This is a genomic window from Pseudarthrobacter sp. NPDC080039, assembly GCF_040702335.1.
GTDB classification, from domain to species: domain Bacteria; phylum Actinomycetota; class Actinomycetes; order Actinomycetales; family Micrococcaceae; genus Arthrobacter; species Arthrobacter enclensis_A.
The window spans coordinates 1-112,237 of the sequence record NZ_JBFBKY010000009.1; the positions used below are offsets into that span (position 1 = coordinate 1).

The 112,237-nt window shown below is 66.5% G+C and carries 104 protein-coding genes, 1 tRNA gene, 1 other RNA gene, 3 pseudogenes and 1 riboswitch (1 of these 110 cut by a window edge); of the genes and pseudogenes, 55 read left to right on the forward strand and 54 right to left on the reverse strand.

Features of this window, described 5'->3' with window-relative positions; all coding sequences use genetic code 11:
• The first annotated feature begins 170 nt into the window (after positions 1-170).
• On the forward strand, positions 171-1,886 hold the full coding sequence (locus tag AB0313_RS11905) for a thiamine pyrophosphate-dependent enzyme (protein ID WP_366305701.1): 1,716 nt from the start codon (positions 171-173) through the stop codon (positions 1,884-1,886).
• A gap of 53 nt (positions 1,887-1,939) precedes the next feature.
• Here the strand turns inward: AB0313_RS11905 and AB0313_RS11910 are convergent, their stop codons facing one another.
• On the reverse strand, positions 1,940-2,284 hold the full coding sequence (locus AB0313_RS11910; protein WP_307307376.1) for a hypothetical protein: 345 nt from the start codon (positions 2,282-2,284) through the stop codon (positions 1,940-1,942).
• A gap of 206 nt (positions 2,285-2,490) precedes the next feature.
• Here AB0313_RS11910 and AB0313_RS11915 point away from each other — a divergent pair, with 206 nt between their 5' ends.
• The 4 genes from AB0313_RS11915 to AB0313_RS11930 all read left to right on the forward strand — a co-directional run bounded on the left by AB0313_RS11915 (position 2,491) and on the right by AB0313_RS11930 (position 9,778).
• Positions 2,491-2,721 carry a hypothetical protein gene (locus AB0313_RS11915; RefSeq protein ID WP_307307378.1) on the forward strand — a complete coding sequence of 77 codons (231 nt, stop codon included), beginning with the start codon at positions 2,491-2,493 and terminating at the stop codon, positions 2,719-2,721.
• 171 nt (positions 2,722-2,892) lie between these two features.
• Entirely contained in the window at positions 2,893-3,552 is a 660-nt protein-coding gene (locus AB0313_RS11920; RefSeq protein ID WP_366305704.1) for a DUF4232 domain-containing protein, read from the forward strand.
• Between the two features lie 282 nt (positions 3,553-3,834).
• Positions 3,835-8,955 (forward strand): ATP-dependent helicase, encoded by a 5,121-nt coding sequence (locus AB0313_RS11925; protein ID WP_366305706.1) that lies wholly within the window; start codon positions 3,835-3,837, stop codon positions 8,953-8,955.
• Entirely contained in the window at positions 8,948-9,778 is an 831-nt protein-coding gene (locus AB0313_RS11930) for a DNA-formamidopyrimidine glycosylase family protein (protein WP_366305708.1), read from the forward strand. The genes AB0313_RS11925 and AB0313_RS11930 overlap by 8 nt, the downstream gene beginning before the upstream one ends.
• A 19-nt stretch (positions 9,779-9,797) precedes the next feature.
• On the opposite strand, the gene AB0313_RS11935 is transcribed toward AB0313_RS11930, so the two are convergent.
• Positions 9,798-10,418 carry a hypothetical protein gene (locus tag AB0313_RS11935; RefSeq protein ID WP_366305709.1) on the reverse strand — a complete coding sequence of 207 codons (621 nt, stop codon included), beginning with the start codon at positions 10,416-10,418 and terminating at the stop codon, positions 9,798-9,800.
• Positions 10,419-10,478: 60 nt separating this feature from the next.
• Here AB0313_RS11935 and AB0313_RS11940 point away from each other — a divergent pair, with 60 nt between their 5' ends.
• Positions 10,479-11,960: a PLP-dependent aminotransferase family protein gene (locus AB0313_RS11940; RefSeq protein ID WP_366305711.1), complete on the forward strand. Its 1,482-nt coding sequence runs from the start codon at positions 10,479-10,481 to the stop codon at positions 11,958-11,960.
• Between the two features lie 109 nt (positions 11,961-12,069).
• Here the strand turns inward: AB0313_RS11940 and AB0313_RS11945 are convergent, their stop codons facing one another.
• Positions 12,070-12,762: an SRPBCC domain-containing protein gene (locus AB0313_RS11945; protein ID WP_366305713.1), complete on the reverse strand. Its 693-nt coding sequence runs from the start codon at positions 12,760-12,762 to the stop codon at positions 12,070-12,072.
• Positions 12,759-13,397, reverse strand: a complete 639-nt coding sequence (locus AB0313_RS11950; RefSeq protein WP_366305852.1) for a helix-turn-helix domain-containing protein — start codon at positions 13,395-13,397, stop codon at positions 12,759-12,761. The genes AB0313_RS11945 and AB0313_RS11950 overlap by 4 nt, the downstream gene beginning before the upstream one ends.
• Before the next feature lie 114 nt (positions 13,398-13,511).
• Here AB0313_RS11950 and AB0313_RS11955 point away from each other — a divergent pair, with 114 nt between their 5' ends.
• The gene (locus AB0313_RS11955; protein WP_366305854.1) at positions 13,512-14,504 is read left to right on the forward strand and encodes an RluA family pseudouridine synthase; all 993 of its coding nucleotides are present in this window, start codon (positions 13,512-13,514) and stop codon (positions 14,502-14,504) included.
• Here the strand turns inward: AB0313_RS11955 and AB0313_RS11960 are convergent.
• A complete protein-coding gene (locus AB0313_RS11960; RefSeq protein WP_141943853.1) occupies positions 14,476-15,006 on the reverse strand; it encodes an O-acetyl-ADP-ribose deacetylase in 531 nt (176 codons plus the stop codon). The two genes, AB0313_RS11955 and AB0313_RS11960, sit on opposite strands and share 29 nt — an antisense overlap.
• Between AB0313_RS11960 and AB0313_RS11965 the strand changes: the two genes are divergently transcribed.
• Positions 15,005-15,664, forward strand: a complete 660-nt coding sequence (locus AB0313_RS11965) for a DedA family protein (RefSeq protein WP_366305715.1) — start codon at positions 15,005-15,007, stop codon at positions 15,662-15,664. The two genes, AB0313_RS11960 and AB0313_RS11965, sit on opposite strands and share 2 nt — an antisense overlap.
• Here the strand turns inward: AB0313_RS11965 and AB0313_RS11970 are convergent.
• Positions 15,661-15,966: a hypothetical protein gene (locus tag AB0313_RS11970; RefSeq protein WP_141943857.1), complete on the reverse strand. Its 306-nt coding sequence runs from the start codon at positions 15,964-15,966 to the stop codon at positions 15,661-15,663. The two genes, AB0313_RS11965 and AB0313_RS11970, sit on opposite strands and share 4 nt — an antisense overlap.
• A 92-nt stretch (positions 15,967-16,058) precedes the next feature.
• Entirely contained in the window at positions 16,059-18,866 is a 2,808-nt protein-coding gene (gene ppc / locus AB0313_RS11975; protein ID WP_141943859.1) for a phosphoenolpyruvate carboxylase, read from the reverse strand.
• A 192-nt stretch (positions 18,867-19,058) separates the two neighbouring features.
• On the opposite strand from ppc, the gene AB0313_RS11980 reads away from it, so the two are divergent.
• On the forward strand, positions 19,059-19,883 hold the full coding sequence (locus AB0313_RS11980) for a DUF1684 domain-containing protein (RefSeq protein ID WP_366305718.1): 825 nt from the start codon (positions 19,059-19,061) through the stop codon (positions 19,881-19,883).
• Between the two features lie 12 nt (positions 19,884-19,895).
• Here the strand turns inward: AB0313_RS11980 and AB0313_RS11985 are convergent, their stop codons facing one another.
• Together AB0313_RS11985 and AB0313_RS11990 are read right to left on the reverse strand one after the other, a co-directional pair.
• A complete protein-coding gene (locus AB0313_RS11985; RefSeq protein WP_141943863.1) occupies positions 19,896-21,101 on the reverse strand; it encodes an acyl-CoA dehydrogenase family protein in 1,206 nt (401 codons plus the stop codon).
• Complete coding sequence (locus AB0313_RS11990; protein WP_366305720.1) at positions 21,098-21,892, reverse strand: 3-hydroxyacyl-CoA dehydrogenase; 795 nt, start codon at positions 21,890-21,892, stop codon at positions 21,098-21,100. Before AB0313_RS11990 ends, AB0313_RS11985 begins: the two co-directional genes overlap by 4 nt.
• A 142-nt stretch (positions 21,893-22,034) precedes the next feature.
• On the opposite strand from AB0313_RS11990, the gene AB0313_RS11995 reads away from it, so the two are divergent.
• Positions 22,035-23,336 (forward strand): glycoside hydrolase family 76 protein, encoded by a 1,302-nt coding sequence (locus AB0313_RS11995; protein WP_366305722.1) that lies wholly within the window; start codon positions 22,035-22,037, stop codon positions 23,334-23,336.
• Here AB0313_RS11995 and AB0313_RS12000 read toward each other — a convergent pair.
• Positions 23,333-25,000, reverse strand: coding sequence for a glycoside hydrolase family 32 protein (locus tag AB0313_RS12000; protein WP_366305724.1), 1,668 nt, complete (start codon positions 24,998-25,000; stop codon positions 23,333-23,335). The two genes, AB0313_RS11995 and AB0313_RS12000, sit on opposite strands and share 4 nt — an antisense overlap.
• Before the next feature lie 117 nt (positions 25,001-25,117).
• On the reverse strand, positions 25,118-25,735 hold the full coding sequence (locus tag AB0313_RS12005; protein WP_366305726.1) for a YdeI/OmpD-associated family protein: 618 nt from the start codon (positions 25,733-25,735) through the stop codon (positions 25,118-25,120).
• Between the two features lie 109 nt (positions 25,736-25,844).
• Here AB0313_RS12005 and AB0313_RS12010 point away from each other — a divergent pair, with 109 nt between their 5' ends.
• The 6 genes from AB0313_RS12010 to AB0313_RS12035 all read left to right on the forward strand — a co-directional run bounded on the left by AB0313_RS12010 (position 25,845) and on the right by AB0313_RS12035 (position 31,210).
• Positions 25,845-26,618 (forward strand): VOC family protein, encoded by a 774-nt coding sequence (locus tag AB0313_RS12010; RefSeq protein WP_366305728.1) that lies wholly within the window; start codon positions 25,845-25,847, stop codon positions 26,616-26,618.
• A 9-nt stretch (positions 26,619-26,627) separates the two neighbouring features.
• Positions 26,628-27,167, forward strand: a complete 540-nt coding sequence (locus AB0313_RS12015; protein WP_141158190.1) for an NUDIX hydrolase family protein — start codon at positions 26,628-26,630, stop codon at positions 27,165-27,167.
• 88 nt (positions 27,168-27,255) lie between these two features.
• Positions 27,256-28,287 carry a DUF6707 family protein gene (locus AB0313_RS12020; RefSeq protein WP_366305730.1) on the forward strand — a complete coding sequence of 344 codons (1,032 nt, stop codon included), beginning with the start codon at positions 27,256-27,258 and terminating at the stop codon, positions 28,285-28,287.
• Between the two features lie 71 nt (positions 28,288-28,358).
• The gene (locus tag AB0313_RS12025) at positions 28,359-29,087 is read left to right on the forward strand and encodes an SRPBCC domain-containing protein (protein WP_141943875.1); all 729 of its coding nucleotides are present in this window, start codon (positions 28,359-28,361) and stop codon (positions 29,085-29,087) included.
• A 52-nt stretch (positions 29,088-29,139) separates the two neighbouring features.
• Positions 29,140-30,426 (forward strand): tRNA guanosine(34) transglycosylase Tgt, encoded by a 1,287-nt coding sequence (gene tgt / locus AB0313_RS12030; RefSeq protein ID WP_366305732.1) that lies wholly within the window; start codon positions 29,140-29,142, stop codon positions 30,424-30,426.
• A gap of 34 nt (positions 30,427-30,460) precedes the next feature.
• On the forward strand, positions 30,461-31,210 hold the full coding sequence (locus tag AB0313_RS12035; protein WP_366305734.1) for a dienelactone hydrolase family protein: 750 nt from the start codon (positions 30,461-30,463) through the stop codon (positions 31,208-31,210).
• 131 nt (positions 31,211-31,341) lie between these two features.
• Here the strand turns inward: AB0313_RS12035 and AB0313_RS12040 are convergent, their stop codons facing one another.
• Positions 31,342-33,090 (reverse strand): pyruvate dehydrogenase, encoded by a 1,749-nt coding sequence (locus AB0313_RS12040; protein WP_307307447.1) that lies wholly within the window; start codon positions 33,088-33,090, stop codon positions 31,342-31,344.
• A 54-nt stretch (positions 33,091-33,144) separates the two neighbouring features.
• Entirely contained in the window at positions 33,145-33,759 is a 615-nt protein-coding gene (locus AB0313_RS12045; protein WP_366305736.1) for a TetR family transcriptional regulator, read from the reverse strand.
• A gap of 97 nt (positions 33,760-33,856) precedes the next feature.
• Between AB0313_RS12045 and AB0313_RS12050 the strand changes: the two genes are divergently transcribed.
• Complete coding sequence (locus AB0313_RS12050) at positions 33,857-34,162, forward strand: hypothetical protein (RefSeq protein ID WP_366305738.1); 306 nt, start codon at positions 33,857-33,859, stop codon at positions 34,160-34,162.
• A gap of 99 nt (positions 34,163-34,261) precedes the next feature.
• On the opposite strand, the gene AB0313_RS12055 is transcribed toward AB0313_RS12050, so the two are convergent.
• Positions 34,262-35,656, reverse strand: a complete 1,395-nt coding sequence (locus AB0313_RS12055; RefSeq protein WP_141943886.1) for an MFS transporter — start codon at positions 35,654-35,656, stop codon at positions 34,262-34,264.
• A 244-nt stretch (positions 35,657-35,900) separates the two neighbouring features.
• On the opposite strand from AB0313_RS12055, the gene AB0313_RS12060 reads away from it, so the two are divergent.
• The 3 genes from AB0313_RS12060 to AB0313_RS12070 are packed head-to-tail and all read left to right on the forward strand — an operon-like array spanning position 35,901 to position 39,020.
• Positions 35,901-36,572 (forward strand): response regulator transcription factor, encoded by a 672-nt coding sequence (locus AB0313_RS12060; protein ID WP_141943887.1) that lies wholly within the window; start codon positions 35,901-35,903, stop codon positions 36,570-36,572.
• Entirely contained in the window at positions 36,569-38,017 is a 1,449-nt protein-coding gene (locus AB0313_RS12065; RefSeq protein WP_366305740.1) for a HAMP domain-containing sensor histidine kinase, read from the forward strand. Before AB0313_RS12060 ends, AB0313_RS12065 begins: the two co-directional genes overlap by 4 nt.
• Positions 38,010-39,020 (forward strand): TAXI family TRAP transporter solute-binding subunit, encoded by a 1,011-nt coding sequence (locus tag AB0313_RS12070; protein WP_366305742.1) that lies wholly within the window; start codon positions 38,010-38,012, stop codon positions 39,018-39,020. The genes AB0313_RS12065 and AB0313_RS12070 overlap by 8 nt, the downstream gene beginning before the upstream one ends.
• Positions 39,021-39,150: 130 nt before the next feature.
• Here AB0313_RS12070 and AB0313_RS12075 read toward each other — a convergent pair whose 3' ends face one another.
• On the reverse strand, positions 39,151-40,665 hold the full coding sequence (locus AB0313_RS12075) for a helix-turn-helix domain-containing protein (protein WP_366305744.1): 1,515 nt from the start codon (positions 40,663-40,665) through the stop codon (positions 39,151-39,153).
• A 149-nt stretch (positions 40,666-40,814) separates the two neighbouring features.
• Between AB0313_RS12075 and aceA the strand changes: the two genes are divergently transcribed.
• Together aceA and aceB are read left to right on the forward strand one after the other, a co-directional pair.
• Positions 40,815-42,131 carry an isocitrate lyase gene (gene aceA, locus AB0313_RS12080; protein ID WP_366305746.1) on the forward strand — a complete coding sequence of 439 codons (1,317 nt, stop codon included), beginning with the start codon at positions 40,815-40,817 and terminating at the stop codon, positions 42,129-42,131.
• Between the two features lie 274 nt (positions 42,132-42,405).
• Entirely contained in the window at positions 42,406-44,058 is a 1,653-nt protein-coding gene (gene aceB, locus AB0313_RS12085; RefSeq protein ID WP_366305748.1) for a malate synthase A, read from the forward strand.
• A gap of 193 nt (positions 44,059-44,251) precedes the next feature.
• Here the strand turns inward: aceB and AB0313_RS12090 are convergent, their stop codons facing one another.
• Positions 44,252-45,445, reverse strand: a complete 1,194-nt coding sequence (locus AB0313_RS12090) for an MFS transporter (protein ID WP_366305750.1) — start codon at positions 45,443-45,445, stop codon at positions 44,252-44,254.
• Between the two features lie 143 nt (positions 45,446-45,588).
• On the opposite strand from AB0313_RS12090, the gene AB0313_RS12095 reads away from it, so the two are divergent.
• Both AB0313_RS12095 and AB0313_RS12100 read left to right on the forward strand, forming a co-directional pair.
• Positions 45,589-46,548: a D-2-hydroxyacid dehydrogenase family protein gene (locus AB0313_RS12095; protein WP_307307475.1), complete on the forward strand. Its 960-nt coding sequence runs from the start codon at positions 45,589-45,591 to the stop codon at positions 46,546-46,548.
• Positions 46,549-46,570: 22 nt separating this feature from the next.
• Complete coding sequence (locus AB0313_RS12100; RefSeq protein WP_366305752.1) at positions 46,571-47,104, forward strand: GNAT family N-acetyltransferase; 534 nt, start codon at positions 46,571-46,573, stop codon at positions 47,102-47,104.
• A 4-nt stretch (positions 47,105-47,108) separates the two neighbouring features.
• Here AB0313_RS12100 and AB0313_RS12105 read toward each other — a convergent pair whose 3' ends face one another.
• Entirely contained in the window at positions 47,109-49,289 is a 2,181-nt protein-coding gene (locus AB0313_RS12105; RefSeq protein WP_307307479.1) for a glycogen debranching N-terminal domain-containing protein, read from the reverse strand.
• A 58-nt stretch (positions 49,290-49,347) separates the two neighbouring features.
• Complete coding sequence (locus tag AB0313_RS12110; RefSeq protein ID WP_307307482.1) at positions 49,348-50,409, reverse strand: glycosyltransferase family 4 protein; 1,062 nt, start codon at positions 50,407-50,409, stop codon at positions 49,348-49,350.
• A 215-nt stretch (positions 50,410-50,624) separates the two neighbouring features.
• On the opposite strand from AB0313_RS12110, the gene AB0313_RS12115 reads away from it, so the two are divergent.
• Positions 50,625-51,323 (forward strand): DsbA family oxidoreductase, encoded by a 699-nt coding sequence (locus tag AB0313_RS12115; protein ID WP_141943907.1) that lies wholly within the window; start codon positions 50,625-50,627, stop codon positions 51,321-51,323.
• A gap of 35 nt (positions 51,324-51,358) precedes the next feature.
• Complete coding sequence (locus AB0313_RS12120) at positions 51,359-52,009, forward strand: TetR/AcrR family transcriptional regulator (protein WP_366305755.1); 651 nt, start codon at positions 51,359-51,361, stop codon at positions 52,007-52,009.
• 15 nt (positions 52,010-52,024) lie between these two features.
• Here the strand turns inward: AB0313_RS12120 and AB0313_RS12125 are convergent, their stop codons facing one another.
• Both AB0313_RS12125 and AB0313_RS12130 read right to left on the reverse strand, forming a co-directional pair.
• Positions 52,025-52,693, reverse strand: a complete 669-nt coding sequence (locus AB0313_RS12125) for a LytR C-terminal domain-containing protein (RefSeq protein WP_141943910.1) — start codon at positions 52,691-52,693, stop codon at positions 52,025-52,027.
• Entirely contained in the window at positions 52,686-52,985 is a 300-nt protein-coding gene (locus AB0313_RS12130) for a type II toxin-antitoxin system VapB family antitoxin (RefSeq protein ID WP_174237612.1), read from the reverse strand. Before AB0313_RS12130 ends, AB0313_RS12125 begins: the two co-directional genes overlap by 8 nt.
• Positions 52,986-53,124: 139 nt before the next feature.
• Between AB0313_RS12130 and AB0313_RS12135 the strand changes: the two genes are divergently transcribed.
• Together AB0313_RS12135 and AB0313_RS12140 are read left to right on the forward strand one after the other, a co-directional pair.
• Positions 53,125-54,054: a hypothetical protein gene (locus tag AB0313_RS12135; RefSeq protein WP_366305757.1), complete on the forward strand. Its 930-nt coding sequence runs from the start codon at positions 53,125-53,127 to the stop codon at positions 54,052-54,054.
• A gap of 81 nt (positions 54,055-54,135) precedes the next feature.
• Positions 54,136-55,773 carry a stealth family protein gene (locus AB0313_RS12140; protein WP_141943914.1) on the forward strand — a complete coding sequence of 546 codons (1,638 nt, stop codon included), beginning with the start codon at positions 54,136-54,138 and terminating at the stop codon, positions 55,771-55,773.
• A 56-nt stretch (positions 55,774-55,829) separates the two neighbouring features.
• Here AB0313_RS12140 and AB0313_RS12145 read toward each other — a convergent pair whose 3' ends face one another.
• Both AB0313_RS12145 and AB0313_RS12150 read right to left on the reverse strand, forming a co-directional pair.
• Positions 55,830-56,759 (reverse strand): phosphodiesterase, encoded by a 930-nt coding sequence (locus AB0313_RS12145; RefSeq protein WP_141943916.1) that lies wholly within the window; start codon positions 56,757-56,759, stop codon positions 55,830-55,832.
• A 159-nt stretch (positions 56,760-56,918) separates the two neighbouring features.
• Positions 56,919-57,431, reverse strand: coding sequence for a glutathione peroxidase (locus AB0313_RS12150; protein ID WP_141943918.1), 513 nt, complete (start codon positions 57,429-57,431; stop codon positions 56,919-56,921).
• A 101-nt stretch (positions 57,432-57,532) separates the two neighbouring features.
• Here AB0313_RS12150 and AB0313_RS12155 point away from each other — a divergent pair, with 101 nt between their 5' ends.
• Entirely contained in the window at positions 57,533-58,195 is a 663-nt protein-coding gene (locus AB0313_RS12155; protein ID WP_366305863.1) for a hypothetical protein, read from the forward strand.
• 71 nt (positions 58,196-58,266) lie between these two features.
• Here AB0313_RS12155 and AB0313_RS12160 read toward each other — a convergent pair.
• Positions 58,267-58,620 (reverse strand): annotated as a pseudogene (locus AB0313_RS12160) (M23 family metallopeptidase); the annotation flags it as partial.
• Between the two features lie 600 nt (positions 58,621-59,220).
• On the opposite strand from AB0313_RS12160, the gene AB0313_RS12165 reads away from it, so the two are divergent.
• A complete protein-coding gene (locus tag AB0313_RS12165; protein ID WP_366305759.1) occupies positions 59,221-60,150 on the forward strand; it encodes an oxygenase MpaB family protein in 930 nt (309 codons plus the stop codon).
• 79 nt (positions 60,151-60,229) lie between these two features.
• Here AB0313_RS12165 and AB0313_RS12170 read toward each other — a convergent pair.
• Positions 60,230-60,314, reverse strand: a tRNA-Ser gene (locus tag AB0313_RS12170).
• A gap of 393 nt (positions 60,315-60,707) precedes the next feature.
• Between AB0313_RS12170 and ffs the strand changes: the two genes are divergently transcribed.
• The 4 genes from ffs to AB0313_RS12190 all read left to right on the forward strand — a co-directional run bounded on the left by ffs (position 60,708) and on the right by AB0313_RS12190 (position 66,544).
• Positions 60,708-60,804: signal recognition particle sRNA small type (gene ffs / locus AB0313_RS12175), an RNA gene on the forward strand.
• Positions 60,805-60,855: 51 nt separating this feature from the next.
• Entirely contained in the window at positions 60,856-64,308 is a 3,453-nt protein-coding gene (locus AB0313_RS12180) for a DNA polymerase III subunit gamma and tau (protein WP_366305761.1), read from the forward strand.
• Between the two features lie 72 nt (positions 64,309-64,380).
• Positions 64,381-64,980, forward strand: a complete 600-nt coding sequence (recR, locus tag AB0313_RS12185; protein WP_141943924.1) for a recombination mediator RecR — start codon at positions 64,381-64,383, stop codon at positions 64,978-64,980.
• Positions 64,981-65,185: 205 nt separating this feature from the next.
• Complete coding sequence (locus AB0313_RS12190) at positions 65,186-66,544, forward strand: aspartate kinase (RefSeq protein ID WP_141943926.1); 1,359 nt, start codon at positions 65,186-65,188, stop codon at positions 66,542-66,544.
• Positions 66,545-66,636: 92 nt separating this feature from the next.
• Here the strand turns inward: AB0313_RS12190 and AB0313_RS12195 are convergent, their stop codons facing one another.
• Positions 66,637-66,852 carry a hypothetical protein gene (locus tag AB0313_RS12195; protein WP_141943928.1) on the reverse strand — a complete coding sequence of 72 codons (216 nt, stop codon included), beginning with the start codon at positions 66,850-66,852 and terminating at the stop codon, positions 66,637-66,639.
• A gap of 116 nt (positions 66,853-66,968) precedes the next feature.
• Positions 66,969-67,211 carry a hypothetical protein gene (locus AB0313_RS12200; RefSeq protein ID WP_141943930.1) on the reverse strand — a complete coding sequence of 81 codons (243 nt, stop codon included), beginning with the start codon at positions 67,209-67,211 and terminating at the stop codon, positions 66,969-66,971.
• A 77-nt stretch (positions 67,212-67,288) separates the two neighbouring features.
• On the opposite strand from AB0313_RS12200, the gene AB0313_RS12205 reads away from it, so the two are divergent.
• The 4 genes from AB0313_RS12205 to AB0313_RS12220 all read left to right on the forward strand — a co-directional run bounded on the left by AB0313_RS12205 (position 67,289) and on the right by AB0313_RS12220 (position 69,660).
• Complete coding sequence (locus AB0313_RS12205) at positions 67,289-67,777, forward strand: MarR family transcriptional regulator (protein ID WP_307307514.1); 489 nt, start codon at positions 67,289-67,291, stop codon at positions 67,775-67,777.
• 77 nt (positions 67,778-67,854) lie between these two features.
• Positions 67,855-68,421: an SSI family serine proteinase inhibitor gene (locus tag AB0313_RS12210; protein WP_366305764.1), complete on the forward strand. Its 567-nt coding sequence runs from the start codon at positions 67,855-67,857 to the stop codon at positions 68,419-68,421.
• Positions 68,378-69,331, forward strand: a complete 954-nt coding sequence (locus AB0313_RS12215; RefSeq protein WP_366305766.1) for a 3-methyladenine DNA glycosylase — start codon at positions 68,378-68,380, stop codon at positions 69,329-69,331. Before AB0313_RS12210 ends, AB0313_RS12215 begins: the two co-directional genes overlap by 44 nt.
• Positions 69,328-69,660: a serine protease inhibitor gene (locus tag AB0313_RS12220; protein WP_141943936.1), complete on the forward strand. Its 333-nt coding sequence runs from the start codon at positions 69,328-69,330 to the stop codon at positions 69,658-69,660. The genes AB0313_RS12215 and AB0313_RS12220 overlap by 4 nt, the downstream gene beginning before the upstream one ends.
• 104 nt (positions 69,661-69,764) lie before the next feature.
• On the opposite strand, the gene AB0313_RS12225 is transcribed toward AB0313_RS12220, so the two are convergent.
• Together AB0313_RS12225 and AB0313_RS12230 are read right to left on the reverse strand one after the other, a co-directional pair.
• Positions 69,765-72,896: a S8 family serine peptidase gene (locus tag AB0313_RS12225; RefSeq protein ID WP_366305768.1), complete on the reverse strand. Its 3,132-nt coding sequence runs from the start codon at positions 72,894-72,896 to the stop codon at positions 69,765-69,767.
• 252 nt (positions 72,897-73,148) lie between these two features.
• Positions 73,149-73,334: a hypothetical protein gene (locus AB0313_RS12230; RefSeq protein WP_141943938.1), complete on the reverse strand. Its 186-nt coding sequence runs from the start codon at positions 73,332-73,334 to the stop codon at positions 73,149-73,151.
• A gap of 246 nt (positions 73,335-73,580) precedes the next feature.
• Here AB0313_RS12230 and purS point away from each other — a divergent pair, with 246 nt between their 5' ends.
• From purS to purL, 3 genes are read left to right on the forward strand one after another with little or no spacing between them, the layout of a single operon-like run.
• Positions 73,581-73,832, forward strand: coding sequence for a phosphoribosylformylglycinamidine synthase subunit PurS (purS, locus tag AB0313_RS12235; protein WP_015935902.1), 252 nt, complete (start codon positions 73,581-73,583; stop codon positions 73,830-73,832).
• 1 nt (position 73,833) lies between these two features.
• The gene (gene purQ / locus AB0313_RS12240) at positions 73,834-74,607 is read left to right on the forward strand and encodes a phosphoribosylformylglycinamidine synthase subunit PurQ (RefSeq protein WP_366305770.1); all 774 of its coding nucleotides are present in this window, start codon (positions 73,834-73,836) and stop codon (positions 74,605-74,607) included.
• A complete protein-coding gene (gene purL / locus AB0313_RS12245; RefSeq protein WP_366305772.1) occupies positions 74,604-76,913 on the forward strand; it encodes a phosphoribosylformylglycinamidine synthase subunit PurL in 2,310 nt (769 codons plus the stop codon). Before purQ ends, purL begins: the two co-directional genes overlap by 4 nt.
• An 84-nt stretch (positions 76,914-76,997) precedes the next feature.
• Here purL and AB0313_RS12250 read toward each other — a convergent pair whose 3' ends face one another.
• The 5 genes and pseudogenes from AB0313_RS12250 to AB0313_RS12270 form a co-directional block, all read right to left on the reverse strand.
• A complete protein-coding gene (locus AB0313_RS12250; RefSeq protein ID WP_366305774.1) occupies positions 76,998-77,600 on the reverse strand; it encodes a hypothetical protein in 603 nt (200 codons plus the stop codon).
• Between the two features lie 457 nt (positions 77,601-78,057).
• Complete coding sequence (locus AB0313_RS12255) at positions 78,058-78,351, reverse strand: DUF503 domain-containing protein (protein WP_141943946.1); 294 nt, start codon at positions 78,349-78,351, stop codon at positions 78,058-78,060.
• Positions 78,352-78,364: 13 nt separating this feature from the next.
• Positions 78,365-78,685: a putative quinol monooxygenase gene (locus tag AB0313_RS12260; RefSeq protein ID WP_141943948.1), complete on the reverse strand. Its 321-nt coding sequence runs from the start codon at positions 78,683-78,685 to the stop codon at positions 78,365-78,367.
• A pseudogene (locus tag AB0313_RS12265) lies at positions 78,682-79,230 on the reverse strand (DUF1990 domain-containing protein). The gene AB0313_RS12260 and the pseudogene AB0313_RS12265 overlap by 4 nt, the downstream one beginning before the upstream one ends.
• Positions 79,223-79,636: an MmcQ/YjbR family DNA-binding protein gene (locus tag AB0313_RS12270; RefSeq protein ID WP_366305776.1), complete on the reverse strand. Its 414-nt coding sequence runs from the start codon at positions 79,634-79,636 to the stop codon at positions 79,223-79,225. The pseudogene AB0313_RS12265 and the gene AB0313_RS12270 overlap by 8 nt, the downstream one beginning before the upstream one ends.
• A gap of 45 nt (positions 79,637-79,681) precedes the next feature.
• Between AB0313_RS12270 and AB0313_RS12275 the strand changes: the two genes are divergently transcribed.
• Positions 79,682-80,719: a 2-oxoglutarate and iron-dependent oxygenase domain-containing protein gene (locus AB0313_RS12275; protein WP_141943955.1), complete on the forward strand. Its 1,038-nt coding sequence runs from the start codon at positions 79,682-79,684 to the stop codon at positions 80,717-80,719.
• A gap of 4 nt (positions 80,720-80,723) precedes the next feature.
• Here the strand turns inward: AB0313_RS12275 and AB0313_RS12280 are convergent, their stop codons facing one another.
• The 5 genes from AB0313_RS12280 to AB0313_RS12300 form a co-directional block, all read right to left on the reverse strand.
• Entirely contained in the window at positions 80,724-81,149 is a 426-nt protein-coding gene (locus tag AB0313_RS12280; RefSeq protein ID WP_307307547.1) for a CoA-binding protein, read from the reverse strand.
• 66 nt (positions 81,150-81,215) lie between these two features.
• A complete protein-coding gene (locus AB0313_RS12285; protein ID WP_366305778.1) occupies positions 81,216-82,139 on the reverse strand; it encodes a hypothetical protein in 924 nt (307 codons plus the stop codon).
• Entirely contained in the window at positions 82,136-82,687 is a 552-nt protein-coding gene (locus AB0313_RS12290) for a sigma-70 family RNA polymerase sigma factor (RefSeq protein WP_366305780.1), read from the reverse strand. Before AB0313_RS12290 ends, AB0313_RS12285 begins: the two co-directional genes overlap by 4 nt.
• A 296-nt stretch (positions 82,688-82,983) precedes the next feature.
• Positions 82,984-83,355 (reverse strand): DUF1508 domain-containing protein, encoded by a 372-nt coding sequence (locus AB0313_RS12295; protein ID WP_366305782.1) that lies wholly within the window; start codon positions 83,353-83,355, stop codon positions 82,984-82,986.
• A 191-nt stretch (positions 83,356-83,546) separates the two neighbouring features.
• On the reverse strand, positions 83,547-84,836 hold the full coding sequence (locus tag AB0313_RS12300; RefSeq protein WP_286401502.1) for an adenylosuccinate synthase: 1,290 nt from the start codon (positions 84,834-84,836) through the stop codon (positions 83,547-83,549).
• A gap of 389 nt (positions 84,837-85,225) precedes the next feature.
• A riboswitch (SAM riboswitch) is annotated at positions 85,226-85,329 on the forward strand.
• A 12-nt stretch (positions 85,330-85,341) separates the two neighbouring features.
• Here AB0313_RS12300 and AB0313_RS12305 point away from each other — a divergent pair.
• Together AB0313_RS12305 and AB0313_RS12310 are read left to right on the forward strand one after the other, a co-directional pair.
• Positions 85,342-86,550 (forward strand): cobalamin-independent methionine synthase II family protein, encoded by a 1,209-nt coding sequence (locus AB0313_RS12305; protein ID WP_366305784.1) that lies wholly within the window; start codon positions 85,342-85,344, stop codon positions 86,548-86,550.
• Between the two features lie 202 nt (positions 86,551-86,752).
• Positions 86,753-87,385, forward strand: a complete 633-nt coding sequence (locus AB0313_RS12310) for a uracil-DNA glycosylase (RefSeq protein ID WP_141943970.1) — start codon at positions 86,753-86,755, stop codon at positions 87,383-87,385.
• 151 nt (positions 87,386-87,536) lie between these two features.
• Here the strand turns inward: AB0313_RS12310 and AB0313_RS12315 are convergent, their stop codons facing one another.
• From AB0313_RS12315 to AB0313_RS12325, 3 genes are all read right to left on the reverse strand, one after another.
• Positions 87,537-87,959 carry a DUF3151 domain-containing protein gene (locus AB0313_RS12315; protein ID WP_366305785.1) on the reverse strand — a complete coding sequence of 141 codons (423 nt, stop codon included), beginning with the start codon at positions 87,957-87,959 and terminating at the stop codon, positions 87,537-87,539.
• Positions 87,960-88,979, reverse strand: coding sequence for a class II fructose-bisphosphate aldolase (gene fbaA, locus AB0313_RS12320; protein WP_141943973.1), 1,020 nt, complete (start codon positions 88,977-88,979; stop codon positions 87,960-87,962).
• A 118-nt stretch (positions 88,980-89,097) separates the two neighbouring features.
• On the reverse strand, positions 89,098-89,754 hold the full coding sequence (locus AB0313_RS12325; protein ID WP_366305786.1) for a TrmH family RNA methyltransferase: 657 nt from the start codon (positions 89,752-89,754) through the stop codon (positions 89,098-89,100).
• A gap of 71 nt (positions 89,755-89,825) precedes the next feature.
• Here AB0313_RS12325 and AB0313_RS12330 point away from each other — a divergent pair, with 71 nt between their 5' ends.
• The gene (locus AB0313_RS12330) at positions 89,826-90,662 is read left to right on the forward strand and encodes an HAD-IIA family hydrolase (protein WP_141943977.1); all 837 of its coding nucleotides are present in this window, start codon (positions 89,826-89,828) and stop codon (positions 90,660-90,662) included.
• On the opposite strand, the gene AB0313_RS12335 is transcribed toward AB0313_RS12330, so the two are convergent.
• The 5 genes and pseudogenes from AB0313_RS12335 to AB0313_RS12355 form a co-directional block, all read right to left on the reverse strand.
• Positions 90,659-91,699: a thioesterase domain-containing protein gene (locus AB0313_RS12335; RefSeq protein WP_366305788.1), complete on the reverse strand. Its 1,041-nt coding sequence runs from the start codon at positions 91,697-91,699 to the stop codon at positions 90,659-90,661. The two genes, AB0313_RS12330 and AB0313_RS12335, sit on opposite strands and share 4 nt — an antisense overlap.
• A gap of 69 nt (positions 91,700-91,768) precedes the next feature.
• Positions 91,769-92,389, reverse strand: a complete 621-nt coding sequence (locus tag AB0313_RS12340) for a hypothetical protein (protein ID WP_366305790.1) — start codon at positions 92,387-92,389, stop codon at positions 91,769-91,771.
• Positions 92,390-92,471: 82 nt separating this feature from the next.
• Complete coding sequence (locus tag AB0313_RS12345; protein WP_141946587.1) at positions 92,472-93,218, reverse strand: GAF and ANTAR domain-containing protein; 747 nt, start codon at positions 93,216-93,218, stop codon at positions 92,472-92,474.
• A 147-nt stretch (positions 93,219-93,365) separates the two neighbouring features.
• Positions 93,366-93,950 carry an orotate phosphoribosyltransferase gene (gene pyrE / locus AB0313_RS12350; RefSeq protein ID WP_174237614.1) on the reverse strand — a complete coding sequence of 195 codons (585 nt, stop codon included), beginning with the start codon at positions 93,948-93,950 and terminating at the stop codon, positions 93,366-93,368.
• A gap of 48 nt (positions 93,951-93,998) precedes the next feature.
• Positions 93,999-95,258: pseudogene (locus AB0313_RS12355) on the reverse strand (FAD-dependent oxidoreductase); the annotation flags it as partial.
• Positions 95,259-95,333: 75 nt separating this feature from the next.
• Between AB0313_RS12355 and nadE the strand changes: the two are divergent.
• Entirely contained in the window at positions 95,334-96,188 is an 855-nt protein-coding gene (gene nadE / locus AB0313_RS12360; protein ID WP_366305792.1) for an ammonia-dependent NAD(+) synthetase, read from the forward strand.
• Between the two features lie 102 nt (positions 96,189-96,290).
• On the opposite strand, the gene AB0313_RS12365 is transcribed toward nadE, so the two are convergent.
• On the reverse strand, positions 96,291-97,088 hold the full coding sequence (locus tag AB0313_RS12365; protein WP_307307579.1) for an IclR family transcriptional regulator: 798 nt from the start codon (positions 97,086-97,088) through the stop codon (positions 96,291-96,293).
• A gap of 166 nt (positions 97,089-97,254) precedes the next feature.
• Here AB0313_RS12365 and AB0313_RS12370 point away from each other — a divergent pair, with 166 nt between their 5' ends.
• From AB0313_RS12370 to AB0313_RS12395, 6 genes are all read left to right on the forward strand, one after another.
• On the forward strand, positions 97,255-97,971 hold the full coding sequence (locus AB0313_RS12370; RefSeq protein ID WP_366305794.1) for a CoA transferase subunit A: 717 nt from the start codon (positions 97,255-97,257) through the stop codon (positions 97,969-97,971).
• Positions 97,972-98,046: 75 nt separating this feature from the next.
• Entirely contained in the window at positions 98,047-99,486 is a 1,440-nt protein-coding gene (locus AB0313_RS12375) for a TIGR00366 family protein (protein WP_366305796.1), read from the forward strand.
• 29 nt (positions 99,487-99,515) lie between these two features.
• Positions 99,516-100,187, forward strand: a complete 672-nt coding sequence (locus tag AB0313_RS12380) for a CoA transferase subunit B (protein WP_366305798.1) — start codon at positions 99,516-99,518, stop codon at positions 100,185-100,187.
• Complete coding sequence (locus AB0313_RS12385) at positions 100,184-101,377, forward strand: acetyl-CoA acetyltransferase (protein ID WP_366305800.1); 1,194 nt, start codon at positions 100,184-100,186, stop codon at positions 101,375-101,377. Before AB0313_RS12380 ends, AB0313_RS12385 begins: the two co-directional genes overlap by 4 nt.
• A gap of 263 nt (positions 101,378-101,640) precedes the next feature.
• On the forward strand, positions 101,641-101,844 hold the full coding sequence (locus AB0313_RS12390; protein WP_009357211.1) for a cold-shock protein: 204 nt from the start codon (positions 101,641-101,643) through the stop codon (positions 101,842-101,844).
• A 123-nt stretch (positions 101,845-101,967) separates the two neighbouring features.
• Positions 101,968-102,303 (forward strand): hypothetical protein, encoded by a 336-nt coding sequence (locus AB0313_RS12395; protein WP_141943996.1) that lies wholly within the window; start codon positions 101,968-101,970, stop codon positions 102,301-102,303.
• Between the two features lie 151 nt (positions 102,304-102,454).
• On the opposite strand, the gene AB0313_RS12400 is transcribed toward AB0313_RS12395, so the two are convergent.
• Together AB0313_RS12400 and AB0313_RS12405 are read right to left on the reverse strand one after the other, a co-directional pair.
• A complete protein-coding gene (locus AB0313_RS12400) occupies positions 102,455-103,231 on the reverse strand; it encodes an enoyl-CoA hydratase (RefSeq protein WP_141943998.1) in 777 nt (258 codons plus the stop codon).
• Complete coding sequence (locus tag AB0313_RS12405; protein ID WP_366305803.1) at positions 103,228-104,349, reverse strand: enoyl-CoA hydratase/isomerase family protein; 1,122 nt, start codon at positions 104,347-104,349, stop codon at positions 103,228-103,230. The genes AB0313_RS12400 and AB0313_RS12405 overlap by 4 nt, the downstream gene beginning before the upstream one ends.
• A 163-nt stretch (positions 104,350-104,512) precedes the next feature.
• Between AB0313_RS12405 and AB0313_RS12410 the strand changes: the two genes are divergently transcribed.
• Positions 104,513-105,319: an exodeoxyribonuclease III gene (locus AB0313_RS12410; RefSeq protein ID WP_141944002.1), complete on the forward strand. Its 807-nt coding sequence runs from the start codon at positions 104,513-104,515 to the stop codon at positions 105,317-105,319.
• Between the two features lie 34 nt (positions 105,320-105,353).
• Positions 105,354-106,244, forward strand: a complete 891-nt coding sequence (locus tag AB0313_RS12415; protein WP_366305805.1) for a hypothetical protein — start codon at positions 105,354-105,356, stop codon at positions 106,242-106,244.
• Between the two features lie 75 nt (positions 106,245-106,319).
• On the opposite strand, the gene AB0313_RS12420 is transcribed toward AB0313_RS12415, so the two are convergent.
• The 5 genes from AB0313_RS12420 to AB0313_RS12440 all read right to left on the reverse strand — a co-directional run bounded on the left by AB0313_RS12420 (position 106,320) and on the right by AB0313_RS12440 (position 110,994).
• Positions 106,320-107,372, reverse strand: coding sequence for a LacI family DNA-binding transcriptional regulator (locus tag AB0313_RS12420; protein ID WP_366305807.1), 1,053 nt, complete (start codon positions 107,370-107,372; stop codon positions 106,320-106,322).
• A 146-nt stretch (positions 107,373-107,518) separates the two neighbouring features.
• Positions 107,519-107,767, reverse strand: a complete 249-nt coding sequence (locus AB0313_RS12425) for a hypothetical protein (protein ID WP_141944009.1) — start codon at positions 107,765-107,767, stop codon at positions 107,519-107,521.
• Positions 107,764-108,663 carry a carbohydrate ABC transporter permease gene (locus AB0313_RS12430; protein WP_141944010.1) on the reverse strand — a complete coding sequence of 300 codons (900 nt, stop codon included), beginning with the start codon at positions 108,661-108,663 and terminating at the stop codon, positions 107,764-107,766. The genes AB0313_RS12425 and AB0313_RS12430 overlap by 4 nt, the downstream gene beginning before the upstream one ends.
• Positions 108,660-109,697 carry a sugar ABC transporter permease gene (locus AB0313_RS12435; RefSeq protein ID WP_141944012.1) on the reverse strand — a complete coding sequence of 346 codons (1,038 nt, stop codon included), beginning with the start codon at positions 109,695-109,697 and terminating at the stop codon, positions 108,660-108,662. Before AB0313_RS12435 ends, AB0313_RS12430 begins: the two co-directional genes overlap by 4 nt.
• A gap of 7 nt (positions 109,698-109,704) precedes the next feature.
• Positions 109,705-110,994: an ABC transporter substrate-binding protein gene (locus tag AB0313_RS12440; protein WP_366305810.1), complete on the reverse strand. Its 1,290-nt coding sequence runs from the start codon at positions 110,992-110,994 to the stop codon at positions 109,705-109,707.
• A gap of 140 nt (positions 110,995-111,134) precedes the next feature.
• On the opposite strand from AB0313_RS12440, the gene AB0313_RS12445 reads away from it, so the two are divergent.
• Positions 111,135-112,237, forward strand: partial view of a glycoside hydrolase family 13 protein gene (locus AB0313_RS12445; RefSeq protein ID WP_366305812.1) — the 5' portion only. Its footprint extends 706 nt past the window's final position; the window shows 1,103 of its 1,809 coding nt (coding positions 1-1,103); it begins with the start codon at positions 111,135-111,137; the stop codon falls past the right edge of the window.

The window sequence follows — 112,237 nt, forward strand, 5'->3', positions numbered from 1 at the left end:
CACCGCCATCGCCTCCATCCTCATGGTCATCGGCTGGTACGCCTGCCGCCACCGCATCCGCGAAATCGCCGAAACCCGCGAAGGCTTCACCGGAAAAGCACCCGTGATCGCCAACCGGACGCCCATCTCCTGACCAGCCTCTTCCGCCACCCTCCGAGCTAAGAAAGACCATGACACCAGAACCGCAGCCCACCCTGACCGCATCCCCTACCCAGCCCGCCGCCGTCGTCGGCCACCGGGACCCCGTGGTACCCGCCCTGAAATCCGCCGGGCACGTCATTGTCGATTCGCTGGTGGCCCACGGCGTGGAGCGCACCTACGTGGTTCCCGGCGAGAGCTTCCTCGACGTGCTGGACGGCCTGCACCAGTCCGACATCGAAACCATCGTGTGCCGGCATGAGGGCGGGGCCGCGTACATGGCGGAGGCGGACGGCAAGATGCAGCAGCGCCCGGGCGTCGCAATGGTCACCCGGGGGCCCGGCGCCGCGAACGCGCATGTGGGACTCCATACCGCCTGGCAGGACTCCACCCCCATGCTGCTCTTCGTGGGCCTGATCCCGTTTGCCCACCGGGACCGGGAGGCGTTCCAGGAATTCGACATCAAGTCCTGGTTCGATACCGGTGCCAAGCGCGTCATGGTCCTGGACCATCCGGAACGCGCCTCCGAAATCGTGGCCGAAGCCATGTTCGCCGCGATGAGCGGACGGCCCGGCCCCGTGGTTGTCGGCCTGCCCGAGGACGTCATCCGGCAGCGGATCAGTCCCGCACTGCACCCCCCAATACCGGTGGCGGCAGGCGGCATGAGCGGCACCGATTCCGCGGCACTGAAGGCTGCCCTGGCCGAATCCAGCAAGCCGCTCTTCGTCACGGGCGGCAACGACTGGACGCAGGAGGCGGCCGAACAGCTCACGCCCTGGCTGGAGCGGCACCACATCCCGGCCGCGGCCGAATGGCGCACGCAGGGGACGGTGTCCTTCGACTCGCCGTCCTACGTGGGTCCCATCGGATACGGCCGGCCCAGGCCCACGTATGACCTCCTTGAGGAGACGGACCTCCTGGTGTTTGTCGGGACGGTGCCCGGAGATGTGATCACCGACGGGTTCGTGTGCCGGCAGGACTGGAGCAAGAAGAACTTCCTGGTCACGGTGGACCCGTCGCTGCGCGGGCGGTCCGGGCCGGTGTCACGGCAGATCCTGGCCAAACCGGACGCCTTCGTCCGGGGCCTTGAGGACATCGACCTGCCGGTCAAGGAGGAGTGGAAGGCCTGGACGGCAAGGATGCGGGCCGAGCAGGAAAGCTTCGCGGCGCTCCCTCCGGCCGAGCCCGCTCCCGGCCCGGCGAGGATGGACACCCTGATGGCCAACCTCGTGCCGCGTCTCCCCGGGGATGCGATGGTCACGTTCGGGGCGGGCGAACACACCAACTGGGCACACCGGTATTTCCCCACCCGCCGCTACGCCTCCATGATCAGCGCCCGCAACGGCTCCATGGGGTACTCGGTGCCGTCCGCGATCGCCGCATCGCTGGCCGAGCCCGGACGCCGCGTGGTGACCATCGCGGGGGACGGCGAATTCCTCATGAACGGGCAGGAACTCGCCACCGCCGCGCAGTATGGTGCAACGCCCCTGGTGGTGGTCATGGACAACCAGGAGTACGGCACCATCCGGACACACCAGGAGAGGCACTACCCGCAGCGCGTCTCCGGAACGCAGTTGAAGAACCCGGATTTTGCGTTGATGGCCAGGGCTTTCGGCGGTTTCGGAATCACCGTCACAGCGGACAGTGACGTGCCCGCTGCCCTGGATGCCGCGCTGGCGGCCATCGACGGCGACGGCGTGTTTGCGCTCATCCACCTCGTGGTGGAGCAGCGGGTCAAGGCGTACTAGCACAAACGGGAAGACCGGCACGGATGTGCCGGCCTTCCCGTTTGGCTTGTCCGCTACACCTGGTCGGTTCGGTCTGGACCCTTGTGGACTCCCCCGCGGAGGTTTTCCTGGACCTTGCCGAATAAGTCCTTGATGGTGGACTCGGCGTTGGAAATGACGTCCACCGGAACGTAGACCTCATGGGTCACCGGAAGGTCGTATTCATCCTTGAGGTGCGTGCCGTTCCCCACCCCCGTCAGGGACAGGTAGACCATGGCCTCAGTCCGGGCAATGCCGGCAAGCTTGCCGAAGACCACGGTGAATTCGTTGGGCTGGAAGCTGATGGTCTGCCCTATGTGGCTGCGTCCCAGTTCGCCGGCGGGGACCGCCTTTTCCGACTGGCTTCCGGTGTAGTCCATGAACTTCTCCTTCGATCGCCAACACGTACGCAGGCAGTCTAACCCTGCCCGTCAGCAGCGTCACCGGCCCCAACTGGAGCGCTGCACAAAGAAGTATCCGCACCCGTGGCCATTCCGCCATTGAGCCGACCCCTGGCCCACCTGTTTGATGGCAGCACCGGAGCTGCAAGGGCCGCTCCGGACAGGCCCCTTTCAAAGGACTAACCGTGACTTCAACGACGAACCGCGCAAGACCCCCCGCCAACAGCCCCCTCCGCTGGGACGCCGTCGACATCGGCGACGCAGTGGAGATCAGGATCAATGGACGCAATGTCTTCGGCGGCCTGGTGGACGCCAGGACGGAGGACGGCGACGTGGTGTGGGTGACCGCTGCCGCCGGTGCCCGGCGCATGTTCCATGTCGCAGACGGCTTCGAACTGGCAGGGGTGCCGGCATGACCGACTGCCCGGAGGATTGCCACTACTGCACCGGTCCGGAGACGGACTGAGGAGCCATCGGAATCCCGTGCCCCACTTTTGATGCCCGGATCATCACGATCCGGGCATCAAATTGCTGCCATTGCATGTGGCGTCGTTGACGCGGGCAACGGGTACAGCGAAGGTAATGCCATGAGGTCTCACAAAATTTGCCAGGGTTTCGTTATGACGACGGCGGCTGCGGCAGCAGCGCTGATGCTCACCGCGTGCGGTCCGAGCCAGCCGCAGTCCCAGACCACGTCCTCGCCCGGCGGCCAGGCCAGCCCCTCCGCCTCCGCCTCGGCATCGACGTCCACGCCGGCGCCAACGTCTCCGGCGCCAGCCACGTCCACCCCGGCCTCGCCTGCCCCGGGCACCACGGCGGCCGGCGCACCAGGGCTGTGCAAAGCAGCCGGGCTCACCGCAGCCACCGACCCATCCGGCGGCGGCGCGGCGGGCAGCGTCTACATGAAGCTGAACCTCACCAACAGCGGCACCGAGCCCTGCATCCTTCGGGGCTTCCCCGGCGTCTCGCTGGTGGCGGACGCCGCCGGCGCCCCAATCGGCGCACCCGCCACACGGGATGAATCCGCGGGCGTGGTGGATGTCCTGCTGGCCCCTGGCCAGACCGGCACAGCGGTGCTGCGCTACACGCAGGCACGTAACTACCAGGGTTGCTCACCCGTGGATGCCGCCGGATACCGGATCTACCCGCCGGAGGACACGGACTCGCTGTTCATTCCGCAGCCCACCACGGCCTGCAGCAACGCGGACATCGCCCTGCTCTCCATCGGAGCGTTCCAGCCCTCGTAACATAAGGCACCCACTCCTCAAGGACTCAAGGCGTCCCAGCTGTTAAGCCGGGCCGCCTTCAGTTCTGTTGGCGCTGCACAGCTCCCGGTCCACCAATGAGGGCAAGTTGCTCGGAAGTCCGGCCACCAGGGACCTGCCGGAGGTTCGAGCTGACTGGGCAAGCCTCATCCAGGCCGGAAGCCTGCGGCATGGAGTACGCCCGGTTTCGGCCGAATTCGGCTTCCGGCGGAACGTGGAGCCCCTGTAGGAGAGGGTGTCGGTGCCTTGGTGCATGATGGAGGCATGAACCAGGAACAGGGTCCTGCCGGCAGTGCTGCTTCCGGCGCGGCCGCGCCCATGGGCCGGTTCAGCCGGCCCACCCGGGAATGGTTCCTGGGGGCATTTTCCGAGCCAACGCCTGCGCAGGCAGGGGCCTGGAACGCCATCTCCTCGGGTTCGCATGCGCTGGTGGTAGCCCCCACCGGTTCAGGAAAGACGCTCGCAGCCTTCCTCTGGGCCCTGGACCGGCTCCTGGCGTCCGCGCCGAAAGCACCGGAATCCGCTGACACTGCGCCGCCCAAAGGCAAGCGCATCCGGGCGCCCAAGAGGAAGACGCGCGTCCTCTACATTTCACCCCTGAAGGCCCTGGGCGTGGACGTGGAACGGAACCTGCGGGCACCCCTGATCGGCATCACGCAAACGGCCAAGCGGCTGGGACTTCCCGCACCGCTCATTACCGTTGGTGTCCGGTCCGGCGATACTCCCGCCGCAGATCGGCGCACCCTCCTCAGCAGCCCGCCGGACATCCTCATCACCACCCCCGAGTCGCTGTTCCTCATGCTGACCTCGAAGGCGCGCGAGACCCTCACCGACGTGGATACCATCATCATCGACGAGGTCCATGCCGTGGCCGGGACCAAGCGCGGGGCGCACCTCGCCGTCTCCCTCGAACGGCTGGATGCCCTGCTGCCCAAACCCGCACAGCGCATCGGGCTTTCGGCCACGGTGGAGCCCAAGGAACTCGTGGCCCAGTTCCTTGCCGGTTCGGCCCCCGTGGAGATCGTGGCGCCCCCGGCAAGGAAGAACTGGGACCTCACGGTATCCGTGCCGGTGGAGGACATGTCGGACCTGCAGGCCGCTGCCGGCGCCTTCGACTCCGGCCCGGCATCCGGGCTCCAGCCGCAGGCGTCCATCTGGCCCCATGTGGAAGAGAAGATCGTTGACCTGGTGCTGGCCAACCAGTCCACCATTGTTTTCGCGAATTCCCGCCGGCTGGCCGAACGCCTAACCGCCCGGCTCAACGAGATCTACGCCGAACGCCAACTGGTTGCCGTGGGCGGCGGCTGGGATGACCACGCCCCGGAAGGGCAGCCGGGTGGGGCAGGCACGCCGGGGGGACCGGCGTCGGGCGTTCCCTCCTCAACCGCCACGCCCGCACACATGATGGCCCAGGCGGGAAGCTCAGCCGGGGCTGACCCCGTGCTGGCCCGCGCCCACCACGGTTCAGTGTCCAAGGACCAGCGCGCCCTCATCGAGGACGACCTCAAGTCCGGCCGGCTGCGGTGCGTGGTGGCCACGTCCTCACTGGAACTGGGCATCGACATGGGCGCCGTTGACCTGGTGGTGCAGGTGGAATCGCCGCCGTCCGTGGCCAGCGGGCTGCAGCGGGTGGGCCGGGCCGGTCACCAGGTGGGTGAAGTCTCCCAGGGCGTCCTCTTCCCCAAACACCGGGCAGACCTGGTCCACACCGCCATCACCGTGGAGCGGATGCTGGACGGCAAGATCGAGAGGCTCAGTATTCCTGCCAATCCGCTGGACATCCTGGCCCAGCAGACCGTCGCGGCAACCGCGCTGGGCAGCATTGACGTGGAGGAATGGTTCAGTACCGTCCGGCGCTCGGCACCGTTTGCGTCACTCCCCCGCTCGGCCTTTGAAGCCACCCTTGACCTGCTGGCGGGACGGTACCCGTCCGACGAATTCGCCGAGCTGAGGCCCCGGATCATCTGGGACCGCAATGCGGGCACCATCGAGGGCAGGCCCGGAGCCCAGCGCCTGGCAGTCACGTCCGGCGGGACCATCCCGGACCGCGGCCTGTTCGGCGTGTACATCATCGGCACCGAACAGGAAGGTTCTGCCTCACCGTCCGAGGACGGAAAGCCGCCGCGTGCGCCCAAGGGCGGCCGCCGGGTTGGCGAGCTCGATGAGGAAATGGTTTACGAATCCCGGGTGGGCGACGTCTTTGCCCTCGGTGCCACCAGCTGGAAGATCGAGGACATCACCCACGACCGCGTCCTGGTATCCCCCGCGTTCGGCCAGCCCGGCAAGCTGCCCTTCTGGAAGGGCGATTCACTGGGGCGCCCGGTGGACCTGGGCCGCGCACTGGGTGCGTTCGTCCGTGAACTCTCGGCGTCCGACGCCGGGCCGGCCACCGAGCGCTGCAAGGCCAGCGGCCTGGACGACTTCGCCGCCAACAACCTCATCCAGTACCTCACCGAGCAGAAGCAGGCCACGGAAGTGGTGCCCAGCGACACCACGCTGGTGGTGGAGCGGTTCCACGACGAACTGGGCGACTGGCGGGTCATCCTGCACAGCCCGTTCGGCATGCCTGTGCACGCGCCCTGGGCCCTCGCCGTGGGGCAGCGGCTCCACCAGCGCTACGGGCTGGACGGCTCGGCCATGGCGGCCGACGACGGCATCGTGCTGCGGGTGCCCATGATGGAGGACGAACCACCGGGCGCCGAGCTGTTCCTCTTCGATCCCGAGGAACTGGAGCAGATTGTCACGGCCGAGGTGGGCGGCAGCGCCCTGTTCGCTTCGCGTTTCCGGGAGTGCGCCGCCCGCGCACTCCTGCTGCCCCGGCAGACACCCGGCAAGCGCCAGCCACTGTGGCAGCAGCGGCAGCGGTCGGCGCAGCTGCTGGACGTGGCCAGGAAGTACCCCACATTCCCCATCGTGCTGGAAACGGTTCGCGAATGCCTGCAGGACGTCTACGATCTTCCCGCATTGAAGGACATTGCCGCATCGGTTGAGCGTCGCGAACTGCGGATCGTGCAGACCACCACCCAGCAGCCGTCGCCGTTCGCCAAATCCCTTTTGTTCGGATACGTGGCCCAGTTCCTCTACGAGGGCGATTCCCCCCTCGCGGAACGGCGCGCCGCCGCCCTGGCCCTGGACTCCACGCTCCTCAACGAGCTGCTGGGCAGGGTGGAGCTGCGCGAACTCCTGGACGCCAAGGTCATCGAAGACACCGAACGCGAGCTGCAGCGCCTTGCCCCGGACCGTCGGGCCCGTGGAATGGAAGGCATTGCCGACCTCCTGCGGCTGCTCGGACCGCTCGCCCCGGAGGAAGCGGCAGCCCGGCTCGAGGGCACCCCGGTGATTGAGCGGGCGGAAAGCGAAGCCACCAAGGTGGTTGAGCCCGTCGAAACCGCAGCCAGCGCCACGGTTGCGGAAGCGGCAGCCCACCTGGCTTCCCTTCAGCGCGCCAACCGCGCCATAAAGGTCAACATAGGTGGAGTGGAACGCTTCGCCGCCGTGGAGGACGCAGCAAGGCTGCGCGACGCCATCGGCGTCCCACTGCCCATGGGCGTGCCTCTGGCCTTCATCGAACCGGTCGCGGACCCCCTCGGCGACCTCGTCTCCCGGTATGCACGTACACACGGGCCCTTCACTGCTGCGGAGGCGGCAGGCCGCCTGGGCCTTGGCGTGGCGGTGGTGGGCACCGCCCTGAAACGCCTGGCAGCGGACGGCCGCGTGGTGGAAGGCGAGTTCCGGCCCCACGTGACCCAGCCCGAGGCACCAGCACTGGATTCCACACCGGCCGATGCTGCGCTGGCGGAGCCGGGCCCGCAAGAAGCCGGGCACCCCGTCCAGGCCCAGCCCGTCGAAGCCCTGGCCGCGGAAGCTCCGGCCGCCGAAGAAGAACCAACAGATGGGCTGGCGTCCCCAGCCGTGGTCCCCGCATCTGATGTTCCGCACACCATCGCCAGCGAATGGTGTGACGCCGAGGTGCTGCGCAAGCTCCGCCGTCGTTCCCTCGCCGCCCTTCGCGCGGAAGTGGAACCCGTGGACGCCGCCGCCTACGGACGCTTCCTGCCCGCATGGCAGCACGTCCGGACTCCCGGCGGCGGCCGCGGCCAGCCGTCGCTGCGGGGGCTGGACGGCATCATCACCGCGGTCGACCAGCTCTCCGGTATCCCGGTCCCCGCCTCGGCGTGGGAGCCCCTGGTGCTGGCCACCCGGGTATCCAACTACCAGCCCGCCATGCTGGATGAGCTCATGGCCGCCGGCGAGGTTCTCTGGTCCGGCGCCGGCGCACTGCCCGGCAACGACGGCTGGATCAGCCTCCACCTGGCCGACTCGGTGGAACTGACGCTTAACCCGTCGCCCGAGTTCGAACCGGGGGACGCCGGCCAGCGGCTCCTTGACCACCTGCGGAACAACGGCGGCGGGTATTTCTTCCGTCAGCTGACCGAAGTGGCCGGCGGAATGAATTCGGTACTCAGCGACCAGGAGGTGGTGACTGCCCTGTGGGACCTCGCGTGGGCCGGCAGGATCACCGGGGACACCTTCGCGCCGGTCCGGGCGCTGATTGCCGGCGGCCACACGGCGCACCGGCAGGTGGCCCGCGCGCCGCGCGCCAGGGCACCGCGGCTGAGCCGGTTGGGCCGCTCCCACGGCACCGGGCTGATGGGCTCCCCCGGGCTCGCGGGCGGCCGGTACGGGACGCAGGGTGCGGCCACGCCTCCCACAGCGGCCGGACGCTGGTCCGCCCTTCCGGAACCTGAGCTCGATCCCACCATCCACGCCCGCGCCACCGCCGAACTACTGCTGGACCGTTACGGCGTGGTCACCAGGGGCTCGGTCATGGCAGAGCAGATCCTGGGCGGTTTCGGGCTCATGTACAAGGTCCTGGCCCGGTTGGAGGAAGCCGGAAGGTGCCGCCGCGGGTACTTCATCGAGCACCTTGGAGCCGCCCAGTTCGCCGTTCCCGCCACCGTGGACCGGCTCCGTTCCTACTCAGAGGACACGCAGCTGGCGAAGGCCGAACCGGTGGCACTCGCGCTGGCAGCAACCGATCCTGCCAACCCCTATGGGGCGGCCCTCCCTTGGCCCGCCCAGCAGGACGACGCGGGTACGGGCCAGCGGCCCGGGCGGAAAGCTGGTGCGCTGGTTGTGCTGGTGGACGGCGCGCTGGTCCTTTACGTGGAGCGCGGAGGAAAGACGCTGCTGGCCTTCAGTGATGACGAAGCCGTCCTGGCAGCGGCAGGGGCGGCACTGGTGGGTGTTGTCACCCGCGGGGCTGTGGACAAGCTGATCATGGAGAAGGTCAACGGGCACGGCATCCTGGACACACCTGTGGCCGCAGCGCTCAGCTCAGCCGGCGCCTACTCCACCCCGAAGGGACTGAGGATCCGTGCCTGAGGGTGATTCCGTCTGGCGGGCAGCGCACCAACTGCACGAGGCTTTGGCAGGGCAGACCCTGACTGCCTCCGATTTCAGGGTGCCCCGGTTTGCCACGCTGAACCTGGCCGGGTGGACCGTGGCCGAGGTAGTCCCCCGGGGCAAGCACCTGCTCATGCGGGTGGTCAGCCCGGAGGACAAACGACTGACCATCCACTCGCACCTGAAGATGGAGGGCGCCTGGCAGGTGTATCCGCCCGGCGGCCGATGGCGCAAGCCGGGCTTCACCGCCCGGTGCGTGCTGCGCACGGCCGCTGCTGACGCCGTCGGCTTTTCCCTTGGCATTGTGGAAGTGGTGGCAACAGCCAACGAAGACTCAATCGTCGGCTTCCTTGGCCCGGACCTTTTGGGCCCGGACTGGGATCTGGACGAGGCGGAACGGCGCGTCAGGGCCAACCCCGAGGTCCCGGTGGGCGTGGCGCTGCTGGACCAGCGGAACCTCGCCGGCATCGGCAACATCTACCGCTGCGAAGCGTGCTTCCTGTCCGGCGTCCATCCCGCAACCCCGGTGTCCGGGGTCGCTGACGTCAGGACCATGATGACAGACGCCAAGCAACTCCTGGAGGTCAACCTTGGTCCGGGACGCCGCGTCACCATCCTCAACGCACGGGGCATGCCGGTAGGCAGGATGGCAGGCCGGCCGGGCTACTGGGTCTACGGCAGGGAACGCCAGCCATGCCTGAAATGCGGCACTCCCATCCAGCGCGGGCTGCTGGGCAAGCCGAACGGCGAGGAGGAACGGGACATCTACTTCTGCCCGAAATGCCAGCCGGCGCCGTCCTGAGATCCGGGATGCATGTGCCTTAGCACGTGGCGGGAGCGGACTCGTTTGTGGTCTTCTGAGCTGCAGCCTGCACGATGAAGCGCGGCAGCAGGATGTGTACCAGGGGGCCGATCGCCACAGCGTAGACCACCGTTCCCACGCCCACCGACCCTCCCAGCAGCCAGCCGGCGGCCAGGACCGTCACCTCGATGAGCGTGCGCGACAACCTGACCGACCATCCCGTGCGCCGGGCCAGGCCGGTCATCAGCCCGTCGCGGGCGCCGGGTCCAAAGCCGGCGCCGATGTAGCAGGCCGAGGCGATGGCGTTTACCAGCACTGCGCCCGCGAGGAGCACAATCTGCAGGGCCAGGTGGGACACCGGCGGGAGCAGTGCCAGTCCGACGTCCGCGAAGACCCCCACCAGGATGGCGTTGCAGAGGGTTCCGAAGCCAGGCATCTGCCGCAGGGGGATCCAGAGCAGCAACACCAGGAAACTCACGATGATGACCACCAGGCCGATGCTCAGCCCGGACCGGTTGGCCAGTCCCTGGTGGAAGACGTCCCACGGATCCAGGCCCAGGCCGGCGCGGATGAACATGGCCAGGGAGAGGCCGTACATAGCGAGGCCGGTGAAGAGCTGGATCAGTCTGCGGGTCATCATGCAACCATGCTTCCAGCCAACTGGCATCCAATTACATATCCAGTCTGAAATACTGGCTACATGGCCACCAGTCTTACCGCCCTCGCTTTGTCACGCCTCCTTGGCCCCTGGAACAGCGGAACCGGGGCTGCTTACCGGGAACTGGCCGACGTGGTGCGGCTCCTCATCCTCGACGGCCGCATCCCGCTGGATACGGCACTGCCCAGCGAGCGTTCCTTGTGCACCGCGCTGGGGGTCAGCCGGACCACCGTCACCGGGGCGTACTCCAGCCTGCGGGACCAGGGCTTCCTGAGCAGCGGCCAGGGCAGCCGCGGCAGGACCCGCATCCCGCAACTGACCCCGTTCGGCCCCGCGCTGTTCGGCCCCCAGCCATCGGGCGCCGGGTCCCCCGCAGCACCAGGCCTCTCCGCACCCGGCGGACTCATCGACCTCGCCTACTCGGCGCTCCCCGCCAGCGGCGAGGTGGTGCACCGGGCCTTTGCCTCCGCCCTGACCGAACTCCCGGCCCTCCTGCCGGGGTTTGGCTACGACGCCCTGGGGCTGCCGCCGTTGCGCCAGGCGATCGCGGACCGGTATTCAGCCGCCGGGGTACCAACGCAGCCGGAACAGATTATGGTGACCTCCGGTGCCCAGCATGCGCTGACCATCATCATCCGCACGCTGACGGACCGGCAGGACCGGGTCCTGGTGGAACACCCCAGCTACCCCCACGCACTGGACGCGGTCCGTGCTGCAAGGTGCCGCCCCGTTCCTGTGCCCTTCACCGATTCGGGCTGGGACCTGACCGCGGTGGAGTCCGCACTGGCCCAGCAGCAGCCCAGGCTCGCCTACATGGTTCCGGATTTCCACAACCCCACGGGCATGATCATGCCTGACGCCCAGCGCCGGCGGCTGGCCCGGGCTGCCGCCGCGGCCGGAACCGTCCTGGTGGCGGACGAGACTCTCCGCGACCTAAACCTCGACGGCGTTGCCACCACTCCACTGGCTGGCTTCAGCAGTTCCGTGGTGTCCATCGGATCGCTGAGCAAGTCGCATTGGGGCGGCCTGCGCACCGGCTGGATCCGGGCTTCGGAGTCCATGATCCAGAGGTTTGCCGCTGCGCGCACCACCCTGGACCTGGGCGGACCCGTCATGGAGCAGCTGGCCGCAGCCCATCTGGTCCGGGCCTGGGAGGAACCACTTCCCGCTCTGCTCAGCAGGCTGCGCGGCAGCCGGTCAGTCCTGCTCAGTCTTTTGGCCGAGCATCTGCCCACATGGGCGACCACGCAGCCCGCCGGCGGTCTTTCCGTATGGTGCCGGCTCCCCGGTCCCATCAGTACGGCGCTGACCGTGCTGGCGCCGGACTTCGGCATCAGGCTTGCGGCCGGACCCCGGTTCGGGATTGGCGGGGCGTTCGAACGCAACCTGCGGCTGCCCTTCACCCTCCCGCCGGACAAGCTGGAGACGGCGGTCCTGGCACTCCGGGCGGCCCAGGACAAGCTGGACGCCGCACCCCAGCTCCGGCGCTCACTGACCCGGGCGCCCGCCGTCGCCATCGCCTGACCGGCCGCCATCGAAAACGCCGAAAACGCCGGAACGGTCCGTACCCGCCGGAAAAATACGGCGGGCCCGCAGCGTTCCGGCGAGTGGGGCGCGAAACGGGAAGGGAAACCTACGCGTACACGCGCTCCAGGAAGCCGCCCCAGGCCTTGGCCGTGGTTTCGGAGTCCCCGGAGCCGCTGAAATCGTGCACCGTCATGCCCACGGGAGCACCGAAAGCGTTGCGGCCGAAGAACCGGTACAACGCGTCCGCGGTGCGCAGCCCCAGGAAGTGCCCGTTCGAGAAGTCCACGACGCCCGTCAGCCGCCCCACGCCGTCGAGCTCCACATCAACCGTGGCATCTTCACCGGCAGAGCCGGCACCCAGCGCCTCCCGCAGCCGCGTGAAACCGTCCGGAGCCTGGGAAGCGGCAGGAGCCTGGACGTCGGTGAACACCACAGGCCGGCCGTCAAAGTACTTCAGGTATTGACCCAGGGTGTGCAGGTAGAACGCGGTGTGGCGGCTGGCGCCGTCGTATTGCTGGTCCCAGTTGTCCGCGAAGATCCCGCTGTGGACGTAGTGGAGCCGGGCGCGGCCGCCGTTCAACGGCTCCAGGACGTGCTCCAACTGGTTGAACCAGCCGTCCGGCCCCTCCATCCGCGACACCAGGTGGGTGGGGTACTCCTCCATCGTCCTGACGGCCGGCCACTGGTCAGTGGGGAACATCCAGGCGGGCGTTCCGTTGGTCACGGCCTCCCATACCCGCTCCGGAGTGCCGGGCAGCTCGGTGTCGTAGACGATCTCAAAGTTTCGCTTGTCGCTCATGTGTCCTGCTCCTTGCCTGGTGCTGATTCCTTGGTTGCCGTGGGGGCGCTGGTTTCCTTGAGGGCCGGATGCAGCGCCACCACGAGCCGGTGCCGCCGCGCGCCTGCGGACGGGACGCCGTCGTGGTATTTGTCCACCAGCCGGGTGATTTCCACGCCGAGCTCCTCGGCGAACGCGGCCCGGTCGGCGGCCGTGCGGAAGGTGATGTCGCCGTCGATGGCGAAGGTGGCCAGCTTCTGCCGGGCAGCGGCGGCGCCGGCGATGAGCTTGCCCACCTCCTGGACCATCCGGCCCGCGAGCGCCAGCAGCCAAAAGGCCGAGAACCGGTCCGCGAACCGCCGCGGGTCGGGAGACACTGCCGCCAGCGCCGCAGGTGAGATGAGGTAGGAGGCCGCCGTGGCCTGCAGGACCCGTTCGGTCACATTGCCCTTGCGCCGCTCTTCCACGAGTTCCACCAGCCCGTGCCGCTCCAGCGCCTTGAGGTGGTAGTTGACCTTCTGCCGCGGCAGGCCGACGCGCACGGCCAGCTGTGTGGCCGAAGCCGGCTGGACCAGCTCGCGCAGGATCCGGGTGCGGATGGGGTCCAGCGTTACCTCAGCGGCGGCCGGGTCCTCGATCACTACGATGTCCTGCATGCTTCCAGTCTGCATACCGACAACTTTTATTGTCAAGAACTTTTTTATCGTCGGTTAGCGCCGGTTCCCGCTGACGGGAGGCGCCCGATGCAGCGCCGGTAGAATGGACCGGTGATGCAATCCCCCCTCCCCGTCCGCGACGGCGTCAACGCCACCCGGCTGCGGCTTCCGGATGAGGGGCCGTGGGACACCGCGATGGACTACATGATGCACCGCTGGGGCCACATTGATCCGCAAGGCATCGAGGACAGGTTCGACGCCGGCGAGATCGTTGGCGAGGGCGGCATCCCCCTTGACCGCAGCACTCCGCTGCAGGAGCACACCTTCATCTGGTACTACCGCACACTGCCGGCGGAGACCCGGCTGCCGGTCGAGCTCCGCATCCTGCACCGGGATGAGCACCTGCTGGTGGTGGACAAACCGCATTTCCTGCCCACAACGCCTGGCGGAACATACATCCAGGAATCGGCCCTGGTGCGCCTGCGGAAGCAGCTGGACCTGCCGGACCTGATCCCCATGCACCGGCTGGACCGCATGACCGCCGGGGTACTGCTCTTGTCCACCAACCCGCAGACGCGCGGCAAGTACCAGGTCCTGTTCGAGAAGCGGCAGGTGCAGAAGGAATACGAATGCGTCTCAGCCGCCGAGCCTGCGCCGGGATACCCCGCCGTCGACTTTCCCGTTGTGGTCCGGAACCGGATGACCAAGTCCCGCAGCTATCTGCTGGCCGAGGTGGTGGACGGTGAGTCGAACGCGGAAACCAGGATTGAGCGGCTGGAAACGTTCGACGGCGGCGCACCGGCAGGTGCCAACGGTACCGGTGCAATCGACACCGGCGCCGGGGGTGCGGGGCAGCGCCTCGCCAGGTACCGGCTGGAACCCCATACCGGCAAGACCCACCAGCTGCGGGTCCACATGGCCTCGCTGGGCCTGGGAATCGTGAACGACGCCTTTTACCCTGACCTGCTGGACAAAGCCCCGGACGACTATGGCAAACCGCTCCAGCTGCTGGCCCGGGGCATCCGGTTCATCGACCCGATTTCGGGAAAGCCCGTGGAGTACCGCAGCAGCCTGGAACTCAGCGAAGCGGACCGAGCACGTCCCTGAACACTGCCTCCATCTCTGCGGTATGCAGCACGAACTCCACCAGCTCCAGCCCGCTGGCCGGATGCGAGACCCGGAAGCCCGTCACGGCGTCGAGCGCTGCCTGCGCCACATGCATGGCACTCCACCCGTAGGCCCCGCCGCCCACCGCGGGAAAGGCCACATCCTGCGCGCCCAGACTGTCGGCCAGCCGCAGGCTTTCGCTGAAACAGGACACCAGGAGCGCGCGGTTGGTCTGTCCCGCATGGCGATTGGGGCCCACCGTATGGATCACCCAGCGGGCCGGCAGCCCGAAAGCGGGTGTTGCCACCGCCGCCCCCGTCTGGAGTCCGTGCGGCAGCCCGGTGGCGCGCAGCTCCCGGCACGCAGCCAGCAGCTCCGGCCCGGCGGCCCTGTGCAGCGCCCCGTCCACTCCCCCGCCACCAAGCAGCGACGCGTTTGCGGCGTTTACTACCGCATCCACCCGCCGCTGCGTAATGTCACCGTGCAGAACCGTGATCCGCATGCCGCCAGTTTCCCAAGTGCGGTACCTTGTGGCAATGGACTTCGGCAGCGTTGACAGCTGGGGGGTGGCCCTCTATTTCTGGGTCATCCCGCTGGTCATCGGCGACGCCATCTTCCCGCCCATCCCGTCCGAAATGGTGGTGATTACCGGCGGCGCGCTCTCCGCGGACGGCAAGGCCAACGTCTTCCTTGTGCTGGTGCTCGCGGCCCTGGCGTCCTGGCTGGGCGACATGGTGGTTTTCCACCTGTTCCGTCGGCGGCTGAGCCATGTCCTGGACCGTTGGAAGTGGGGACGCCGGGTCCATGCCGGGATCCATGCGGCCCTGGCCAAGGCGGGACGCTCGTCCACCTACGGGACCATCATCGGCGCCCGTTTCATTCCCGGTGGCCGGCTTGCCACCTCGGCGGCGTCCGGCATCGCCAACGTCTCCGTGCCCGGCTTCAGCTTGTGCGCCGGGCTGGGGGCTGTGCTGTGGGCGTGCTGGCTGGTGGGGCTGGGCTACTTCACAGGCTCGACCACCAAGTTGCCGTTCTGGGCCAGCTCCCTGATCGGCGTGGCCGTGGGGCTCGTGATCGGCGCGGTGGTGGGCGTCCTTGTCACCCGGCGCCGCGGCGACCGCTCCCCGGTGGAGGATGAGCCCATCCCGGACGCAGGTTAGATTGGCAGCCACTTGCCGCGGCTGCGCCGCAGCACGCTGAGGGTCCCCGTCAGCGCAACGCGCTCGACGGCGTCGCGCATCATTGCTGCCGATTCCACCGCCTGCCGGTTCTCACCGCTGTACTCGCTGGCTTCGACGAGGAAGCGCAGGTTCAGCTGCGGCACGCCGCCGGCGATCTGGAGCTGGTGCGCCTCCACGTGGTGCCGGGTGCCCAACACCTCCACCGCAGTGTCCATGACGGCTTCCGGCGGATTGCCCGGCCGCAGCCCGGTGATCTTGAGGCGGGTCTGGAAGGAAGGCATGCCCCCAACCCTATCCAAACCGCGATGCGCCATCACTTATGGTCCCTAACAGCGCCTGTTAGGGACCATAAGTGATAGGGCAACAGGATGAATTAGCCGGTGTTGCGGAGGCCGGCCGCCACGCCGTTGACAGTGATGAGCATGGCGCGCTGGAGGCGTTCGTCGATTTCCGCGCCGCTGATGCCGGCTTCAGTGCGGATGCGGCGAAGGAGTTCGACCTGCAGGTAGCTGATGGGGTCCAGGTACTGGTCCCGGATCTCCAGGGAGCGCTTCAAAGTTGGCTGCGCGTCCAGGAGGATGTTCTCGCCGGTGAGCTTGCGGACCTCGGCCACCGTGAGTTCATACTCTTCCCGGATGGTGCGGAACAGGTGGTGCAGCTCCTCGGGGACCAGGGTGGACACGTAGTAGCCGGCGATGTCCATGTCCGTCTTGGCCAGGGTCATTTCCACGTTGGACAGCACGGAGCGGAAGAAGTGCCAGTGGTCCATCATTTCCACCAGCTGGGCGGAGTGTCCGGCCTCGCGGGCTGCCTTCAGGCCTGAGCCGACGCCGAACCAGCCTGGCACGATTTGGCGGGACTGGGTCCAGCCGAACACCCAGGGGATGGCGCGCAGGCCACCCAGTCCCGCCCCCGAGTCGGGTCGCTTGGACGGGCGCGAGCCGATGTTCAGTGAACCGAGCTGCTCCACCGGTGTGGAGGCCATGAAGTAGGCGGGCAGGTCCGGGTGGTCGATCAGCTTCCGGTACCGGTCGAAGGCGGCATCGGAGATGGCCTCCATGACGTGGCCGTAGCGCTCGCGCTGGTCCTCGGAGGTCCGCGGGTCCCGGTGCAGGGCCGACCCCTGGAGCACCGCGGCCAGCGACAGCTCCAGGTTTTCCCGGGCGAGTTCGGGCAGGGAGTACTTGTCCGAGATGACCTCACCCTGCTCGGTGAATTTGATCTCGCCTTCCAGGACGCCGTTGGGCTGGGCCAGGATGGCGTCGTAGGTGGGCCCGCCGCCGCGGCCCACGGACCCGCCGCGGCCGTGGAACAGGCGGACGCGCACGCCGTGCTTGGCGGCAACGTCGCGCAGCTTGCGCTGGGTCTTGTGGATCTCCCACTGGCTGGTCATCACGCCGGATTCCTTGTTGGAGTCCGAGTAGCCCAGCATGACTTCCTGTACGTCCCCGCGCAGCCGCACCAGTTCGCGGTAGGAGGGATCGGACAGCAGCTGGTCAATGATCTCGGCGGAGGCACGGAGCTCCTCCACCGTCTCCAGCAGCGGCGCGAACCCGAGCTTGGCGTAGGGCTTGTCGCCGAACAGGTTGATGAGGCCGGCTTCGCGGGCCAGCACGGCCGCCGCGAGCACGTCGTCGGCGCCGCGGGTCATGGAGATGATGTAGGTCTCGATGACATCGGGGCCGTACATGCGCAGCGCCCGGCGGATTTCACGGAAGACGTCGTACGTGCCGTCCGCGGCGCCGTCGAGCTTGATCGGGTGGCCGGACAGCGGACGGCGGGAGGCGAGCTCGGAGCCGAGCACCTCGAAACGTTCCCGGCGGCTCAGCTCGGCGTAGCGCAGTCCTGGACCGCCGATCCTGTCCATCAGCTGGCCCACGGCATCGTGGTGGTGGTCTGCGTGTTCGCGGATGTCCAGGGTGGCGAGGTGCAGGCCGAACGATGCGATGGCGCGCCGCACCCGGGCCAGGGAGCCGTCCGCGGCCAGTGCTGCGGAGTGGTTGCGGAGCGAGAGTTCCAGCAGGTGCAGGTCCGCCAGGAGTTCGTCGGTCCCGCTGTAGTCGCGGCCATGCTCGTGGTTGGAGTTCACCGCAACCCGCTTGCCGGTGTTGATGAGCTTTGCCTTGATGCAGGTGAGCTTCAGCCGGTAGGGCTCCTGCGCGTTCAGCTCCAGGACCCGCTTGTCCAGGCCGGGCAGCTTCTTGAGGTCTTCGTCAATGGACTTCAGAAGCGACTCGTCCGCACCGGCGAGGGCGGTGGAGTTGGACAGGATGGAGATCAGCTCGTCGATCATTCCGATGCTGATCCGGATGGCGTTCTGGTTCTGGATCTGCAGGATTTCCCGCGTCACGGCGGCGGTGACGTTCGGGTTGCCGTCGCGGTCGCCGCCGATCCAGGAGCCGAACCGGATGGGGGCGTCCTTGGAGGCCAGGGTGACGCCGTGCTCGCCCAGCAGCTCGGAGAGCTCGGACAGCATTTGCGGCATGGCGTCGGTGAGGATGCCGCCCAGGTAGTAGATGGCGTTCCGGGCCTCGTCCACGGGGGTGGGCCGGACCTGCCGCAGCTCATCGGTCTGCCACATCTGGTCGATGATTTCGGCCAGCTGCCGGTCCTGGCGACGCCGCGCCGTGGATCCCTCGGCCGACGGCTGGGACAGGACATCGGAAAGCTTGCGGATCTTGTCCAGGACCGACCGGCGGGAAGCTTCGGTGGGGTGCGCGGTGAAAATGGGGCGGACATCCAGGCCGTTGACCACTTCCTGCAGCACGTCCGGGCCGGCCTGGGCGGCGATGTCCGCCACGGTTTTGGCCAGCCAGCCGTCCTTCTCGGCGCGGGTGCGCAGGCCGCGGACGCGGTGGACCTGTTCGGCGGCGTTGGCGAGGTGGAAATAGAACGCAAAGGCACGCACCAGGTCGGTTGCCTGCTCGATGGGCAGGGAGCCGAGGAGTTCGCGGACCTGGGCAACGACGTCGTGCGCGCTCCAGGGGCCCGTGGCATGCGCGCCGCCGCGGGCAGCTTCCTTGGATTCCTTCGTCAGGAGCCGGACCTGCTCTACAAGGTCAAGGAGTTCCGGACCGTGCTGGCGGACCAGGGACTCTCCCAGCAGGGTGGAGACACGCCGGACATCCGCGCGCAGTTCGGAGGCAAGATCGGTTTCGGGAGGTGTTGCAGTGTGAGCCATTGAAACAATCTTTCGAGGGGTTCGGACTTGGCTCGTACACTGCGCTGGATACTGTGAGCCACGTTACTAGCTAAAGATGCTACCCCCGGTGCCGTGCAGTACCGAATCCGTCTCAAAAGATGTCGGGCCCGGGCGGAATGAACACACCCCGCGGGCGGTTGTAGCGTGGGCACAACGCAACCGGAAGGAACCATGACCACCACAGCCGCCAAAGTTGAGCGCTGGCAGCGCTTCCGCGCCAATCGGGACAAGGCCCTCGCAGCCCGGCACGGCTGGCTGACCCTCACCTCCTTCCAGTGGCTTGCGGACTCACCTGCCGCCGTCGAGCTTGCCCCGGGCCTGTGGTCCACGGACGCAACAGGCACGACGGCGTTCCTCACCGCAGCCCCGTCCGACGGGCTCAGGGTGGTGGCAACGGGCGAGAAGGTGGACGGCACCGTGTCCGCTGCCTTGGCGGATGAGGAATCGCTGATGTGGGTGCAGTTCGGCGGCCCGGATGGGGACCAGGTGGTGGTGGAACTGGCCATGCGCGGCGGCCGCTACGCCATCCGCACCCGGGACGCTGCGTCACCGGTTGTCACCGGCTTCGACGGCGTTCCCACCTACCCCTACAACCCGGACTGGGAAGTGACGGGCCGGTTTGAGGCCTATCCGGAGCCGGTGGACGTGCCGATCGGTACCGCGAACCCGCTGGTGGACGGCGTGCACCGCAGCGTGGGCGAAGTGGTGTTCCGCCTCCCCGGAAGCACTCACGAGTTCCGGCTCCAGGCGGAGGAGGAGAAACTGGGCGCCCTGACCATTACCTTCCACGACGAGACCAACGGCGACACCACCGATGACTGGCGCAAACTCTCGCTCCCCAAACCGCGCCCGGACGGCTCTGTGGTCCTGGACTTCAACCGCGCCATCAACTACCCAAGCGCCTTCACCCCCTACGGCACCTGCCCCATGCCGGTGAAGAACAACAGCCTGGATGTCCGGGTAGAGGCCGGCGAGGAAGAGCCCTACCCCGCCTAGCGCTTGGGAAGCTTAGGAAATGGCTGATATCCCGGTGATGGCGCGGCCCACGATCAGGGAGTTCACCTCGAACGAGCCCTCATAGGTGTAGATGGCCTCGGCGTCGGCGAAGATCTTGGCCATCCGGTAATCCGTCACGATGCCGTTCCCGCCCAGGATGGAGCGGCCCAGCGCCACGGTTTCCCGCATGCGGGCGCTGAGGTAGGACTTGGCCAGGGCCACCTGCGGCATGTCGGCGGCGCCGTGCTCCTGCAGCCTGGCGAGCCCGGCCATCATGGCCATGCTGGCCACCGCGTTGCCCAGCATGGTCACCAGCTGCTGCTGGATCAGCTGGAAATGTGCCAGCGGGCGGCCGAACTGGTGGCGCTCCACGGCGTATTGGCGGGCGACATCGAACGCCCCCAGTTGCTGGCCCACAGCCTGCCAGGCCACCATGATCCGTGAGCTGCGGAGCAGTTCCTTGGTGTCCTCGAAGCTGTTGATCCCGCCAAACCGGTCCGCTTCACGGACACGAACGTCCTTGAAGGTGATGTCTGCGTTCTGGACGGTGCGCAGCGCGATCTTGTTCTCGATTTTGCTCCGGCTGACGCCCGGCAGCGTGGCGTCCACGATGAAGCCGCGCACGGAGCCGTCCGCCTCGTCCCGGGCCCACACCAGCATGTAGTCGCAGAACGTCCCGTTGCCGATCCACCGTTTGGCACCGTTGAGCACCCAGGTGTCGCCGCCGTCGTCCGTTTCCCCGGTGCTGGACGAGATCCGCCGGGCCCGTGTCTCCATGCCGCCGGCCACATCTGATCCATGCAGCGGCTCGGTGAGGGCGAAGGCGCCGGTGGTGCGCAGCTCCGAGGCGTCGGCGAGCAGCCGCTGTTTCTGGTCGTCCGTGCCGAAGGTGTGCAGGGACTCGACGAAGAGATCGTGGTGGACCAGGAAGAATGTGGCGAGGGATGTGTCCACCCGGGTTATCTCCGCGATGACCAGCCCGGCGAAGAGGTGGCTGTAGCCGCGGTGGACCGGCGTGCTCAGCTCCAGTGCGGCCAGCTTGGGCAGGATGTGGGCAGGGAATTCAGCCTTGTTCCACCAGTCCGCGGCATACGGGGCCACCTCCGCGGCAAGGAAGTCCCGGAGTTCGGCGAGCTTGTTCCGTTCGTTCTGGCCCAGCATCGATTCGACGGCGAAAAAGTCCGCCGCCGGCAGCTGCGACAGGTCAGGAGCGCTCATTTCGGCCCCATCCGGATGGCGCCGTCGAGGCGGATGGTTTCGCCGTTCAGCATGGCGTTGTCCACGATGTGTGCCACCAGGTTGGCATACTCTTCGGGCTTGCCCAGCCGGGACGGATGCGGGACCTGCGCACCAAGCGAGTCCTGTGCCTCCTGCGGCAGTCCGGCCATCATGGGCGTCTCGAAAATGCCCGGCGCGATGGTGACCACGCGGACCAGCGAGCGCGCCAGCTCACGGGCGATGGGCAGCGTCATGGCGGCCACGGCCCCCTTCGAGGCGGAGTATGCGGGCTGGCCGATCTGGCCGTCGAAGGCCGCCACGGAGGCCGTATTGATGATGACGCCGCGTTCAGGGCCGCCCAGCGGTGTGGCAGCGGGCTCGGTGGCCACCATGGCTTCGGCTGCCAGCCGCAGGACATTGAAAGTCCCGATCAGGTTGACCTGGATGACGCGGCTGAACGTATCCAGGGGCAGCACGCCGTCGCGTCCCAGCACCTTGCCGGGGGTGGCGATTCCGGCGCAGTTCACCACGATGCGCAGCGGCCCCAGGCCCGTGGCGGTTCCGACGGCGGCCCTTACATCGGTCTCGCTGGTTACGTCGGCGGGGGCGAAGACGGCGGACTGGCCGGCTTCGGCACGGCCGTTGAGTTCGCCCGCCACTGCCTGCCCGTCGGAGGAAGGCAGGTCAACCAGCACCACCGAGGCGCCGCCGTCGAACAACTTCCGTGCGGTGGCCGCGCCCAGTCCTGAGGCGCCGCCTGTCACCAGTGCGACGCTGCCTTTGATCTCCATACATCCTCCTTGATGCGTGTCCCCATGCCGCGGCGCGGCCTCGAGCAACAGTTAATGAATGTTAACTGAAATAAGGGGAACCTGCACGGTGCCGCGCCTTCGGCCCCACGCCTGTCAGCGGCACCCGGTTAGGGTGGACGGCATGACGTCCACCGGCACTCCACTGACCACCTGGCAGGACAGGGCGGACCACGCCGCACAGTCCGTAACCGCACTGTTCGGCCGGAAACTTGTGTTCCTGCCGGGAACACACCTGGGCGCCGTGCTGTGGCAAGGGAAACGTCCCCCTGGACAGGGTGCGCCTCCCGCAGGGCAGGATGCAGAAGCAGTGGCCCAGCTGCCGGGAAAGTGGCTCGCGGCGCTCCGGCGCGCCCGGCCCGCCGCCGGTTTGGTCCTGCCCTGGCACTACTGGTGGCAGGCGCACTACGTGGACTGCCTGGTGGACACCGGCTGGCGGGAGCTTGGCAGCGGAGCCACCCCCGCAGCCCGGTTCAACGGTCCGGACCGCCCCAGTGCCGGGCACCTTGCCTCCCGGCTGGTCACCGGAATCAGGCTGCGCAACGCCCTCACGTTCGTGAACAGCTACTACGACGACATGGCGTGGCTGGCGCTGGCAACCCTCCGGCTGGACAGGCTGGCAGAGGAGACGCGGCGCCCGGGGCGCCGCCGCAACGCTGCGGTCCGCGCATCCCTGGCGCTGCAGTTCGACGCCGCCTGCACCGACGATCTGGGCGGCGGCACGTTCTGGAACAAGAAGCGGGACTTCAAGAACACCCCCGCCACGGCTCCGGTGGCCCTGTTTTATGCCCGCACCGGCCGGCGCGACCGGGCGCAGGCACTCCTGGCCTGGCTGGACGCCACCCTCTTCGACCGGGAGCAGGGGCTGTACCTGGACGGTGCGCGCCTGAACCAGGCCGGCGACGTGGTGATCGAGCGGGCCGTGTACACCTACAACCAGGGACCCGTGCTGGGTGCGCTCCTCGAAGTAGGCGGGGAGGCGAACCTGGCCCGGGTAGTAGTGCTGGTGGACGCCGTGCAACGGCTGTTGACGGTGCACGCTGGAAGCGGAGCGCCGGGGACCATACTCCGCTGCGAGGGCACGGGCGACGGCGGCCTCTTCACCGGGATCCTGTGCCGCTACCTGGCACTCGCGGCAGCGGATACCAGGCTCCCGGAACGCACCCGGGCTTCTGCTGCACGCCTGGTGACGGACACGGCGGAGGCGTTCTGGTCCGGGCGCCGCCTGGTGCTCAGCGGCGAAGCGGGCGCCCGGAAGGCGGGTAAAAGCATCTTCTCCATGCACGCGGCCCAGCCTGCGGCCATAACGTACCCACCGGGCGCATCGGTGGAACTCGCAACCCAACTCCAGGCGTGGATGACGCTGGAAGCGGCGGCGTCGGTCAGCGCCTCATACCCTCGCGCCGGTACGCCCCCAACGCTTTAGCGGATGCCGGCGAGCGGCGTGATGGTCCCGCCCTTGAGCATGACCGGACCGTCCGCGGCCAGCCGAGCCTCCCGATGCCCGGCAGGCGGGAACACCAGGGAGGTCAGCGTGTGTCCGTCCACGAAGACCTCCACGGAGGACCGGTCCACGTACACGGTGAGGCGGACGGTGTCCCCGCCGGGCTGCACGTCCACGGAACGTGCCTGCCGGTAAGCCCCGTCCACCTTCGGCTCACCGCCAAGGGCCGCGCCGGCTGCTGCGGCGTCGCCGTCCCGGAGCACGAACGCCCGGCCGGACCTGAAGTCGTAGCCGACTGTTGCGTAGGTGGTACCCCCGCTCTGCAGGAGCAGCCGCGCCTCGCCGGTGCCATCGGCAGGCTTTTCGAGTTCGACGTCGGCCTTGAACGCACCGTTGTCCGGCACCGGCAATGCCCTCCCGCCAGACAGCCCGCCGCCCGGTACCTTGGACGATTCCCCTTCCAGCGACTGCAGCGTGGGGGTGGGCGTGGACTTCAGAGCGGGCCGCCCGCCGTCGGACGCCAGCCGGATGTCCCGCACCAGGGACGCCGCGCCGAACCAGCCCTCAGTGGGCAGCTGACGGGCGTAGGCCCAGTTGTTCATCCAGCCAATCGCATGCCGGGACGCCTTGCGCTGCCCGTCGGACAGCCGCGGGTCATCCCAGGTGACCGCCGCGTAGAAATCCGCGCCGCCGTCGAGCCACTGGTGGCCGCCGTCCGGCGTGAAGGCCTTGCCGTCAAAGCTGCCGGTCCAGTACGCCAGGCCGGTGGTGCGGCCCTCGGCCGAGCCGTTGGCGCTGGCGGCCAGGACCCAGGTGCGCTTGGCGGGGTCGCCGTCGACGTCCATCTGGAAGAAGTCGGGGCACTCCAGGGTGCCCAGCCCGTCCTGCTGAAACCCGGAAACGTAGGACCACTGTTTTAGGTCCCTGGACGTGTAGAAGCCGATCTTGTGCTCCTCGGCCAGCAGCATCAGCCACTGGTTGTTTGCCTCATCCCGCACGATGCGGGGGTCCCGCCAGTCCCTGGCACCGGGATTCTCCATCACGGGGTTCTGTCCGTAGCTTTGGAAGCTGTAGCCCTTGTCGGTGGAGTAGAACAGGGACTGGCGCTGGACGCCGTCGTGCTGCTGGGTGAGGACCGCGATGACGGCTCCCTTGCCGAACCCGGCGGTGCCCTCCGCGTCCACCACGGCGGACCCGGTCTCGACGTCGCCCAGGCCGTTGCGGAACTTGGGAATGGCCACACCCTCGTTCTTCCAGTGCACCAGGTCCGTGCTGGTGGCGTGGAACCACTCGGTGCCGTTCCCCTCCGGGTAATCGGCGTTGTAGAGGTAGTAGTAGTGCCAGACTCCGTCCAGGAAGAACGGCCGCTGGGGATCGTTCATCCAGCGCCCGTCCGGTGTGAGATGGTAGGCGGGCCGATAGCCCGGGCCATCAGGCGACGGCGCGTCAGCGGTCGACGGCGTGGTGGCCCGGGCACCGGCCTCCGCGGTGCCCTGTGCCGGGCCGGCCGGGCCGTCGCCCTGCCGGAGGTTGCCCGCCAGCACCAGCGAGACCGCCACCGCCAGCACGGCCAGGGCAGCCGCCACCCAGAGGAAGGGGCGGCGCGGCAGTGCGGCAGTCAGGGTATCGGGAAAGCGTGGAGGCATGGCGGCGTCAATCCGTTGCTGAACGCACAAGTGCCGTCCCCCGGGGTCGGGGAACGGCACCAGCGCAAGTGAACCGTCAATTTTACCCGCCCGGCCCGCGGCTCCCAACCCGGCACGTCATGGAGCAGTTTCCTGGTCCAGGCCTGCGGGGCGCCTCTTTTGCGGATACGGCGTTTCCCCTCGCGCCAGCATCGCCACGAACTCCCGTATCCGCCGCTCCCGGGTTGCCGGCTGCTTCGCCGAATTGGTGCGGTAGACAAGGGAGAACAGGTTGGTCTTGGTGAGGACATCGAACATGGCCTGCGCCGCGGGGTCCGCAGCGACCGCCGCCGACAGGTCTGCCGGGACCTCCACGTCCGCCTGGCCCCCGTAGGCTGCGTCCCAGCGCCCATCGGCCTTTGCTGCCTCCACTGCCGCCCTGCCGGCGCCGGTCATTTTCCCTTCCGCTTCCAGCCGGGCAATGTGTCCCACGTTCCGGGCGGACCAAATGCTCCTGGGGCGCCGTGGCGTCATGCGCACGAACATCGTTTCCCCGTCCCGGCGCCGGCCCTGGCCGTCAATCCAGCCAAAGCACAGTGCCTCGTCCAGGGCTGCCTGGTAGTCAAGGCCGGTCACCGTTCCGCCCTTTTTGGAGAGGACAAGCCAGACGCCGGGACGAGTAGCAGCGTTCTTTTCCAGCCACGCACGCCACGCAGCGGCATCAGGCACCAGCAGTTCCTCGAGTTCAACGGCCATGGCCCAATTCTGCCCGGACGATCACGGGCCACAAGCCCCATGTGCGTTGAGGCTCCAGGTGGCATCATGGCCCTACAGACCGCCGTCCCTCCACACCAAGGACAACGCCATGCTCCGAGTCCGTCCCGTCCATTTCACGTCCCGCACCGGGGCCTGGAAGCAGCTCCTCACCGCGCTGGGGATGGTCCAGACAGAGGACGACGGCGGGTGGCAGGTTTTCGACTCGGCGTCAGGCCGCCTTGCGCTGCATGGCGCGGAGGCGGGTTCGGCGCAGGACGGCCGGACGGTGTTTGGCGTGGAGGTGGGCGACGTGGCCGAGTTCGCCCGCCGCACCAACCTGTCGGCGCTTGAAGAGGGCTCCCGGGAGGACGGGGCACGGCACGAGGGGGGCCCGGAGGATGGGCCTCGGCCGGCCGAGCTGGTCAGCGCGGACCACGGCGACGCCTGCCGGATCAGCGCGCCGGACGGCTTCAGCTTCCTGGCTGACAAGGCCTCCCACACTGCGCAGTGCGCCGACGCCGATCCCGCCCTGGCCGTCGTCGCGGTCTGGTACACCCCGGACCCCGAGGGGGCCGTCCGCACCCTGCTGCATGTCGGCGCCCGGCCCCGCCCCGTCCCGGACAATGACGAAACGGCCGACTTCACGGCCAAGAACGGCGGCGTCCTCCTGGTCCGGTCGGCGTCCGGACCATCGCGGTCCGGCTTGGGGTTTGAGTACGACGGCGGCCTGGAACCGTTGCAGGAGCGCCTCACCGCTGCCGGGTTCCCAGCCAGCGTGACCGAGGAGGCTTTTGGCAGCACCCTCCACGTGGCCAATCCGGACGCCGGCAGCCCCAACGCGCCCGCCACGGTGTGGATCTCCCAGCGGCGCCCCATGGGGTAGAACTTAAGCATGAACGTGCGCACACCTGACCCGAATCCCGGCTGGCTCTCCGAAGAAGACCTCTTTGAGGCGCGGGGGCGGCTGCCAATGGTGTACGTGGAGGCCGTTCCGGTCCGGCTGGACCCGCTGGGGTACGTCAATGAAGTGGGCACGCTGCTGCAGGCGGACGCGGATGGAACCATGGTTCGCTCCCTGGTGTCCGGCCGCGTCATCTACCGCGAAACCATCCGCGCCGCCCTCCTCCGGCACATGGAAAAGGACTTGGGCCCCCTGGCGTTCCCGCAACTCCCCCTCAGCCCCGTCCCGTTCACGGTTGCCGAATACTTCCCCGCCCCGTCCCAGACCGGCTTCACCGACGAGCGGCAACACGCCGTGTCCCTGGCCTACGTCATCCCAGTGACGGGCGAGTGCGAGCCCCGCCAGGACGCCCTGGAACTGACGTGGATGACCCCGGAGGAAGTCCTCAGCCCGGGCGTCCAGATGGAGTTTTCCGGCGGCCGCGGCGGGCTCATCCGGCAGGCCCTGGCATTCGCGGGGGTGGGCTTCTAACCACCCCGCCGGGACGTGGGGGTCCCCGGTTTTGGGTGCCCGCCTTTGTAGACTGTAGGGCGGACCGCAAGAGAACTTAAGGACTCCCATGACCGAATCACCAGCCGCCAGGCACCACCGTGAACAGCAGGCTGGATCTCTGACCACCGGCAGCCACATCCTCCTCCCCGACGGTCGGCGCACCGCCGAAATCGACCAGGTGGAGCTTGAGCACGACGACTTCGGCTCCCCTGCACTGGTGCTGGCCAGCCTCTCCGGCGGCGGAACCCTGAGGGTCGCCATCGGCACCATGGTCACCGTCGTGGACGGAACGCACGACGACGTCACGCAGCTTCCGTTGCCGGCCGCCCTTCCGGAGGCCACACCACCTGTGGAAGCCGGTGCACCCGGCGGTGGCCTGCAGGAGCAGCCCGGCGTCGGAACCGGTCCCGTCGCGGTGACACCCGCCGTCGTCGTACCTCCCCTGCCCCCGGTACCGCCCGCGGTGAGCGGGCCCAGCGAAGAGGAACTCGCGCTCATCCCGGTGTCGGACGGCACCCCCGAATCCGTCGTGGAAGCGGCCGCTGAGGCGCACGCGGATGCCGAGGGCGTCCTGCTCCTGGCCGACCGGCTGTCCAAGGGCGTCAATTTCAAGTCCGGAAGCTGCCTGAAGGACCTCAGCGACCTCGCCCACGAACTGTTCGTCACGCTCAAGGACGCCGAGGGCGCGCTGTCCGTGGCAGACCTGATCACTGTGCTGCCCTACGACGGAAACCCGGGCCGGTGGAGCTCCATTGAAGCAGCACTGGCGTTGGCCAGCTACATTTGCCGGCAGGACGGCCAGGACGAACGCGCCGGGGTCTACGAGAAACTGATCCGCACCCCGGAAAACCAGGAAACGGATCCGTTCAAGGCGAGGATGGCGGCCAAGGTGCGGCAGCGCTCGCTGAACGAACCCAACCTGTATGACAAGGAAATCTTCCGCTCCATCGACAACTCCAACCATGACGCCGAGCGTGAATGGCGGCTGCTGCGGCTGGAATCCCTGCTCTTCCTGCGGGCCCATGGCGGCTCGGAAACCATTGGGATGTCGGAGCTGGAGCGGCGCATCAGCAACGAACTGGAGGCCGTCCGTTCCTGACCCCGGGATGATCTTTGGGGCGGGGAAATGACCCCTACCCGGGCCCCCGTCCGGGGCGTACATTCGGGGCTATGACGAACAATCTCAGCGTAGTGATCAACGCCGACGCTCCGCAGGTCTGGACCATGCTGCGTGAGCCGTCCAAGGTGGCGCAGTGGCACGGATGGCAGGCCGAGGACCTGGAATCCGAGATCAAGGAGATCTACTTTTCCAGCGACGTGGAGGAATCCGCGGACCACACCAGCCTGACCGTCCACGGCGGGGACACCTTTGACCTGCATCCGGTGGCCGGCGGGACACAGGTCAGCGTGACCCGCGGAGCCGTGGACCACGACTCCGAGTGGGCCGCGTGGGACGAGGACATCACCCAGGGCTGGCTGACCTTCCTGCAGCAGCTCCGCTTCGCCCTGGAACGGCACCCGCACGGCAAGCGGCACACCCTGTTCCTGCACCTGACCGAGGGCGAAGGCTCCGCGATCGAGAAGCTGGGCCTCGCCGATCTTCCTGCCCCCGGCGAGCCGTACCAGGTGACCCTGGATACCGGCGAGGAGATCAGCGGCAAGGTCTGGTACCGGACGAGCCACCAGGTGGGACTTACGGTGCACAACTATGCGGAGCACGGCGAAGGACTGCTGGTGGTGGCCGACCACCCGGCCATCAAGGATGTGCGCGCCGAGGGTGAAGGGTCGCTGGTCATTGCGTCCACCTACGACCTGGGCGCCGGCGCCTTCGAGGCCATCCGGTCCGCCTGGGATTCATGGCGGTCCGGGAACTATCCGTCCTCGGAACCGGCAAGCTGAACGCCGCCTGCTGGTTTGTTAGGGCCGCCTGGATTGCTGGCAGACTTATACGGTGCCAGCCAACCCTGCCTTCGCCCTGCCTGAAACCCGGTCCCAGTTTTCCTTCACGGTAGGCACGCGCCTGGCAGACTCATGCCCGCCCACGGACGCCCGGATGGCCGACAACGGCGGGGAGTTCCTGGGCCGCACCGGCACCATCGCCACCCCGCACGGTGAGATCCAGACTCCGGCATTCATCGCCGTCGGAACCAAAGCCACAGTCAAGGCCGTGCTCCCGGAGTCCATGGCGGACCTGGGCGCCCAGGCGCTGCTGGCCAACGCGTACCACCTGTACCTGCAGCCCGGCCCGGACATCCTGGACGAAGCCGGCGGCCTGGGAGCCTTCATGAACTGGCCCGGTCCCACGTTCACGGACTCCGGCGGATTCCAGGTGATGAGCCTGGGCTCCGGGTTCAAGAAGGTCATCGACATGAAGTCCGTGGACGCGTCCGGACCGGATGACGCCGTGGCCCCCGGCAAGGAGCGGCTGGCGCACATCGATGACGACGGCGTTTGGTTCAAGTCCCACCTGAACGGGGACCGGCACCGGTTCTCCCCCGAGATATCCATGCAGGTCCAGCACCGGATCGGCGCCGACATAATGTTCGCGTTCGACGAGCTGACCACGCTGCAGAATTCCCGCCGGTACCAGGAGGAATCGCTGGAACGCACCCGGTTGTGGGCGGAGCGGTGCATCGAGGAGCACTTCCGCCTGACTGAATCGCGGGCCGGGAAGCCCTACCAGGCGTTGTTCGGCGTGATCCAGGGCGCCCAATACGAGGACCTGCGCCGGAAGGCCTGCCGCGATTTGGCCGCCATGCCGTTCGACGGGTTCGGCATTGGCGGGGCGCTGGAGAAGGAGAACCTGGGCACTATCGTCCGCTGGTGCAACGAAGAGTTGCCGGAGGACAAGCCGCGCCACCTGCTGGGCATTTCCGAGCCGGACGACATCTTCACTGCCATCGAAAACGGCGCTGATACGTTCGATTGTGTCTCCCCCACCCGGGTTGCCCGCAACTCGGCCTTCTACACCCCGTACGGCCGGTTCAACCTCTCGGGTGCCAAGTACAAGCGCGATTTCGGTCCGCTGCAGGAAGGCTGCGACTGCTACGCCTGCGCCAACTATTCCAGGGCGTACATCCACCACCTCTATAAGGCCAAGGAGATGGTCTCCGCCACCCTGATCTCCATCCACAACGAGCGGTTCGTGGTGAAGATGGTGGACGACGCACGGTTGGCCATCGAGTCGGGGACGTTCTTCGACTTCAAGGCCGATACCTTGGGCCGTTACTACTCCTGACGGGACGTCCAGCGGGGTCCGGTAGGGTGTCCCCATGTCCCTCGAGATCCCTGCCGCAGACGGCACCGCAGAAGCCCTTGTAGCCCGCCCGTCCACCGGAACCGGCCCTTTTCCCGGCGTCATCCTCTACATGGACGCGTTCGGCCTGCGCCCCCGCATCCAGGAGATGGCGCAGCGCATCGCCGACTGGGGTTACGTGGTGCTGGCACCGAACGTTTTCTACCGTGAAGGCAAGGCGGCCGAGCTGGCCCCTCCCGTCGACATGTCCACCCAGGAAGGCCGGGAAGCCGCGGGCAAGGCCGCCTTCCCACGCGTTGGCCGCCTGACCTCTGACAAGGCGCTGCCGGACATTGACGCCTGGGTTTCCGCGCTGCGGGGGCTCGACGACGTGGCGCCGGGTCCCATCGGCACCACCGGTTACTGCATGGGCGCCCGGCTCGCCGTCCGCACTGCCACCTCCCACCCCGACGTGGTGGCAGCCTGCGGCGGCTTCCACGCCGGCGGCCTTGTCACGGACGACCCGGACAGCCCGCACCTGGGCCTTGCCAATGCGAAGGCGCGGTTCGTCTTCGGCCACGCCGACCACGACCCCAGCATGGCCCCCGCCGCCGTCGCCCGCCTTGGCGAAACGCTCAAGGACGCGGGGCTCGAGGCATCCAACGAAATCTACACAGGCGCCCCCCACGGCTACACCATGGCGGACACGTCGGCCTTCCACCCTGAGGCCACCGAGCGGCATTTCCAGGAGCTGCGGGCGTTGCTGGACGGCGCGCTGAAGGGCTAAGCCGGCGCCCGCCGTCGAACTCGCCAGCCCAACGCCCCATCACTTTCAGCACCAAAAACCGGAACGCGCCTGCACTGACTGCAGACGCGTTCCAGTTTTATGGGCGGGATCTGATGGCGCGTGCGGAGGGCCTAGCGGCGGGGGATGTTGCGCAGGTTGCTCCGCGCCATGCTCACGGCCTCGCCCGCGCCGCGGTTGAGGACCACCTTGGACATGGCGGTGGCGAACCCAATGACCTGCGATCCGGAGATCTTCGGCGGAATGGACAGGGCCTTGGGATCGGTAATCAGCTCCACCAGGGACGGGCCGGGGTGCGCGAACGCCTCCCGGTACGCCGACTCGATCTGCGTTGGATCCGTGACCCGGACGGCGTGGAAACCCAGGGCCTTGGCAACCTGAGCGTAGTTGGCGTCGGGCACGTCCACGCCGAAGTCGGGCAGCCCGTCCACCAGCATCTCGAGCTTGACCATGCCCAGGGTGGAGTTGTTGAACACCACCACATTGAGCGGCAGCTTATAGGCGGCCGCGGTGATGAGCTCGCCCAGCAGCATGGACAGGCCGCCGTCGCCGGACACCGAGATGACCTGGCGGCCGGGGTAGGCCAGCTGCGCGCCGATGGCATGCGGGAGGGCGTTGGCCATGGAACCGTGCAGGAAGGACCCGATCAGCCGCCGGGTGCCCAGCGGGTTGATGTAGCGCGCGGTCCAGACGTTGCACATGCCGGTATCCGCGGTGAAGATTGCGTCCTCGGCAGCCACCTGGTCCAGCAGCGACGCCGCATACTCGGGGTGGATGGGCTGCTTCTTTTCCACCTTTCGCGTGTAGGCGCCCACGGCCTTGTTCATGAGCCGGTCGTGCTTCTTCAGCATCTGGTCCAGGAACCGCCGGCTCTTCTTGGCCTTCACCAGCGGCAGCAGGGCCCGCAGCGTGGGCAGCACGTCGCCGTGGACGGAAACATCGACGTCGGTCCGCCGGCCCAGGCGCTCCGGCGCCCGGTCCACCTGTGCTGTGCGGGTGTCCGGGAGGAATTGGTCGTAGGGGAAGTCGGTACCCAGGAGGATCAGCAGGTCGGCGTCCTCGATGCCCTCCGCCGCGGCACCGTAGCCCAGCAGGCCGGTCATGCCGATATCAAACGGGTTGTCGTACTGGACAAAGTCCTTGCCCCGCAGCGAGTGCCCCACCGGGGCCTTGGCCAGCTCGGCCAGCGCCATCAGTTCACTGTGGGCCCCCTCAACGCCCGCGCCGGCGAAAATGGCGACCTTGCCGGCGTCGTTAATGGCATCTGCGAGCGCCTGGACGCTGGCCGGGTCCGGGACCAGGCTCGCGCGCCGGAAGGTGGCGGGCAGGGGCGTGGGCGCCGTGGCCTCCAGACCGGCGATGTCGCCGGGAAGGGTCACGACGGCGACTCCCCCGAGCCCCAGCGCGTGCTGGATGGCGCTGTGCATCACGCGCGGAGCCTGCTCGGCGGTGCTGACGAGCTCCGAATAAACCGAGCATTCATTGAAGAGCCGGTCCGGGTGGGTTTCCTGGAAGAAGGTGCTGCCGATTTGCTTGCTGGGAATGTGTGAGGCGATGGCCAGCACTGGTGCTCCGGAACGGTTGGCGTCATACAGCCCGTTGATCAGGTGCAGGTTGCCGGGCCCGCAGGATCCGGCGCAGACCGCTAGTTTGCCGGTGAGCTGGGCTTCGGCAGCCGCGGCAAAGGCGGCGGCTTCCTCGTGGCGGACGTGCACCCAGTCGATGCCGCCCTTCGCGGAGCCTCCAGTCTGGCGGACGGCGTCCACGATCGGGTTGAGGCTGTCGCCCACAATCCCGTAGATCCGCTGCACGCCGGCAGCCTGGAGTTGTTCGATGAGCTGGGTGGCAAGTTCCTTGGCCATGGGTGCAGACTCCCGCGATTGTGGTGGTGTGCTGACATGGCCCAATATAGTCCGCTAGTTCAGGGCAGCCTCAGGTGCGGGCTTCGCGTCAGCCGCGAGGGCTTCAGCGAGCAGCGTTGCGGTCCGCACAATGAACGCACGACGGCGGGTGGTGCGGTCCGCGCTGCTGCCGGCCAGGAGGGTGTCGATCTGGGGCAGGACGGGCCAGCCGTCACAGAGGGTGATAACGGTGATCAGCAGGTCCGCGGCGTCTGCCCGGTCGATCCCGGGCAGGACCTCCAGGACCTGCCCCACCTTGATGGCGCAATGGTCGGAGCGAGTGGCCCGGCTGACGGTGTCCCTGCCCCGCTCCAGGCCCTCCCAGAACAGGAGCCTGGGCAGGACGCCGTCGGTGGTGTGCCGGTCGAAGAGCCGGCCGGCGTACTCCCCGAACGCCGCCGGTCCACTGCCGGTAATGGGCACCTCGGTCATCACGCGGACCATTTCGGCGGCCAGGACGGCGTCGAAGAGCTCATCCTTCTTGCCGAAGTACTGGTAGATGCGTTCCTTGTTCACCCCTGCCGCGGCTGCGATCCGGTCCACGCGGGCGCCGGCCAGGCCCTTGGCGCTGAACTCGTCGGTGGCAGCGGCCAGCAGCAGCTCCCTGGTGCGCTCCGTGTTCCATGCCATGACGTAAGTCTACGCAATTCCAACCAGGTAGTTGCAATTGCAAAGACCTCCGCCTATTCTCGATTCAAGCAAAAGCAACTAACTAGTTGGAGTTTTCATGGACACGGTTCCACAGCCTGCAGCCCCCGCAATCACCCAGCCGGCCGCACCAGCCCCATCGGAGCGGGCAGCGCTGCCCGCTCCGCCGTCAATCCACGTCCGGGCCGCCATCACGTGGCTGGCGATTTTTCCGCTTGTCGCCATCGGCATGATCGCCTCCGCTCCTTTGACGGAAAACTGGCACCCCGTTTTCCGCGCCATGGGGCTGACCATGGTGGTGGTTCCCACGGCGGTGTACCTGGTGCTCCCGCGGTTGTTCGCCATCTACGGTTTCCTGGCTGTCAGGCGGAGCACCCGCCGCTAGAGACACTCCCGCAGCACAAAAAGGGACGTACGACGGCGGCCTGGCAGCCGCCGTCGTACGCCCTCCTTTGGGAAACAGGCGCCGGGGGCGCGGTCCGGATTAGACGCCCAGCGCGTCCTTATCCTTGCCGTCGGCCTGCGGCGCCTGGGACCAGGCGTGGCCCTGCTCGGCGTCCAGGTGCGTAGCCTTCTTGTTCTTCAGGGCGAAGATGTAGACCACCAGCGAGATGGCAATGGAGATGGTCACGTAGGTGAAGAAGAGGTCCTCCCGCTCCGCCTTCTGGAACGCGGCGCCGATCAGCGGAACCGTGCCGCCGAAGAGCGAATTGGCGATCGCGTAGCCCAGGCCGACGCCGAGCGCGCGGATGGAGGCGGGGAAGAGTTCAGCCTTCACCAGGGCGTTGATGGAGGTGTAGCCGCCCACGATCAGGAGTCCGCCCATCATCAGCAGGAACGCGGTGAACGGGTCCTTAGTGCCGGCAAGCGTGGAAAGCAGGGGCCAGGTGAAGAGCACGCCGGTAACGCCGAACCAGATCAGCAGCGGCTTGCGGCCCACCTTGTCCGAGATGATGCCGTAGACGGGCTGCAGCAGCATGAAGATGAACAGCGCCCAGAAGTTGATCACGGAGGTGTCCGTCTTGGCGATGCCGGAGGTATCGTTCATGAACTTCAAGATGAAGTTGGTGTAGGTGTAGAACGCCACGGTGCCGCCCAGGGTGATGCCGATGCAGACCAGCAGCGGCTTCCAGTAGCTGGTGAACAGCAGCTTCATGGTGCCCGGCTGGGCCTGGCCGGCGACGGCGGGAGTCCTGGCAGCCTCAATCTGCTCGGCGGAGACGGTTTCCTCCATGGAGCGGCGCAGCCACAGCACCACCAGGGCGGCCACGCCACCGATCGCGAACGGGATGCGCCAGCCCCACTCGCCCAGGTCGCCCTTGGGCATGGCGTTCTGCAGGACCACCAAAACCAGCAGGGCCAGCATCTGGCCGCCGATCAGGGTGACGTATTGGAAGCTGGAGAAGAAGCCGCGGCGCTTGCTGGTGGCGGCCTCGGACATGTAGGTGGCGCTGGTTCCGTACTCGCCACCCACCGAGAAGCCCTGGATCACACGGATGATCACCAGCAGGATCATGGCCCAGAGACCGATGACATCCTGCGTCGGCAGCACGGCAATGGCGAAGGAACCGGCGGACATCATGGTCACGCTCAGCGTCAGGGCAGCCTTGCGGCCCTTGCGGTCCGCGTAGCGGCCGAAGAACCAGGCACCGATGGGCCGCATGAGGAACGAGGTGGAGAAGACAGCCATTGCCTCAAGGCCCGCCTGAAGGTCGTCCTTGGAGTTGAAGAAGTGCGCCTGGAAATAGGCGGCAAACACTGTGTAGACGTAGAGGTCGTACCACTCCACAAGGTTGCCGGCCGAACCCTTCAGGATGTTGCCCACGGCCCGCCGGGTCTGGGCGGCCTCCGATAAGGGCGCGGTTTGTTGGGTGCTCATCGGTGAGTTCCTCCTTGTGGTGACGTGCGTCCTCCAACGCCGGAGGGCCTCATCCACGGTATGGGTGATCCACCGCACAGCCAACGCGCGGGGCACATTCCTAACACTTCCTTAGGAAATGCCCGGGGCATCCGGGCGCCACTTCCTGGCCCACCGCCATCGGGCAAAAGCTCCCTGCAGGCGGTAGTCTCCAAAGGCGGGGGATGAACCGGGAACCACAGGAAACGCGGCAGGGAAGATGGCAATGGACGTGCTGATCGTCGAGGACGACGATGCCATGGCCGGCGCCCTGACGGCCGCCGTCGAAAGCGCCGGGCACCGACCGAAGCGCCTCTCGCGGGGCGCTGACGCGCTGCTCTCCCACCGCAACTTCCAGGTGGTCCTCCTGGACCTGGGGCTGCCGGACATGGACGGACTGGAGGTGCTGCGCAAGCTCCGCCAGGTCACGGACGTCCCCATCCTGATCCTCACCGCGCGCGACGACGAGCGCAGCGTGGTGCTCGGGCTCCGCTCCGGCGCGGACGACTACCTCGTCAAGCCGGTGAAGCTGGTGGAACTGCTGGCCCGGATCGAAGCGGTGACGCGGCGGGCCCGGCGCATGGGCGGCGTTCTGCACGGGGACACCATCGAGCTGGGCGACCTTGCCATTGACCTGAACCGGCGCACTGCTTCCAGGGCAGGCGCGCCACTCCCCCTGACCGCCACGGAATTTGAACTCCTTGCGCTCCTGGCGCGCCACGCAGGCTCGGTGGTTACCCGCGAGCAGATACTGGATGCCCTGTGGGGCGACGCCTTCCTGGCATCATCGCGGTCCCTGGACGTCCATCTGACGGGCTTGCGGGCAAAGCTGCAGAAGCCGGGTTTCATCATCAACGTCCGTGGGGTGGGCTACCGGGTGGAGGCGGCATCCGCATGAGGCTGCGGGTGCTGGGCGTCCTCAGCGTGCTCTGCCTGGTGGTGGTCTTCCTGATCTCCGGAACCATCCTGGGTTCCGCGTCCCGCGAGCTGACCCAGGAACTCCAGATCAACCGGGCGGCCTCCCTGAACCGGCTGGCCCAGGTGGCCTTTGACGCCAACGGGGACGGGGACACGGCCCGGCTGCAACGGGAGATGGATACCTATTCGGGTCTCTACGGAGAGGGCATCGTGGTCCGGGTGCAGCAGCAGACCCTGGCGTCCGGCGGCCTGGACGTGAACCGGGGGGACGTGCAGAATGCATTGTCCCTCGCCAGGCTGAACGTCAGCGGCACATCCCTGGAGCCCGTGGAGCCCGTTGGGTCTGGTTCCCGCGTCATCTTCCGGCCGTTCGGCAGCGCCAGCCAGGTCCTGGGCGCCGTGGTGCTGGACGTCCACGCCGACGCAGCACAGCAGAAGCTCCGTGAACGCTGGCTCGCCGTGGGTCTCGCCGCCCTTGCCTTGGCCGCGTTCCTGCTGGTGGGAGCCGCACGGGTCACCGGATGGGTCCTGCGCCCCGTCCTGCGGCTGGATTCGGCCGTGCACGAACTGGAGAAGAGCGGGCGAACGGAACGCCTCCCCGAACAGGGGCCCCCGGAACTGCGGCAACTGAGCCGCTCCTTCACCGCGATGGCGGCCACCGTGAGCGCCAGCATGGCGGCGCAGCGGCAGCTGATTGCGGACACCTCGCACCAGCTGCGGAACCCTGTGGCGGCACTCCGGCTCCGGCTGGACCTGCTCCAGCTGGAGCTGAAGACCGCCCGCGAGCACGATGCCGCCGAACGGGCCATGGCGGAGCTGGACCGGGTGGAGGAGATCCTGGACGGAGTGCTGAAGCTCGCGGCGGCCGAGCACCGGGCGTCCGAGGGGTACCTGCGGGCGGCCGGAAGTCCCGGTGACCTTTCGCCTGCGGAACCGGTGGACCCCTTGCCCATCCTTGAGGGGGAGATTGAACGGGCAGCACCATTGGCGGAACAGGCCGGCTGTCGGCTGGTCCTGGCTCCGCCGCCGCGGCCCCCCGTACTGGTGCCCTGCCACCCGGCGGAGCTGGCCCAGATGGCCGGTGAGCTCCTCAACAATGCCATCAAGTACGCACCCGGGGCCACGGTTACCGCAGCGGTGCGGCCGGAGGCAGGGGCGGTGGTTGTGGACATTTACGACGACGGCCCAGGACTTTCCGCGTCAGAGCGCGCCTCAGCTGCCACCAGGTTCTGGCGGTCCCCACGGCATTCTTCCGTTCCGGGGACCGGGCTGGGCATGACGATCGTGGGTGAGCTTGCCGCCGCCAACGGTGGCCGTCTGGTGCTGGCCGAAGCATCTCCGCACGGGCTGTCCGCCCGGATCGAGTTCCCCGCGCCTGATAACCGGGTGACTCCGGGTGCAGCCCAAGGGGGTGCCCGTGCCTGAATCACCTGCCCCGGGCGGTCCTGCCGCGCAGCCGCCGCGGCGCTCCGTGCTCAAGTCAGTGCTCGCCGTCGGACTCGCCGCCTGCCTGCCGCCCGCCCTCGCCGCCTGCACAGGTAGTGACCGGCCGGAAAACCTTGTCGTGGCGGGTGGGGAGCCGGGCGGCTTCTACCTTGAATTCTCCACGCTCCTGGCGGCGGCCCTGGAACGGCACGGCGTGGCGCACCATGCCGGCGCCGTGGCCACCGGCGGAAGCCTGGACAACCTCGCGGAACTGCGGTCCGGGCAGGCCGCCTTTGCCGTAGCCCTGGCCGACGCTGCAGTCCAGCCGGATGCGGGCACAGCGGAAATTGCCGCCATCGGGAAGGTCTACGAAAACTACGTCCACTGCGTGGTGCGGAAGGACAGCGGCATCCGGGACATCACCGGGCTGGCGGGCCGCCGCGTGGCCGTGGGACAGCCCGGCTCGGGCACGTCCCTGACCACGCCCCGGCTCCTGGAAGCCGCCGGGCTTGGCACCTCAGCGGATGCCGCTGCACCATCCGCCGGAACTGCCGGCGTCGAAAACCTGGGCCTGAACGACGGCATCGCAGCCCTCAGGGCCGGAACCGTGGATGCCCTGTTCTGGTCCGGCGGTGTGCCCACCGCCGCCATCGCGGCCGCCCAGCAGGACGTGGAGCTGGGACTCCTGGACCTGGCGGGCCTGCTGCCGGAACTGCGGCGGCGTTACGGCGGAATGTATGACCGGGTCCTGATTCCGGAGGGCAGCTATCCCGGCGTGCCCGCGGTGTGGACGGTGGGGGCTCCCAACCTGCTCCTGTGCCGCCGGGATTTGGACAACGCCACTGTGGAGCGGACGGTCCAGCTGCTGGTGCACAACGCCGGCGAACTCATTCCGCAGTCCAGCCTGGGCGTCCAGTTCCTTAGCGCGGAGAGCCTCATCAACACTGCCGGAGTCCCCCTGCACCCCGCGGCCGCCGACGCATACCGGACCCTCCACGGCTGACCCAACGCCCGCTCAGCTCCTCCAACGCCCCATCCCCTCCCGCAGGAAACCACCCAACGCCCCATCACTTTCCACACGAAAGTGATGGGGCGTTTGGGAAGAAACGGCAGGATCTGATGGGGCGTTGCAGTCAGCTCCCGGAGTGGGCCTGCAGGAAGCTGTACACCTCGGTCTCGTCCACGCCCGGGAAAGCTCCCGGCGGCATCGCGGCGAGCAGGTGCGAGTGCGCGCGCGCCGAGGGCCAGGCGTTGCCGGCCCACTGGTTGGTCAACTCGGCAGGCGGCCGCTTGCAGCAGGTGGGATCGGGGCAGTTGGAGGTGGCCCGCGCGCTGGTCTCCCGCCCGCGGAACCACTTCACATGCTGGTATGGCACGCCAATGCTCAGGGAGAACTCCCCGCTGGCTGACCGCTCGGTCCGTGCAGTGCACCAGTACGTGCCCGACGGCGTATCCGTGTACTGGCTGTAGGCGCTGAACTTGTCCGGCACGTCGAACACGGCCCGGGACGTCCACGCCTTGCACGACGGCTGGCCCTCGATGGCGCCGGTGTGGTCCTGGGGGAAGTTCACGCCGTCGTTCTCATAGGCCTTGTAGATGATGCCGCTCTGGTGCGTCTTCTGGAAATGCGTGGTGATGCCCAGGTGCTTGGTGGCCAGGTTGGTGAAACGGTGCGCCGCGGTCTCATAGGAGACGGCGAATGCGTCGCGGATGTCCTCCACGGCGATTTCCTTGGCCGCTTTGGCTTTTTGCAGAAATTCCACCGTGGCCTGCTCGGGCAGGAGCAGGGCGGCTGCGAAATAGTTGGTGGCCACCCGCTGGGCCAGGAAGTCGCCGTAGTTCTTGGGCGTCTCGTGGCCCAGGACATAGTGTCCCAGGGCCTGCAGCAGGACTGAGCGGGGGTCGTGGTCCTGCCGCTGGCTCTGGGTCAGGTAAATTTTGCGGTTCTTCAAATCCGTCACGGACCGGGTGGAGTGCGGCAAATCCCCCACGTGGTGCAGGGTGAAACCGAGGTGCGCAGCGATGTCCGCGATGACGTGCTGGCTCAGCGGACCGGTGGTGTAGCCCACCTCCTTGAGGACTTTCTGCGCTTCTGCCTCGTACTCCGGGAAATAGTTCCCGCGCTCCCGCATCATGGCCCGCAGCTCACCATTGGCGCGGCGGGCTTCCTCCGGGGTGGCCACCTGCTCGTTCATCTTCCGTTCGAGCTCATGCAGCAGCCCCACCTGGGCCTCCAGGACATCCAGCGGAAGCCGCGAACTGATGCGGACTTTAGGCAGGTTCAGCGACTCATACAGCGGCCCGCGCTGGTACCGTTCCAGCTCAATTTCCAGTGCAGCGCGGCGGCTGGGCGGCTCGGCCCCGAGCAACTGGTCGATGCTGACATTCAGTGCACCCGCCAGATGCTGCAGCAGTGTCAGTTTGGGCTCGCGCTTGCCGTTCTCGATCAGGCTGAGCTGGCTGGGAGCGGTCCCGACGGCGGCGCTCAGGTCATCGAGCGTGAGACCGGCTTGCTTGCGCAGATGGCGCACGCGGCGGCCCAGCGCGAAGACGTCGAGTTCGGGGGCGGCGGCGGTGGACGGTTGCTGGGAAACGTCCCTGTTCCAGCTTGAAGGCGACATTTCTGAAGAATACGTGAAGAATCGCATTTCTTTCCATACTTTTCATCTAGAAAGGGGGTTGAAAGTGCTGAAAAGTAGTGGTCACGGAAAGAAACACCGCACCGGATAAGCCGGTGGGAGCCTCAACGGCGCGGTTCCCACCTACTCCATCCGGAGCTCAATCAAGGAGATCAACGATGACTGCAGCATTTGAGCCCACCCAGCAGACGCCCGAAGAGCAGGCCGCTGCCCTGGAGCTCGAGTGGGCCGCCAACCCCCGCTGGGAAGGTGTGACCCGGGACTACTCAGCCTCCGACGTCGTCCGCCTCCGCGGCCGCGTCTCCGAAGAGCACACCCTGGCCCGGCGCGGATCGGAAAAGCTGTGGAAGCAGCTTACCGGGGAGCACAAGACCGGCGGCTACACCAACGCCCTGGGCGCCCTGACCGGCAACCAGGCCGTCCAGCAGGTCAAGGCCGGACTCCGTGCCATCTACCTCTCCGGCTGGCAGGTTGCCGCGGACGCCAACAACTCCGGCCACACCTACCCGGACCAGTCGCTCTACCCCGCCAATTCGGTCCCCACGGTGGTGCGCCGGATCAACAACGCCCTGCTTCGCGCCGACCAGATCGAATTCTCCGAAGGCATCCAGTCCGTCGAGGACTGGCTGGTGCCGATCGTTGCCGACGCCGAAGCCGGCTTCGGCGGCCCGCTGAACGCCTACGAACTCATGAAGTCCATGATCCAGGCCGGCGCCTCCGGTGTTCACTGGGAAGACCAGCTCGCTTCGGAGAAGAAGTGCGGCCACCTGGGCGGCAAGGTGCTGATTCCCACCCAGCAGCACGTCCGCACCCTGAACGCCGCCCGCCTCGCGGCCGACGTCGCCGGCACCCCCACCGTCGTCATCGCCCGCACCGACGCCGAGGCGGCCACCCTCATCACCTCGGACGTGGACGAGCGCGACCAGGAATTCATCACCGGGGAGCGCACCCCGGAGGGCTTCTACAAGGTCCGCAACGGGATCGAGCCCTGCATCGCCCGCGCAAAGGCCTATGCCCCGTACTCCGACCTCATCTGGATGGAGACGGGCACCCCTGACCTGGAGCTGGCCCGCAAGTTCGCTGAGTCGGTCAAGGCCGAGTTCCCGGACCAGATGCTTTCCTACAACTGCTCGCCGTCCTTCAACTGGCGCAAGCACCTGGACGACGGCACCATCGCCAAGTTCCAGCGTGAACTCGGCGCCATGGGCTTCACGTTCCAGTTCATCACCCTGGCCGGTTTCCACGCCCTGAACTACTCGATGTTCGACCTCGCCCACGGTTACGCCCGTGAAGGCATGAGCGCCTACGTCGAACTCCAGGAAAAGGAATTCGCCTCCGAGTCCCGCGGCTACACCGCAACCAAACACCAGCGCGAAGTCGGCACCGGCTACTTCGACACCATCTCCACGGCGCTCAACCCGAACGCCTCCACCCTCGCATTGGTCGGATCGACCGAAGAGGGCCAGTTCCATTAGTCCCCAGCCGCCCCCTCCACTCGCAAGCTCGCGAGGGAACCCGGCGGCCGTGGCCCCTACTTACGACGGCGGTGCTTCCGTCCGGCCTTCGGAGCGGCAATGCTCTGCCTGCTATCCCCATGCCCGCCCCATGACCTCGTAGAACTCGGTCGGGGGCGGGCACAGGGCCCCTTTACGCAGGCTGTCGCATCACCGCTCCTTCGGCCTTGTGCCTGAGTCACCGCGGTGCCGCCTACCGCCGTCGAACTTCCCTTTCGTCTTTAAGGAGACTGAGATGAACAGCTTCACCGACACCTTCACGATCAATGGCATTACCCTGACCGCTCAACCGATTTGCCGGCAGGACGAGGTGCTCACGCCCGATGCCCTGTCTTTTATTGCGAAGCTGCACCGGGCCACCGCGGAGCGGCGGCAGGAGCTGCTGCAGGCGCGGCGTGCCCGGCGGGCCGATATTGCTGCCGGCGCCGACCCCCGGTTCCTGCGGGAGACCGAGCACATCCGCAACGATCCGTCCTGGCGTGTCGCTCCCCCGGCCCCCGGTCTGGAGGACCGACGCGTGGAAATCACGGGGCCGGTGGACAAGAAGATGACCATCAACGCCCTGAACTCGGGAGCGAAAGTATGGCTCGCCGACATGGAGGACTCCTCCACCCCCACGTGGCGGAACGTCATCAAGGGCCAGCTGAACCTCACCGACGCGCTGGAGCGCCGGATCGACTTCACCACCGAAGAGGGCAAGGAATACAAGCTAAAGGCGGACGGCGACCTGCCCACCATCGTGGTCCGCCCCCGCGGCTGGCACCTGCCGGAGAAGCACATGCTCATCGACGGCCAGCCCATCGCCGGCGGCATTGTGGACTTCGGGCTGTTCTTCTTCCACAACGCCCGCCGCCTGCTCGCCCAGGGCAAGGGACCGTACTTTTACCTGCCCAAGATCGAGAACCACCTCGAAGCCCGGCTGTGGAACGACATCTTCATCCTGGCCCAGGACCTGCTCGGCATCCCCCAGGGCACCATCCGCGCCACCGTGCTGATCGAAACCATCACCGCAGCGTTCGAAATGGAGGAGATCCTCTACGAACTCCGCGACCACGCCGCAGGCCTGAACGCCGGCCGCTGGGACTACATCTTCTCCCTGATCAAGAACTTCCGCACCCGCGGCCCCCGCTTCGTCCTGCCGGACCGCGGCCAGGTAACCATGACCCAGCCCTTCATGCGGGCCTATACCGAACAGCTGGTCCGTGCCTGCCACAAGCGCGGTGCCATGGCCATCGGCGGCATGGCCGCGGCCGTACCCAACCGCAAGGACCCCGAAGCCAACGCCAACGCCCTGGAGAAGGTGCGCGCTGACAAGACCCGCGAGGCCAACGACGGCTTCGACGGTTCCTGGGTGGCCCACCCGGACCTGGTGCCCGTGTGCCGCGAGGTATTCGACGGCGTCCTGGGCAGCAAGCCCAACCAGCTGGACCGGCTCCGCGAGGACGTCACCCCGGACGACCGCGCCCTGATCGACGTTGCCGCCACCACCGGCACCATCACCGAGCAGGGCATCCGGAACAACATCGAGGTAGGCATCCGCTACATCGAGTCCTGGCTGCGCGGCAACGGGGCGGTGGCCATCCACAACCTCATGGAGGACGCCGCCACCGCGGAAATCTCGCGGTCACAGCTATGGCAGTGGATCTACGCCCGCGCCATCACCGACCACGGCGAGATCGTCAGCCACGAGTGGGTGGAGGAACTCCTGGACGAGGAATTCGCCCGGCTGGAACGCTTCGACGGCGACCGGTTCGAGGACGCCCGGGACATCTTCGAGGAGGTCACCCTGGCCACCGAGTTCCCGTCCTTCCTCACCCTGCCCGCCTACGCCCGTTACCTGACGGAGGCCCGTGAAAAGGCCACCGTTGAGGAGCTGGCCGCGGCCTAGCAGGAGTCACAACTTCCGTTTGCCGGGCCGGCACGCCCTTCGCAACAGGCCCCCCGAAATCCGGGGCGCCGGCCCGGCGACGGAGCGCTACCCCGGACGCCCGCTCACTTTCCCTTGAAAGTGAGCGGGCGTCGTCGTATTGGTTGCAGAACGTGAGCGGGGTTCAGGGGAACGTTCGACGGCGGACGCCGCCTTAGCGGCCCTTCGGCACCTTGCGCACGGAGAGGGTGGTGCTGGCGAAGAAGGCCAGCACCGACACCAGGATGACCAGCAGGGCGGGTGTCCACGACTCCGAGCTGTCGTGGACGAAGCCCACCAGCGGCGGGGCCACCGCGGCGAGGCAGTAGCCAAGGCCCTGGACGGTGGCGGACATCCGGCCGGCCGAGGCCTGGTCCCGGGCCAGCTTGATGATGGCGATGAAGATCAGGGTGATGCCGCCACCCTGGGCGATGCCACCGGAAGTGGACCACAGCCACCACAGCTGCGGCAGGAAAAGCAGCCCCACCGGAACGGCAAGCCACAACGTCCCCAAGGTGACCGCCACCGCCGTCGTACTCATGTACTTGGCGGCAAAGGGCACACCGAGCCCGCCCACGATGGCCAGGATCTGGAAGATCGAGGACGCGGCGCCGGCTTGGGCGGCGTTCATTCCCAGCTCATCGTGCAGGTAGCTGGGCAGCCACGCAGTGACGCCGTAGTAGGAGAAGGCCTGGCCGCCGAAACCAGCCGTGAGCCCGAACGTGGTCCAGCCGGAACCAGCCGTCCTGCCCAGGGGCGGGTCGCCGCCGTCCTCCCCCTCGGCAAGGAATGCCGTCCTGGGCCCTACCGCCAGGACCCAGACCACCACGGCGGGAACCGCAAGGACGGCGACGGCGGCCAGGGCCAGCCGCCACCCCGTCACGGCCGCCAGCGGGGCCATGATCACCGAGGTCAGGAAGGACCCGATGTTCAGCGCAGCGGTGTAGATTCCCATTGCCGTCCCCTGCCTGCGGGGAGCAAAGTCGCGGCGGATGATCAACGGCACCGCGATATTGCCAATGGTGATGGCCACCCCGATCACCACCGTGCCGGCCACCACCAGCGCCGGTCCTCCCGCGGAGCGCACCACCACCCCTGCAAGAACGCCCACGATGGTGAGCGTCACGGCGAACTCGGCACCGAACTTACGGGCGGCCAGGGAGGCAAGCGGCGCCGCCAGCGAAAAGCAGAGCACCGGGATGCTGGTCAACAGGCCCAGCATGACCGGCGAAAAGTGCAGTTCCGCCTGCATCAGGCCCACCAGGGGCGCGACGGCAACGAAGGGGCCGCGGAGGTTCAGAGCCAGCAGGCCGATGCAGGCCAGCAGGACCCAGCTTTTCGGCATACGGGAAAGGACGCGGCCGCTCACTGGGGCAAAATCGGGAATGGGCGTGGATTCATCACTCCCATTGCTATCACGCTCCGCGTTGCCGGGGTTTCAGGCACCCGCCCGCGCAGCCCTGCCATACGATGAAACTGACCCCGGGACGTAGGACACTGCGAAGGACAACCATGACGCACCGCCTAGCCATCCTCGACGATTACCAGGACGTGGCCCACGGCTTCGCCGACTTCGCAGCCCTGGAAGCGGAGGGCGTCAAGGTGACGTCATACCGCGAGGCCTTCACGTCCCGGGACGCCCTTGTCTCGGCCCTGGCGGACACCACCATGGTGATCGCCATGCGTGAGCGGACGGCGTTCCCGCGGGAGGTGTTCGAGAAGTTACCGGCCCTTGAGCTGCTGGTCACCACCGGCATGGCCAACGCCTCCATAGACCTGGCAGCCGCCACCGACCATGGTGTGACGGTGTGCGGTACCCCCGGATCGCCCACCGCGGCGCCGGAACTCACGTGGGCGCTTTTGCTGGCCATCGCCCGTCACCTTCCTGCAGAGGAGAACTCGCTCCGGGCAGGCACATGGCAGTCGACCGTGGGCCTGGAGCTGGCCGGGAAGACAATTGGCATTGTGGGGCTGGGGAAGATCGGCAGGCGGATAGCGGCCTACGGACAGGCGTTCGGGATGAACGTGGTGGCGTGGAGCCAGAACCTCACCGCCCAAGCGGCTGCCGACGCAGGCGCGCGGCTGGTGTCCAAGGAGGAACTTTTCAGGGTGGCCGACGTCGCCACCCTCCACCTGCGGCTCTCCCCCAGGACCGAGAACACAGTGGGCGAGGCCGAGCTGCGGCTGCTGGGCCCCGAAGGCATCCTGGTCAACACCGCACGCGGCCCCCTGGTGGACCAGGAGGCACTGATCAGGGCGCTGAACGAAGGCTGGATCCGCGGCGCGGCCCTGGACGTCTTCGACCAGGAACCGCTGCAGGCAGGGCATCCGCTCCTGGCAGCGCCGAACACCGTGCTTTCGCCCCATCTGGGCTACGTCACCCAGGAAAGCTACCGGCAGTTCTACGGTGGCGCCCTTGAGGACGTCACCGCCTGGCTGGCCGGCTCCCCCATCCGCACCATCACCGCCTGACCCACAGCCCGGAGCAAACCCCATGACCCACACCATCCGCACGGCAACAGCGGACGACGCCGGCCCGCTCGCCGCGCTGGCGGCCGTCACCTTTCCGCTGGCCTGCCCGCCGTCGTCGTCACCTTCCGACATTGCCGCGCACCTGGCCAACACGCTCAGTGAAGAACACTTCGCGGACTACCTCGCCGACCCGGACATCACCATCCTGGTCATCGACGCGGACGGGCAGCTCAACGGCTACAGCCTGCTGGTGGACCGGCCGGCCACCGACCCGGACGTTGCCTCCGTCCTGTCCCTGCTGCCGTCCGTGGAAATCAGCAAATGCTACGTCCACCCCGACTACCACGGGCTGGGCGCCGCCGCTGAGCTCATGCACGCCACCCTGGCGGCGGCCGCCGCATCCGGCGGCGCCGGGGCGTGGCTCGGTGTGAACAGCCAGAATGCCCGCGCCATCCGGTTCTACGAAAAGTCCGGCTTCCGGAAGGCGGGCACCAAGTCGTTCCGGTTGGGCAGCACGATCGAGCACGACTTCGTGCTGGAGCGTCCCCTGCCGTAACCGCTCACATCTCCGGTTGATGCAGCTTTCGGATGCCGGGGCCTGCCACTGCTTCCTCCAGCGGGTAGGCCAGCGGCGGCCGGGGTTCGGACAGGAGCTTCAGCCCAGGCGGGAGGCCCTCGATGGTGCCGCTCGATCCTGCGGCGCTGATGGTCACCCGGCTCGTATCCAGCAGGACGTTTTCGGCCCTGAACGAACCCACGGACTCCGGCAGGATGGGCGCCAAGTGCACCACCCCGCGGGTGAACACGGGGTCGAACCGCAGCAGGATCCGCGCAAGCTGAACCGGTGCGGCCGCCGCCCAGGCCTGCGGTGAGCATGCGGTGGGATACGGGACAGGGCCGGGAAACTCGCCGCGGTCGAATCCGCAGAACAGCTCCGGCAGCCGGCCGTCAAAATGCTCGGCAGCATCGAGGATGCCCAGGGCCACCCTCTTGGCCTCGTCCACGAACCCGTAGCGCATCAGCCCCGTGGCTACCAGCGCAGTGTCGTGTGGCCACACCGAGCCGTTGTGGTAGCTGACGGGGTTGTAGGCGCCCATGTCGGAGGCGAGGGTGCGGATGCCCCAGCCCGTGAACATCTGCGGGGACATCAGGTTTTCCATGACGGACGTTGCTTTGTCCTCGTCCACGATGCCCGTCCACAGGCAGTGTCCGATGTTTGACGTCAGCGCATCGACGTGCCGTTTGTCCTTGTCCAGCGCCACCGCAAAATAGCCCTTGTCAGGAAGCCAGAACTTCTTGTTGAACTCCTCCTTGAAGGCTGCCGCCTTGTCGGCCCAGTGTTTTTCCAGGTCCGAATCTCCGGTCCAGTGGGCCAGCAGCGACCTGCCAAGGTAGGCGGAGTAGACATAGGCCTGGACTTCGCAGAGCGCGATCGGGGCTTCCGCGATGGTCCCGTCCGCGAAATTGATGCCGTCCCAGGAGTCCTTCCAGCCTTGGTTGACCAGGCCATGATCGTTGGGCCGCAAGTATTCCACGAAGCCGTCACCGTCGCGGTCGCCGTACTTTTCGATCCATTCCAGGGCGCGGTCCGCGTGCGCCAGCAGCGGCTGGATCGCGTCCCGTGACAACCCCCACCGGCTCAACTCGCCCAGGGTGGATACGAAGAGCGGGGTGGCGTCGGCCGTGCCGTAGTACGCGGTGCCGCCCAGCGACAGGCCGGCAGTGACGCCCAGCCGCACCTCATGGGGAATGCGGCCCGGTTCCTCCTCGGAGTCCACGTCCACCTTCTTCCCCTGGATACTGGCCAGGGTCTGCAGCGTGCCCAAGGCGAGATTGGGGTTGACCATCATGCTCATGTAGGACGTGAGCAGCGAGTCCCGCCCGAACAGCGCCATGAACCAGGGCGCCCCCGCCGCGACTGCGGCGCGGTTGGGATGGTGGGCATCGAAGATCCGGAGTGAACCAAGGTCACTTTGGCTGCGGTTGAGCACGTTCTGGAAGCTGGTGTCCTCGATGCTGATCCGCGGCACGTTCTCCTCCCAGGCCAGGTGGCGCCGCACGCCTTCACGGTGGTGCGGGAGCTGGCCTTCGGTGAAGGGCTTTTCCGGGGCTTCCCCGTTGACCAGCGGCACCACGATGACGCTGGTGCTCCATTTGCCGCGGGCCGGAACGGTGACGTTGAACCGGAGCCCGTCGGTCCCCACCTCAGCACCCCGGGCCCCGATGGCGGAACCCCGCTGCTGGCCGTGCCGCGACGCTTCAATGATGAGCTTTCCATCCGTCACGGTGCGGGTTGTGTCATCGGGGCCTGTTGTCCGGCCGCCTTTCACGTCGAAGAGGTCGGCCTGGTCTGCGTCCACGAGAAGTTCGATGGCACACTCAACGGGCTCCGCGGCATAGTTCTGCAGGGTGATGTCGTCCTGCAGGCCCGGCCCGATGTGGCGGACCTGGCGCACTACCAGGGGACTGTCGAACCGGCCTCCCGGCCAGGTGGCGCGGCCGACAAATGTCGCCTCGAAAGGCTGCGGCTTTTGGGCTGACAATGGTTCGCGCCGCGAGCCGTTGATGCGCAGCACCCAGCGCGAAACGATCCGGGTGTCCTGGTAGAACGCGCCGTTCGTGCCGCCGTCGGGACTGATGTCGCCGGTCCCCGCCGAAATACAAAACGAAGAACCTTCCAGGACGGTGACGGCGCCGACGTCAGAGCCCGAGGCCTCATTATCTTCGTTCCAGGCGGTCATGGAAGGACTCCCTTCTCAGGCGGATTGCTGCCGGGGAGCCGAATGGCCGCCCGCCCCCTTAACGATTTTGGTGCACAGGCGTGGTAACCGGAACCCCTCCCGGCAATCTCCCGGCCAGCAGGTCATCAAAGAGCCTGAGATGCTGCGCCACCATCCGCCGGGCACTGAACCGCTCCTCCACCGATGCCCGGCAACGTTCCCTGTTGAGGGCTGCGGCCGCCTCGACAAAGCCAGGCAGTTCCTCCGTCCGCCCCAGGAAACCCGTCCGGCCGTGCTCCACAATCTCAGGGGCCGAGCCGATCCGCGTCCCGACGACGGGAGTTCCGGTGGCCAGCGCCTCGATCATCACCAACCCGAAGGGTTCTGACCACTGGATGGGGTTGAGGAAAGCCGCAGCCTCACCCATGAGTCGGTACTTGGTGGCATCGTCGACTTCACCCACGAAGTCCTCGTTGGGACCGAGTATCGGTTCGATGACTTCCCGGAAGTAGCGGACCTCGTCGGGCTCCCGCATCTTGACGGCGATCTTGAGGTGCATACCCACGTCCCGGGCGATGGTGATGGCCTCCAACAGTCCCTTGTCCGGGCAGGCGCGCCCCACGAAACATAGATACCCGCCACGGCCACTGCCGACAGGGACCGCGGAAACGTCCATGCCATGGTGGATCACCTGGGTGACAGGGACCTCCGGAGCGTGCGACGCCTGGTCACGGGAGATCGCCACGATGGCCACACCCTGCGCCATGGCCCGGTAGAGGTCCTCCGCTTCCTTGTGGAGGGGGCCGTGGATGGTGGTGACCACCGGGACATTGGCGGGACGGCCGGCGTAGAGAGGACCCGCCAGCGTATGGTCGTGAATGATGTCCACGTCCTGCAGCCCCTTGTAGGCCCGGATCACGTGGCTGAGCTCGGACATGGTCAAGCCAAGCTCATCCCGGGACGCGGGGCGCATGCCAGGCACCAGCGGAACGGGGCAGGTGCTTTCGGTGGGCGCCGCAAGCAGCACCTCGTGGCCGGCGGACACGAAGCCCCGCGCCAAAGTATCCACAACCCTTTCGATGCCTCCGTAGGTGCCCGGAGGAATGGGAATCCATGGTCCGGCAATAAGTCCAATTCGCATATCTGGCCTCCTGGGAAAACGAGGCCCGGACTCCCCAGCCGCCAGGCACTTCCCGCCGCGGGACATGCAGGTCCCGTGGTGTTCTATGTTTGTGGCGTCTGCTTCACCTACTTCAGAACTATTGCCCACGACGGCCCCGGCCACAAGACCTGTTTGTGGGGTATCTCATAGCGGGCGGCCGGAATGGCAGCAGCCACAGCCGGGTTGTCCAAGGCATGAAGATTGAGATCTGGTCCGACGTTGCCTGCCCGTGGTGCTTCATTGGCAAGCGCCGGTTCGAGGCAGCCCTGGCGGCGTTTCCCCACCGTGACGCCGTGGACGTGGTGTGGCGCAGCTACCAGCTGGACCCCACGCTGCCCGAACACTACGACGGCACTGAGCTGGAGTACCTGAGCAGCCGCAAGGGCATGCCGGCCCGGCAGGTTTCCGAGATGTTCGACCATGTGGCAGCGCAGGCAAAGGGTGAAGGCCTGGACTACCACTTCGACCAAGTAGTGGTGGCCAACAGCTTCACCGCGCACCGCCTGATCCACCTTGCCGCGGCCCATGGACAGCAGGATGCCGCCAAGGAACGGCTGCTCAGCGACCACTTCGAACACGGCAAGGACATCGGCAGCCGCGGGTACCTTTCCGCCCTGGCCGGCGACCTGGGCTTGCCGGCCGACGAGGTGGAGCAGCTTTTCACCACGGACAAGTACTCGGATGAGGTCCGGCACGACTTCCAGGAGGCCCGGGCCCTGGGCATCAGCGGCGTTCCGTTCTTCGTGATCGACCGGAAGTTCGGGCTGTCCGGCGCCCAGCCCACGGAAACGTTCACTGCGGCGCTCAACCAGGCATGGCAGGACGCCAATCCCCTGGTGCTTGTCAACTCTTCCGAGGCCGAAGCCTGCGGCCCGGACGGCTGCACGGTCTAGCGGATTTTACTGACACATCGCGGTAAAGTGTCTGTATGCCCAGGATTTCAGCGGCCAGTAACGCCGAACAACGCGCGGAGACCCAGCGCCGCATCCTCACCGCTTTCGGCGAGCTCCTGTTTACCCACGGGCTTCCGGGGCTGACCATGACGGATGTGGCCCGGCACGCAGGCATTGGCCGGACCGCCGTCTACAACTACTACGCGGACATTGAAGAACTCCTGATCTCCTACGCCCTGGATGAGACAGAGAAATTCCTTTCCGATCTGCGCGAGTCGCTCCAACGCCTCGAGAACCCGGTGGACCGCCTGGCGCTGTACGTCCGCGCACAGGTGGTGGACCTCTCCCGCCGCCACCTCCCGCCGGGACCAGCCATGGGGGCGGTCCTGTCGCCGTCGTCCTTTGCCAAGCTTTCGGACCACGTGGGTGAGCTCAGTGTCCTGCTGCAGGGCATCCTTGCCGACGGCATGGAGCAGGGCTACCTGCCGGTGGCGGATGTGGGCCAGCAGTCCCAGTTGATCCTGGGCACCCTGTCCTCCAGTGCGGCGAGGGGCAGCGACGAGCCGGCGGAGCTGGAAGCACGCGTGGCCAGGACCGTGCGGTTCATCCAGCTCGGCGCCGGCGCAAGGTTCGCCGACGACGGCCGGCCCATCCGCGTAGCCCAGATCCCGGCAGTGGCCGGCTGAGAGTCGCCCGGGACGTCAGGATGCTGCGGTGGGACTGACGGGCAGTTTGTCCAAGTCCGCTACTCGCCGGTTCTCTCGGGGGCAGCTGAGCTTGCCGGGTGTCTGGTCCACCAGTTCCGGCGGGACGAGCGCCTTGTAGTCCTGTGCCAGGATCACGTCGACGCTGGCGTCCGTCCGGCCGTCCTCGAAGTAGTCCGAACCCTGCAGGTTCCGCTGCACGGTGAATGCCGCCGGCTGCCCGGCCGGCCCCGACACTACCTCGGCGACACCCCGGTAGCCGGCATTGATGTTCGAAACGTTCCCCACCGCGAACTTGCGTGCCGCGAACTCATCCGCCACGGACTTGGCCAGCCCCGGCCGGCTGGTGGAGTTGAAGACGTTGAGGTTGACCTTGTCGTTGGGCGTGTAGTCGAACATTGTGGCCGGGCACGAGGCAACCGGCGTGGGGGCAGGCTCCGCCGTGGGAATTCTCAGCCGGCCATTGATGATGGCCAGCGCAGTAATAATGCCCGCGCCGATCAGGCCGATCAGCAGGACCAGCACTACTGCGTGCAGTACGCGGCGACGGACGCGGGCGGTCTCGTCGGCGTCCCTGGCCGCCTCCATGGCGGCGCGCAGCTCGGCGCCGGAAACAACATGGTGGCCATGAAGGATGCTGGGATCCTTGGCCCGGTTCCTAGCCATCGAGCACCAGGACCCTGGCGTGGATCGCGGTGCGCTGGTGCAGTGCGGTCCGGACCGCACGGTGCAGGCCATCCTCCAGGTAGAGGGTCCCCTTGTACTGCACCACGTGCGGGAACAGGTCACCGAAAAACGTGGAATCCTCGGCCAGCAGCGCTTCAAGGTCCAGGGTGCGCTTGGTGGTCACCAGTTCGTCCAGGCGCACCGGACGCGGCGGCAGGGACGCCCACTGCTTGGGTGTGTTGTAACCATGGTCGGGGTAAGGGCGGCCCTCGCCCACAGCTTTGAATATCACCATGCCACAGTAGGCACCGAGGTGCCGCAGCGAAAGTGGCAGGGCTGGCCGCCGCCAGGTTGTAGCCAAACAGTGACCATACGCCGCCCGCCGCCCCAGGCAGCACGCGGGCGGACATTCCTGCTGAGACAATGGACCCATGACAGCATCCGAGTCTCCCGCCGTGCCCGTGCCCGGAATCCGCCTGCCGTCCGCACCGCCGCTGGCGCTCCTGCTGGACGTGGACGGGCCGGTGGCAAGCCCGCTGACCCGCGACGTCAAGCCGGACATCATCCTTGACCTGGTGGCCCTTGCAGCGGCCGGAATACCGGTCATCTTCAACACCGGCCGTTCCGATGCCTTCATCCGGGAGCAGGTCATGGAGCCGATGATCGCCGCCGGGATTCCGGCAGGCACGGTCATCCACGCCATCTGCGAAAAGGGTGCCGTGTGGTTCAGCTACACCTCGGCCGGGCCCGGTCCCGTCCACGTGGACCGGGAGCTTGCCGTTCCGGCGGCGTACGGCGATGACATCCGCCGGCTGGTGGCCGAGGACTATGCCGCCCACATGTTCTTTGACGAAACCAAGCGCGCCATGGTGTCCGTGGAGCAGCACATCGACGTTCCCAGTGCCGACTACCTGGCAGAGCAGAAGCTCTTCGACGCCGAGGCCATGGAGCTGATGGTGCGCCACGGTCTGGGCGTTGTTCGGCTGGACCACCACGTGCCGAACTCCGACGACGAAGTGGACTACCGCGTCGACCCCACCATCATCTCCACAGACATCGAATCGGTGCGGCTGGGGAAGGACCTGGGCGCCAGCCGCGCAGTGGAACTCCTTGCAGCCCAGGGCATCACGCCGCAGGCATGGCGCACCGTGGGCGATTCCCGCACGGATTACGCCATGGCGGACTGGCTGCACCACAACGACCACCCCGTTAAGCACGTTGACGTGCGACCTGCGGACGGGGTGCCCAGCAAACCCTACCCGGTGCTGACCGCCGTGGACCTCGGGCTGGAGGCCACGGTGATCCACGACGACGCCGGCGGCGCCTTCCTGCGCGCCTGGCGGGAGGCGCTGGGCATCTGAGTCCCTGCCGGACCGCCGTCGCACGCCCACCGGGAGGCGCCACCGGCTCCCGAAACCTGCTGTTCCTCCGGCAGGACTATCATGCAGTTAAGAATGCCCACTTCCAGCAGCGCGGAGACAACCATTACAGAAGCACCGGTCCAGGACGAGGTCTACTACGGCGGCCAGGCGTCCGTGGAGGAACAATTTCACGCCGAGATAACGTCTGCGGCGGCGGAGCAGCGGCTCAGCCACCGGCCGGACGTCGTCCGGCACAAGGGCCGCTATGCCCTGATCAATGACACCCGGACCCCCTACCAGGCCATGGTGGAAGACCTGCTGTTCCTGCGCAATGTCCTGGCCAACGCTGACCTTTCGTACCTGCTGGTCCGCGGCAACAACGACCGGCCGGTGCTGGCCCTGGACTGGAAGGACCGGAAGAAGCTCCGGGCCGCGCTGGTGGAGGCGTGCCGCGACGAGCCCTTCTACTCCATGACGGTGGACGCCAAGAAGAAGACGTCCGTCCTGGTGGCCGACGGCGAGCTGTCCCCCAACCGGCAGGGCCGGATCTTCCGCCTGTACCGGCCGCGGGTGGAACCTGTCGGCGGGTTCGAGTTCGGAGCCTCCGCCGGCGTGCAGATTGAACTGTGGGCCTTCGAAGGCGAACAGCTGATCCTTCCCATCGAAAACTCCCTGACCCGCAGGACGCTGCTGCGCCAGGACGCGGTCCGCGGGACCGTGGAGCGCTACGGGCACACGTGGCCCACCATCGAGAACATGTTCGCCGATCACGCGAGCGACATCAGCTTCGACATCGACATCGTCTTCTCCTGGGTGGACGGCAGCTCGCCCGAATACATCGCGGCGCGCCGGGCCCAGCAAAAGGGACATATCCTGGGCGAAGGCGACGACCACGAGGCCCGGTTCCGGCAGATCAACGAACTCAAGTACGCCCTGCGGTCCGTTTATATGTTTGCGCCGTGGATCCGCCGTATCTTCATCGCAACGGACTCCCCGGCTCCCGCCTGGCTGGCAGACCACCCGTCTGTGACCATCGTGCGAAGCGAAGAGTTCTTCTCCGATCCCTCCGTGCTGCCCACCCACAACTCCCAGGCCGTGGAGTGCCAACTGCACCATATTGAGGGGTTGTCCGAGCACTTCCTCTACTCGAATGACGACATGTTCTTTGGCCGCCCCGTGGGACCGGACATGTTCTTCACCCCGGGCGGCATCACCAAGTTCATCGAGGCTGAAACCAGGATTGGCCTGGGTGAGAACGATGCGGAACGCAGCGGGTTCGAAAACGCTGCCCGCGTGAACCGCAAGCTGCTGTGGAACAGGTTCGGCCGGATCACCACCCGCCACCTGGAACACACTGCCGCGCCGCTGCGCCGCAGCCTGGTTGCACAGATGGAGGAAGAATTCCCCGAGGAGTTCCGGAAGACAGCGGCCAGCCGGTTCCGTGCGGCGGACAACATCTCGGTGACCAACTCGTTCTACCATTACTACGCACTGCTCACCGGACGGGCCGTTACCCAGACGGCCGCCAAGGTGCGCTACGTGGACACCACCCTGCGGTCCGGACTCAAGTACCTGCCCAAGCTGCTCGCCAAGCGGAACATGGACTTCTTCTGCCTGAACGACGGCAGCTTCCCTGAGGTCAGCGCGGACGAGCGCGCCGAAGTGGTGACGGACTTCCTGGAGCGGTACTTCCCCATCAAGGCGCCCTGGGAAAAGTAAGCCGGCCCTGGCCGGGGGGCCGTCAAAACCAGGACCGACCCCCCTAAGGACAGGTCCTAGCGACCGGAGGAGATCCCGAGTTTGGCGTTGCCGCGCTGCTTGGTGGTCTCAGGAATCCGGATACCTGCCTCGGCCAGCCGCCGCGCAGTCTCTTCGGGTGACACGTACTCGCCAACAGTGGGCGCACTGCCGAGGGGAACCACGGAATGCACGATCGTGTGCTCGTACACGTGTACAAGGTTGAATGCCTGGCCGCCGTCCTGCCCGCGCGTGCCTCCCACCGGAACGTTCAGGTCCTGGGTGTAGCAGGATGCGGACGCAACCGAGACGGGAACTCCGGCGAAGCTGGCGGTAGTGGAGTAGTGGAGGTGGCCGGCGAGGATGGTGCGGATATCAGAGTTTCGCACCACTGCTGCCAGCGACGCCTGGTCGCGCAGTTCCACCAGGACCGAAAGATCCAGCACGGAAGGGACCGGAGGATGGTGGAGGGCCAGGATGGTGCCATCCGGGGCCGGTGTTTCCAGCTGTTCGGCCAGCCACTCCAGCTGCGACGGGCTCAGTTCGCCGTGGTGGTAACCCGGGACCGTGGTGTCCAGGGTGATGACCCGCAGCCCGTTGATGAAGTAGCTGTGGTCCACCGGTTCATCGGTGCCGGGCTGGTCGAGCAGCCCCCTGCGGAAGTTGGCGCGGTCGTCGTGGTTGCCCATGGCCCAGATGACCTTGGCACCGAGTTCCTTGCAGGCAGGATCGACGATGGCCCGGAGCTTTACGTAGGCTTCCGGATCCCCCTTGTCAGCAAGGTCGCCGGTGAAAATCACGGCTTCAGGCTTGGCCCCGGACGCTTTGACTTCGTCGAAGAGCTGGATGAGCCTGGCTTCGCTGTCGACTGATCCGTAGAGGGGATCCGGACCTCCCAACAAGTGGGGATCGCTCAGGTGGAGTAGGAAGTGGCGTGGCCGGGGATGTTCGGCCTCGATGTGCTCCATTGCTACCTCTATGGTCGGTGGGAAGGCTCTCTTCCCTTGTACCCTTCAGTAATATTTATCCAATCAGACATTTGGCAAACATGGGGTAAATCGCCGTAGCTGATGTGGAAAAAGTTGGAAGAACTGCGCTTTTGCAGATCTCATTCGCCGAGAACGCGTTTACCCAAGCGCTTCTTCAATCGCATCGATGACCTCAAGGGAATCCGGCTCCACCGTAGGGGCAAACCGGGCCACCACGTCGCCCTCACGGCTCACCAGGAATTTCTCGAAGTTCCACTTCACGATCCCCGGCAGCAGGCCGGTCCTGAACTTGGTGAGCTCGGTGTAGAGCATGTGTTGGTTCCTGCCACGTACGTCGGACTTGGCCGTCAGCGTGAAGGTGACCCCGAAGTTCCGCTCGCAGAAATCCGCTATTTCACTGTCGGTACCGGGCTCCTGGCCAGCGAACTGGTTGCAGGGAACGCCCAGCACCTCGAAACCACGATCCCGGAATTTGCCGTAGAGGGCTTCGAGTCCGGCGTACTGTCGGGTGAAGCCGCAGTTGGATGCCACGTTGACTACCAGGACCACTTTCCCTTCGAACTGGCCGAAGTTGGTCCGGGTGCCGTCATTGAGTATCAGCGGGATCGGATAGAGGGGACGGGGGCGGCGCGTCTGCGAAAAAATCTCCATAAAGGCAATTCGTCGCCGATCCCCCGGCGTACGGGTCCCCCCGCGGGATTTCCTAGGCCGGCGGCGTGGTTGCCGCGGGTTCGCTTGCAGTAGGCGCGGGCGTGGGCTCAACCGCCGGAGGCACTGGAGTTAGAGCCGTCGGCGAAGGCGCCGGCGCGGGTGCCGGCGCCGACGTTGTGGGCGCGGGCGCCGTTGTGGGCTCGGGTGCCGGTGCCGGTGCCGGTGCCGCCATTGTGGGCGTGGGGACGGGTTCAACCGCCGTTGGCACCGGGGCGGGAGCAGGCGCAGTAGGCAGCGGAGTTGCAGAGTCAGTCGGCGACGGGCTCACCGGGTCAGTGGCTACCGGATCGGTAGGGGCAGGCGCAGTAGGCGTTGGCGAGGGAGTCGGCGTCGGCGTCGGCGACGACGTCGGCGAGGGCGACGGGCTTACCGGGTCAGTGGACGCAGGCGGAGCCGTGGACGGTGAAGGGCTTGCCGTGTCCGTCAGGGAAGGTGCCGGATCGCTGGGAGCAGGCCCTGAGGAAGGTGGCACGGCGCTTGCGGAAGGTTGCGCAGGTGGTTGGTCCGTCGTCGTCAACTGCACGCCGGGAGGCGGAAGCATTGCGCCCGTCGCCTCCCATGGCAATGGCGCGGGGGCAGGCGGCAGCACCGCCGGGAAGGGCGACATCTGGAGGCCGGCCGCAGGGAACCCGGAGCTGGTGTCCACCTGGAGGGGGATGGTCCAGCTGATCATGCCTGCGGACAGCCCCTGGCCGGGCGCATAGGACACCAAGTCCGCAAGCGGCTGGTTCAGTGCCCGGAGCTGGAGGAAGCTCCACCGCATTGGGTTGGTGTAGCGCCCGTTGAGGATGGACTCGAAATGCAGGTGGCACCCCGTGGACCACCCGGTGGTGCCCACGCGGGCGATGGCCTGCCCTGCCTGCACCCTGTCGCCGGTGTGGACACCAATGGATTCAAGGTGGTTGTACGTGGTGATGAGGCCGTCACCGTGGTCGATTTCTATGCGGTTCCCTCCACCCCAGGGATGCCATCCTGCCGCGCGGACAACGCCGGAATCCGCCGCATAGACCGGCGTTCCGCAAGCAGCGGCGAAGTCCTGGCCCAGATGGAAGTCCCCCGCTGCCCCGCTGATCGGGCTGACCCTGAACCCAAAGGGTGAACTGGGATCGAGGAACTGAAGCGGAGACATCAGGAAGCCCGCCAATGGCCTTCCCGCTGCTGCGGTTCCGACTGCCAGCAAGGAACCGTCCTGACCGAACCCTCCAATGGAAGTATGCGGGAAGGCCAGGGCGGCCTGGGGGTCGGAGAGGATGGCGGGCGGCAGGGCACTGGCGACAAGCTGGTCCGACGACGGCGGAGAGCCTGCCGCGTGCGGCTGGGGAACGCTTCCGGTCCCGGAAGCCCGGGCCGGGGCAGCAGCGCCAGGACCGGCGCCCGCTTTGACAACCGCTCCAGCCAGCAGGCCCGTATCAAGGGAGCCTGCAGAAAGATTGACGGCGCAAACTGCGGCAGCGAGAATTCCCGCCGCCGCGATGGCGCGGGCAACGTGGGAAAACGTTCGTTGGTCCGGCTTCCCCTTGCCCGGCACAGAATTTTTGCCCAATTAACTGACTCCACGACGTGGCCTGCCGCACGGTGTCTCGACGGTATGTCCCATGGGAACACAGGACGGCGGGGGTGGAAACCCCGGGACCGGACACTGCGGGTTTTTTGTGGGCCGTTAGGGGGAGGCAGCCGAATTGTCCGCCGGGCAGCATGCCGTGCTTGAACAAATGGGCAACAATGTCTCATGCGCAATGTGCTCCGTACATGGCGGGACGAAGTCAAGAAGACCTTTTCAGGCAGGGCCGACGCCCCGCCTGACTGGACGCTGCGACTTGCCGAGGGCGACGACGCGGGTTACCACCTTCCCGGTTCGGCGGTGTGGGCGGTGCACGGATCCATGACGCCAATCGTTGGAGGGATCCGCACGCTGCTCATGCAGTCGCTCCACCCGGGCGCGCTGGCAGGCGTGCATCAGCACTCCAACTTCCGCGAAGACCCGCTCCGGCGTCTGGCCAATACCATCCGCTGGATCTTCACGGTGACTTATGGGTCAACGGCGGCGGCAGAGGAGGCAACCAGCCGGGTCCGCCGCCTCCATGAGCCCGTCCAGGGCAACTACAGTGGCAACGACGGCGAAGTGCACACTTACAGCGCCAACGATCCAGCCCTGGCCGGCTGGATCCACCTTGCTTTCACGGACGGCTTCCTCGCTGCCCATAAGATCTGGGGCGGCCCCATTCCCGGCGGGGCGGACTCCTACGTCCGGGAGTGGGCCCAGGCCGGGCGCCTGATGGGCGTGGAAGAGCCGCCGCTGACCGAAGCGGAGATGCGCCGCCAGTTGGACCGTTGGTACGGGCAGCTGAGGGCTGACGACAGGGTCAAGGAAACGGTGGAATTCATCCGCAACGCCCCGCTGCATCCCCTGCTGAGGCCCGGTTACCGGGTCCTGTTCGCCGGCGCCGTCTACAGCCTGGAACCCCGTTACCGCCAGATGCTGGGACTCTCGGTTCCACGGCTTGGCCCGTCCCCCCTTCCGGTGCGGCTGGCCACGAAGGTGGTGCTCGGCGTGGTCCACCTCGCCCTGGGTGGTTTCCGCAGGCGGATGGGTCCCAGCGAAATGGCAGCCCGGGAGCGTCTGCAGCGGCTGGGAGGGCCTTCTCCCCGGGTGGCATGACCGGTGCCCCGGAGGCAAGTCCCGGGCATTAAAAGCAAGAACCCGGCTCCAGGGTTACCGGAACCGGGTTCTTGACCGGCGGAGAATGGGGGATTTGAACCCCCGAGGGCGTTAACCCAACACGCGTTCCAGGCGTGCGCCATAGGCCGCTAGGCGAATTCTCCAACTGCTTCTGAATCAAAAGCAGGTACTAGATTACCTGAAGTTTCCCGCATCGCCCAATTGGCTCCGTTGATGCGGTTTCCGGGGGCCTGTCCCAGGCCCCTGCCAGCCCCATGCCCACTGCCGCTTAACGTGAAAATGGACGCCCCCAATGCGCCCATTCCCTGTTGCACCGTTGAGCTGCCGGGTCCGTCCCGTTCAGCCAGGCCACACAGCTCACAACCTTGAGATTGCCACAATCGGTGTACATACCAATGATCGCGGCTGGCGCAGTGATACGCAATGGATTTCCGCAATGTCCCTGGCCTGTGAAGCGCAGGTGGGCAGCCGTCGGCCGGCCGTCGACTTGGCGAAAAGCCGATTCGAGTCGCGCCGGATGTTCGGGTAAAGTATCTGACGGCCCCTCATGTGGCGTCATCCTGTTGAACTCCCCCAGGACCGGAAGGTAGCAAGGGTAGACGGGCTCTGGCGGGTGCATGGGGGGTCTTTACTATTCCCCCACAGGGCGGCATGATGTCAGCCCGGATTGGTAGGGTTTTCTCTGTGACAGTTACTACCGCCCTGTACCGCAGATACCGTCCCGACTCGTTCGCTGACGTTATCGGGCAGGAGCACGTCACCGAGCCCCTGATGACGGCTTTGCGGAAGAACCGCGTCAATCACGCCTACCTTTTTTCCGGCCCCAGGGGGTGCGGAAAAACAACTTCCGCCCGAATTTTGGCACGCTGCCTGAACTGTGCCCAGGGCCCCACGGATACCCCCTGCGGGACCTGCCCCAGCTGCATCGAGCTGGCCAGGGGCGGCTCCGGTTCCCTGGATGTCATCGAGATCGACGCCGCGAGCCACGGCGGCGTTGACGACGCGCGGGACCTCCGCGAGCGCGCCACCTTTGCGCCAGTCCGGGACCGCTACAAGATCTTCATCATTGACGAGGCCCACATGGTCACGTCGGCCGGGTTCAATGCCCTGCTGAAGATCGTGGAGGAGCCGCCGGAACACATCAAGTTCATCTTCGCCACCACCGAGCCTGACAAGGTCATCGGAACCATCCGGTCCCGGACCCATCACTACCCCTTCCGGCTGGTGCCGCCAGAGCCCCTGATGGCCTACCTGGAACTCCTGTGCCGCCAGGAGAACGTCCCGGTGGCCCCCGTTGTCCTGTCGTTGGTCATCCGGGCCGGCGGCGGTTCCGTCCGCGACTCCCTCTCCGTCCTGGACCAGCTCATGGCCGGCGCCGGACCCACCGGGCTTGACTACGAGCTGGCCGTGGCGCTGCTTGGCTACACCCACGCGTCACTGCTGGACGACGTCGTGGAAGCCATCGCCGCGTCCGACGCCGCCACCGTCTTCCGTGCCGTGGACCGGGTCATCCAAACCGGCCATGACCCCCGCCGCTTCGTCGAGGACCTGCTGGAGCGCTTCCGCGACCTGATCATCGTCCAGGCCATGCCGGAGAGCGCCCATGCCATCCTGCGGGGAATGCCGGCGGACCAAATCGCCCGCCTCCAGAACCAGGCACACAACCTTGGAGCAGCGGAACTCTCCCGCGCCGCAGACGTCACCAATACGGCCCTGACCGAAATGACAGGTGCCACGTCTCCGCGGCTGCACCTTGAACTGCTCTGCGCCCGGATACTGCTGCCCAGCTCCGAGCAGAATGAGCGCGGGATGGCTGCCCGGATCGACCGGGTGGAGCGGCGCCTGAACTATGCCGGGAACGACGTCGCGGCTCCCGCCACCCCAGTGCCTGGTGTCAACGCGGCGCCGGTGGCTGCAGCGCCTGCAGCAACGGCAACGACTGAAGACCCTGCCGCGGCGCCTGCCGCCTCCGCGCAGTCCACACCCGGCACTCCCGAGGCACCGGCTTCCGTGCGGGTTTCCGACCCCACCGGAGCTGCGTCACCCGAAGCTCCGGCCGCCACGCCGGCAACGGACGGCCACGCCGTTCCCGCGGCTGAAGCTTCCCGCAGCCCTCTCACCCCACCGCGGGTAAGCACCAGCGACTGGCCTGTGGAGGAACAGGGACACCCCCGCACACCACAGGGCCCTGCTGCGCCAGGAACCACGCCCGCGGCAGCACGGCAGACGCCTGCAGCGCCGCAGAACAATGCAGCACCGCAAAAAAACAGCACCCCGCAAAGCAGCCCCGCGCCACAGAGCACCCCCGCGCCACAGACGGCCGCCCCTCAGCCGGCGGGCAGCATGCAGGCATCCGGCAACAACGAGCCGGCACTGCGCCAGGCGGCACCTGACCAGGGAGCCCCGGCACACTCGGCGCCTCCCGCGTCCCCGGCCATGGGTGACGTGGAGGTCCTCCGCAGGGCGTGGCCTGACGTCCTGCAGGCGCTGTCCAAGATCAAGCGCAGCACCTGGGCCCTTGTTGAGCCCAACGCGCAGGTCAGCGCCTTTGACGGCAGTGTCCTCACCCTGTCGTTCACCACGTCCGGGCTTGCCGGGGCCTTCGGCAGGGCGGACCACTCCGACAACCTGCGCAAGGCTATCCATAAGACTGTTGGCATCGACTGCCAGATCAACGCGGTAGCCGGCGGCGGCCCCAGCCAGGCGAGCTCTGAGCCAAACCCAAAAGTGCCCGCCAGCCCGGTGGTTCCGGCCACTTCAGCTGACGTTGCATGGGGGCTGGCTCCGGCTCCCGCCCAAGCAGCTCCCCCGGCTGCTCCTGCCGCCGCGGCGCCGGCACCAGGAGCTGCGGCGGCTGCAGCCCAGGCTGCCACGCAAGGCAGGAGTACCGGGGCCTTCAGTACAGCCGCCAGCACGACTGCCGCGGCACGCTCCGGAAGCACTGCTGTTGCAGCCACCCCGGCGGCTACCCAGCAGGCCGACACCCCGGCGGCGGATTCCCCCGCCTCCCCCTCGCAAGGATTGCCGTTTGGGTCCGGGCCCCACGGGGACGGCGACCAGGGTACGGATCCCGCCCGGGCCGCTTCCGGCAGCCCTGCAACCGGACCAGGCACCGACTCCGGCATGTCGCCGTCCCCGTCAGCCGGCGGCGACTACTCCTACTCGGATGACGACTGGGGGCCGCCCCGGGATGAGGACGCTCCTCCCCTGGACGAGGAACCGCCCATGGATTGGGAACCCTCGGGAGGCTCTGCAAGCCGCCCTGCCTCATCTTCTGCAACTGCAGCCAGCCGGCAGCCTGCGGGCGGACGCGGGGAGCCTGCGTCAGGGCCCCCCGGAAGTACGGCCGTCAGTGCGCCGATGGATAGTGCCGTACAACCTGCCCCCCACACCACGCGCCAGCCGGCGGGCACCGTGCATGACCCCTGGACGCGTGCCGTGGAACAGGCGCCGGGCATCTGGGTGGTGGGAGACAAGAGCAACGTAGGCGCCAAGCACGCGCCATCTTCCACGGCTGAAAACATCGGGGAACAGGCCTCCGTCCCGCACTACGCACCCGCCACGGCCCAGGTTCCGCCCTCGATCCCCGCGGTTCCGGTCGCACCGGCTGCGGATACGGTTTGGCAAGGCCAGGGCGTTGTAACTGCCTCTGGCAACGGTCATGGGGAGCCGGGTGCCGGGGGCTACCACGAGCCGTCCCCCGAGCACGCCCCGGCACCCGAATTCGCCATGGCCTCGGCCGGCGCCGCCACGGTGGCACCGGTCCGCGTCCCACCGTCCTCCATGGCACCGTCCCCTGTTGCACCGTCCCCTGCCGCACACTCCCCTGCTGCATCTGCTCCCGTTGCGGCGCCGCCCACCCAGGCCCCCGCGGTCGCACCGGCAGCGGGACGAACGGAAACACGGCAGAGCCTTTACCAGCGGTTGTCCAACAGCCCTGAAGCTGAAGCCGGCCGGGCCAAGGCGCCTGCCAGGGCCGCTGCCCAAAGCACCTACGTCCAGGACATTCCAAGCGCTGATGATGAGACCATCGAGGAGTCGGGGGTATTTGGCCGCGCCGCCGTGGAGCGCATCCTGGGCGGCAAGCTGATCGAGGAGCGGTCACTGGACGGAAGCCCGGTCCCGCCCCGCTATTGAGGACACTCAGGCCCCCACGCCTTGATCCTGCCCTGATCCACCCGCCATCCATACCAAACTGAAGAGGGAAACGTGTACGAAGGTGCTGTCCAGGAGCTGATCGATGAGCTCGGACGCCTTCCCGGAGTAGGGCCCAAGTCCGCGCAGCGGCTGGCGTTCCACATCCTCGAGGCCGACCCCCAGGACATGAAACGGCTGGTGGAAGCCATCACCACCGTCAAGGAACGCGTCAAGTTCTGCACCGTCTGCGGCAACGTCACGGAGCAGGACCTGTGCAACATCTGCCGCGACCCGCGCCGCGATCCCGCCATTATCTGCGTTGTGGAGGAGTCCAAGGACGTTCTGGCGGTGGAGCGTACCCGTTCGTTCCGTGGGCGCTATCACGTGCTGGGCGGAGCGATAAATCCCATCGCGGGCGTAGGACCTGAGCAGCTGCGGATCCGCGAACTGCTCACCCGCCTCAACGACGGCGAAATCCAGGAGGTCATTATCGCCACGGACCCCAACCTGGAGGGTGAGGCAACGGCCACCTACCTGGCCCGCATGCTCAAGACCATCGGCATTGCCGTCACCCGCCTTGCCTCCGGCCTGCCGGTCGGCGGGGACCTGGAATACGCCGACGAGGTCACTCTGGGCCGTGCGTTCGAGGGGCGCCGCAACGCCCTGGGCTGACGCACCCCGCTGCCGGCCGCCGTCGTACTCCTTTGTGGTTGAACCTGATGTCCGCTGCCGCAGCGTACCGGGCGTGGGCCGGTATGTGGTCACAATTAAACGTCCCTCCGGGCACGGCGATAAACTGTCCCAAGGAATGCCGCGCCGTCCCGGCGTCAGGCCGCCTGGCCTCCAGAACTCCAATTGATCCAATGAAGGTACGCGCATGAGTACGCCCACCACCGAAGTGCACAACGCAACACAGCCGCAGGTGGCGCCCGCCGCCGGAGCGGTGACCAAGCAGCTCATTGTGCAGAAATTCGGCGGGTCCTCCGTGGCGGACGCGGACGGAATCAAGCGTGTGGCAAGGCGCGTGGTCGATGCCCAGAAAGCCGGCAACGAGGTGGTTGTGGTCGTCTCGGCAATGGGTGACACCACGGATGAGCTCCTGGACCTCGCCGCGCAGGTGACCGATTCCGCGCCCGCCCGGGAAATGGACATGCTCCTTTCGGCCGGCGAGCGCATCTCCATGGCACTGCTGGCCATGGCCATCAACAAGCTCGGCGCCTCCGCCCAGTCCTTCACCGGCTCGCAGGCGGGCATGATCACCGACGGAATCCACGGCAAGGCACGGATCATCGACGTCGACCCGCACCGGATCCGCACCGCCCTGGACAAGGGCAACATCGCCATCGTGGCAGGATTCCAGGGCATGACCCGGGCCACCAACGAAATCACCACACTGGGCCGCGGCGGCTCGGACACTACCGCCGTGGCACTGGCGGCCGCCCTCGACGCCGACGTCTGCGAGATCTATACCGACGTGGACGGCATCTTCACCGCGGATCCGCGGGTGGTTCCGTCTGCACAGAAGATCGACACCATCTCCAGCGAGGAGATGCTGGAACTCGCTGCTTCCGGCGCCAAGATCCTCCACCTGCGGTGCGTCGAATACGCCCGCCGGTTCGGCGTGCCGCTGCACGTCCGCTCCTCATTCAGCCAGCATGAAGGCACCTGGGTCATCCCCAGCGCCGACGACAAGATCACCACTCAAGAGGGAGTTGCCTTGGAGCAGCCAATCATCTCCGGCGTTGCGCATGACCGTTCCGAAGCGAAGGTCACCGTTGTTGGTGTCCCGGACATCCCCGGCAAGGCCGCCGCGATCTTCCAGGTGATCGCAGACGCACACTCGAACATCGACATGATCGTGCAGAACGTGTCCACGCACGGCACGGGCAAAACCGACATCTCCTTCACGCTTCCCATCGTGGAAGGCGCCGACGCCCTGGCCGCCCTCCACGCCGCACAGGACCAGATCGGCTTCGAGGCCATCGAATACAACGAGCAGATCGGCAAGCTCTCGCTGATCGGCGCCGGCATGCGCTCCCACCCCGGCGTTTCCGCCACCTTCTTCAAGGCACTGTCAGACGCCGGCATCAACATCAACATGATCTCCACGTCGGAAATCCGCATCTCCGTTGTGACCCACGCCGATCTGCTGGACGAAGCCGTCCGCGTGATCCACAAGGCGTTCGGGCTCGACACCGAAAGCGAAGCGACGGTCTACGGCGGCACCGGCCGCTAGGTTAGCCGCGAAAAGCCGGGCTGCCTTTCCCTGGAAGGAAGGGCAGCCCGGCTTTTGGCATCCCATGAGCGTGTCATGGCGGCCTGGAAAAGTCAGCTTTCGCGTTCCAGGTCTTCGCGGCGAACTGCGTAGTGGTGGCCGGTTGAATCGGTCTCGACCACGAAATGCGACAGATCCTCTTCGGAGGCCTGTTCAAATTCATCGTGTTTGTGCACGACGGGCGTATCGGCGTCGAGTCGGGTGGCAGGACCAAACAAGAAGCGGAGCCTCTCGGTCAGGCCCATGAAACTGTCGAGGACATGTGCCACTGTTTCCACCCCCTTCCCGAAGCTCGGGCGAAAGCGCATGTGACTCCAAGGGGAGCCAGTGCCCTCATTTTATGCCCGGGGCCGGAAAAAGGCGCCGGCGCAGGGGACGGGAATTACTAGCGCAGGGATCGGTCTTCGGGGTTCTTTGGCACTACGTAGGTGCTGCCGTCGGACCTGGTGATGGTTTCCCACTGCCGGGTCTCCGCCTGGCGCTGGGCCAGAAGCCGGCGGTTCTCTTCAGTCATGTCGTGACCGAGTGCCGTGCGGCTGGCGGGGCCGAAGATGGCCCGCAACTTCCCTGTGGCCCGCATGAAGCGCTGGGAGGCATTGCCCCTGTCCGCGGACTTGTCCCTGCCCATGAAGAGGTTCCTTCCACTCACCGTTTACCAGTAACAAATGTACACTAATGATTAGTGCACTAACAATTGGAGGATCCATGACCGCCACAGCGGCAGCGAATGCAGAGACAACGCCCACGGCAGACCCGGACGTGGCGCGGGAGGAGGATCTGCTGCTGGAACACCAACTCTGCTTTGCGCTGACAGTGGCAGCGCGCAGCGTCGTGGGGGCCTATAAACCCGTGCTTGAGAAACTCAACCTCACCCATCCGCAGTACCTGGTGATGCTCTGCTTGTGGGAGGACAGCCCGCGGACCGTACGGAACATCAGCGAGGCGCTGGCCCAGGAACCGGCCACCATTTCCCCGCTCCTCCGCAGGCTGGAAGCGTCCGGACTGGTCACGCGCCGCCGCGCCGACGGCAACGAGCGCGCACTCGCCGTCGAACTGACCCCGAAAGGCGCTGCCCTGCGGCAGGAGGCGCTGCGGGTTCCGGGCACCATGATGGAGCGGCTGGGCCTGACCCGCAAACAGGTCGCCGAACTGCACGCGTCCATGATGGGCCTGATCGCCGCCACCTCCGCGTAGCTGTCCCCGTGTGCGGGACGCCGACCGCCGGCCCGCGCCAAGCGACTAGAATTACTGGACGAAGGAGAGGTGGCCTGATGCGCAATTTTCGGATGCTCGCAGCAGTCCTGGCATTGGCCGCCGGACTGGTCTCCGGTTGCAGCGGCACTCCGGACAGCGGGACCTCCGCGTCGGGGGCCTCCTCCACCGGATCCGCAGCGTCCTCCCCAGGCGGCGGCCCGGCCACTCCCTCCCCGGACACCGAAACCTCGATTGCTGCACCCGCTCCCGCCACTTCCCGGCCAAGTGCCGGCGCCGGGCAGGGAAACGCTGAACTTGCCATCACCGTAGTTCCGTCCCAGGGCGCGCCGGAAGTCGACTACACCCTGGTGTGTTCCGCCGGCACGCCGGCCGCGGAAAGCAGCCACCCGAATGCCGCGGCAGCCTGTGCAGCACTGAAGGCAAATCCTGGCATTGCTGCCCCGGCCCCACCGGGAACCGCGCAGCCCTGCACCCAGCAATACGGCGGCCCCCAGACAGCCACCATCTCGGGCGTGGTGGATGGTGTTGCCGTGGACTCAAAGTTTGCCCGGACCAACGGCTGTGAGATCAGCGCCTGGAATGCCGCAAAGGACGTGTTGGGCGTTGCCGGTGGAGCCTCTTAAGGTCCTGGCGCCGGATGACGCACGCGCAAGGGAAGAAACCCACATCCGGCGCGTCAGCCGCTACGCCGATCCCTATCTCGCACGCCGGTCAGCCGGCCGGAAACATCCGGTGGAGGACTTCCTTTTCACCTACTACACCCAAAAGCCCGGCCAGTTGAAGCGGTGGCACCCTGGTGCCGGAGCAGTCCTGACAGGCAGTCAGGCAGCCATGCGGGCGGCCTGGAAGCATTACCGGACGCTCGACGACGGTGAACTTGCGTCCCTGGGGCTGGCTGCGGCAAGTACCGCGGTCACTTTCGATCGGGACGCCTTCCTGGCCGACCGCAAGGAAGCAGTGGCCTTCGCCGGCATTATCCTCCGCGGCACGGCGGCACGGCCGGCGCAGTTTGGCTGTTTTGGGCTGCACGAGTGGGCCATGGTCTACCGTCAGGACAAGTTCGACCTCCGCCACGAGTACCTGCAGCTGCGGCTGGGGGCTGCTGGCACCGACAAGGTCGTGGAGGACAACAGGATCCGCTGCACCCACTTCGACGCTTTCCGGTTCTACACCCCGGACGCCATCCCGCTCAACGAGCATTCGCCCAGCCGCGAAACCCAGCGGCACATGGAGCAGCCCGGTTGCCTGCACGCCAACATGGACCTCTACAAGTGGGCCTACAAGTTGCTGCCCGCGCTGCCCAGCGAACTGGTTATGGACTGCTTTGAACTGTCCTGGCGGATCAGGGCGATGGACATGCAGGCTTCCCCCTATGACCTGGCCGACTGGGGCTACCCTGCCATCCCCATCGAGACGCCCCGAGGCAAGGCCGCCTACGTGGAGTACCAGCGCGCCTTCGCGGACGAAGCGGCCCTCCTGCGGGAAAGGCTTGCCACGGAACTTGGAGCCATGTCTGGGGGACCACCCCGGTGATCGACCTGACCATCAGCATCCGGGAGGACAGCAACGCCCCGGAGCACGTCTTCCGACTGCTGTCCCTGGACGGCAAGCCGGCTGCCGGGACCACGGTGCCGCAGCCGGTGGCGGCATTGGCGGCCGTGGAGCGGTTCGGCGCAGACCTCTTCTTCCCCAAGCCCGGGCCGCCCAGGCTATGCACCCAGCAATACGGCGGCCCGCAGGTGGCCGTGGTCACGGGAACATTCCATGGGCGCACCGTCCACTCGACCTTCACGCGTACCGATGGCTGCGAAATCGCCCGTTGGAAGGCCATGGCACCCTTGCTGGGCGGGACGGCTGCCTAACCTTTGGCAGGACCGGAAGCTGCAGGAACGAAAAAAGGTCCCGGGCGGTCTCTCGACCGCCCGGGACCTCCCCCCAGACCTTTCTGATCAGATACCCGGGCTGGTCAGGTGCCCGGCACAGCCTGGGCCAGATCAAGCTGTGGCGCGCCCGCCGGCGCAGGGGCAGTGCCCTGTCCCGCCTGGACGTTCACCCAGGTCCTGATGCCGTTGCTGCCAAGGCTCAGCCGGGAGAGGTAGGAGCCTTCAGCGAGTCCCGTCCAGTTCAGCGTCGCCGAGGTGGCGGTTCCGTTCGGTGCCGTGATGGGGTTCGGGTTCACCGTAAGGTTCCCCGCGTCACCGGCGAAGGTCACCGCCTGAACGGAGGCAGTGGCCGGTCCGTTGTCAGGCGTGGCGTACAGGTTGGCCACCACGTAGTAGGTGCCGGCCTTCGGCGACTCCAGGTCCAGGAACTCACTGGCCGACGCCGTCGCCACCTGGATGGGGGTCAGGCCGCCCGAGCCGTTCGGTGCGTAGACCACCATGTCCCAGTCGACGTCGTTGGACTGCGCCTGGATGCCCAGGCGGGCAAAGGAGGCGCCGGCGGGCACCTTCACCTGGAGCAGGGCGTTGTGCGCGTCATTCGTGGGCGCGTACCCGCCCGGGGCCTTGGTAACGGCGGTCTGGCTCAGCGGGGCCAGGCCCTCCACTCCAACGGCGATGGGGCTGTCCGAGCCGGATACCAGTTCCATGGTGCCGCTGCCGCTGCCCGTGGCCGAACTGAACGAGAAGGACGGCGCGATCTGGGCGTCAACCGGACGGATGGCCACCGGCGACGTCACCGTCCGGGGCCCCTTCCAGGTGAGGCTTCCGGTGCTGAACTTGCCCACGGGTGCACTGACATTCCGGATGGTCACGATCACTTCGCGGGTCTGGCCTGCCTTGGCGAAGTTCAGCGCGTTGGGTTCCACGGTGACGTTGAAGCCCGGCATGTTCACCTCGGGTCGGTACATGCCCGGCACCAGTGCGGTGAGCTTGCGCTTCACCTGGACTTCGCCCACCAGACTGCCCAGGGCGATGGAGGGAAGGTTGAGGTCACGGGCAGCGATGGAGCCAGCCTGCGGAGCCCCGGTTTCCACGCCCTGGCCGTTGAGGAAGCCGAGCCAATCCTGGATGCCGGAGTCGTACACCAGGCCGGGGTCGAGGACCCGGGTGGAATCGACGTGTCCGGCGCCGCCCTGGAACGGGTCCGTGTTGGGTGAACCGTCGGCGTTGACCAGCGGGTAGGCGGTGGTCATCATCGCGGACTTCACCATGGCGGGGGTCCACTTGGGCTGCTTGCCCAGCACCAGGGCGCCGAAGCCTGCGATGTGCGGTGCGGCCATGGAGGTGCCCGACATGAAGCCGAACTGGTCACCGTGGTTGCCGATGGTGGAAACGCCGGCCAGGACATTGACTCCCGGAGCGGAGATGTCCGGCTTCAGCAGGTCACCGCCGGAGGCAAGTGTGGGGCCCCGTGACGAGAATCCCGCAATCTGCGGCGCAGGGGCAGGCGGCAGGCCCGTCAGATCGCCCTTGACCAGGCTGACCGTCAGCGCCGGATTGGCTTCCAGCTTCGACTTCAGCTCCAGGCTCTTTGGTGCATTGACGTGGACAGTGGGGATGACGTGGTTGTCGGCGTCCTCCGAACTGCTGGTGAGGTTCACCAGGATCATGCCCACCCCGCCCTTGTCCAGGACTTCCTGGCTTTTGGCGGTCCTGTCCACCACGCCGCGGTCACAGACAACCACCTTGCCGGCCACCTTGGTGGCGTCCAGGGTTCCCGGGCCGCAGAGGTTGGGGTTTGCCGCACCCGTGGCAGCGGCGGCCGCGGCAAGGACAACCGGCTTGTCCGCCACTTCAGACTTCATGATGGACGCTCCGCGGTACAGCGATCCGTCGGAGACCTTGACCGTGCCCTGCAGGTCGCTGGGGAAGGTGGAGGCGGCCACCGTGGTCAGCCAGGGAGAGGCGTGGTTCACTGTGGAGGCCGTGGGGCCTGAGTTCCCGGCGGAGGCGGAGACAAAGATTCCGGCGGCGGCAGCGTTCAGGAAGGCCAGGGCGACCGGATCGGTGGTGCTGTTGTTGTTGCCGGAGATGGAGTAGTTCAGGACGTCGACGCCGTCCTTGATGGCTGCGTCAACTGCCTCGACGGAGGCGGAGGAGTAGCAGCCTCCGGTGTCAGGGTTGGTGTCCTCCCAGCAGACCTTGTATACGGAGACTTTGGCTGCGGGGGCAATACCCGAGCTCGTGCCGAAACTGGCGCCGTCGATCACCTGCTCAATATTGGCGTTCCCGGCCGCCGTGGTGGCCGTGTGGGTCCCGTGGCTGCCGACATCCACTGGGGAGATCTGCTCTTCCGGCGCACGGTTTTCCGGTGGCACGTACTGAAGGAAGGAATCGGCGAAGTAGCGGGCACCGATGACCTTGGAGTTGCAGAGCGAACCATCAAAGGCCGCTCCGGTCCCCTGGCCCTTTTGGCACTCCCCTTCGAAGGTGGTGCCATCGGCCTTGAGCATGGCGATCTTCCCGTCGCCGGTGCGGTATGGGACACCAACCTGCGCGGCCCCCTGCAGCGGCTTCAGCGCTTCGCCCTGCAGGAAGGGGTTGTCCGGCGCGTAGCCGGAATCGATGACGCCCACCACCACCCCCTTGCCGGCGTTGGCTTCGCCGCCGAGCTGCGTGGCCCAGACGCCGTCAGGGCCGGTGAGCTTGAGGAAGTCGGTGGTGGTGTAGTCAGGCTTGTTTTCGACGTCGGGCGCCACCACCAGGACCCTGCTGTCCCTGGACAGCGCGGCGGCCTGCGTTGCGGTCAGCTCAGCGGTAAAACCGTTGAGCGCTGCGGTGTACTGCTTGGCGGGGGTGACCCCCTGGGCTGCTGCCACGTCCCGTTGCTGGTTTCGCAGGTGGGCGTCATATGCCTTGAAGTTGGGGCTGGCGGCGTCCAGCTTCCTGCCCTGTTGGGGCTTGGTTGCCCCCAAGCCTGCGGCTCCCCCTTCGTAGGCAGCGGCGGCCGGGCCGGCGAGTACCACGATGTACCGGCCGTCCTTGAACTGGCTGTCGCTTGTGGCGGAGGAAGCGTTCCCTCCCCCTTGGCCATCCGGCGCGGCGGATGCTGGTCCTGCGGCCAGCGAGCTGAGAATAAGGGGCAACCCGACGGCCAGGGCCGCCGCCTTCCGGAGTCCCCCAGCCCGCAAGGGGCTCTTTCCAGTTGATTTCACGTGCAACCCTTTCACCATGTGCCGCCCAGCCTTGGCGGGCGCCCGAACGACTGGAACCGCAGAGAGGATTACAAACCTTGTAATCCTCTGAGACCAGACTGTTCACAGAGTACAGACTGAGAGCGTGATATGACATAGGGCACATTCTCGGATTTTCTGCTTGTCATATGTGCCCGGCGGCGCGCGGCGGAACACGGAAAAGGGCGGCCCCGAAGGGCGCCCTTCTCACGGGTGGGGAATCAAGGCAGTGCGCTAGTGGCGCGGAGTACGCACCACGTCGCTGATCCACTGCCGGGTTTTTTCGTCGACAGGGCCTGCCACCCGCGTTTCGCGGGCCAGTCGGTCCGCCTTCACCTTCTGGAACACCATCCTGCCCAGGCCGGCAAAAACCGCCGCGGCAACCATGGGCAACAGCACGGACTTCGATTTCTCAGCCATTCAGCAATAGTAGTGAAGGGCTTACGGCAACTCCAGAACCCCACCTGCGTGCTGCCCCTGGCCCGGTCGCTGCCAGGGTTCCGCTCGCTGGATCTGCCGGATGCAAGGGGGGTTCGCCGGGGCCGGTAGAATGATAGGGCAAGCTCGCGGAGCGCCCGTCCACCATGTCCCCCGACACCCCGGTACGGCGTGAGACGGCACCACTCCGCTGCGCCCTTACCCAAGCTCACGCACAGGAGTTACCGGATGCCCCGGATCGTTGTTGACGTCATGCCCAAGCCCGAGATTCTGGACCCGCAGGGGAAGGCAATCGTTGGCGCTCTCCCCCGGCTGGGCTTCACCAGCTTCAGCTCTGTCCGCCAGGGCAAGCGTTTCGAACTGACGGTCGACGGCGAGGTGACGGAGGAAATCCTGGCCCAGGCCCGTGACGCAGCCGAGACCCTCCTGTCCAACCCGGTCATCGAGGACGTCGTCAATGTCGAGGTTGTCGAGGCCTGAGATGACTGAACTTCCCCTGATCGGCGAGGCTGTCGCTGTTGCGGCGGAGCCGCGCCTGGCCGGCGCCCGGATCGGCGTCGTCACCTTCCCCGGCACCCTGGACGACCGGGACGCTGCCCGCGCCGTGCGCCTGGCCGGTGCCACCGCCGTCGAACTCTGGCACGGCGACGCCGAACTCGGCGACGTCGACGCCGTCATCATTCCCGGCGGATTCTCCTACGGTGACTACCTGCGCGCCGGCGCCATCGCCCGGTTCGCCCCGCTGATGTCCAAAATCATCGACGCGGCGAACTCCGATGCCAAGCTGCCCGTCCTGGGCATCTGCAACGGCTTCCAGATCCTCACGGAATCGCACCTGCTGCCCGGTTCGATGATCAAGAACGACCACCTCAAGTTCCTCTGCCGCGACCAGGTGCTGCGGGTCGAAAACACCGACACGGCGTGGACGCTGGACTACCAGGCCGGTCAGGAAATCACCATCCCGCTCAAGAACCAGGACGGCCAGTACATCGCTGACGAAAAGACCCTGGACGCCCTTGAGGCCGAGGGCCGCGTCGTGTTCCGCTACGTGGGCTTCAACCCGAACGGCTCGCGCCGCGACATCGCCGGCATCTCCAACGCCGCCGGCAACGTGGTGGGCCTCATGCCGCACCCCGAGCACGCCGTGGAGCCGGGCTTCGGCCCCGAATCCCTCCACGGGATCGGCGGTTCCGACACGGACGGCCTGGGCTTCTTCACCTCCGTATTGAACAAGATTGTGGGAGGCGACAAGTGACCACCGAAACCAGCAAGAAGTTCAACATCGACACCGTCGAGAACGCCTCGAAGACCCCGGACACGGAGCTGCCCTGGGCCGAGCTGGGCCTGAAGCAGAACGAGTTCGACGAGATCGTCAAGGTCCTCGGCCGGCGTCCCACCGGCGCCGAGCTGGCCATGTACTCCGTCATGTGGAGCGAGCACTGCTCCTACAAGTCCTCCAAGAACCACCTGCGCCAGTTCGGCCAGAAGGTCACCGAGGAAATGAAGAAGGACATGCTGGTGGGCATCGGCGAAAACGCCGGCGTGACCAACCTGGGGGACGGCTGGGCCGTGACCTTCAAGATCGAATCGCACAACTCGCCGTCGTTCGTTGAGCCCTACCAGGGTGCCGCGACCGGCATCGGCGGCATTGTCCGCGACATCATCTCCATGGGCGCCCGCCCCGTTGCCGTCATGGATCCGCTGCGTTTCGGCGCCATCGACCACCCGGACACCGCCCGCGTCATGCACGGTGCTGTGGCCGGCATCGGCGGCTACGGCAACTCCCTGGGCCTGCCGAACATCGGCGGCGAGATGGTGTTCGACTCCGTTTACCAGGGCAACCCACTGGTCAACGCCCTGGCAGTGGGCGTCATGCGCCACGAGGACATCCGGCTGGCCAACGCCTCCGGCAAGGGCAACAAGGTGGTCCTGTTCGGTGCGCGCACCGGCGGCGACGGCATCGGCGGTGCCTCCGTCCTGGCCTCCGAGTCCTTCGACGACACCAAGCCCTCCAAGCGCCCCGCCGTGCAGGTGGGCGACCCCTTCGCCGAGAAGGTCCTGATCGAATGCTGCCTGGAGCTCTTCAAGGGTTCGCTGGTGGAAGGCATCCAGGACCTGGGCGCAGCGGGCATTTCCTGCGCCACGTCCGAGCTGGCCTCCAACGGCGACGGCGGCATGCAGGTTGAGCTGACCTCGGTCCTGCTGCGCGACCCCACGCTGACCCCGGGCGAAATCCTGATGTCCGAGTCGCAGGAACGCATGATGGCCGTTGTCACGCCGGAGAACGTGGAAGCGTTCGAGGCCGTCATGGACAAGTGGGCCGTGGAGTACTCCTGGCTGGGCGAGGTGACCGATACCGGCCGCCTGATCATCACCTGGGAAGGTGACGTGATTGTCGACGTCGATCCCCGTACCGTGGCGCACGACGGACCGGTCTACGACCGCCCGTACGCCCGCCCCGAGTGGCAGGACGCCGTCCAGGCCGATACCTTCACCGGCTCGGTGCAGGACACCGGCCGCCCGGCCGCTCCGGCCGAGCTGGCCAAGGCCGTCACCGAACTCGTGGCGTCACCGAACATGTGCTCCAAGTCCTGGATCACCAACCAGTACGACCGGTACGTGGGCGGCAACACCTCCATGGCGTTCCCGGACGATGCCGGCGTGGTCCGTGTGGATGAGGAAACCGGCCTGGGCGTTGCCCTGGCCACCGATGCCAACGGCCGCTACACCTACCTCGATCCGTACCACGGCGCACAGCTGGCGCTGGCCGAGGCCTACCGGAACGTTGCCACCGCGGGCGCCATCCCCATGGCCGTCAGCGACTGCCTGAACTTCGGCTCCCCCGAGGACCCGGACGTCATGTGGCAGCTGGCCGAGGCCATCCGCGGCCTGTCCGACGCCTGCATGGTGCTGGGCATCCCGGTCACCGGCGGCAACGTCTCGCTGTACAACCAGACGGGCACCACCCCCATCCACCCGTCCCCCGTGGTGGCGGTGCTGGGCAAGCTCGACGACGTTGCGCGGCGCACGCCGTCAGGCTGGCGTGAGGACGGGCAGGCTATCTACCTGCTGGGCACCACGGGTGCCGAGCTGGACGGTTCCGAGTGGGCCAACATGCGCGGTCACCTGGGCGGCCAGCCACCCAAGGTGGACCTTGAGGCCGAGCGCGCCCTGGGTGAGATCCTGATCAACGCTTCGCGTGATGGCATGATCGACTCCGCTCACGACCTGTCAGAAGGTGGCCTCGCCGCTGCCCTGGTGGAGTCCTCGCTGCGCTACGGCGTCGGTGCCCGGATCGCCCTCCAGGATGTCATGGACCGGGACGGAGTGGACCTGTTCACGGCGCTCTTCTCCGAGTCGCAGGGCCGTGCCGTGGTGGGCGTTCCCCGCTCGGAGGAAGTCCGCTTCACCGACATGTGTACCGCCCGCGGCTTCGCCCACACCCGCATCGGCGTTGTGGATGCGGCAAGCGGCAAGCTGGAGATCAACGGCGTGGACGCCCTGTCCCTCGATACCCTCCGCGAAGCCCATGAAGGGACGCTGCCGAAGTACTTCGGCTGATCCTCCCCACCGCCACCCCAACCATCGATTGCTCCGTACTTGTCGTTTTGAACACTCAGAACGACAAGTACGGAGCAATCGTTTTTAAGAACCCCTGCGCCAGCCTGCCTGTGCCAACGCAACCAGCACTTTGGCTGCGGCCGGCTTCGCATCGTTCACCATGTGCCGCCTGGAAATCCTGACCTCCGTCCACCCCACGGCGGCGTACCGTTCAGAGCGCGTTATGTCCCTGGCGATCTGGCTTGCGTCGCCATGGTGTTCGCCCTCGTACTCGATCCCGATCTTGTATTTACGGTAGGACAAGTCCGGCTCATGATGCCTGGTGCCGTCATCAGTGATGATCGGGACGTTCAGCTCCGGCTCAGGCAGCCCCGCACGGACAATGGCGAGCCGGAGCATCGTCTCCTGCGGTGAATCCGCGCCGACCCTAATAAGTTCCAAAGCCTCTTTCGCCTTCCGCAGCCCCCGCTTCCCCTTGTGCCGGTCAACAATCCGCTGCAGATCCGCTATAGAGCACAGCGGCATGTCCCGGCCCTCGAACTCCGGTCTGGGAACGCGCACGCAGCTATCCCCCATGGCCACGACTTCATCCACGGACAACAGCTCCGCCATGTCAAGCCACGTCCGCTCCGGCGTTGTCACCGGAAACCCGAAAATCCCGGTGATTTCCTCCCGATACAGCTTCATGCGGTGCACAAATACGTGGGGCCTGTCCAGGTATGCTGCTCCCTCGGGACGGATGAGGTGATACACGTCAAGGGACTCGTCCTGGCGCCGTTGCGGCAGCGCATAGAGCTCCGCGGCCGTTACATGCGAGGCCGCGCAAAGCTGATTTACCTCAATAAATGGCCGGACTCGCGTGACCAACGGAAGCTCCGTCATCGTGCCTTCCATCCTGATCCCCCTGCCACGGTGTATCAGTGAACGGTGGCGCCAGCGGCGTGGCGAGACTCCGGCATCCGAAGCATCATCAAGGGTAAACGGGCGTCCCCGGAGTTCCTCCGGCAGGGGGTGTGGAGTCCTCATCGATTCATCAGAGCAGAATCCCAGAGACCGTGCAGAAGTTATCCACACCCTTCATCGACTGCTGAGTACTTGTCGTTTTGTAGCGTCAAAACGACAAATACTCAGCAGTCGATGATGGCTAGTCCTCGCTGTGCAGCTCCCGCTGGCGGACGCTGAGCAGCTCAATCTCCGGCCGGCCTGCAATGAAGCGTTCGACGGCGGCGAGCACCTCCACGAGGTGCGCCCGGTCGGCTGCCACCAGCCCTGCGCCGAGCTGTGTACGCCGGTACTGGCTGTGGTCCCCCACCTCGGCGACCGACACCTCGAAGCGGCGTTTGAGTTCAGCCAGGAGCGGCCGGACCACGGAGCGTTTCTCCTTCAGGCTGTGTATATCCCCGAGGAGGATGTCGAACTCGATCCAGCCGATCCACATGGCCGGGCCTTCCTTAGTCGATGGTGAGCTCACCCATCAGGTCCCAGCCTTCACCCTCGAGCTGGCGGCTGACGATCCTGGGGGTCTCGGCGAGGGCCTGCGGCATGTCCTCCATAGCCTTTTTGAAGTGCGCGCTGTTCACGTGGTCGCCGGCGGCGTCATCCTTGAAGGCCTCCACCAGGACGTACTCGTTGGGGTCGTCAAGGCTCCGGGACCAGTCGAACCACAGATTGCCCGGTTCCTGCCGCGTGGCTTCGGTGAAATCTGCCACCAGGGCGGGCCAGCGGTCGGACCAATCGGGCTTGACCTTGAACTTGACGACGATAAAGATCATGGGGTTTTTCCTTCCGCGGCGAGACTGCGTGCCCCTTCAATGTACCGGGAAGTAACGTACCGTTGCGTCGCCCGGGTCACCAGGCCTCCGGCGGCGTAGAACCAGTTGGCGGGCCGGCTGAAGGCGCGGATCCTCAGTCACACCTCTCCCTGGCTGTCGATCTCCACTTCGAAGGATTCCTCCCCGCGGGCAGGGTGGCCCGGCAGCGTGCCGTACCCAAACCCTGCGGATTGGGGGACACCGTCGGCGGAGGGTTCGTGGACCCAGACCACCTGGCAGGGGGCGGGCAGGCGGAAGGGTCCGACGCCGAATCCGCTCACCACGCGTGCCCCGCGCGCTGCCCGGGGTGAGTCGGCCTGGACCTGCAGCCCGGCCCGCCGCTGCAGCTCCCAGCCCAGGATGCCTTCCGCAACGCGGCGGTATACGTCCAGGCCGCTTCCCAGCCGAGTTTCCTCCAGGACACGGCCATGTCCTTCCGGGGCTGTGCCCTGTTCGGTGCTTCCCACTCCCGGATAGTCGAGCTTGGCTGATCCCTTGTCAGTCATTGCTGCCTGCCCTTTCGAGGCGCGCCCACCCCAATTGTTCCTGCTGCTTCCGGCTCAAGCCTGCCACGACCAGGTCGTACGAGTCCTCCACCATGTCCCGGACCATCCCGTCCGGCAGGGAGCCGTCCAGACGGACGCCATTCCAGTGGGTCTTGTTCATGTGCCATGCGCCGGTAATCGCCGGGTGCACGGCACGAAGTTGCACCGCCAGGGCCGGCTCGCACTTCAGGTTCACGTAAAAATCGCGCTCATCCATGGATGACAGGGCAAACAGCTTGGCCTCGTGGCGTGTTCCGCCGGCGACGTGGGCACGGACCTTGAAGACCGAGGTCTCCGGTCCGAACGGAAAATCCTCGTAGGCTCCGGGGAACGAGAGACAGATTTCCCGCAGCGAATCTGGGTCCATAACGGAAGCCTATAAAGCGGACCGGCTCGGTGCTAGTCTGCGAGGATGTCACGCGACCAGGGAGCCATACCTGTTCTGGACTTGAGTTCCGCCCGGCAGCCGTACGGGTCTTTCCGCCCTGAGTTCATTGAGGAGCTGCGGCACGCCACCCACGATGTCGGGTTCTTCCAAATCACCGGGTACGGCGGCCGGACGGGCCAGGCCGAAGAGCTCCTGGACCTGGTCCGGCGCTTCTTCAGACTGCCGCTGGAAGAGCGAATGAAGCTGGACAACCGCCTGTCGCCGCACTTCCGCGGCTACACGCGCATGGGCACGGAGGTGACGCAGGGCCGGGCGGACGCCCGGGAGCAAATCGATTACTCACCGGAGCGGGAGCCGGTCAGGGACTATCCGGACCACCAGCCCTACTGGCTGCTGCAAGGCCCCAACCTTTGGCCGGATGACACCTTCCCGGAGCTCAGGCCTGCCGCGATGGAGTGGGCGGAACTGATGTCCGAAGTTGGCATGGAGTTGCTGCGGGCCATCGCTGTTTCGCTTCAGTTGCCCGAGGACTACTTCGATGAGCCCTTCCGTGATTCACCCGCCTGGATGGGAAAGCTGGTGCACTACGTGGGCGGAGTAGTGGAAGCAGCTGGAGACCAGGGCGTTGGCTCGCATGCGGACTATGGTTTCGTGACCCTCCTGCTGCAGGACGGCGTTGGCGGGCTCGAAGTGCTGCCGCCCGGCACCAGCGAGTGGCTGCCGGTGGAACCCCTCCCCGGGGCGCTGGTGGTGAACCTTGGCGAGATGCTGGAAGTAGCCACGGAAGGATACCTTGCGGCCACCGTCCACCGCGTGCAGGCCCCGCCACCCGGCGTGGACCGCTACTCGGTGCCGTTCTTCTGGTCGCCGCGGCTTGATGCGGTCATCGAGCCCCTGCCGCTGGCTCCGGAACTGAAGGCAGCTGCCCGGGGCATCACTGATGATCCTGCCAACCCGCTCCTGGCGTCCTTCGGCATGAACATGCTCAAAGGCCGGATGCGCGCGCACCCTGACGTCACCGAACGGCACTATCCGGAGCTGCTCAAGCGCCAAGGTTCGTGAAGCGCTAAAGGTTGTACTTCCACGCGAGCTGTACCGGGCAGGCGTTCATCACTACGTCCAGCCCTGCGGCCTTGGCGCGTTCCGCCGCTGCCTCGTCGATGACCCCCAGCTGCAGCCACACGGCTTTTGCCCCCGCAGCAATAGCCTGGTCCACCACGCCGCCCACCTTTTCCGAGTTAATAAAGCAGTCCACGACGTCGACCGGCTGCTTCTCCGCGGGGATGTCACCGAGGGATTGGTACCCGGTTTCGCCATGGACGGCATCGCCGCGCAGGTTGACGGGGATGATTTCCATGCCGAGCCGGTCGCGGACGAACAGCGAAACATCGTAGGCCGGGCGCGCTTCATTGGTGGTCAGACCGACGATGGCCCAACGTCCTTTGGTTCGCATAAGGCGTTCGGTTACTGCAGGATCATTCGTGTGGCCCATGGGGCCAGCCTACGTGAACTACGCCGGGCACCGCGGAAACCGCCGGGCGGTTGTGCCGCCCCTCCGCTATTTCGCCGGGGTAACGCTCTTCTGGCCACCGCCCTGTGGGCCCGCTTCCCCGGACTGTCCCTGGGCAGGCGCCGGACCGGCGTTGCCCGGGGAAGTGTCCGGCTTCCGGCCCGCAGGACCGGACGCGCCGCCGCTGTTTGCCAGGGCAGTCGCTGCCGGAAGTTCAGCCTTTCCTTCTTCTGCGGCGCCCGCCCCTGCCGGCGTCCCATTCGCCGCTCCGGGGCCCCGGCCGTCCGTGCCGCCGCCGTTTGTGTTGCTTTGCGGTGCGGCAGCGGCGGATCCCGCCGCGCAGTTTCGCACACCGATGCCGGCGTTGCGGCGCAGCGGACCGGGGCATGCTGTGCCGTTGTGGCCACCCTGACGCCGGAGGAGCTTCGAGGACAGGTCCGCGGCGTCGTCCACCAGATGGGGCGCCGGGACGGAAGCAGCACCGGGAAGGTCGCCGTCCGCCGCGAGGGTGGGCCCACGGTAACCGGAAGCCACCGCGGACGTCCCGGTGGTGGAACCCCTCCACGGAGCCCAGTCCTCCAGCAGGTGCTCCACCGCACTGGTACGGGTATTGGTTGAACTGGCCGCCACGCCGCCGACTCCGAGTCCCATTCCTGCCACCAGGACCAGTCCCAGCGCTGTGGGACGGTGCCGGCGACGACGGCGGCGCGCCAGTTCGTCTCCGGTTTGGGTACCCGCCTTCCGGCCGTCAGCCGGTGTATCCGGGGATTCGTCGTGGACAGCCTTCTCCGGGCTGGACAGTCCGCCTGCGGCAATCAATGCGGCGAGCTCCCCACTGGGTGCCGGCGCGGGCAGCGAGGCCAGGGAACCCAGCGAGAGCAGGGCGTCACGAAGCTCCGAGTCCTGATCGAAGCCGGATTCAAGGAGGATGCCGTCAACAAGCGTGACGAGGTTGTCCCGGGAAGATGTCATGGGGTGAGGTACTCCTTCACTTCCTTGAGTTCCCGGAGTTTGAGCAATGCGCGCCGCTGGAGCTGCTTTACTGCACCGGCACTCTTATCCATGGTCTCCGCCGTCTGCTCCACTGTCAGGCCTCCCACCAGGCGAAGCGACAGCACGTCCCGCTGCTCCCGGGGCAGCCCGTCGAGGAGCGCCAGGACTTCCCGGGGCGAGATGCGCTGCAGGGCTTCCTTTTCCGCCGAGCTGTCTTCGCGCTGGTCCGTCGCTGCCTCGAAGGGCAGCCTGACGGGTGTCCGGCTTTGGCGGCGGTGGTCATCCACCATCCGTGCATGTGCAACCGAGAAAATAAACGTCCTCAGCCCGGCGTCCCCGCCATGCACCGTGTGAAGCCGGGGAAGGACGGAAAGAAACACTTCCTGCATGGCGGCCTCCGGATCCTCGACTCCCCGGGCGGTGAGATAGCCCAGGACCTGTGATGCGTATGTCTTGTAGACGAGGCTGAAGGCAGCAGTCCCGGAAAATGACCGGTCCGGGGCCCCGTCTGTCTGTGCATCGGTCACTGACGTGGTGCTTTCCGTCAAGAAGGGTGTTGGCAAGGCAGGCGCTCAGAACATTCGGAACGCTGCCCTTACCTTACCCTCCGGTAACCACGCCGCCGGAACCGCCACGGCGCCGGGAAGAAGCCATCGGCCGGGGGTCCGCCACGATGCAGCCAACCATGCGGAAAGACAAAAGAGCCGGCCTGGAACGTGATGGGGGACAGGTTCCAGACCGGCACTTCATAGGGGTAATCGCTGAACCGCCCGGAAGGGTTACGCGAATCCCAAAAACTTTTTTCGAAGTTTCTCCCGGGCGGTCAGCGGGTTGCCGCCCGGGTCCAGCGGGGCAGCGTCGCCTGCCGCCGGGGCACCCTGGCCAGCGTGAATGCGTGCAGCCTGGCGGGCATGCGCTCCTCGCCGCAGGCGGGTTCGACGGCGGCGGACGTCCCGGCCGGGACGTCGGCACCGGCTGCAGGGGTTACGGCTGCGGGACGGGAGGATGTTCCAGCGGGGCAAAGGTCTGTGACCAGGCCCGTTCCCGCACATTCCCGTGCCGCGGCAATCCCGGCCGCCACCGCTGCCTTGTCCTCAAACGGGCCGGAAACGGCGATCACCGTCCCGTCCGGGGCCAGCAGCCGGAACCGGAAGAACGACTCAGCGTCGACGAATGCTTCAAATCTTCCGGCCATGACGATCCTTCCTTGGGCACCAGGGGGTAGTACCGAGTGTGGCCGCGGCGCCACCACACTCACAAGACCGTCCGCGTTAAGCCTGTGTAAATTGCATGCCACCGCGGCAGAAGACAAACGGCAGGCCACCCGCCAAGGTGCCTGCCGTCGTCGTAATACCCACCCGTTCCCAGGCGGCATGTGCCCGGAAATCAGTCGTTGATGAGGTCGTTCACCACGATGGTCTGGTCCCGGTCGGGGCCCACGCCGATGGCGGAGAAGCGGGTTCCGGAGAGCTTTTCCAGTGCCAGCACGTAGTTCCGGGCGTTCTCCGGGAGGTCCGCGAGTGTGCGGGCGCCGGTGATGTCCTCGGTCCAGCCGTCGAAGTATTCGAAGATCGGTTTGGCGTGGTGGAACTCGGTCTGGGTCATGGGCATTTCGTCGTGCCGGACACCGTCCACGTCGTAGGCCACGCACACTGGGATCTGTTCGATGCCCGTGAGCACGTCCAGTTTGGTGACGAAGTAGTCCGTGAAGCCGTTCACGCGGGAAGCGTGGCGGGCCAGGACCGCGTCGTACCAGCCGCAGCGGCGCGGCCGGCCGGTGTTGACGCCGAATTCACCGCCGGTCTTCTGCAGGTACATTCCCATCTCGTCGAAGAGTTCGGTGGGGAACGGACCCGCACCGACGCGGGTGGTGTAGGCCTTGATGATGCCGATGGAGCGCGAGATCCGGGTGGGCCCGATGCCGGAGCCAACCGACGCGCCGCCGGCGGTGGGGTTGGAAGAGGTGACGAACGGGTAGGTGCCGTGATCGACGTCCAGGAACGTGGCCTGGCCGCCTTCCATCAGGACCACCTTGCCTTCGTCCAGGGCGGAGTTCAGGACCAAGGTGCTGTCGATGACCAGCGGGCGGAGACGCTCGGCGAAGGACAGGAAGTACTCCACGATCTCATCCACCACCACGCTGCGGCGGTTGTAGACCTTGACCAGGAGTTCGTTCTTCTGGCGCAGTGAGCCTTCCACCTTCTGGCGGAGGATGGATTCGTCAAAGACATCCTGGACGCGGATGCCCAGCCGGGCCACCTTGTCCATGTAGGCGGGGCCGATGCCGCGGCCGGTGGTGCCGATGGCGCGTTTGCCCAGGAAGCGTTCGGTGACTTTGTCCAGGACCTGGTGGTACGGGGCCACCAGGTGGGCGTTGGCGGAGACCCGGAGCCGGGAAGTGTCCGCGCCGCGGGCCTGAAGTCCGTCGATTTCCTGGAAGAGGGCCTCGAGGTTCACCACGCAGCCGTTGCCGATAATGGGGACCGCGTTGGGGCTGAGGATGCCTGCCGGCAGCAGCTTGAGTTCGTACTTTTCACCGCCCACGACGACGGTGTGCCCGGCGTTGTTGCCGCCGTTGGGCTTGACGACGTAGTCAACACGGCCGCCCAGCAGGTCGGTGGCCTTGCCTTTTCCTTCGTCGCCCCACTGGGCTCCTACGATCACAATTGCTGGCATGGGATCCTCCCCCATTCGTTCGGGCTGCCCGCGTCCGGCCACCAAGTGGCGGGCCCGCACAGCGCCGTTCATGAGAATGCCCCGAACATCCGGCCTTCGCCGCGTTGGGACAGCACAGCGAAGCAAGAGTTCCGGGGCTCTTACCACCCAAGTTTAGCGGATATGGCACTTTATCCACCGTTTGGCCCGCCGCAGCCCTTCACGCATCGAGGGGCAACAGGGGCGGCGTGCTATTCGTCCCCAGCCTCCCCGGCCGGCCCGGAGATCTGCCGGCGAGGAGTCCCGGAAGGACGGCCGTCCGCGTTGAGCATGGACACCACCAGGATGTTGGCCCGACACAAACCAAAGCCGATTTGCCCGGACCCTGCCCTCTGGATTTAAGTGAGAGGGAACCATCCGGAGCGGCCGAGAGACCTGGCTTGATGACGCCGCAGCAACCACGGTTCGGCAGATCGCTGCCGGCCGAAGGTGCTACTGCCAGGACCGATGGAAAGGAAGTTCCAGCATGCCCAAGAACACCGACCACATCCGCGTGACGCACGCCGGCTCACTGCCCCGCACCCCTGAGCTCATCGCGGCCAACGCAGCCAAGGAAAGCAACGGGCTCACCCCGGAGTTCCTTGAACTGCTGGAGGCTTCCGTAGTGGATGTAGTGCAGCGCCAGAAAGACCTGGGCATCGACATCCCCAATGACGGCGAATACGGGCACACCATGTCCAGCACCGTTGATTACGGGGCCTGGTGGAATTACTCCTTCGCCCGGCTCGGCGGGCTGGAACCCACCAACGTGGACCGCTGGGCGGAGGCCGAAGTGCGCCGCTCGTCCCCCGGCAACGTGGTCCTGACCTCCTTCCCCGACCGGCGCGACCGGCAGGCCTTCAACGAGGCGTACAACGATCCTGCCTCCGGTATCCTCACGCACCGGAAAAGCGTGGCACAGCCCAAGATTGCCGGTCCCCTGACCTACACGGGCCACGACCTGGTGGCATCGGACATCAGGAACCTGAAAACCGGGCTCGCTGCCGCGGGCCTCACCGAGGGTTTCGTCGCCTCCCTCTCCCCCGGCTCGTGCGCCCGGGTGGCCAACGAGTACTACAAAACGGACGAGGAACTGGTCTACGCGTGCGCCGATGCCATGCGGGAGGAATACAAGGCCATCATCGACGCCGGCCTCACCGTCCAGCTCGACGACCCGTCCCTGGCCGAGAGCTGGGACCAGATCAACCCCGAGCCCTCGCTGGAGGACTACCTCAAGTTCATCCAGCTGCGGGTCGAAGCCACCAACTGGGCGCTGCGGGACCTTCCGCAGGAACAGATCCGGCTCCACGTCTGCTGGGGCTCCTGGCACGGCCCGCACACCACGGACATCCCGTTCGCGGACATCATCGGCTCCGTCCTGCAGGTCAACGCCGGCGCTTACTCCTTCGAAGCCGCCAACGTCCGCCACGAACACGAGTGGCGCGTATGGGAGGACACCAAACTGCCCGACGGCAAGGTCATCATTCCGGGCGTCGTTTCACACGCCACCAACGTGGTGGAGCACCCGGACCTGGTGGCAGACCGCATCGTCCGCTTTGCCGACGTGGTGGGCCGGGAAAACGTGATCGCCTCTACCGACTGCGGACTGGGCGGCCGTGTCCACCCGCAGATCGCATTCGCCAAGCTGGAGGCACTGGGAGAGGGCGCCCGCCGCGCCACCCAGCGCCTCTGGTAGCCGGCAGTATATTCCGGAGCGCCGGCTGTTCCTTCCATCACCGGGAAGGGCAGCCGGCGTTTCGCTTCCGGGGGCTTGCTAAACTGGGGAAGGCCGGCGAGCTCCGGCCCACCCCAATCAACCGCCACCGACATGACGCGCGCCCGCGTGCCCGTTTCGGTGTCGGCAGCAATGCCAATCCCCGCAGGAGAACCAGCCCTTCATGACAGCCCTGGCCCCCGAAACATTCCACGAACAGCTCATGAGCCGCCGCTACGAACCCAGCGTCGCCGCCGTCAACGAACTGTGCGACTCCCTGCAGGAGGCCAAGCCCGGAACCACAGTTCCCTATGTGGACCCCATGCATGACGTGGAGGAATGCCGCATCATCAGCCTGTTCTCCAACATCGGCGAGGCGGATCCGTCCGGGTTCATCACTCCCGGCGACCAGGATGCCGCTACCCGCATGCTCGGCATCCAGTGGAAGCTGGGCCTGCGCCCCGAGTTCGTGATGCCATGGAACGTCCACCCCTGGCACGTCCCGGGCGAAGCCAACGGCAAGTTCACCCCGGACCAGGTCCAGGCGGGCCTGAAGCCCCTGCTGAAGTTCCTGGCGCTGGTCCCCCGGGCCTCGGTAATCGTGGCACACGGCACGGAAGCCAACCGGCTGGCCAACCTTCTCCTGAAGACCGAAGTGCCACTGCTGTGGCGCCGCGGCCTGAAGACCTACAAGGTCCGCTCACTGAGTGGCCGCGCATTCGCCGGCTCCCCGGCGCGCCAGGAGGAGTACCTCGAGGACATGCGGACGGCCTACGCAGACGCCATGGCGCGCACGGGCATCGCCAACAAGGGCTAGCCAGGGTTTCGACAGGCTCAACCACCAAAGACGACGGCGGCCGGTCACCTTTCATCCGAAAGTTGACCGGCCGCCGTCGATATATGGAGGGGCCCTCCGCCGCCGAGGTTTCCCTGCCTGGGCGGAGCGAAGCCTGGGAGCCGGTGGGGACCTAGGAGCCCTCGATGGCCGCCTTGGCTTTGGGGTCGGAATCGTTAAGGAACTTCTCGATCCGCTCCGGCTCATCCGCTTCACCGATGGCCGCCGAAGCCCTGCCCAGGGAGTAGAGGCCCCGCAGGAAACCGCGGTTGGGCTCGTGCTCCCAGGGGATGGGACCCACGCCGCGCCAGCCGTTGCGGCGCAGCGCGTCCAGGCCGCGGTGGTAGCCCACACGGGCATAGGCGTAGGAGTCAATGGTGCGGCCCTCGGCCCACGCTTCCTCGGCCAGGACGGCCCAGAGAAGCGAGGACGTGGGGTGCTTTTCCACCAGGTCCAGGGCCTCGTGCCCGGCCTCCAGTTGCCCGTACACCTCGGTTTCGGCAGGCAGGAGCGTGGGCTCCGGACCCATCAGGTTCCGGCGGAACTCATCCGACATTTAGAAGGTCTTTCCGGCCGAACCGAGCTGCTTGGTGGCTTCCACCACTCGGGCTGCCAGGCCGGCCTCAGCGGAGGCGCCCCAGACGCGGGGGTCGTAGGTCTTCTTGTTGCCCACTTCGCCGTCCACCTTCAGGACGCCGTCGTAGTTCTTGAACATGTGGTCTGCCACGGGACGCGTGTAGGCGTACTGGGTGTCGGTGTCGATGTTCATCTTGATCACGCCGTAGGAGACGGCGTCGGCGATCTCCTGGTCGGAGGAGCCGGAGCCGCCGTGGAAGACCAGGTCGAACGGGTTCTCCTTGCCGATCTTCGCGCCCACCTGCGCCTGGATGTCCTTGAGGATCTCCGGGCGCAGCTTGACGCCGCCGGGCTTGTAGACGCCGTGCACGTTGCCGAAGGTCAGGGCGGTGATGTAGCGGCCGTTCTCGCCGGAGCCGAGGGCGTCGATGGTGGCCAGGGCGTCTTCCACCGTGGTGTACAGCTTGTCGTTGATGGCGTTCTCAACGCCGTCTTCCTCACCGCCGACGGTGCCGATCTCCACCTCGAGGATCATCTTTGCGGCGGCGGTGCGCTGCAGCAGGTCCCGGGCGATCCGCAGGTTCTCCTGCAGGGTCTCTGCCGAGCCGTCCCACATGTGGGAGTTGAACAGCGGGTTGCGGCCGGCCTTGACCTCGGCTTCGGAAGCTTCGAGCAGGGGCAGGACGAAGCCGTCCAGCTTGTCCTTGGGGCAGTGGTCGGTGTGCAGGGCAATGTTCACCCCGTAGTTCTTGGCCACTTCGCGGGCGAACGCCGCGAAGCCCAGGGAACCGGCAACCATGTCCTTGGTGGACGCGCCGGACCAGTAGGCGGCGCCGCCGGTGGAGACCTGCACGATGCCGTCGGACTCCGCCTCCGCGAAGCCACGCAGTGCCGCGTTCAGCGTCTGCGAGGACGTGACGTTGACCGCGGGGAAGGCGAATCCGCCGGCCTTCGCGCGGTCGATCATCTCGGCGTAGATCTCTGGGGTTGCAATGGGCATGCTGGCTCCTCTGCTGAGTTTCGTCTGTGGGTGGATAACCCTCAAGTAGACCGCTTACGGCTTGGCACCATCCTAGCCATTCCGGGGCTTGGAGTGTTCTGGATTACGCCCCGGGGGCTTACACGTGCTGGTTGAAGACGTGCCGGCGGATCCAGGCATGCATGGCGATGGCTGCAGCGGAGGCTGCGTTGATGGAGCGGGTGGAGCCAAACTGTTCGATGGACAGGGTGGCGACGGCGGCCTCGTGGACTTCCGGCGTCAGGCCGGGGCCCTCCTGCCCGAAGACCAGCACGCAGTCGCGTGGCAGGTCGTAGGTTTCCAGCGGCACCGAGTCCGGGAAGATATCGACTCCGATGATTGCCAGATCCTCCCCCTGCGCCCACTGGACAAAGTCCTCCACGGTGGGGTGGTGGCGGACGTGCTGGTAGCGGTCGGTGACCATGGCTCCGCGGCGGTTCCACCGCCGTCGTCCGATGATGTGGACTTCCTTGGCAAGGAAGGCGTTGGCGGTGCGCACCACGGTGCCGATGTTCAGGTCGTGCTGCCAGTTCTCGATGGCCACGTGGAAGTTGTGCCGCCGGGAATCCAGGTCCGCCACGATGGCCTCGTGTTTCCAGTAGCGGTACTTGTCCAGCACGTTGCGCCGGTCCCCGTCGGCGAGCAGGTCCGGGTCCCAGTGGCCGCCCTCGGGCAGCTCGCCTTCCCAGGGCCCGACGCCGACCTCCGCCTTTTCGGGTTCGGCGTCCCCGGGCTGGTGGTTGGGTTCGTCAGTCATGCCGGGCGTTTGGTTCACCCTTCAACACTAGACTGGACTCTTCGGGCAACCATCACGACGCGGAGGCAGGCATGGCAGAAGAGGACCAGGTGGCAGGCAACCCGGCGGTTTACCGCAGCGGGCAGGAGATTGAGTGCTGGCTGACGGACATGGACGGAGTCCTGGTCCACGAAAACCAGCCCATCCCGGGGGCTGCCGAACTCATCCAGCGCTGGGTGGATACGTCCAGGCGCTTCCTGGTGCTGACCAACAACTCCATCTTCACGCCCCGCGACCTCGCCGCCCGCCTCCGCTCGTCCGGCCTGGAGATCCCCGAAGAGAACATTTGGACCTCCGCCCTGGCCACGGCCCAGTTCCTGAAGGACCAGGTGTCCGCCGGGGGCTCGGAGTCGGGCAACCGCGCCTACACCATCGGCGAGGCTGGGCTGACGACCGCGCTGCACGAGGCCGGCTTCATCCTTACCGACCAGAATCCGGACTTCGTGGTGCTTGGCGAGACGCGCACGTACTCGTTCGAGGCGATCACCACCGCCATCCGTCTGATCCTCGCCGGTGCACGGTTCATCGCGACCAACCCGGACGCCACGGGCCCTTCCAAGGACGGCCCCATGCCCGCCACCGGTGCCATCGCGGCCCTCATCACCAAAGCTACCGGCCGGGAGCCCTACATCGTGGGCAAGCCGAACCCCATGATGTTCCGGTCGGCGATGAACCAGATTGACGCCCACTCCGAGACGACCGCCATGATCGGCGACCGGATGGACACGGACATCATTGCCGGCATGGAGGCGGGCCTGCACACCGTCCTGGTCCTCAGCGGCATCACGCACAGGGACGACATTGCAGCCTACCCGTTCCGGCCAAACCAGGTGCTGAACTCGGTGGCGGATTTGAAGAACCAGATCTAGAAGATGCTGACCCGGGTGCCGCCCCGCGGCAGGGGGAAGAACCCGTCCAGCAGTTCCGTCACCAGCGGCCGGTAGATCTGCGGGTTCCAGCCGGGGCTCGCGTGGGCGGGTGCGGCCCCTGTGGTCTGGAGGTTGCTGGACACCATGTTGTCCTTGAACACCACTGCCCAGGTTTCGGACGCCGTCTCGTAGTCGACAGTCCCGTCCTTGGGATTGCCAATGTAGGCCATCTTCGCTGTCCCAAGCTTTCCCGCGAACTGGCTTCCATCGAAGTGGTAGATGTAGGCGGACTCGGTCTGGACCAGCACGTTGGACGGGGCGATCGGGGACAGCTGCTCCAGCGTCTGGTCGAGGATCTGGCGCCAGCTCCGTTCGTCCTTGTGGATGATCCGCTCCCCCAGCTCATATCCGCCGCGCAGGGTGGACGGGAACCTGACGCCGCTCTCGTAAAGGAACACCACGCCGTCGAACCAGCTTTGGTCAAGGACATCATGGGCGCTGTAGGGGCTGGAGTCCAGCAGGATGAATTGCACCTGGATGCCCTGGAGCGCAAGGAGCCGCGCCGCCACCTGCGTGGCGAGCATGCCGCCGAAGCTGTGTCCATAGAAGAAGAGCTTGGTGATCTTCTGCGCGGCGATATAGTCGGCGATGGCGTTGACCACCTCGGTAACGCTCAGCCCCAGGTTGGAATATCCGACGGCGGCGAGCCGGGCGCGCTTGTTCAGCGAGCCACGGAGGGTGTTGAGGATCCACTGCGCCTCCTCCCAGCTGGTCTTGTACCCGGGAAACAGGAACCAGCTGGCGTCCGGGTAGTAGGCGTCGGCGAAGTCGTCCGGAACGGCCAGGATCCTGGTGCTGCGTCGCTGCGACTGCACTTGGCGGGTCACCAGCATGTCTGCTGCGAGCAGTCCGGAGGCGCCGGCACCGGCCAGGAAGGTACGGCGCGAGAAGCGCTTGAGGGCAGCGGCTTGCGTCAGCAGCCGGGCGTAGGAGACCCCTCTCCGGCTCTGCGGATTTACTTCCCCCTCATACGGCACACTCCTACCGTAAGCCCCGGGAAAGTCACCGCCGCAACGGTGGATGTTAACGTTCGGTGACGCTGCGCGTCAGCTTGCGGCCTGGCCTTCCGTGGCCGGAAGTGGAGCCAGCGGCTCGTGCTGGCGGCGGCGGATTTCCAAGCCGATGTCGTTGTAGCGGCCCAGCAGGTCCGCCCCGTCGGGCGCGTCTGGGTTGTCGAGCAGGGCGAAGAGCGCGTCGCTGGCCTGCAGCAATTCCTGGTCCGTGTATTCGCTGAGCGGGCGGCCATACAATTCCTCGATCCACATGACCGGCAGCTGGGGGAAATCACCCGCGTACGCGCCGCCGGGGAAAAGCTCCCTGATGTCGTCGTCCATCGGGAGCGGGCGGCTGCTGGAAGGTCCGTCCACTGCCCAGTCGTGCGCGGCGGGCGTGAGTTGCAGCGAGACCCCTGCGGACCGCGCACCCGGCAACGAGTTGGTGTCCAGGGCGTTGAGATCCCTGCGGAGACCCGCCAGCGCAGAGGACTCGATCAGCGCGGCCTGGGAAAGGTCGACACAGATACGGCAGCGAATGCCCATCCGACGGACACGCCGGATGATGTGGGCAAGTTCAGAACGGGACTCCTGGTGAAGGGTTCCCCGGACTTCAATCCGGACGACGTCTGCAGGGACATCGACGTTAACGAGAGCGTCTAATGCGCGGTCCATAGGTACTCCAAAAGAGGTCTATGGCCGACGGCTCAACCTCCGCAAGCCTAACCCCAGCCGGAGGCCCCGCACAACCCGGACTTCAACTGCCCGTGCCCGGGCTGACCTTTCCCGGTTCCTGGTAAAAGGTGCGTGCACCGGCACCCCCCACCGAATCGACGATCGACCTTGCAACGTCGCGCAATTTGGTATTGCTGTTGCTGGACGCCCCGGTAAGGATTTCGACGGCGTCTGCCTGGCTGCAGCGGTTCTGCGCCATGACGATGCCCACGGCAATGTCGATGGTGGTGCGGGACTCCAGCGTTGCGCGCAGGTTGGACGCACTGTCCGCGTGCAGCGAGAACCGTACGGCAAGTCGCAGGGCCTGCGAGATTTCGCGGGTAAAGTCCCTTGCCCTCTCAGCCGCCCTCCCGTCGAACTTGTGCGGGACGTCGGAGTAGAGGTTCAGCGCAGCCTTTGCCTCACCGTGCAGGTTGAACGGCAGGGACAGTACTGACCGCAGCCCGTGGGAGGCGACGGCCGCAGCGTAGTCGGGGCCCCACCGGTCCTCCTGGAACAAATCCGGGACGTAGACTTCACGCTCGTCCTTGGCCGCGGAAAGGCATGGGCCCTGGGAGAGGGAGTACTGGATTTCATCAACTTCGCGCGCCGAATCGCTGCTCCAGCCGATGGTTGCGGCCTTCCGGTCACGGAGCAAGGTGATGCCACACAGGGCGTCGTCGCCGTCCCCGGCCATCTGATGGGCGGAGAACCGGGCCAGTTCATTGAGGAAGTCCTCAAAATCGGCACTTTCCAGGATAAGGTTCTGGATTTGGTCGGTCGCGCTCAACGTTGCGCTCAAGGGCTGTTCTGGGGGGAGCAAGGTACACGGTCTCCAAGTGCTGAACGGGTTATTCCTATGATATGGCAGCCTTGAACGATCGACCAGCAGCAGGCCACCGGCGCGGACCGGGCGGTTGAACGGGCCGCGCTTGAATCAGGAGAGTCCCAGCTCGTCCTTGCCGAACGCGAAGAGGTAGGGGACGCCGGTTTCGGCTTCGATTTTTTCCTTGGCTCCGGTGTCGCGGTCCACGATCACGGCCACGGCCACTACGTTGCCGCCGGCTTTGCGGACGCCCTCGACTGCCGTCAGCGCTGAACCGCCGGTAGTGGACGTGTCCTCCAGGACCAGCACCTTGCGGCCCTCAACAGACGGGCCCTCCACCTGGCGGCCCATGCCGTAGGACTTCTGGACTTTCCGGACCACAAAGGCATCGACCGCCCGGCCCGCGTCCGCGGCCGCGTGCATGACGGCGGTGCCCACAGGGTCAGCACCCATGGTCAGGCCTCCGGCGCACTCGAAGTCGATCCCGGCGTCGTCCGCCAGTGCCAGCATTACCTGGCCGACCAGCTTGGACGCCTCGTGATGCAGGGTGATGCGGCGCAGGTCGATGTAATAATCGGCCTCCGCCCCGCTGGAGAGGATCACCTTGCCGCGGACCACGGCAAGTTCCTTAATCAGTTCGAGCAGTCGGGCGCGGGCAGCTGCGGTGTCTGCCGCAGTGTCTGTGGGCGAAGTCATGGGCTCAAGTTTAGTGGGCGGGGTGACCGCCAACGGGCGGGCAAAGCCCGGCGCGTGCTCGGGGCGTGGTCCCAACGCGATAACGCGGGGCAGGAGGCGCCTGATGACTGGATTGTGGCGCAGGATGAAGAAGATCGTGCGCTGGACTGGGAAGCGGCTCCGGCCGCCGTCCTGCCCCTTCCCGGCGAGCATCTCCCCCGAGAGCGTGCCTGCGAAGAGCGGAACGAAGATAACCCGGTGCATGATGCGCTGCACGGCTTGCACCACCAAGGTGGGCATGCGGCGGCGGCGCTGGACCGCTGCAAGGGTGCGGAGCCGCACTCGTCCACGACGTAGGTCCGGGGCCAGCCGTTCCGCGGCTGCCACAGCGTCCTGGATGGCCATATTGATACCCACACCGCCGGCCGGGGACATCGCGTGCGCGGCGTCCCCGATGCAAAGGAATCCGTCCACGTACCAGCGCCGCAGGCGGTTCAGTTTGACGTCCAGCCAGTGCAGGTCGTCCACGCTGCGGATCGAATCAACGCGGTCGGCGAGGTCCGGGCGCAGTGCCGCCACGCGCTGCCGGAACCACTCCACGCCCTTGGCGCGGATGGCCGCGTCCGAGCCTTTGGGGGCAAGGTAGCCCATTTGGTAGTAGTGGGTCCTGTTGAGGGCGATCATGGCGTCGCGGTCCCCCAGCGAGGGGACCACACCGGCTACCTCCCCCTGTTCCGAAAGGTGGCGGGGGAGCCTGAACCACCACGTATCGAAAGGCACCGGATATTCCTTGGTCCGCATGCCCGCTGCGCGCCGCAGCACCGAGTGCCGGCCGTCGGCAGCCACTACGACGTCGGCATGCAGCACCTGGTCACGGTACCCGCCGTCGGCCCGGTAGCGCACCCCGGTGACGCGGCCGCCGTCGAACTCCAGCCCCGTGGCTTCGCTTTCCATGAGCAGCGAAAACGTCGGTTCCTTTGCTGCGGCCGCGGCAAGGAAATCCAGGAAGTCCCACTGCGGCATCATGGCCACGTAGTTGTACGGCGGCTTCAGCGAGTCGAAGGCCGCGAGGGTGACCAGGCCGGCACCGGGGACGGGGACCGCGACGTTGCTGAGCCTGCTTTGCGGCAGGGAGCGGAAGCCGGCGCCCAGGCCGAGTTCGTCCATCAACCGGATGGTGGATGCATGCACGGTGTCGCCACGGAAATCCCGCAGGAAGTCGGGGTGCTTCTCCAGGACGGTCACGCGCACCCCTGCCCGTGCCAGCAGCAGGCCCAGCATCATTCCCGCCGGGCCCCCGCCCACCACGGCACACCCCGTGCGCTCCATGCAATTACCGTACGCCGCGCAGGTCCCTGCCGGAACAGTTGAGGGTTGTTGACAGCGCTGGCTAGGCTGGACCACATGCGCGAACTCCAGGCCAAAATCATTGAAGAAATGGGCGTGCAGCCCCGGATCGACCCTGCAGGGGAGGTGCGCAAGCGCGTCACGTTCCTCAAGGAGTACCTGAAGGCCACCCACACCAAGGGCTTTGTCCTGGGCATCTCGGGCGGCCTGGATTCATCCCTGGCCGGCAGGCTCGCGCAGCTGGCAGTGGACGAGCTTGAGGCCGAGGGCGTGGAGGCCAATTTCGTGGCCGTCCGACTGCCCTACGGCGTGCAGCATGACGAGGAAGACGCGCAGGCGGCCCTGGACTTCATCAAGGCCAAAACGGAGTGGACGTTCAACATTTCGGCCGCTGTGGACGGCTTCGAGGAGGAGTTCGAAAAGACCGTGGGCTCGGAAATCTCCGACTTCCACAAGGGCAACACCAAGGCCCGCACCCGCATGATCGCCCAGTATGCCCTCGCGGGTGAGCACAACTATCTGGTGGTCGGCACGGACCACGGCGCGGAGTCCGTGACCGGCTTCTTCACGAAGTACGGCGACGGCGGCGCGGACATCCTGCCCCTGTTCGGCCTCAACAAGCGGCAGAACCGTGCCCTGCTGGCCGAGCTCGGCGCCCCCGCGCGCGTCTGGGAGAAGGTTCCCACGGCGGACCTGCTGGACGACCGGCCGGGCCGCACGGATGAGGACGAACTTGGCCTCAGCTACGACCAGATCGACGACTACCTTGAGGGCCGGGACGTTCCGGACGCCGTGGCCGAGTCGATCGAACAGAAGTACCTCCGGACCCGCCACAAGCGCACCGTGCCGGTGACCATCTTCGACACGTGGTGGAAGGCCCAGGGTCCGGAGGAGCCCCGCGCGGGGCTGTAGGCAGCCCCCACTTTTAGGAGTACGACGGCGGGTCGCACCGGGCAGGCGTGGAAACCGCCCAGCGGTCCCGCCGTCGTTGCGGGTGGCCTAAGCCCGTGAGGTTCAGCGCCTGCGCCGCCCGCCGTCCCCTCCCCCACCGAGCTGCTGCGTGATCCGGTGCGCCTCCGCCATCAGTAGTCCGCCCAGTTCCTCCTGCCGTGCGGGCTTGAAGCGTGGTTCGATGCCGGTGAGGGACAACGCCCAGGCGGGCTTCCCGGAACGGTCGAACACGGCGGCGCCCATCCCCCAGCTTCCCTCCAGGACCAGTCCGGGGTTTACGGAGTAGCCGGCCAGCCGGGTGCGGGCCAGGTTGTCCCGCACCAGCTGCGGGGTGTGGTTCACGGCGAAGCTGCCGGCATGGTCATCCCAGCGGCCCAGCAGCTCCTCCTGCTCGCTTTTGGGCAGGAAGGCCAGGATTGCGGTTCCGGCAGAGGCGACCCCAAGGGGGAACCGTACGCCCTCGTGCAGGACAAACGACCGGACAGGGAAACTTCCTTCTTCGCGCAGCAGGCACACGGTCTGGGCGCCGCGGCGGATGGAGAAGAAGGCGCTCTCACCCGTTGCCTCTGCCAGCCGCCTGAGGCTGGGCCGCGCGATGTCCTCCAAGGGAAAGCGCGCCGATGCGACCGATCCCATCAACAGCACCTCGGGGCCCAGGACCCAGTTGCCCGTGACGGGGTCGTGGTCCAGCAGGCCCTCCGCGGCAAGGGAGGTCAGGAGCCGGTGGACCGTGGGACGGGTAAGTCCCGATTCCCGGACCAGGCGCATCAGGGGCATCCCCTCGGCACTGCGGCCCACCAACCGCAGCAGTCCTGAAATCCGCGCAACCACCTGGGCGCCCTGAACGGGGGCGGCAGCCATAGAGCCTCCTCGTGTCCACAATATGGATACTTCGTATCCTGGTGTCCATACTGTACGACAATCCGGTGTGATTCTTGACACTCGTCGCCTGCCGCCCGTAGTCTCCAAACTCAGATCCCAGCCGTCCACTAAGTGGACGCGCGTCCGTGCTCAACGAGGAGACGTCATGAAGAAACTCCAGGCTTCTGCCGCCGCGGCCTTGGAAGGGGCCCTCCAGGACGGCATCACCGTCGCCGTGGGCGGGTTTGGCCTCAGCGGCATTCCTGCCGACCTGATCGAAGCCCTCCGTGACTCCGGCGTCCGGGACCTCACCGTGGTCTCCAACAACATGGGCGTGGACGGCAAGGGGCTGGGCGTCCTGATCGAGGCAGGCCAGGTGCGCAAGGTGATCGCCTCCTACGTAGGCGAGAACAAGCTGTTCGCGGAGCAGTACCTCGCCGGCAAGCTGGAGGTGGAGTTCACCCCGCAGGGCACCCTTGCAGAGCGGCTTCGCGCCGGCGGCGCCGGTATTCCTGCCTTCTACACCAAGACCGGGGTGGGGACGCTGGTTGCCGAAGGCAAGCCGCATGAGGTATTCGACGGCGAAACGTACGTCCGGGAGCGGGCCATCCGCGCCGACGTCGCACTGGTCCACGCCCACACGGCGGATACGGACGGCAACCTCATCTACCGCTACACTGCCCGGAACTTCAACCCGGTGGTGGCCACCGCAGGAGTCCTGACCGTCGCCGAGGCGGAAGTCATCGTGGAGCCCGGCCAACTGGATCCCAACCACATCGTTACCCCAGGCGTCTTTGTCCAGCGGCTGGTCCAGGCAACGGACCGGGTCAAGGACATCGAGCAGCGGACCGTCCGGCAGCGCGCCGGCCTTGTCCCTGCCTAAACCAGGGCCGCCCCAGCTGCAACCGCTCCCGCTGCCGCCTATTGACGCCCACTACTCAATGGAGAGATACACCTCATGACCACCGTGCAGTTGAACAGCCAGGACGTCCGCCAGAAAGGGTTGGCCCGGATGGCAGAAAAGCTGGCGGGGTGGACGCAGAAGTGGTTCCCGGACGCCTACATTTTTGCTTTGGCAGGTGTGCTGCTGGTGGCCATTGCCGCCCTGGCCATCGGAGCGTCGCCCAAGGCCGTGGTGGACTCGTTCGGCAATGGGTTCTGGGACCTCACCGCCTTCACCCTGCAGATGGCCATGGTGGTGCTCACCGGCTATGTGGTGGCGACATCACCGCCGGTCGCCCGGCTGATCGAGCGGCTGGCGCAGGTACCCACCTCCGCCCGCTCCGCCGTCAGCTTCGTGGCCGTCCTCTCCATGTCGGTGTCCTTCGTCAACTGGGGGCTGAGCCTGATCTTTGGCGGCCTGCTGGCGCGCGCCATAGCGCGCCGCAAGGACCTCCACGTCGACTACCGGGCCCTCGGCGCAGCGGCCTTCATGGGGCTGGGCGCCGTCTGGGCCCTGGGAATGTCCTCCTCCGCGGCCCAGCTGCAGGCCACCAAAGCTTCCATCCCCCCGGCGCTGCTGAAGATCACCGGCGTCCTGGACTTCGGGACCACCGTCTTCACCTGGCAGTCCCTGCTGACCTTGGCCATCCTGATGCTTCTCACCACGGTCATCGCCCATTTCTCAGCCCCCACGGGAGGCTCGGTGAAGACGGCGGCCGATCTCGGCGTCGACCTCGACGACCAGCCTGAACCGCCTGCTGAAAAGTCCCGGCCGGGCGAATGGCTTGAATACAGCCGGGTCCTGCCCGTCCTGGGCGGGGTGCTGACCCTGGGCTGGCTGGTGTCCCAGCTGCTGACCCTGCCCATCCTGAGCGTGGTCAGTTCGCTGAACGGATACCTGCTGGTGTTCCTGATGCTGGGGCTGGTGCTGCATGGAACACCGCGCAAGTTCCTTCAATCAGTCACCAAAGCCGTGCCCGCCACGGCCGGAATCCTGGTCCAGTTCCCGCTCTACGCTGCAATGGCCGCCATCCTGACCAAGGCCACCGGGGCCGGCGGCCTCTCGGTGTCGGAGCACTTGGCCCACTTCTTCACCAGCATCGGCGGCAACGGGGCGTTCGCCGTCATCATCGCCATCTACACCGCCATCCTGGGCATGTTCGTACCCTCCGGCGGCGGTAAGTGGCTGGTGGAGGCGCCGTACGTCATGCAGTCCGCTACGGACGTCAACATGAACCTGGGCTGGACCGTACAGATCTACAACATGGCCGAGGCACTGCCCAACCTCGTCAACCCTTTCTTCATGCTCCCCCTGCTGGCGGTGCTGGGCCTGCGCGCCCGGGACCTGGTGGGCTTCACGTTCCAGCAGTTCCTGTTCCACCTGCCGGTGGTCCTGCTGCTGGCGTGGCTGCTGGGCATGACGTTCGAGTTTATGCCGCCGGTCATACCCAACTGAGTACAGCTAAAGAGATCAAGGAGAACCCCATGGGATGGACCAGGGATGAAATGGCTGCCATCGCGGCCGAGGAACTGAACGACGGCGACTACGTGAACCTTGGGATCGGCATCCCCACGCTGGTGGCCAACAACCTGCCCGAGGGCGTGCGGGTGGTCCTGCAGAGCGAGAACGGCCTGCTGGGCATGGGTCCCTTCCCGTACGAGGGCGAGGAGGACGCGGATCTCATCAACGCGGGCAAGCAGACCGTCACGGTCCTGCCCGGCGGAAGCATCTTCGACTCCGCCACCTCGTTCGGGATGATCCGGGGCGGACACGTCAAGGTGGCTATCCTGGGCGCCATGCAGGTGTCCGGCAACGGCGACCTGGCCAACTGGACCATCCCGGGCAAGATGGTCAAGGGCATGGGGGGTGCCATGGACCTGGTGGCCGGCACACCACGTGTTGTGGTCCTCACCGAGCACAACGCCAAGGACGGCACCGCCAAGATCGTGCGCGAATGCACGCTGCCCTTGACCGGGCTCAGCTGCGTGGACCGGATCATCACCGACCTCGCCGTCTTTGACCTGGTGAAGGACGACGACGGCGGGCGGCAGCTCACGCTGACCCGCCTGGCGCCGGGGGTCACCGAAGAGGAGATCCGGGAAAAAACTGAAGCGGACTTCGACGTCCGGCTCGAGAATGAGGAAGTGGCAGCATGAGCCTCAAAGACCAGTTCGGCAAGGACGTACTGATCACCGGCTGGGGACACAGCAGGTTCGGCAAGCTCGCCGACGACACCCTGGAATCCCTGATCGTGCAGGTGGCCACGGACGCCATCAGCACCGCAGGCATCGAGCCGGGCCAGATCGATGAGATCTACGTTGGCCAGTTCAACTCCGGCATGATGCCGCTGGCCTTCCCGTCCTCGCTGGCACTGCAGGTCTCACCGGACCTGGGCAACGTCCCGTCCACCCGCGTGGAGAACGCCTGCGCCTCGGGTTCGGCCGCTTTCCAGCAGGGCACCAAGTCGCTGCTGGCGGGGACGGCAAAGACCGTCCTGGTGATCGGCGCCGAAAAGATGACCCATGCCGGAACGGACGTAGTGGGTGCCGGGCTCCTGGGCGCGGACTACGACATGGCCGGCAAGCCCTCCACGACGGGATTCACGGGTCTTTTCGCCGAGGTGGCCAAGCACTACGCCAAGCGGTACGACGCCGCTGGCAGCCTCGGTGATGTGCTGGGCACGATCGCTGCCAAGAACCACCGCAATGGCGTGGACAACCCTTACGCACAGCTCCGCAGGGACCTGGGCGAGGAGTTCTGCCGGACGGTCTCGGACAAGAACCCCATGGTGGCCGATCCGCTGCGCCGCACGGACTGTTCCCCCGTCTCCGACGGTGCTGCCGCCGTCGTGCTGTCCACGTCGGCCACTGGTGGAAGCGCCTCCCCCGTCCGGCTCGCGGGCTTTGGACACGCCAACGACTTTTTCCCCGCGGCGCGCAGGGACCCCACCGCTTTCGAGGCCACCCGGGTCTCGTGGCAGCGCGCCCTGGCGATGGCCGGCGTCGGGCTAGAAGACCTGGACCTGGCCGAAGTCCACGACTGCTTCACCATTGCCGAGCTGCTGATGTACGAGGCCATGGGCCTGACCGAACCGGGCCAAGGCGCCAGGGCCCTCGAGGAGGGCTGGGTCTTGAAGGACGGCAAGCTGCCGGTCAACGTCTCCGGCGGCCTCAAGTCCAAGGGCCACCCAGTGGGGGCTACGGGCGTGTCCCAGCACGTCCTGGCAGCCATGCAGCTCACCGGCACCGCAGGAGAGATGCAGCTGGCCGCTCCCCGGCGGGCAGCAGTGCAGAACATGGGTGGCGTGGGGATCGCCAACTACGTCAGCGTGCTTGAAGCTGTCTGAGCAACTGCCGGCTCCAAAGTGCCCCGCGCCGCCGTCGTGGGGCACTTTGGAGCTGCCCGCGGCCGTTTGCGCAGATGACGACGGCGTGTCCGCGCCAAGGTGCCCCGGGACGGCAGGATGTCGCCCCGGGTCAGCGCTTTATCGCGGCTACCCTTGCACCCGGGGCTTCCGCCCCGTACGTTGGGGACTGTGGGGGATTAACTCCCGCGCACTCCGGGACGATCCCCGGGGAGAGAATCAGAGTCACATGAAGGAATGCAGCCATGGCAACAGGCACAGTTAAATGGTTCAACGCCGAAAAGGGTTTTGGCTTCATTGCCCCCGATGACGGGTCCGCTGACGTTTTCGCCCACTACTCGGCAATCGCCACCAGCGGCTACCGCTCACTGGACGAGAACCAGAAGGTCGAATTCGATGTGACCCAGGGTCCCAAGGGCCCGCAGGCAGAGAACATCCGCCCGCTCTAAGTCTTCGGCGGCCTCCGGCAACTGCCGGGACCCCATTCCAGCGGCCCCTCCACCATAGGTGGAGGGGCCGCTGTTTTTATGCCCCCTGCACCGTTCGGTGGTTCCGTTTGGGATAATTGATCCATGACGGGACACGACCAGGACAGGGACCCGTGGGAGGAGTTTGATGCCCTCGGCCCCGCCGCCCCGGACCGCGTGCCCGGCCAGCCGGGCGGGGAGCCATACGGCTTCGGCTTCCGGACCGGGGTGCGCAGCGCCCGGGTTGCCGTTGGCTTCGCCATCTACGCACTGGCACTGGGAACCATCCTCGCCCTGACCGGTTGCATCGTCTTCATCACCCGGCAGCAGTGGCTGCTGATGGGCCTCATGCTGTTGTTTGAGGCGGTCTTTGTCTTCGCGTTTACGCGGCTCGTGGCCCAGGCCAGGCACCGTGTTCCGCGCGACCGGCATGCCAGGTAGTCCCCACTGGAGACCCGCCGTGCAGCCGGCCGTCAGCGGATGGCGAACACGATGAAGAGGTTCAAGGCCCCTTGCTCCACCCTGCGGGCCTGACCACGCGCGCCACGCCAGCCCGGCAGGGCAGGGCGGGGCAGAGAAGAGGCTCCCGTACCTACCGGTGCTTGAACTCAGGCTGGCGCTTCTGCGCGAACGCGGCCATGCCTTCCTTCTGGTCCTCAGTGGCAAACAGGGAGTGGAACAGCCGCCGCTCGAAAATCACTCCCTGCGCCAACCCCGTTTCGAACGCAGCGTTGACGGCCTCTTTCGCTGCCATCGCCGCGGGCTTGGATTTTCCGGCGATTACACCGGCCACCTCCAGTGCCTGCGACACCACATCCGCCGCCGGAACCACCCGGGAGACCAGCCCGCAGCGCTCGGCTTCCTCCGCGTCAATGAACCTTCCCGTGAGGATCATGTCCATGGCCTTGGCCTTGCCCACGGCCCGGGTGAGCCGCTGTGAACCGCCCATCCCAGGCAGCACGGCGAGGTTGATCTCCGGCTGGCCGAATTTCGCGTTGTCGCCCGCGATGATGATGTCGCACATCATGGCCAGTTCGCAGCCGCCGCCCAGGGCAAACCCGGACACGGCCGCGATGGTGGGGATGCGCAGGCGGGTAAAGTCTTCCCAGCCCCGGAACCAGTCCGTGGTGTACATGTCCATGTAGCCCTGGTCCGCCATCTCCTTGATGTCGGCACCCGCTGCAAAAGCCTTGCCCGAGCCCGTGACCACCACCGCGCCCACGCCCGGATCGGAATCCATGGCGGTGACCGCGGCCACCAACTCCTCCATGGTGGCCTTGTTCAGCGCATTCAATGCCGAGGGCCGGTTCAGCGTCACCAGCCCTACCCTGCCCTGCTGCTCCACCAGGATGTTGGCGTACTCCGTCATTCGGGGCTCCCGTCGTCGTGTGCTGTTGTAGTTGGTCGCAGGTCCGGTTCCCCGCCGTCCAGCGGCCGGAAGAACCTGTCCACCTGCATGGGGGTAACCTCGGCCAGGTTGGCAGGTTTCCACTGCGGGTTCCTGTCCTTGTCCACCACCTGGGCACGGATTCCTTCGCGGAAATCAGGTCCGGACAGGAAGCGGATCCCCGTCCGGTACTCCTGGGCCAGGGCTTCGTCCAGGGTCAGGTTCGCGGCCCGGCGCAGGGCCGCCAGGGTGACCTTGATCGAGGTGGGCGACTTGGCTTCTATCGTGTCGGCCGCTTCCGTGGCATCTTCCCGGCCGGGCCCGGTCCAGGCCCGGAGCCGGGCAACGATTTCCTCCGCATCGTCGCAGGCGTAGCAGGCATCGATCCAGTCCCGCTGCCCCGCCAATACCGAGGCAGGAGGCTCGTCAGAGTAACGGGCGACGGCGGCTTCCGGGCTTTCATCTTCCAGCGCCGCCACCAGGCTGGGCAGCACGTGGGACGGCACGAAGTGGTCGGCGAGGCCGAGGAACAAGGCGTCCCCCGCATCCAGGTGCGCACCGGTCAAGGCGGCGTGCGTCCCTGTTTCGCCTGGTGCGTGAGACAGCAGGAACGTCCCGCCGACGTCGGGGGCGAACCCAATGGTGGTCTCCGGCATCCCCATCCTGGTCCGTTCCGTGACAACGCGGACGCTGCCATGCGCGGAGATGCCGACGCCCCCGCCTAGAACCAAGCCGTCCATCAAAGCGACATACGGCTTTGGGTACCGGGAAATCAGCGAATTCATGCGGTATTCGGTCTGCCAGAAATCAGCGGTCGCGTTCCCACCGTGCAGCATGTCCCGGTAGATCGCCACGATGTCTCCGCCGGCGCACAGGCCCCGCTCCCCGGCGCCCTGCACCAGGACGGTGGCCACGACGTCGTCGTCTGTCCATGCAATCAGCTGCCGCAGCAGAAGATCGACCATTCCTGCTGTGAGCGCATTGACCGCCCTCGGCCGGTTCAGGGTAATCACGCCCAAGCGGCCGCGGCGTTCAAAAAGAACCTCCGCACTTCCGCTCTCAGCCGTGCTGTCCGTAGTGGTGCCCTTGGCTGCGGTCATCTGCTGGAGCGCTCCTTTGCATGGTGGCCGGACGAGTGATCCAGGTCATTCTGTTGCGAATATACCCGTCTCCACCGTTCGCAAACGAACGGCACCGGGAACGGCGGGCCGATGCCGTCGAAGGCTTTACCCGCCGTGCGGCTGCCAAGGTAAGTTAGGAACCGTGAAGATAGCTACCTGGAATGTGAACTCGCTCCGAGCCCGCGCCGACCGCGTTGAAGCGTGGCTCCAGCGCAGCGACTGCGATGTCCTTGCCATCCAGGAGACCAAGTGCAAGGACGAGAACTTCCCCTGGGAGCTCTTTGAACGCATGGGCTACGAGGTGGCCCACTTCGGAGTCAACCAGTGGAACGGTGTGGCCATCGCCTCCCGTGTGGGGCTTGAGGACGTGGAGCGGACCTTCCTTGACCAGCCTTCGTTCGGCAAGGCCGGCAAGGATCCCGTCCAGGAGGCCCGTGCCATGGCCGCCACCTGCGCCGGCATCCGCATTTGGAGTCTCTACGTTCCCAACGGCCGCTCCCTCGACGACGAGCACATGCCGTACAAGCTCAAGTGGTTGGAGAGCCTGAAGACGCACGCCCAGGCACTGGTTACGGAGAACCCACAGGCGCAGGTGGCGTTGATGGGCGACTGGAACATCGCACCGTTCGATGACGACGTCTGGGACATCGACCTGTTCATCAACAACCGGTCAACGCACGTCAGCCCGCCGGAACGTGAGGCGTTCCATGCCTTCGAAGCGGCCGGCTACACGGACGTGGTGCGCCCCTACACGCCTGGCCCCGGTGTCTACACCTACTGGGACTACACCCAGCTGCGGTTCCCCAAAAAGGAAGGCATGCGGATCGACTTCGTCCTGGCTTCCCCCGCCCTGGCCGCGCGCGTCACCGGCGCCGCGATCGACCGCGAGGAACGCAAGGGCAAAGGCGCCTCCGACCACGCCCCCGTACTTGTGGAACTGGCGGACTAATGACGTCACCCTGGACCCTTGCAAGGAGACCGTCATGACGGGAAACCTCTACCGGGGCCAGGCCGGCCTGCCTTTCTCCTCCACCCTCCGCGTCTACGAACCCCTGGAAGCCTTCCCGGAGGAACAACGCCCGGCCATCCAGGCAGCGGGGGCGCAGGCAGTCTCGCGCGCCGCCGTCGAAAACGCTGAACTGCTGGCGTCGCTGGGCCGCATCACCCGCACTGGCGGGGACCCGTTCCCGACGGGACGCACCGATCTGGTGCGGGTCACCACCCTCCCGGCGCCGGAAGGTGGAGCGGCCGACGACGCTGCTGACGCCGACGCCGGACCCGTCCTGCTGTATTGCCCCAGCCAGCTGGTCCTTCGCGCCGGTTTGGCGGCCAACGCCCTCATGGAGGGCATCCACGGCCCGCTCGCCGAGCTGTTGATCCCTGAAGAGCAGCGTGACCGGCACCAGGAACGCATCGACCTGGTGAAGGCCCGCGACGGCTCCATCAGGGTCCACACGCGGGCTTCCACCTGGGGCATCCCCTTCAGCTGGTTCTCGCTGTTCATGGAATCCGACCGCAAGGACGTGGTGGAAGCCAACGGCCGAATCCTCACCGTCCGGGTCTGGGCGACCATCACCGACGCCCTGGAGCGGGCCCGCTATGCCGTGGCCAACCTTGCCCTGGCCGCCCCGGACCTGGACATGCTCGATGACCTGGCGCAACTGACCGAATGGCTCGAATCGTTCCACGTGAACTCCATGGTGGAGCTGGACTACGGCGCCGTGGCAGACAAGGTATACCCCGACGAGTCACCCATGGACATCAGGCTGGGTATCGAATGCCTGGCAGAGGGGGACATGACTGGCGCGGCCGCTGCCTATCGCCGGCTTGCCTCCCGCTGGATTCCCATCCGCCAGCTCGCGCGCGCGTCCTGACGGGCGACGGCTCCCCGCAGATCCAGTTCCGGGCCCCTTCTCACGTGTTCGCTGCTGACGGGGAACTGGAGCGAGTCAACTGCTGGGCGGGGCGGTGGACTCCCGGACGATCAGGTGGTGCGGGGCAACGGTCGTCTGCACCGCACCATGGGATCCAGCGAGTTCATCAAGGAGCATCCGTGTCCCCTGCTGGCCCTGCTCCACCGGGTCCTGGGCGACAGTGGTGAGGCCCATTGCCTCGGAGAACTCATGGTTATCTATGCCGATGATGGAAAGATCTTCGGGGACCCGCACTCCCTTGCGCCGTGCCTGGAGCATGGCGCCAATGGCCATTTCATCGGAGGCGCAGAGTATGGCAGTAGGCTTCGGCCCGGGTTTTCCCCACAGGGCGTCAAAACCTTCCTGGCCACTCCGTACGGTGAAATTGCCGAAGATGTCCCACTCCGGCGGCATTATGGACCCGGCCTTCGCCATCGTTTCCACGAAGCCTTCCACACGGAGGCGGGGAACGGTGAAGTTCAGGTCGGAATCGTCCTGGCCATGCAGGAGTGCCACCTTACGATGTCCCAGCCCAATCAAGTGTGAAGTGGCGTCTGCTGCCGCTGCATAGTCGTCGATCCCGATGCTGGGGCAGTCCTCGACCGGGCCCCCGACGATGATCAACGGGATGTCAATGCGCTGCAGGTCCTCAATTTCCTCATGGGTAAGCGACATACACAGGACGAGCAGCGCGTCGATCTGCTTGTAGACCATTGTCTTGCTGAAAAGGCGTTCCCGTGCGCCGCGCTGGCCGCCCAGGTTGAAGAGGGAGAGGTTGTAGCCGCGCTGGTGGAGTTCGCGGTCCACGCCTTCGATGGCCTTGAAGAAGAACCACCGGTCCACGTATGGTGCCAGCACGCCCACGGTCCTGGTCCGGCCCGTGGCAAGCCCCGAGGCCGAGGAAGACGCCACATACCCCAGGTTTCCGGCGACCTCCAAAATCTTTTCCCTGGTGGCGGGCGAAACCCGGGGCAACCCGCGTACGGCCCGGGAAACAGTGGCCGTTGAGACTCCGGCGGCTGCGGCTACATCCTCAATGCTGACGCCGTTATGGCCGCCCCGTTGAGACCTTTCAGTTGTGCGTGCCACCGTGTCCCCTTTTCAACTCCTTTTCGACGTAGGGCCGGCTGGCCCTGCGTTCACCCCCAAACCCTGCATTTTCCCATCCGATGCCCTGGCAGTGATAACCGGGCAGGCAGGGGCGCAGCAGCGGGGTGACGCTTCGGCCCGTGTTCCTACCTGCGGGCGGGAAGTTTACGGCGCAGGCGCACCATGCCGTAGAGCGCCAGCAGCGTGGCCAACAGGCCCAGGGCCCAGCCGAGGGCGGACTGGGCAGTGACTTCCATCCACACTGTGACCACGAGGAGGACGAGTGCCCAAAACGCCAGGAAACCAATGATGATGTCGAAGTCCTCGCCCGACCGGACAAGCCTGCTGCGGTTTCCCGCCCCCGGTGTGCGGGGGCGGGAACCGTTGTCCGTCACTTGACTGCACCTGCTGTGAGGCCGGCGACAATCTTGCGCTGAAATACCAGCACCAGGATCACCAGCGGAATGGTGACGATGGTGCCTGCGGCCATGATGGCCGTGTAAGGAATCTGGTTGGGCTGCGCGCCGGCGAAGTTGGCGATGGCCACGGTAACAGGCTGCGTTTTGTCGCTGGACAGCTGGCTTGCAATGAGGAATTCATTCCACGAGGAGATGAACGCCAGGATTGCCGTTGTGAAGATTGCCGGTGCCGCCAGCGGCATGATGACCTTGCGGAAGGCCTGCCCCTGGGTACAGCCGTCAACCCTGGCCGATTCCTCGAGCTCCCACGGCATTTCCCGGAAGAACGAGGTCATGGTGTAGACCGTCAGCGGGAGCACGAAGGAGATGTTCGGGATGATCAGGGCCTGGTATGTGCCCATCCAGCCGATGTTGGTGAACAGCTGGAAGAGCGGGGTGATCAGGGCAACACCGGGGAACATAGAGGCTCCGAGGATGAAGCCGAGCACCAGGAACTTGCCCTTGAAGTTCAGCCGGGCCAGGGCGTATGCGGCGAACACACCGATCAGCAGGGAAACAACCGTCACCACGCCACCGATGAACACGCTGTTCAGCAGCGCCTGGCCGAAATGGTTCCCGAACGATTCGTCAAAAGCGGTGGTGAAGTTGTCCAGGGTGACATGGGTCGGCAGGATTGACGTGTCGTAGGTGAAGCCCACCTCACGGAATGCCGTGACCACCATCCAATAGGCAGGTGCCAAACACCAGAGCAGGATGATCGCAGCACTGAGGTACGTGCGGCCCTGCGCCCACTTTTCACGGTTCTGCGCCGCCTTGCGGCCCTTGTCCTGCCGGGCACGCAGTGCTGATGCGTCGGCTGTTGCCGTGGTCATTTCTTCCCCTTTCCTGTGGCGCCGCTCTGCTCAACCACGTTTGCCCCGAGGAAGCGGACAAAGATGAAGGCGACAAGGAAGATGATGATGAAGGTGATTGTGGAGAGGGCTGCGGCCGCGTTGAAACCTTGCCTGATCTGATTGATGACCAGGATGGACAGCGTGGTGGTGTTATTGGCCCCCCCGGTCAGGATGTACGGCAGGTCGAACATGCGCAGGGCATCCAGGGTCCGGAAGAGGATTGCCACCATCAGGGCCGGCTTGACCAGCGGCAGGGTGATCAGGCGGAACCGCTGCCAGGCAGTGGTCCCATCCACTTTGGCGGCTTCATAGACGTCCGCGGGAATCATCTGCAGGCCTGCCAGGATCAGCAGCGCCATGAACGGCGTGGTCTTCCAGACGTCGGCGATGATCACCGCCCATTTGGCCGGCCACTCGCTGCCCGTCCACAGGATGCTGGCATTGAACAGCTTGTTGGCTATCCCCTCGAAGGCGAAGATGAAGAACCAAAGCTTGGCGGTGACAGCCGTAGGGATGGCCCACGGCACGAGAACAGCGGCGCGGACGAGGCTCCGGCCGCGGAACTCGCGAGCCATGATCATGGCCATCCAGAAACCCAGGACAGTTTCCAGCGCCACAGTGACCACAGTGAAGAAGAACGTGGTGGCGGTGGCGGACCAGAACTGGCCGCCAAGGGTGCCCGGCGGGCAGGCGACGGTTCCGCCGCCGGGAGCCGAGCACTGCTGCGCCAGCCAGTTCACGTAGTTCTGGATGCCCGCCGGGCCGCCAGCCGTGAACAGGCCGGTGGCCGGGTCCAGGCCGGCGTCTTTCTGGAAGGACATGACGATGGCGCTGACGATCGGGTAAACAATGACAACGGCCAAAGCGATGATGGTAGGGGCGAGCAGCCAGGACGCCCAGCGGCCCTGGCTGGCGATCCTGTTGTCCTCCCCCACACCCTTGGGGGCGTGATGGACGGGGGTACCGCCCGACGCCGGTGCCTTGACCGGCGTCGGGCCTAGTTCGGTTGCCATGGCAGAACTACGATCCCGCACCGGCGGATTCGATGGACTTCTGCATGTCAGAAAGTGCGGTTTCCACTGGCTTTTCTCCCTTGATAGCGGAGTAGGCGTTCTCTTGGATTGCCTTGGTGACAGCCGGGTAGAAAGGCGTTACGGGACGCGGAACAGCGTTCTGGATGGACGTCTTCAGAACCGGCAGGTACGGCAGCTTGGCGACGAGTTCCTGGTCCTCGTACAGCGATCCGAGGACCGGAGCCAAGGAGCCCTGCGTAGCGTAGAACTTCTCGGATTCCGCCGAGGTCATGAACTTCATGAAGTCCAGCGCAGTGGCCTTGTTCTTGGAGTACACGCTGGTGGCAAGGTTGTGGCCGCCGAGCGAGGAGGCACCGGGGCCATCTTTGCCCGGAAGCGCCGCCAGCCCTGTCTTGTCCTTGACGGCGGAAGAACCTTCAGTGGTCATCAGGTTGAAGGCGTAAGGCCAGTTGCGCAGGAACAGGAGCTTACCGCTCTGGAATGCCTGCCGGCTGTCCTCCTCTTTGTAGGTGATGGCTTCCTTGGGGATGTTGCCGTCCGCGTAGGCCTTCGCCAGGTTCCCGAGGCCGGCCTTGGCCTCGGGGGTGTTCAGGCTGGGCTTTCCGTCCTTGTCGAGGACTGAGCCGCCCGCGGAGTTGATGGCCTCGGAAGCGTTCACGGTGAGGCCCTCGTACTTGCTGAACTGGCCCGCATAGCATCCAATGTTGTTCTGCTTGGCGATGGAGCACATGCTCATCATCTCGTCCCAGGTCTTGGGCGGGTTGGGCACCAGGTCCTTCCTGTAGTACAGGATGCCGCCGTCAGAGGTCTGCGGGGCCGCGTACAGGGTCCCCTTGTAGGTTGCGCTGTCCACGGTTGGCTTCAGCATTGCGCTGGTGTCGATCGCCATCTTGTCCTTCAGCGGCTGCAGCCAGCCCTTGGCTGCGAACTCGGCGGTCCAGACGACGTCCACATCCACCACGTCGTAGTCGGACTGCTTGGCCTGGAAATGCTGGACAAGGTCGTCGTGCTGCTGGTCGGCCTGATCGGTCTGTTCCTTGAAGGTGACCTTTTCATTCGGGTGGGCAGCATTCCACTTATCCACCAGGGGGCGGACCACGTTGCTGTTGTCCTTGCCCTGTACATACGTGATGGGGCCGCGGCCGTCGAGGTTGGCGTCGGCGTCGCTGCCACCACCGCCCGTGGTGCCCCCTCCACCTCCGCCGCCGCAGGCGGACAACGTAAGGGCCAGAATGCCGGCAGTGGCAGCCGGAAGCAGGAATCTCGGGGTTTTCATTAGCTTGAAGCTCCTCGCTGAGTGACAAGTAAGTCGACAGTGCGTTTGCTAGGTGAGGTTGATGTGGTGACCATCACACTAGTAACGTTGCTGTCGGGAATGCAAGCGTTTACATCAAAAAGTTATCAGAGGGGAACCAAATGCCCGACCCGACCGTTCCAGCGCCCCGTCACACGCCCTCTGCCTGGTGGGCCGATGCCGTGGTCTACCAGGTCTATCCCCGATCCTTCGCGGACGGCAACGGCGACGGAATGGGCGATCTCCGGGGCGTCACGGACCGGCTCCCCTACCTTGAACAGCTCGGCGTGGACGCTGTCTGGCTGTCGCCGTTCTACAAGTCTCCGCAGGCCGACGGCGGGTATGACGTAGCGGACTACAGGCAGGTCGACCCCCTTTTTGGTTCCCTGGCGGACTTCGACGCGATGTTGCAGGAGGCTCACCGCCGCGGCCTGAAAGTCATCGTGGACTTGGTTCCCAACCACACCTCGGACGAGCATCAGTGGTTCCGCGAAGCACTGATGGCAGTCCCGGGGAGCCCGGAACGGGAACGGTACATCTTTAGGGACGGCAAGGACCAGGTGCCGGGAACCGGCGACGGAAAGAGAGCGCCCAACAACTGGAAGTCAGTGTTTGGGGGGCCGGCGTGGAGCCGGGTAACTGAGGCCGAAGGATCACCCGGCCAGTGGTACCTGCACCTCTTCGACACCAAACAGCCGGACCTCAACTGGGACAATCCGGACGTCCAGGAGGAGATGCGCTCGGTGCTGCGGTTCTGGCTTGACCGCGGGGCGGACGGCTTCCGCGTGGACGTTGCCCACGGACTGGTCAAGGAGCCGGGACTTCCGGATTGGGAAGGTGTGGCGGCGATGGTGGAGGGGACTTCCGTTCCGGGGCGGGAAAGCCACCGTCCGGGGGACGCGCCAGGCGCCCATACGGACGCCGAAGAACCACACAGGGCAGTTTCACCGATGTATCCGCCGTCGCCTTTCTTCGACCAGGACGGGGTGCACGCCATCTACCGTGACTGGAACCGCGTCCTGGCCGAATACGGTGGGGATCGAATGATGGTGGCGGAAGCCTGGGTGGAACCCGCCGAGCGCCTGGCACGCTACGTCCGCCCCGATGAGATGCAGCAGGCGTTCAACTTCGATTTCCTGCTGGCCGGCTGGGACGCAGAACGCATGGCTGATGCCATTGACGCGTCGCTGGCAGCGGCAGCATCAGTAGGGGCTCCGTGCACCTG

Excerpts from the sequence above, each read along its gene's own strand:
- AB0313_RS12105 (WP_307307479.1), bottom strand. The coding sequence starts at position 49,289 with ATGACCGCCTGGAACGAAGATAATGAGGCCTCGGGCTCTGACGTCGGC.
- AB0313_RS12065 (WP_366305740.1), top strand. The coding sequence starts at position 36,569 with ATGAGGCTGCGGGTGCTGGGCGTCCTCAGCGTGCTCTGCCTGGTGGTG.
- AB0313_RS12415 (WP_366305805.1), top strand. The coding sequence starts at position 105,354 with ATGACGGGAAACCTCTACCGGGGCCAGGCCGGCCTGCCTTTCTCCTCC.
- AB0313_RS12430 (WP_141944010.1), bottom strand. The coding sequence starts at position 108,663 with ATGACCACGGCAACAGCCGACGCATCAGCACTGCGTGCCCGGCAGGAC.
- AB0313_RS12390 (WP_009357211.1), top strand. The coding sequence starts at position 101,641 with ATGGCAACAGGCACAGTTAAATGGTTCAACGCCGAAAAGGGTTTTGGC.
- AB0313_RS12205 (WP_307307514.1), top strand. The coding sequence starts at position 67,289 with ATGACCGCCACAGCGGCAGCGAATGCAGAGACAACGCCCACGGCAGAC.
- AB0313_RS12215 (WP_366305766.1), top strand. The coding sequence starts at position 68,378 with ATGCCGCAAAGGACGTGTTGGGCGTTGCCGGTGGAGCCTCTTAAGGTC.
- AB0313_RS12050 (WP_366305738.1), top strand. The coding sequence starts at position 33,857 with ATGGACACGGTTCCACAGCCTGCAGCCCCCGCAATCACCCAGCCGGCC.
- AB0313_RS12190 (WP_141943926.1), top strand. The coding sequence starts at position 65,186 with ATGAGTACGCCCACCACCGAAGTGCACAACGCAACACAGCCGCAGGTG.
- AB0313_RS12300 (WP_286401502.1), bottom strand. The coding sequence starts at position 84,836 with ATGCCAGCAATTGTGATCGTAGGAGCCCAGTGGGGCGACGAAGGAAAA.
- AB0313_RS12380 (WP_366305798.1), top strand. The coding sequence starts at position 99,516 with ATGGGATGGACCAGGGATGAAATGGCTGCCATCGCGGCCGAGGAACTG.
- AB0313_RS12280 (WP_307307547.1), bottom strand. The coding sequence starts at position 81,149 with ATGGGCCACACGAATGATCCTGCAGTAACCGAACGCCTTATGCGAACC.
- AB0313_RS12330 (WP_141943977.1), top strand. The coding sequence starts at position 89,826 with ATGGCAGAAGAGGACCAGGTGGCAGGCAACCCGGCGGTTTACCGCAGC.
- AB0313_RS11940 (WP_366305711.1), top strand. The coding sequence starts at position 10,479 with ATGGCCACCAGTCTTACCGCCCTCGCTTTGTCACGCCTCCTTGGCCCC.
- AB0313_RS12000 (WP_366305724.1), bottom strand. The coding sequence starts at position 25,000 with ATGCCTCCACGCTTTCCCGATACCCTGACTGCCGCACTGCCGCGCCGC.
- AB0313_RS12035 (WP_366305734.1), top strand. The coding sequence starts at position 30,461 with ATGTCCCTCGAGATCCCTGCCGCAGACGGCACCGCAGAAGCCCTTGTA.
- AB0313_RS12395 (WP_141943996.1), top strand. The coding sequence starts at position 101,968 with ATGACGGGACACGACCAGGACAGGGACCCGTGGGAGGAGTTTGATGCC.
- AB0313_RS11910 (WP_307307376.1), bottom strand. The coding sequence starts at position 2,284 with ATGGACTACACCGGAAGCCAGTCGGAAAAGGCGGTCCCCGCCGGCGAA.
- AB0313_RS12145 (WP_141943916.1), bottom strand. The coding sequence starts at position 56,759 with ATGGAGCACATCGAGGCCGAACATCCCCGGCCACGCCACTTCCTACTC.
- pyrE (WP_174237614.1), bottom strand. The coding sequence starts at position 93,950 with ATGACTTCGCCCACAGACACTGCGGCAGACACCGCAGCTGCCCGCGCC.
- AB0313_RS11945 (WP_366305713.1), bottom strand. The coding sequence starts at position 12,762 with ATGAGCGACAAGCGAAACTTTGAGATCGTCTACGACACCGAGCTGCCC.
- AB0313_RS12400 (WP_141943998.1), bottom strand. The coding sequence starts at position 103,231 with ATGACGGAGTACGCCAACATCCTGGTGGAGCAGCAGGGCAGGGTAGGG.
- AB0313_RS12325 (WP_366305786.1), bottom strand. The coding sequence starts at position 89,754 with ATGACTGACGAACCCAACCACCAGCCCGGGGACGCCGAACCCGAAAAG.
- AB0313_RS12140 (WP_141943914.1), top strand. The coding sequence starts at position 54,136 with ATGCAGTTAAGAATGCCCACTTCCAGCAGCGCGGAGACAACCATTACA.
- AB0313_RS12270 (WP_366305776.1), bottom strand. The coding sequence starts at position 79,636 with ATGGACCCAGATTCGCTGCGGGAAATCTGTCTCTCGTTCCCCGGAGCC.
- aceB (WP_366305748.1), top strand. The coding sequence starts at position 42,406 with ATGAACAGCTTCACCGACACCTTCACGATCAATGGCATTACCCTGACC.
- AB0313_RS11985 (WP_141943863.1), bottom strand. The coding sequence starts at position 21,101 with ATGAGCGCTCCTGACCTGTCGCAGCTGCCGGCGGCGGACTTTTTCGCC.
- AB0313_RS11950 (WP_366305852.1), bottom strand. The coding sequence starts at position 13,397 with ATGCAGGACATCGTAGTGATCGAGGACCCGGCCGCCGCTGAGGTAACG.
- AB0313_RS11995 (WP_366305722.1), top strand. The coding sequence starts at position 22,035 with ATGACGTCCACCGGCACTCCACTGACCACCTGGCAGGACAGGGCGGAC.
- AB0313_RS12095 (WP_307307475.1), top strand. The coding sequence starts at position 45,589 with ATGACGCACCGCCTAGCCATCCTCGACGATTACCAGGACGTGGCCCAC.
- AB0313_RS11980 (WP_366305718.1), top strand. The coding sequence starts at position 19,059 with ATGACCACCACAGCCGCCAAAGTTGAGCGCTGGCAGCGCTTCCGCGCC.
- AB0313_RS12375 (WP_366305796.1), top strand. The coding sequence starts at position 98,047 with ATGACCACCGTGCAGTTGAACAGCCAGGACGTCCGCCAGAAAGGGTTG.
- aceA (WP_366305746.1), top strand. The coding sequence starts at position 40,815 with ATGACTGCAGCATTTGAGCCCACCCAGCAGACGCCCGAAGAGCAGGCC.
- AB0313_RS12255 (WP_141943946.1), bottom strand. The coding sequence starts at position 78,351 with ATGTGGATCGGCTGGATCGAGTTCGACATCCTCCTCGGGGATATACAC.
- AB0313_RS12125 (WP_141943910.1), bottom strand. The coding sequence starts at position 52,693 with ATGGCTAGGAACCGGGCCAAGGATCCCAGCATCCTTCATGGCCACCAT.
- AB0313_RS12435 (WP_141944012.1), bottom strand. The coding sequence starts at position 109,697 with ATGGCAACCGAACTAGGCCCGACGCCGGTCAAGGCACCGGCGTCGGGC.
- AB0313_RS12100 (WP_366305752.1), top strand. The coding sequence starts at position 46,571 with ATGACCCACACCATCCGCACGGCAACAGCGGACGACGCCGGCCCGCTC.
- AB0313_RS12405 (WP_366305803.1), bottom strand. The coding sequence starts at position 104,349 with ATGACCGCAGCCAAGGGCACCACTACGGACAGCACGGCTGAGAGCGGA.
- AB0313_RS12060 (WP_141943887.1), top strand. The coding sequence starts at position 35,901 with ATGGACGTGCTGATCGTCGAGGACGACGATGCCATGGCCGGCGCCCTG.
- AB0313_RS12200 (WP_141943930.1), bottom strand. The coding sequence starts at position 67,211 with ATGGGCAGGGACAAGTCCGCGGACAGGGGCAATGCCTCCCAGCGCTTC.
- fbaA (WP_141943973.1), bottom strand. The coding sequence starts at position 88,979 with ATGCCCATTGCAACCCCAGAGATCTACGCCGAGATGATCGACCGCGCG.
- AB0313_RS12385 (WP_366305800.1), top strand. The coding sequence starts at position 100,184 with ATGAGCCTCAAAGACCAGTTCGGCAAGGACGTACTGATCACCGGCTGG.
- AB0313_RS12025 (WP_141943875.1), top strand. The coding sequence starts at position 28,359 with ATGACGAACAATCTCAGCGTAGTGATCAACGCCGACGCTCCGCAGGTC.
- AB0313_RS11970 (WP_141943857.1), bottom strand. The coding sequence starts at position 15,966 with ATGCCTTCCTTCCAGACCCGCCTCAAGATCACCGGGCTGCGGCCGGGC.
- AB0313_RS12055 (WP_141943886.1), bottom strand. The coding sequence starts at position 35,656 with ATGAGCACCCAACAAACCGCGCCCTTATCGGAGGCCGCCCAGACCCGG.
- AB0313_RS12115 (WP_141943907.1), top strand. The coding sequence starts at position 50,625 with ATGAAGATTGAGATCTGGTCCGACGTTGCCTGCCCGTGGTGCTTCATT.
- AB0313_RS12285 (WP_366305778.1), bottom strand. The coding sequence starts at position 82,139 with ATGACATCTTCCCGGGACAACCTCGTCACGCTTGTTGACGGCATCCTC.
- AB0313_RS12010 (WP_366305728.1), top strand. The coding sequence starts at position 25,845 with ATGCTCCGAGTCCGTCCCGTCCATTTCACGTCCCGCACCGGGGCCTGG.
- AB0313_RS12005 (WP_366305726.1), bottom strand. The coding sequence starts at position 25,735 with ATGGCCGTTGAACTCGAGGAACTGCTGGTGCCTGATGCCGCTGCGTGG.
- AB0313_RS12275 (WP_141943955.1), top strand. The coding sequence starts at position 79,682 with ATGTCACGCGACCAGGGAGCCATACCTGTTCTGGACTTGAGTTCCGCC.
- purS (WP_015935902.1), top strand. The coding sequence starts at position 73,581 with ATGCCCCGGATCGTTGTTGACGTCATGCCCAAGCCCGAGATTCTGGAC.
- AB0313_RS12110 (WP_307307482.1), bottom strand. The coding sequence starts at position 50,409 with ATGCGAATTGGACTTATTGCCGGACCATGGATTCCCATTCCTCCGGGC.
- AB0313_RS12365 (WP_307307579.1), bottom strand. The coding sequence starts at position 97,088 with ATGGCTGCCGCCCCCGTTCAGGGCGCCCAGGTGGTTGCGCGGATTTCA.
- AB0313_RS12020 (WP_366305730.1), top strand. The coding sequence starts at position 27,256 with ATGACCGAATCACCAGCCGCCAGGCACCACCGTGAACAGCAGGCTGGA.
- AB0313_RS12295 (WP_366305782.1), bottom strand. The coding sequence starts at position 83,355 with ATGGCCGGAAGATTTGAAGCATTCGTCGACGCTGAGTCGTTCTTCCGG.
- AB0313_RS11965 (WP_366305715.1), top strand. The coding sequence starts at position 15,005 with ATGCCGCCAGTTTCCCAAGTGCGGTACCTTGTGGCAATGGACTTCGGC.
- AB0313_RS12210 (WP_366305764.1), top strand. The coding sequence starts at position 67,855 with ATGCGCAATTTTCGGATGCTCGCAGCAGTCCTGGCATTGGCCGCCGGA.
- AB0313_RS11925 (WP_366305706.1), top strand. The coding sequence starts at position 3,835 with ATGAACCAGGAACAGGGTCCTGCCGGCAGTGCTGCTTCCGGCGCGGCC.
- AB0313_RS12165 (WP_366305759.1), top strand. The coding sequence starts at position 59,221 with ATGCGCAATGTGCTCCGTACATGGCGGGACGAAGTCAAGAAGACCTTT.
- AB0313_RS12250 (WP_366305774.1), bottom strand. The coding sequence starts at position 77,600 with ATGAAGCTGTATCGGGAGGAAATCACCGGGATTTTCGGGTTTCCGGTG.
- AB0313_RS12045 (WP_366305736.1), bottom strand. The coding sequence starts at position 33,759 with ATGGCATGGAACACGGAGCGCACCAGGGAGCTGCTGCTGGCCGCTGCC.
- AB0313_RS11955 (WP_366305854.1), top strand. The coding sequence starts at position 13,512 with ATGCAATCCCCCCTCCCCGTCCGCGACGGCGTCAACGCCACCCGGCTG.
- AB0313_RS12370 (WP_366305794.1), top strand. The coding sequence starts at position 97,255 with ATGAAGAAACTCCAGGCTTCTGCCGCCGCGGCCTTGGAAGGGGCCCTC.
- AB0313_RS12440 (WP_366305810.1), bottom strand. The coding sequence starts at position 110,994 with ATGAAAACCCCGAGATTCCTGCTTCCGGCTGCCACTGCCGGCATTCTG.
- AB0313_RS12305 (WP_366305784.1), top strand. The coding sequence starts at position 85,342 with ATGCCCAAGAACACCGACCACATCCGCGTGACGCACGCCGGCTCACTG.
- ppc (WP_141943859.1), bottom strand. The coding sequence starts at position 18,866 with ATGGCTCACACTGCAACACCTCCCGAAACCGATCTTGCCTCCGAACTG.
- AB0313_RS12015 (WP_141158190.1), top strand. The coding sequence starts at position 26,628 with ATGAACGTGCGCACACCTGACCCGAATCCCGGCTGGCTCTCCGAAGAA.
- nadE (WP_366305792.1), top strand. The coding sequence starts at position 95,334 with ATGCGCGAACTCCAGGCCAAAATCATTGAAGAAATGGGCGTGCAGCCC.
- AB0313_RS11960 (WP_141943853.1), bottom strand. The coding sequence starts at position 15,006 with ATGCGGATCACGGTTCTGCACGGTGACATTACGCAGCGGCGGGTGGAT.
- AB0313_RS12120 (WP_366305755.1), top strand. The coding sequence starts at position 51,359 with ATGCCCAGGATTTCAGCGGCCAGTAACGCCGAACAACGCGCGGAGACC.
- AB0313_RS12340 (WP_366305790.1), bottom strand. The coding sequence starts at position 92,389 with ATGGACCGCGCATTAGACGCTCTCGTTAACGTCGATGTCCCTGCAGAC.
- AB0313_RS11935 (WP_366305709.1), bottom strand. The coding sequence starts at position 10,418 with ATGATGACCCGCAGACTGATCCAGCTCTTCACCGGCCTCGCTATGTAC.
- AB0313_RS12310 (WP_141943970.1), top strand. The coding sequence starts at position 86,753 with ATGACAGCCCTGGCCCCCGAAACATTCCACGAACAGCTCATGAGCCGC.
- AB0313_RS12040 (WP_307307447.1), bottom strand. The coding sequence starts at position 33,090 with ATGGCCAAGGAACTTGCCACCCAGCTCATCGAACAACTCCAGGCTGCC.
- AB0313_RS11920 (WP_366305704.1), top strand. The coding sequence starts at position 2,893 with ATGAGGTCTCACAAAATTTGCCAGGGTTTCGTTATGACGACGGCGGCT.
- AB0313_RS11990 (WP_366305720.1), bottom strand. The coding sequence starts at position 21,892 with ATGGAGATCAAAGGCAGCGTCGCACTGGTGACAGGCGGCGCCTCAGGA.
- AB0313_RS11905 (WP_366305701.1), top strand. The coding sequence starts at position 171 with ATGACACCAGAACCGCAGCCCACCCTGACCGCATCCCCTACCCAGCCC.
- AB0313_RS12315 (WP_366305785.1), bottom strand. The coding sequence starts at position 87,959 with ATGTCGGATGAGTTCCGCCGGAACCTGATGGGTCCGGAGCCCACGCTC.
- AB0313_RS12150 (WP_141943918.1), bottom strand. The coding sequence starts at position 57,431 with ATGGAGATTTTTTCGCAGACGCGCCGCCCCCGTCCCCTCTATCCGATC.
- AB0313_RS12075 (WP_366305744.1), bottom strand. The coding sequence starts at position 40,665 with ATGCGATTCTTCACGTATTCTTCAGAAATGTCGCCTTCAAGCTGGAAC.
- AB0313_RS12260 (WP_141943948.1), bottom strand. The coding sequence starts at position 78,685 with ATGATCTTTATCGTCGTCAAGTTCAAGGTCAAGCCCGATTGGTCCGAC.
- purQ (WP_366305770.1), top strand. The coding sequence starts at position 73,834 with ATGACTGAACTTCCCCTGATCGGCGAGGCTGTCGCTGTTGCGGCGGAG.
- AB0313_RS12230 (WP_141943938.1), bottom strand. The coding sequence starts at position 73,334 with ATGGCTGAGAAATCGAAGTCCGTGCTGTTGCCCATGGTTGCCGCGGCG.
- AB0313_RS12135 (WP_366305757.1), top strand. The coding sequence starts at position 53,125 with ATGACAGCATCCGAGTCTCCCGCCGTGCCCGTGCCCGGAATCCGCCTG.